General features: G+C 38.6%; 99 protein-coding genes and 5 pseudogenes (1 of these 104 cut by a window edge). 42 read left to right on the top strand and 62 right to left on the bottom strand.

Going from position 1 to position 105,114, the window contains the following annotated elements; genetic code table 11:
• Positions 1 to 574: 574 nt before the first annotated feature.
• Positions 575 to 673, top strand: a pseudogene (locus tag J7I96_RS22250) (transposase); the annotation flags it as partial.
• A gap of 233 nt (positions 674 to 906) precedes the next feature.
• Here the strand turns inward: J7I96_RS22250 and J7I96_RS22245 are convergent.
• The 4 genes from J7I96_RS22245 to J7I96_RS22230 form a co-directional block, all read right to left on the bottom strand.
• Positions 907 to 1,269 (bottom strand): hypothetical protein, encoded by a 363-nt coding sequence (locus J7I96_RS22245; RefSeq protein ID WP_214773816.1) that lies wholly within the window; start codon positions 1,267 to 1,269, stop codon positions 907 to 909.
• A gap of 150 nt (positions 1,270 to 1,419) precedes the next feature.
• Complete coding sequence (locus tag J7I96_RS22240) at positions 1,420 to 1,830, bottom strand: hypothetical protein (RefSeq protein ID WP_214773817.1); 411 nt, start codon at positions 1,828 to 1,830, stop codon at positions 1,420 to 1,422.
• A gap of 136 nt (positions 1,831 to 1,966) precedes the next feature.
• Positions 1,967 to 2,842 (bottom strand): zf-HC2 domain-containing protein, encoded by an 876-nt coding sequence (locus J7I96_RS22235; protein ID WP_214923786.1) that lies wholly within the window; start codon positions 2,840 to 2,842, stop codon positions 1,967 to 1,969.
• Positions 2,832 to 3,320: an RNA polymerase sigma factor gene (locus J7I96_RS22230; RefSeq protein WP_214773819.1), complete on the bottom strand. Its 489-nt coding sequence runs from the start codon at positions 3,318 to 3,320 to the stop codon at positions 2,832 to 2,834. Before J7I96_RS22230 ends, J7I96_RS22235 begins: the two co-directional genes overlap by 11 nt.
• Before the next feature lie 395 nt (positions 3,321 to 3,715).
• Between J7I96_RS22230 and J7I96_RS22225 the strand changes: the two genes are divergently transcribed.
• Both J7I96_RS22225 and J7I96_RS22220 read left to right on the top strand, forming a co-directional pair.
• Positions 3,716 to 3,862 (top strand): hypothetical protein, encoded by a 147-nt coding sequence (locus J7I96_RS22225; RefSeq protein ID WP_214773820.1) that lies wholly within the window; start codon positions 3,716 to 3,718, stop codon positions 3,860 to 3,862.
• Between the two features lie 248 nt (positions 3,863 to 4,110).
• A complete protein-coding gene (locus J7I96_RS22220) occupies positions 4,111 to 4,518 on the top strand; it encodes an Hsp20/alpha crystallin family protein (protein ID WP_034312897.1) in 408 nt (135 codons plus the stop codon).
• Positions 4,519 to 4,585: 67 nt separating this feature from the next.
• On the opposite strand, the gene J7I96_RS22215 is transcribed toward J7I96_RS22220, so the two are convergent.
• The 8 genes from J7I96_RS22215 to J7I96_RS22180 all read right to left on the bottom strand — a co-directional run bounded on the left by J7I96_RS22215 (position 4,586) and on the right by J7I96_RS22180 (position 12,985).
• Positions 4,586 to 7,717, bottom strand: a complete 3,132-nt coding sequence (locus J7I96_RS22215) for an SbcC/MukB-like Walker B domain-containing protein (protein ID WP_214923785.1) — start codon at positions 7,715 to 7,717, stop codon at positions 4,586 to 4,588.
• Positions 7,714 to 8,859 carry an exonuclease SbcCD subunit D gene (locus tag J7I96_RS22210; RefSeq protein ID WP_053534621.1) on the bottom strand — a complete coding sequence of 382 codons (1,146 nt, stop codon included), beginning with the start codon at positions 8,857 to 8,859 and terminating at the stop codon, positions 7,714 to 7,716. Before J7I96_RS22210 ends, J7I96_RS22215 begins: the two co-directional genes overlap by 4 nt.
• Before the next feature lie 162 nt (positions 8,860 to 9,021).
• The gene (locus J7I96_RS22205) at positions 9,022 to 9,450 is read right to left on the bottom strand and encodes a DUF2621 domain-containing protein (protein ID WP_034312903.1); all 429 of its coding nucleotides are present in this window, start codon (positions 9,448 to 9,450) and stop codon (positions 9,022 to 9,024) included.
• 80 nt (positions 9,451 to 9,530) lie between these two features.
• Positions 9,531 to 9,836, bottom strand: a complete 306-nt coding sequence (locus J7I96_RS22200; RefSeq protein ID WP_214923783.1) for a DUF3219 family protein — start codon at positions 9,834 to 9,836, stop codon at positions 9,531 to 9,533.
• 128 nt (positions 9,837 to 9,964) lie between these two features.
• Positions 9,965 to 10,192 (bottom strand): sulfurtransferase TusA family protein, encoded by a 228-nt coding sequence (locus J7I96_RS22195; RefSeq protein WP_034312908.1) that lies wholly within the window; start codon positions 10,190 to 10,192, stop codon positions 9,965 to 9,967.
• A 41-nt stretch (positions 10,193 to 10,233) separates the two neighbouring features.
• Positions 10,234 to 11,289: a YeeE/YedE family protein gene (locus tag J7I96_RS22190; RefSeq protein ID WP_214773823.1), complete on the bottom strand. Its 1,056-nt coding sequence runs from the start codon at positions 11,287 to 11,289 to the stop codon at positions 10,234 to 10,236.
• 167 nt (positions 11,290 to 11,456) lie between these two features.
• Positions 11,457 to 11,933 carry a CcdC family protein gene (locus J7I96_RS22185; protein ID WP_214773824.1) on the bottom strand — a complete coding sequence of 159 codons (477 nt, stop codon included), beginning with the start codon at positions 11,931 to 11,933 and terminating at the stop codon, positions 11,457 to 11,459.
• A 344-nt stretch (positions 11,934 to 12,277) separates the two neighbouring features.
• Positions 12,278 to 12,985 carry a cytochrome c biogenesis protein CcdA gene (locus J7I96_RS22180; RefSeq protein WP_214773825.1) on the bottom strand — a complete coding sequence of 236 codons (708 nt, stop codon included), beginning with the start codon at positions 12,983 to 12,985 and terminating at the stop codon, positions 12,278 to 12,280.
• A 246-nt stretch (positions 12,986 to 13,231) separates the two neighbouring features.
• Here J7I96_RS22180 and J7I96_RS22175 point away from each other — a divergent pair, with 246 nt between their 5' ends.
• The 4 genes from J7I96_RS22175 to J7I96_RS28140 all read left to right on the top strand — a co-directional run bounded on the left by J7I96_RS22175 (position 13,232) and on the right by J7I96_RS28140 (position 16,603).
• A complete protein-coding gene (locus J7I96_RS22175) occupies positions 13,232 to 13,405 on the top strand; it encodes an aspartyl-phosphate phosphatase Spo0E family protein (protein WP_084737866.1) in 174 nt (57 codons plus the stop codon).
• Between the two features lie 1,240 nt (positions 13,406 to 14,645).
• Positions 14,646 to 15,044 (top strand): DoxX family protein, encoded by a 399-nt coding sequence (locus tag J7I96_RS22170; RefSeq protein WP_214773826.1) that lies wholly within the window; start codon positions 14,646 to 14,648, stop codon positions 15,042 to 15,044.
• A gap of 740 nt (positions 15,045 to 15,784) precedes the next feature.
• On the top strand, positions 15,785 to 16,234 hold the full coding sequence (locus J7I96_RS28145; protein WP_251025425.1) for a hypothetical protein: 450 nt from the start codon (positions 15,785 to 15,787) through the stop codon (positions 16,232 to 16,234).
• A gap of 135 nt (positions 16,235 to 16,369) precedes the next feature.
• Positions 16,370 to 16,603, top strand: a complete 234-nt coding sequence (locus J7I96_RS28140; RefSeq protein ID WP_251025426.1) for a hypothetical protein — start codon at positions 16,370 to 16,372, stop codon at positions 16,601 to 16,603.
• 548 nt (positions 16,604 to 17,151) lie between these two features.
• Here the strand turns inward: J7I96_RS28140 and J7I96_RS22160 are convergent.
• The 10 genes from J7I96_RS22160 to yneA form a co-directional block, all read right to left on the bottom strand.
• Positions 17,152 to 18,273, bottom strand: a complete 1,122-nt coding sequence (locus J7I96_RS22160; RefSeq protein WP_214923781.1) for an NADH-dependent flavin oxidoreductase — start codon at positions 18,271 to 18,273, stop codon at positions 17,152 to 17,154.
• Between the two features lie 84 nt (positions 18,274 to 18,357).
• On the bottom strand, positions 18,358 to 18,672 hold the full coding sequence (trxA, locus tag J7I96_RS22155) for a thioredoxin (RefSeq protein ID WP_214773828.1): 315 nt from the start codon (positions 18,670 to 18,672) through the stop codon (positions 18,358 to 18,360).
• A 44-nt stretch (positions 18,673 to 18,716) separates the two neighbouring features.
• Complete coding sequence (locus tag J7I96_RS22150; protein WP_214773829.1) at positions 18,717 to 19,106, bottom strand: IDEAL domain-containing protein; 390 nt, start codon at positions 19,104 to 19,106, stop codon at positions 18,717 to 18,719.
• Positions 19,107 to 19,205: 99 nt separating this feature from the next.
• Positions 19,206 to 19,625 (bottom strand): RrF2 family transcriptional regulator, encoded by a 420-nt coding sequence (locus J7I96_RS22145; RefSeq protein WP_214773830.1) that lies wholly within the window; start codon positions 19,623 to 19,625, stop codon positions 19,206 to 19,208.
• 792 nt (positions 19,626 to 20,417) lie between these two features.
• Positions 20,418 to 20,633, bottom strand: a complete 216-nt coding sequence (locus tag J7I96_RS22140; protein ID WP_034312934.1) for a YneF family protein — start codon at positions 20,631 to 20,633, stop codon at positions 20,418 to 20,420.
• Positions 20,634 to 20,717: 84 nt separating this feature from the next.
• Positions 20,718 to 21,158, bottom strand: a complete 441-nt coding sequence (sirA, locus tag J7I96_RS22135) for a sporulation inhibitor of replication protein SirA (RefSeq protein ID WP_214773831.1) — start codon at positions 21,156 to 21,158, stop codon at positions 20,718 to 20,720.
• A gap of 281 nt (positions 21,159 to 21,439) precedes the next feature.
• Positions 21,440 to 23,443: a transketolase gene (gene tkt / locus J7I96_RS22130; RefSeq protein WP_214773832.1), complete on the bottom strand. Its 2,004-nt coding sequence runs from the start codon at positions 23,441 to 23,443 to the stop codon at positions 21,440 to 21,442.
• 228 nt (positions 23,444 to 23,671) lie between these two features.
• A complete protein-coding gene (locus tag J7I96_RS22125; RefSeq protein WP_214773833.1) occupies positions 23,672 to 23,905 on the bottom strand; it encodes a DUF896 domain-containing protein in 234 nt (77 codons plus the stop codon).
• 65 nt (positions 23,906 to 23,970) lie between these two features.
• Complete coding sequence (locus J7I96_RS22120; protein ID WP_214773834.1) at positions 23,971 to 24,627, bottom strand: YneB family resolvase-like protein; 657 nt, start codon at positions 24,625 to 24,627, stop codon at positions 23,971 to 23,973.
• 19 nt (positions 24,628 to 24,646) lie between these two features.
• The gene (gene yneA, locus J7I96_RS22115) at positions 24,647 to 24,958 is read right to left on the bottom strand and encodes a cell division suppressor protein YneA (RefSeq protein WP_214773835.1); all 312 of its coding nucleotides are present in this window, start codon (positions 24,956 to 24,958) and stop codon (positions 24,647 to 24,649) included.
• Between the two features lie 155 nt (positions 24,959 to 25,113).
• Between yneA and lexA the strand changes: the two genes are divergently transcribed.
• Positions 25,114 to 25,737, top strand: a complete 624-nt coding sequence (gene lexA, locus J7I96_RS22110) for a transcriptional repressor LexA (protein WP_034312948.1) — start codon at positions 25,114 to 25,116, stop codon at positions 25,735 to 25,737.
• A gap of 554 nt (positions 25,738 to 26,291) precedes the next feature.
• Here the strand turns inward: lexA and J7I96_RS22105 are convergent.
• Both J7I96_RS22105 and J7I96_RS22100 read right to left on the bottom strand, forming a co-directional pair.
• Complete coding sequence (locus J7I96_RS22105) at positions 26,292 to 27,824, bottom strand: esterase/lipase family protein (protein WP_396020128.1); 1,533 nt, start codon at positions 27,822 to 27,824, stop codon at positions 26,292 to 26,294.
• Between the two features lie 734 nt (positions 27,825 to 28,558).
• Positions 28,559 to 28,783: a helix-turn-helix transcriptional regulator gene (locus J7I96_RS22100; RefSeq protein WP_214773838.1), complete on the bottom strand. Its 225-nt coding sequence runs from the start codon at positions 28,781 to 28,783 to the stop codon at positions 28,559 to 28,561.
• 134 nt (positions 28,784 to 28,917) lie between these two features.
• On the opposite strand from J7I96_RS22100, the gene J7I96_RS22095 reads away from it, so the two are divergent.
• Positions 28,918 to 29,556 (top strand): LexA family protein, encoded by a 639-nt coding sequence (locus tag J7I96_RS22095; protein WP_214773839.1) that lies wholly within the window; start codon positions 28,918 to 28,920, stop codon positions 29,554 to 29,556.
• Between the two features lie 1,077 nt (positions 29,557 to 30,633).
• On the opposite strand, the gene J7I96_RS22090 is transcribed toward J7I96_RS22095, so the two are convergent.
• Positions 30,634 to 31,323, bottom strand: coding sequence for an N-acetylmuramoyl-L-alanine amidase family protein (locus J7I96_RS22090; RefSeq protein WP_214773840.1), 690 nt, complete (start codon positions 31,321 to 31,323; stop codon positions 30,634 to 30,636).
• A gap of 307 nt (positions 31,324 to 31,630) precedes the next feature.
• The gene (locus J7I96_RS22085; protein ID WP_214773841.1) at positions 31,631 to 32,395 is read right to left on the bottom strand and encodes an alpha/beta fold hydrolase; all 765 of its coding nucleotides are present in this window, start codon (positions 32,393 to 32,395) and stop codon (positions 31,631 to 31,633) included.
• A gap of 164 nt (positions 32,396 to 32,559) precedes the next feature.
• Between J7I96_RS22085 and J7I96_RS22080 the strand changes: the two genes are divergently transcribed.
• Both J7I96_RS22080 and J7I96_RS22075 read left to right on the top strand, forming a co-directional pair.
• Complete coding sequence (locus J7I96_RS22080; RefSeq protein ID WP_251025427.1) at positions 32,560 to 33,477, top strand: aminoglycoside phosphotransferase family protein; 918 nt, start codon at positions 32,560 to 32,562, stop codon at positions 33,475 to 33,477.
• Between the two features lie 143 nt (positions 33,478 to 33,620).
• On the top strand, positions 33,621 to 33,923 hold the full coding sequence (locus J7I96_RS22075) for a CotD family spore coat protein (RefSeq protein ID WP_214773842.1): 303 nt from the start codon (positions 33,621 to 33,623) through the stop codon (positions 33,921 to 33,923).
• Between the two features lie 65 nt (positions 33,924 to 33,988).
• Here the strand turns inward: J7I96_RS22075 and J7I96_RS22070 are convergent, their stop codons facing one another.
• Positions 33,989 to 34,450: a GNAT family N-acetyltransferase gene (locus J7I96_RS22070; RefSeq protein ID WP_214773843.1), complete on the bottom strand. Its 462-nt coding sequence runs from the start codon at positions 34,448 to 34,450 to the stop codon at positions 33,989 to 33,991.
• A gap of 335 nt (positions 34,451 to 34,785) precedes the next feature.
• Here J7I96_RS22070 and J7I96_RS28485 point away from each other — a divergent pair, with 335 nt between their 5' ends.
• Positions 34,786 to 34,914 carry a hypothetical protein gene (locus tag J7I96_RS28485; protein WP_285289458.1) on the top strand — a complete coding sequence of 43 codons (129 nt, stop codon included), beginning with the start codon at positions 34,786 to 34,788 and terminating at the stop codon, positions 34,912 to 34,914.
• A 238-nt stretch (positions 34,915 to 35,152) separates the two neighbouring features.
• Here J7I96_RS28485 and J7I96_RS22065 read toward each other — a convergent pair whose 3' ends face one another.
• Complete coding sequence (locus J7I96_RS22065) at positions 35,153 to 35,296, bottom strand: DUF3956 family protein (protein ID WP_214773844.1); 144 nt, start codon at positions 35,294 to 35,296, stop codon at positions 35,153 to 35,155.
• A 780-nt stretch (positions 35,297 to 36,076) separates the two neighbouring features.
• Positions 36,077 to 37,205: pseudogene (gene dnaN / locus J7I96_RS22060) on the bottom strand (DNA polymerase III subunit beta).
• A gap of 266 nt (positions 37,206 to 37,471) precedes the next feature.
• On the opposite strand from dnaN, the gene J7I96_RS22055 reads away from it, so the two are divergent.
• Together J7I96_RS22055 and J7I96_RS22050 are read left to right on the top strand one after the other, a co-directional pair.
• On the top strand, positions 37,472 to 37,801 hold the full coding sequence (locus tag J7I96_RS22055) for a DMT family transporter (RefSeq protein WP_057276132.1): 330 nt from the start codon (positions 37,472 to 37,474) through the stop codon (positions 37,799 to 37,801).
• Between the two features lie 25 nt (positions 37,802 to 37,826).
• The gene (locus J7I96_RS22050) at positions 37,827 to 38,174 is read left to right on the top strand and encodes a DMT family transporter (protein WP_057276133.1); all 348 of its coding nucleotides are present in this window, start codon (positions 37,827 to 37,829) and stop codon (positions 38,172 to 38,174) included.
• Positions 38,175 to 38,220: 46 nt separating this feature from the next.
• Here the strand turns inward: J7I96_RS22050 and treR are convergent, their stop codons facing one another.
• The 3 genes from treR to treP all read right to left on the bottom strand — a co-directional run bounded on the left by treR (position 38,221) and on the right by treP (position 42,169).
• Entirely contained in the window at positions 38,221 to 38,934 is a 714-nt protein-coding gene (gene treR, locus J7I96_RS22045; RefSeq protein WP_214773845.1) for a trehalose operon repressor, read from the bottom strand.
• Between the two features lie 31 nt (positions 38,935 to 38,965).
• The gene (gene treC, locus J7I96_RS22040) at positions 38,966 to 40,636 is read right to left on the bottom strand and encodes an alpha,alpha-phosphotrehalase (RefSeq protein WP_251025428.1); all 1,671 of its coding nucleotides are present in this window, start codon (positions 40,634 to 40,636) and stop codon (positions 38,966 to 38,968) included.
• An 81-nt stretch (positions 40,637 to 40,717) separates the two neighbouring features.
• Positions 40,718 to 42,169: a PTS system trehalose-specific EIIBC component gene (gene treP, locus J7I96_RS22035; protein WP_214773846.1), complete on the bottom strand. Its 1,452-nt coding sequence runs from the start codon at positions 42,167 to 42,169 to the stop codon at positions 40,718 to 40,720.
• 316 nt (positions 42,170 to 42,485) lie between these two features.
• Here treP and J7I96_RS22030 point away from each other — a divergent pair, with 316 nt between their 5' ends.
• Both J7I96_RS22030 and J7I96_RS22025 read left to right on the top strand, forming a co-directional pair.
• A complete protein-coding gene (locus J7I96_RS22030; protein WP_214773847.1) occupies positions 42,486 to 43,070 on the top strand; it encodes a CGNR zinc finger domain-containing protein in 585 nt (194 codons plus the stop codon).
• Between the two features lie 377 nt (positions 43,071 to 43,447).
• A complete protein-coding gene (locus J7I96_RS22025) occupies positions 43,448 to 44,002 on the top strand; it encodes an HPP family protein (RefSeq protein ID WP_214773848.1) in 555 nt (184 codons plus the stop codon).
• 124 nt (positions 44,003 to 44,126) lie between these two features.
• On the opposite strand, the gene J7I96_RS22020 is transcribed toward J7I96_RS22025, so the two are convergent.
• From J7I96_RS22020 to J7I96_RS21965, 12 genes are all read right to left on the bottom strand, one after another.
• Positions 44,127 to 45,236 (bottom strand): DNA alkylation repair protein, encoded by a 1,110-nt coding sequence (locus J7I96_RS22020; RefSeq protein WP_214773849.1) that lies wholly within the window; start codon positions 45,234 to 45,236, stop codon positions 44,127 to 44,129.
• A 518-nt stretch (positions 45,237 to 45,754) separates the two neighbouring features.
• Positions 45,755 to 46,549 carry an XdhC family protein gene (locus J7I96_RS22015; protein WP_214773850.1) on the bottom strand — a complete coding sequence of 265 codons (795 nt, stop codon included), beginning with the start codon at positions 46,547 to 46,549 and terminating at the stop codon, positions 45,755 to 45,757.
• Between the two features lie 25 nt (positions 46,550 to 46,574).
• Positions 46,575 to 47,441 (bottom strand): FAD binding domain-containing protein, encoded by an 867-nt coding sequence (locus J7I96_RS22010; protein WP_214773851.1) that lies wholly within the window; start codon positions 47,439 to 47,441, stop codon positions 46,575 to 46,577.
• Entirely contained in the window at positions 47,435 to 47,902 is a 468-nt protein-coding gene (locus tag J7I96_RS22005) for a (2Fe-2S)-binding protein (protein WP_214773852.1), read from the bottom strand. The genes J7I96_RS22010 and J7I96_RS22005 overlap by 7 nt, the downstream gene beginning before the upstream one ends.
• The gene (locus J7I96_RS22000; protein ID WP_214773853.1) at positions 47,862 to 50,057 is read right to left on the bottom strand and encodes a xanthine dehydrogenase family protein molybdopterin-binding subunit; all 2,196 of its coding nucleotides are present in this window, start codon (positions 50,055 to 50,057) and stop codon (positions 47,862 to 47,864) included. The genes J7I96_RS22005 and J7I96_RS22000 overlap by 41 nt, the downstream gene beginning before the upstream one ends.
• A 137-nt stretch (positions 50,058 to 50,194) precedes the next feature.
• Positions 50,195 to 50,794 carry a nucleotidyltransferase family protein gene (locus J7I96_RS21995; protein WP_214773854.1) on the bottom strand — a complete coding sequence of 200 codons (600 nt, stop codon included), beginning with the start codon at positions 50,792 to 50,794 and terminating at the stop codon, positions 50,195 to 50,197.
• 410 nt (positions 50,795 to 51,204) lie between these two features.
• On the bottom strand, positions 51,205 to 52,107 hold the full coding sequence (locus J7I96_RS21990) for an aldo/keto reductase (RefSeq protein ID WP_214773855.1): 903 nt from the start codon (positions 52,105 to 52,107) through the stop codon (positions 51,205 to 51,207).
• Positions 52,108 to 52,379: 272 nt separating this feature from the next.
• The gene (locus J7I96_RS21985; protein WP_214773856.1) at positions 52,380 to 52,706 is read right to left on the bottom strand and encodes a PTS sugar transporter subunit IIA; all 327 of its coding nucleotides are present in this window, start codon (positions 52,704 to 52,706) and stop codon (positions 52,380 to 52,382) included.
• A gap of 24 nt (positions 52,707 to 52,730) precedes the next feature.
• Complete coding sequence (locus tag J7I96_RS21980) at positions 52,731 to 53,036, bottom strand: PTS sugar transporter subunit IIB (RefSeq protein WP_214923779.1); 306 nt, start codon at positions 53,034 to 53,036, stop codon at positions 52,731 to 52,733.
• A 30-nt stretch (positions 53,037 to 53,066) separates the two neighbouring features.
• Positions 53,067 to 54,149 (bottom strand): DUF871 domain-containing protein, encoded by a 1,083-nt coding sequence (locus J7I96_RS21975; protein WP_214773858.1) that lies wholly within the window; start codon positions 54,147 to 54,149, stop codon positions 53,067 to 53,069.
• Positions 54,146 to 54,442, bottom strand: a complete 297-nt coding sequence (locus J7I96_RS21970; RefSeq protein WP_214773859.1) for a hypothetical protein — start codon at positions 54,440 to 54,442, stop codon at positions 54,146 to 54,148. The genes J7I96_RS21975 and J7I96_RS21970 overlap by 4 nt, the downstream gene beginning before the upstream one ends.
• Positions 54,435 to 55,763, bottom strand: a complete 1,329-nt coding sequence (locus J7I96_RS21965; RefSeq protein WP_214923776.1) for a PTS sugar transporter subunit IIC — start codon at positions 55,761 to 55,763, stop codon at positions 54,435 to 54,437. The genes J7I96_RS21970 and J7I96_RS21965 overlap by 8 nt, the downstream gene beginning before the upstream one ends.
• Before the next feature lie 360 nt (positions 55,764 to 56,123).
• Here J7I96_RS21965 and J7I96_RS21960 point away from each other — a divergent pair, with 360 nt between their 5' ends.
• Positions 56,124 to 56,396, top strand: coding sequence for a ribbon-helix-helix domain-containing protein (locus J7I96_RS21960; RefSeq protein ID WP_214923774.1), 273 nt, complete (start codon positions 56,124 to 56,126; stop codon positions 56,394 to 56,396).
• A gap of 71 nt (positions 56,397 to 56,467) precedes the next feature.
• Here J7I96_RS21960 and J7I96_RS21955 read toward each other — a convergent pair whose 3' ends face one another.
• From J7I96_RS21955 to J7I96_RS21920, 8 genes are all read right to left on the bottom strand, one after another.
• Positions 56,468 to 56,890 (bottom strand): VOC family protein, encoded by a 423-nt coding sequence (locus J7I96_RS21955; protein WP_214773862.1) that lies wholly within the window; start codon positions 56,888 to 56,890, stop codon positions 56,468 to 56,470.
• Positions 56,891 to 57,130: 240 nt separating this feature from the next.
• The gene (abc-f, locus tag J7I96_RS21950; RefSeq protein WP_214773863.1) at positions 57,131 to 58,759 is read right to left on the bottom strand and encodes a ribosomal protection-like ABC-F family protein; all 1,629 of its coding nucleotides are present in this window, start codon (positions 58,757 to 58,759) and stop codon (positions 57,131 to 57,133) included.
• A gap of 455 nt (positions 58,760 to 59,214) precedes the next feature.
• Entirely contained in the window at positions 59,215 to 60,084 is an 870-nt protein-coding gene (locus tag J7I96_RS21945; RefSeq protein ID WP_214773864.1) for a cation diffusion facilitator family transporter, read from the bottom strand.
• 177 nt (positions 60,085 to 60,261) lie between these two features.
• On the bottom strand, positions 60,262 to 61,290 hold the full coding sequence (locus J7I96_RS21940) for a sensor histidine kinase (RefSeq protein WP_214923772.1): 1,029 nt from the start codon (positions 61,288 to 61,290) through the stop codon (positions 60,262 to 60,264).
• On the bottom strand, positions 61,287 to 61,958 hold the full coding sequence (locus tag J7I96_RS21935; RefSeq protein WP_214923770.1) for a response regulator transcription factor: 672 nt from the start codon (positions 61,956 to 61,958) through the stop codon (positions 61,287 to 61,289). Before J7I96_RS21935 ends, J7I96_RS21940 begins: the two co-directional genes overlap by 4 nt.
• 18 nt (positions 61,959 to 61,976) lie before the next feature.
• A complete protein-coding gene (locus tag J7I96_RS21930; protein ID WP_214923768.1) occupies positions 61,977 to 62,942 on the bottom strand; it encodes an alpha/beta fold hydrolase in 966 nt (321 codons plus the stop codon).
• Between the two features lie 160 nt (positions 62,943 to 63,102).
• A complete protein-coding gene (locus J7I96_RS21925; RefSeq protein WP_214923766.1) occupies positions 63,103 to 63,654 on the bottom strand; it encodes a dihydrofolate reductase family protein in 552 nt (183 codons plus the stop codon).
• A 144-nt stretch (positions 63,655 to 63,798) separates the two neighbouring features.
• A complete protein-coding gene (locus J7I96_RS21920) occupies positions 63,799 to 64,503 on the bottom strand; it encodes an aminoglycoside 6-adenylyltransferase (RefSeq protein ID WP_251029219.1) in 705 nt (234 codons plus the stop codon).
• 275 nt (positions 64,504 to 64,778) lie between these two features.
• On the opposite strand from J7I96_RS21920, the gene J7I96_RS21915 reads away from it, so the two are divergent.
• Positions 64,779 to 65,105: an antibiotic biosynthesis monooxygenase family protein gene (locus J7I96_RS21915; RefSeq protein ID WP_214923764.1), complete on the top strand. Its 327-nt coding sequence runs from the start codon at positions 64,779 to 64,781 to the stop codon at positions 65,103 to 65,105.
• 536 nt (positions 65,106 to 65,641) lie between these two features.
• Here the strand turns inward: J7I96_RS21915 and J7I96_RS21910 are convergent.
• The gene (locus J7I96_RS21910; RefSeq protein ID WP_214923761.1) at positions 65,642 to 66,199 is read right to left on the bottom strand and encodes a GNAT family N-acetyltransferase; all 558 of its coding nucleotides are present in this window, start codon (positions 66,197 to 66,199) and stop codon (positions 65,642 to 65,644) included.
• A gap of 147 nt (positions 66,200 to 66,346) precedes the next feature.
• On the bottom strand, positions 66,347 to 67,096 hold the full coding sequence (locus tag J7I96_RS21905) for a class I SAM-dependent methyltransferase (RefSeq protein WP_214923759.1): 750 nt from the start codon (positions 67,094 to 67,096) through the stop codon (positions 66,347 to 66,349).
• A gap of 433 nt (positions 67,097 to 67,529) precedes the next feature.
• Between J7I96_RS21905 and J7I96_RS21900 the strand changes: the two genes are divergently transcribed.
• Positions 67,530 to 69,320 (top strand): laminin G domain-containing metallophosphoesterase family protein, encoded by a 1,791-nt coding sequence (locus tag J7I96_RS21900; protein ID WP_214923757.1) that lies wholly within the window; start codon positions 67,530 to 67,532, stop codon positions 69,318 to 69,320.
• A gap of 154 nt (positions 69,321 to 69,474) precedes the next feature.
• On the opposite strand, the gene J7I96_RS21895 is transcribed toward J7I96_RS21900, so the two are convergent.
• From J7I96_RS21895 to J7I96_RS21880, 4 genes are all read right to left on the bottom strand, one after another.
• The gene (locus J7I96_RS21895) at positions 69,475 to 70,371 is read right to left on the bottom strand and encodes a DMT family transporter (protein WP_214923755.1); all 897 of its coding nucleotides are present in this window, start codon (positions 70,369 to 70,371) and stop codon (positions 69,475 to 69,477) included.
• Positions 70,372 to 71,066: 695 nt separating this feature from the next.
• Positions 71,067 to 71,891 carry an ABC transporter permease gene (locus J7I96_RS21890; RefSeq protein ID WP_034313037.1) on the bottom strand — a complete coding sequence of 275 codons (825 nt, stop codon included), beginning with the start codon at positions 71,889 to 71,891 and terminating at the stop codon, positions 71,067 to 71,069.
• A gap of 21 nt (positions 71,892 to 71,912) precedes the next feature.
• The gene (locus J7I96_RS21885; protein ID WP_214923754.1) at positions 71,913 to 72,728 is read right to left on the bottom strand and encodes an ABC transporter ATP-binding protein; all 816 of its coding nucleotides are present in this window, start codon (positions 72,726 to 72,728) and stop codon (positions 71,913 to 71,915) included.
• A 28-nt stretch (positions 72,729 to 72,756) separates the two neighbouring features.
• Complete coding sequence (locus tag J7I96_RS21880; protein WP_214773874.1) at positions 72,757 to 73,818, bottom strand: ABC transporter substrate-binding protein; 1,062 nt, start codon at positions 73,816 to 73,818, stop codon at positions 72,757 to 72,759.
• A gap of 846 nt (positions 73,819 to 74,664) precedes the next feature.
• On the opposite strand from J7I96_RS21880, the gene J7I96_RS21875 reads away from it, so the two are divergent.
• Complete coding sequence (locus J7I96_RS21875) at positions 74,665 to 75,882, top strand: cytochrome P450 (RefSeq protein ID WP_214773875.1); 1,218 nt, start codon at positions 74,665 to 74,667, stop codon at positions 75,880 to 75,882.
• 315 nt (positions 75,883 to 76,197) lie between these two features.
• Here the strand turns inward: J7I96_RS21875 and gloA2 are convergent.
• Positions 76,198 to 76,571: pseudogene (gloA2, locus tag J7I96_RS21870) on the bottom strand (SMU1112c/YaeR family gloxylase I-like metalloprotein).
• A 514-nt stretch (positions 76,572 to 77,085) separates the two neighbouring features.
• Between gloA2 and yyaC the strand changes: the two are divergent.
• Positions 77,086 to 77,619, top strand: a complete 534-nt coding sequence (gene yyaC / locus J7I96_RS21865; RefSeq protein ID WP_098186968.1) for a spore protease YyaC — start codon at positions 77,086 to 77,088, stop codon at positions 77,617 to 77,619.
• Between the two features lie 93 nt (positions 77,620 to 77,712).
• On the opposite strand, the gene J7I96_RS21860 is transcribed toward yyaC, so the two are convergent.
• Both J7I96_RS21860 and J7I96_RS21855 read right to left on the bottom strand, forming a co-directional pair.
• Complete coding sequence (locus J7I96_RS21860) at positions 77,713 to 79,023, bottom strand: CitMHS family transporter (RefSeq protein ID WP_214923809.1); 1,311 nt, start codon at positions 79,021 to 79,023, stop codon at positions 77,713 to 77,715.
• 253 nt (positions 79,024 to 79,276) lie between these two features.
• The gene (locus J7I96_RS21855) at positions 79,277 to 80,140 is read right to left on the bottom strand and encodes a LysR family transcriptional regulator (protein ID WP_214923752.1); all 864 of its coding nucleotides are present in this window, start codon (positions 80,138 to 80,140) and stop codon (positions 79,277 to 79,279) included.
• Positions 80,141 to 80,289: 149 nt separating this feature from the next.
• Between J7I96_RS21855 and J7I96_RS21850 the strand changes: the two genes are divergently transcribed.
• Both J7I96_RS21850 and J7I96_RS21845 read left to right on the top strand, forming a co-directional pair.
• Positions 80,290 to 81,417: a 2-methylaconitate cis-trans isomerase PrpF family protein gene (locus J7I96_RS21850; RefSeq protein WP_214923750.1), complete on the top strand. Its 1,128-nt coding sequence runs from the start codon at positions 80,290 to 80,292 to the stop codon at positions 81,415 to 81,417.
• Between the two features lie 58 nt (positions 81,418 to 81,475).
• Positions 81,476 to 81,622: a hypothetical protein gene (locus tag J7I96_RS21845; RefSeq protein ID WP_164468794.1), complete on the top strand. Its 147-nt coding sequence runs from the start codon at positions 81,476 to 81,478 to the stop codon at positions 81,620 to 81,622.
• Positions 81,623 to 82,266: 644 nt separating this feature from the next.
• Here J7I96_RS21845 and tcuA read toward each other — a convergent pair.
• Positions 82,267 to 83,777: pseudogene (tcuA, locus tag J7I96_RS21840) on the bottom strand (FAD-dependent tricarballylate dehydrogenase TcuA).
• Positions 83,778 to 84,045: 268 nt separating this feature from the next.
• On the opposite strand from tcuA, the gene J7I96_RS21835 reads away from it, so the two are divergent.
• The 19 genes and pseudogenes from J7I96_RS21835 to J7I96_RS21750 form a co-directional block, all read left to right on the top strand.
• On the top strand, positions 84,046 to 84,906 hold the full coding sequence (locus J7I96_RS21835) for a LysR family transcriptional regulator (RefSeq protein WP_214773879.1): 861 nt from the start codon (positions 84,046 to 84,048) through the stop codon (positions 84,904 to 84,906).
• 47 nt (positions 84,907 to 84,953) lie between these two features.
• Positions 84,954 to 86,078, top strand: a complete 1,125-nt coding sequence (locus J7I96_RS21830; protein ID WP_214773880.1) for an AbrB family transcriptional regulator — start codon at positions 84,954 to 84,956, stop codon at positions 86,076 to 86,078.
• 403 nt (positions 86,079 to 86,481) lie between these two features.
• Positions 86,482 to 87,804: a CitMHS family transporter gene (locus tag J7I96_RS21825; RefSeq protein ID WP_214773881.1), complete on the top strand. Its 1,323-nt coding sequence runs from the start codon at positions 86,482 to 86,484 to the stop codon at positions 87,802 to 87,804.
• Between the two features lie 642 nt (positions 87,805 to 88,446).
• Positions 88,447 to 89,328: a helix-turn-helix transcriptional regulator gene (locus tag J7I96_RS21820; RefSeq protein WP_214924638.1), complete on the top strand. Its 882-nt coding sequence runs from the start codon at positions 88,447 to 88,449 to the stop codon at positions 89,326 to 89,328.
• A 203-nt stretch (positions 89,329 to 89,531) separates the two neighbouring features.
• Complete coding sequence (locus J7I96_RS21815) at positions 89,532 to 90,824, top strand: CitMHS family transporter (protein WP_214924636.1); 1,293 nt, start codon at positions 89,532 to 89,534, stop codon at positions 90,822 to 90,824.
• A gap of 202 nt (positions 90,825 to 91,026) precedes the next feature.
• Positions 91,027 to 92,970: a PTS mannitol transporter subunit IICBA gene (locus J7I96_RS21810; RefSeq protein ID WP_214924632.1), complete on the top strand. Its 1,944-nt coding sequence runs from the start codon at positions 91,027 to 91,029 to the stop codon at positions 92,968 to 92,970.
• A gap of 86 nt (positions 92,971 to 93,056) precedes the next feature.
• Positions 93,057 to 95,147 carry a BglG family transcription antiterminator gene (locus tag J7I96_RS21805; RefSeq protein WP_214924629.1) on the top strand — a complete coding sequence of 697 codons (2,091 nt, stop codon included), beginning with the start codon at positions 93,057 to 93,059 and terminating at the stop codon, positions 95,145 to 95,147.
• Positions 95,148 to 95,152: 5 nt separating this feature from the next.
• Complete coding sequence (locus tag J7I96_RS21800; RefSeq protein ID WP_214924626.1) at positions 95,153 to 96,298, top strand: mannitol-1-phosphate 5-dehydrogenase; 1,146 nt, start codon at positions 95,153 to 95,155, stop codon at positions 96,296 to 96,298.
• Positions 96,299 to 96,519: 221 nt separating this feature from the next.
• Positions 96,520 to 96,684: pseudogene (locus tag J7I96_RS28480) on the top strand (TetR/AcrR family transcriptional regulator); the annotation flags it as partial.
• Between the two features lie 90 nt (positions 96,685 to 96,774).
• Entirely contained in the window at positions 96,775 to 97,137 is a 363-nt protein-coding gene (locus J7I96_RS28135) for a hypothetical protein (protein ID WP_251029217.1), read from the top strand.
• A gap of 17 nt (positions 97,138 to 97,154) precedes the next feature.
• Positions 97,155 to 97,985 carry a transporter substrate-binding domain-containing protein gene (locus J7I96_RS21790; RefSeq protein ID WP_214770720.1) on the top strand — a complete coding sequence of 277 codons (831 nt, stop codon included), beginning with the start codon at positions 97,155 to 97,157 and terminating at the stop codon, positions 97,983 to 97,985.
• 33 nt (positions 97,986 to 98,018) lie between these two features.
• A complete protein-coding gene (locus J7I96_RS21785) occupies positions 98,019 to 98,663 on the top strand; it encodes an amino acid ABC transporter permease (protein ID WP_214770723.1) in 645 nt (214 codons plus the stop codon).
• Between the two features lie 15 nt (positions 98,664 to 98,678).
• Positions 98,679 to 99,416 carry an amino acid ABC transporter ATP-binding protein gene (locus J7I96_RS21780; protein ID WP_214770725.1) on the top strand — a complete coding sequence of 246 codons (738 nt, stop codon included), beginning with the start codon at positions 98,679 to 98,681 and terminating at the stop codon, positions 99,414 to 99,416.
• A gap of 29 nt (positions 99,417 to 99,445) precedes the next feature.
• A complete protein-coding gene (locus tag J7I96_RS21775; RefSeq protein ID WP_214924624.1) occupies positions 99,446 to 99,892 on the top strand; it encodes an OsmC family protein in 447 nt (148 codons plus the stop codon).
• 561 nt (positions 99,893 to 100,453) lie between these two features.
• On the top strand, positions 100,454 to 101,983 hold the full coding sequence (gene nikA, locus J7I96_RS21770; RefSeq protein ID WP_214924622.1) for a nickel ABC transporter substrate-binding protein: 1,530 nt from the start codon (positions 100,454 to 100,456) through the stop codon (positions 101,981 to 101,983).
• A complete protein-coding gene (gene nikB, locus J7I96_RS21765; protein ID WP_214924620.1) occupies positions 101,984 to 102,937 on the top strand; it encodes a nickel ABC transporter permease in 954 nt (317 codons plus the stop codon). It begins immediately after the preceding gene.
• Complete coding sequence (nikC, locus tag J7I96_RS21760) at positions 102,928 to 103,767, top strand: nickel transporter permease (protein ID WP_214924618.1); 840 nt, start codon at positions 102,928 to 102,930, stop codon at positions 103,765 to 103,767. The genes nikB and nikC overlap by 10 nt, the downstream gene beginning before the upstream one ends.
• Positions 103,764 to 104,561, top strand: coding sequence for an ABC transporter ATP-binding protein (locus tag J7I96_RS21755; RefSeq protein ID WP_214924616.1), 798 nt, complete (start codon positions 103,764 to 103,766; stop codon positions 104,559 to 104,561). Before nikC ends, J7I96_RS21755 begins: the two co-directional genes overlap by 4 nt.
• Positions 104,558 to 105,114, top strand: the 5' portion of a protein-coding gene (locus J7I96_RS21750) for an ABC transporter ATP-binding protein (RefSeq protein ID WP_214924614.1). The gene runs 208 nt beyond the window's last position; 557 of the gene's 765 nt are visible here — the first part of the coding sequence; the start codon lies at positions 104,558 to 104,560; its stop codon lies beyond the right edge, outside the window. The genes J7I96_RS21755 and J7I96_RS21750 overlap by 4 nt, the downstream gene beginning before the upstream one ends.

The raw sequence follows: 105,114 nt of genomic DNA, 5'->3' as shown, positions 1-105,114 counted from the left end.
GTTTTCAAAGAGCAATTTGTTGTAGGTTTCTTTCAACTAATTCATCTTAACATAACGTTGAATAGTTGTCAACTTCTACGAAGTGTTTCTTTTTTAAAATCGCTCATTAATTAGGCGACTTCATTATCATACTGCTATTTTTCTTTAGTGTCAACATTTAATCCGTAAAATAAGAAGCTCTAATAACACTTACCTCTTGAAACCATCTTGTTAGTGAATACAAAAAAAACACCCTACGTGTTTCATCATTAAATTAATCAACTGGGACGCACTAAACTGAAGATTTTATCTAAACATGACCTTATACTATTTAATTGGATTATTCTTTTATAAAAAAGATTGATCATTTTAATGTTCCTTAATCAACTAAACCAGCTAATAGGATGTCAATATCTTTCTCTAAAATTTTCATTTCCCTTATGAGTATACTATTTTTGTTCATGACAAATAACCCTCCAAAACCCTTTTTGGAAGGATTTTTCTCTGTTTCATAAAACCGTTAATCAGGATAAATCTAGGAATGCTTCTTTTCTTATTAAATAAAACGTAATCCAATGAAGCAACTTATTCATACAAACTGGTTGCCTTCGCTGGAGTAGATTCAAGTGTTCACTCATCAGGTAAGTTTACGGCAACCATTAATCGTTTTACGAAAAGAGGTTCGAGCAGACTTATTCTCTTCCCTTTAATGTCATAACTCATTAACCCTAACCCGAACAATGCAATAAGTAATATCAATAATATCTAAAACATATTTAACATCCCTGTTTTCTCCAAAATAAAAAACACTCTATATGAGTGTTTTTTTGATATTTATTTCTTCATCTTATTGCCTGCAACTGCTGCCACTGTAATAGTAAGAGCTGCTACACCTATTTTAAATACTTTATTATTTTGAATTTTATATTATGTATCCTTTATAAGCATAGTCCTTCTTATTTCTCTAATTTCACTCAGCACAAAAGCCTTATCACTATCTGACAAATCTCCTTTTTGTATCATCGAATAAAGATTCTTTTTTTCCTCTATTAGATCATTCATTAATTTATCATATGAATGATTTAAATTATCGAGATACATCTTAGATAGCTCCGTAAAGTTTGGAATTTTACTATCCAAACTTTCTAAAGCTTCCACAGGTAGCTTAGGTAAATTCTCTATAAATCCTTCAAACATTTCTATATCAACTATTTCTTTAGCATCTTCTACACCAAGTTTATCAAAGACCTTTTTAACCTTCATTAAATTTTTTTCATTATCATTTGCCAATTAGAATATTCTCCTAGGATTGACAATATTCCTGCTTCAAATTTAAAAACTGCCTCTCACAAATGAAGGACTCCTCAAAAATTAATCTGTATTAAATCCTATTCTCTGGTATCTTCAACACTGGCTACCCGTTACTTGAAGAAGAAAACTTCATTTTTCAAATCTAACTAACGTTTTTTCGGATATTTCAATCTGGTCAATATCAAAGTTATTGATTTGGAAAGTTATCTCACCCTCTCGCTTTTCAGCTTCTTCTCCTACCCAACAACTATACAGTTCAAAAAAACCGCCTTTTTCAAGGTAACTGTCCATAAATTCACATAGTTCTATTAGCTTCTTTTTTGATTCGACACACGATTTTGGGTTCGTATATTCTGTAATCTCAATTCCCCAATGACTTGATACTTCATAAACATAAGGAGTAGTAAACTGATATTTCTTTACATTTAGCAGGTCATACTCACCCGCAAAACAACTGCCAATATAAAAAGAATCATCTGAATATTCATCATCATTAATCGGTATTTCTATATTACAGCCAATGTAGGAAGCCAAACTCATTTCCACTCACTCCTTATTATTTCTTCTTAAACTGTTCTGCCCCTATAGTTGCATAAGAAAGAGCTGCCTTAAAGACAGCTCTGACCACCCGTTAGTTGAAGAACTAGCTCTTAGTAAAATAAGAACTGTAAATATATTATCCCATTACATCTTTAAGACGTTTATTTTGTCTTTTTAAGAATAGCCAAAATATCAAAAGAACACTAAATAAAGTAAATAATAATATCGGTGCCTGAAAAATACTCCAAGTGCTTGGTCCGTAATAGGTTAATTGGTGATGTCTCTCAATAGTCTGTTCGTACGAACTTTTATATTCATATTGAATGATCCATCGATTATTCGCCATCACAACAGTTCCTAAATCGTAACCACTAGGGGTAATAGGCACATTCTTCCTAAGTATCCCCTCGTTCCCAATGACGATGGCAGCTTTATTGTACTCAATAGGATAGATTGTTGTAGGTTTCTGTTTTACAGAAGCATTTTCTTGTAACCAATCTTCTATATCTGCTGCTGGAAAAACAGCTAACAAATTAAGTTTTTTATTATACTTATTAAAAATGGTAAGAAGTTGTTTTTCTTCTTTTTCAGTCACTTCTGTTGAGGCTCCAAGAATATGTAATACATCATCCATAATGGCTTCTTTTTCTTGTTCTACTACTTCTAACTTAGTTATTTCTGCTTTAATTTCACTAAACTTTATTATCGAATGAATTAGAAAAATGAATCCAAACAGCAAGGAGAAAAGTGTTGCTAGAAGTAAATAATTCGTCAGTTTCTTTTGAACGTTGAAGAAGCTGGATACTTTTTGGAATGGTCTCTTTACTTCAACTTTATACACTTCATCTATCTCATCGGAAAAATCAACATCATTTTTCATACTCTCTAATAATTCTCTACATTTTTCACACGAGTTCATATGTTCCTCAATAAAATGATTACTATCTTGGCTGCACAAATGATCGATATAAGATGGGAGTAAATCTCTCACTATATTGCATTTATTGTCCATTGTTATCCTTACCCCTTTCCCTTAATTTCATCTTAGCCCTATAAAAAGTAACTCTTGCCCAGTTTTCATTTTTCATCTGAATTTCTCCTATTTCTTTGAAACTAAGACCACCTAAGATTCTCAAAAGTAAAACCTCTTTATATGGTTCTTCAAGTAAGTGTATTATTCGGTATAGGGCAATTTTGTCTTCCGAATAAATAAGTTCAACTTCAGGAGAAGTATGTATTGCGGCATCTTGAAGCATATGTCTTTGTTGTTTCTTATTACGTTCAAGATGCTTATAATAGGAGTGCTTCGCTATTTGACAAAGCCAAACTGACATTTTACATTCACCAATATATCTATCAATGGATTTTACAGCTTGATAGAAGGTTTCTTGTGTTAGTTCTTCTGATAAATCTGGGTTGTGACAAAGACACATTAGATATTTAAAAACTTCTTTAGCATAATTGCTATAAATTTCATCTAGTTCTCCCAAGCCTTTTCCTCCTTTCGTCTATATATCCGATTCAAGTCAATTTTGTTACAAAAAATATTTATTTTTATTGGCAACAGAAAACCGCCAAACAAAATGGCGGCTTAAGCATTTAATTCAACATAACTAACCTGCCCCGTTACTTTAAGTGAAATGTTTCATAATATGTTCTCTTATACAAACAAAAATCTTTTGTTTCCTTTAGCCTCTATTTGCACGTGTGAAATGAACAAAGCAGCATAAGATATATATTAGAGTGAACTATGTAAGCTGATTTTCATAATACATTCCATTTTCCTTCTTTTATTTTGAATATTTCAACTGATTACATTCCTTGCAAAAACAAGAATAAGAAGAGGGGCAGGACACAAACTATGCTAAAAAGGAGAGTGTATATCATGGATGAAAAGGGTTTAAAACAGAACGCTAATAATACTTTACGTACGAATAAAAAGAAAACTTTAGAAATAATAGCAAGTGTTGATGAGTTGAAAAAAGAGCATGAACCAGAGTATGTCTTTTTATATTGGGATGAGTTGAGATAACCTTTAGTTTAAGAAGTTACATGCTTTATAAGCCTTATTTGTACTTATAAAGTTACAATCCTTCTAAAAAATCCACTCTTTTAGAAGGACTTATGACCCTTTCTTTTATAACTTGTTCTGCTTTTTAATACCCGCATACACATCGTCCCTTTGCTTTGGTTGATTTTTACATTTTTTAACCACTTTTTCAATCACCATTCTTCATGCTCCTTCATATAATACCTCAAAGGAAAACCGGGGGTATCAACATGCAAGACAATCAACATGGATCGCAAATGACTGAGGTTGAAAAGTTTGATGAATGGGTAAAAAGTTTTTTTCTGGATCCGGAAACTTGTGCGTTGGATCATCAACTTTTTTCAATTGATATATACGAAAGTGACGATGAGTATATGGTGGAAGCGGTTTTGGAAGATCATGATGTGAAAGATATTAAAGTATGCCTAAGTGATAATGAGCTATCGATCATCGTTGACGATACTCATAAGCCATTTCTTGAAAAAAAAGAAGATAAGCTACCCACACAGAGAAAAATCCCTTTCCCCTTTTCGATTTGCTCACGCAGAATTACCGCTGAATTCTCGAATCCGATTTTGGTGATTCGCATCCATAAGTTTTCCCCCGGAAAAACAGCTGAAGATATTAACATTGAGTAGTTCGTTCATAAAAATAAAAAGAATGGCCTAGGGGACCACTTCCCCCTTAGCCATTCTTTTTTCTTGATTATCCAGCAAAATAAAAGGACGTCCGACTTCCATTTTGTGTCGAAAAAACTTGAAGCTGTGCATCGATTCTTTCTTTCAATTCCGGCACATGGGAAATTATCCCTACCAATCTTCCAGTGCTTTGTATATCCATTAATGCTTCAATCGCATGATCAAGGGATTCAGGGTCGAGCGTACCGAAACCTTCATCGATGAACATCGTTTCGAGTGAAATTCCGCCAGCATTCTGCTGGACAACATCCGCAAGACCCAAGGCAAGTGCAAGGGAAGCCTTAAAGCTCTCTCCTCCCGAAAGGGTTTTGACATGCCTCTCTTGCCCTGTATATTGATCATACACCGATAACTCCAGACCGCTCTGGATATTCCTTCGTGTAGGATCAAGCTTTCGCAATAACTGATATCTTCCGCTTGTCATTTTCAGCAGCCTTGAATTGGCTTCTTTTAAGATATCATCTAAAAAGGCTGCCAGTACATAACGTTCAAAAGTTATTTTAAAGGAGTTTTGACCCTTGGAAATCTCAGACAGATGACCGACGATACTGTACCTTTCATCCAAACTTTTCTGTTCTTCCCTAATTTGCGCCAATTTCCTTTGGACTTCTTCGTTAGTCCGTTTTTCAGCCTGCAATTCATTCTGTTTTTGGCGTAACGACTCCAATTCTTCATCGATGAAATCGAAAGTCTTTTTCAATCCTTCAAGATCCGGTTTGGTCACATCTTTTAATTTCATTTCCAAATCATGAAACAGACTTAAAACACTTTGCCAATTTTGATTATACTTCTGAACTTGGTCCTCCAAATTTCCAAGAGCAGCTTCCGATATTTTTGCTGCCGTATATTCTTTATAATTGGAAAAACCTTGATTGGTCATATCCGCAATTAACTTTTCCCGCTCCTCTTTCAATTCTGTATTTAAAGCCTCGATATTTCCACTTAGGGATTCTTTTTTTGCACTGATGGCGGATTCTCTTTCCTTCACCAGTTGAAGGTTTTTTTGTGCATCTTCCAAAGCCGACTGTAAGCGTTTCTGTGTATTTACAGCCATTCGATAAGCTGCAGTATATTCTTCCTCTGTCCGTATTCCGTCAGGCAGGGAATCGGTTAATCCTGTTAGTTTTGTAGAGTTTTCAATATACCTGGTTTTCCCTTGGTCCTCTTTTCTCTCTAAAGAGATCAGATTTTCCTTTAGCTCGGATGCTTTCTCTTTTAAATCCAGCAACCTTTTTTCCAGATCATTTAATACTGACTTTTTCCGCATCAATTCTTTTAGCTGTTCTTGCAGCACTTTTCCTTTTTGTACAAACTGCAGCAAATGCTCATCAATATCTTCATCCCTAAACTCCGGCATGTCATTTTGTAAGTCACTTAGCTTCTCTTGTGAAGACTCTAACAGTGCGTCATATTTGGATTTCGCTTGATAATATTCACTTTCAGCTTGGCTTTTTTGTTGTTCCGCCGTTTTCAGCTTGTTTTCTTGCTCTTTCAGCTCCAAATCCGTCGGCATATGCTCATGCATCTGTGCTGGTTTTGGATGACTTTGAGAACCGCACACAGGACAATTTTCTCCAGAGTGCAGCATGGAAGCAAGCATACCCGCTTGGCCTGATCGCCAGTTTCGGTTCAGGGTTTCCAGTTTTTCCTTCTCCTGAATTTGTATTCTTTGTAACTCCTGGAACCGATTATTCTTTTCATCCAGCACTCGTTTCGTATTCTGGATTTCATAAAGAACTTCTTGTAGCTTTTTAATTTTCGATAAAGATGAATGATTTCTTTCTGCTTCAATTTCCTGATCACGATAAAGAACAGCCGCTTTTTCCGCTTCTGTTTTTTCTTGAGCGACTTTCTCAGCTTCCGCTTCGACCGACAGATGTTCCGAAACAGTTTTTTCACGAAGTCGTTTACAAGTTTGCCACTCTTTTTCATCTAAGGTAACCTGTGCTTTTAAGCTTGCAAAAGTCATGACAGCCTCTTTTACCTGCTCAAGCTGATGAACAGCTCGGACTGCCTGCTCTCTTTCATTTTCCTTCAACATTTCCTTATCATAGGAATCCTGCTTCTCAATGCGCTCAGTTCGTAACTTCTCGGACTGCTCACTTAACTTTTGAAGTTCGGTTTTCGCATCTTGCACTTGTTTGCCAATTCGCAAATAGTATTGTTCCTGCTTTTCAAGTGAAGCCGCTTTGTGTGCCATTTTAATTTGGACTTTCACTAGTTCCATTTCTGGCAGCTTTGCTTCAAGGGCCTCTTTTTCTTTTCGAAGTTTTTCTTTTTCCGAAAATCGATTTAATAAATCGACAGCTTTTGAAAGCTCTTGATTTACTTGATCACGAGCTTTTTGCTTTTCCTGTATTTGGTTATTTATATATTCATTTTTTTCTGTTGCTTGTACAATGACTTCCTGTAACAACGGTAAAACCTGCTGTTCATTAGGCTCTTCCCCTTGCAATTGCGCCTGCAGCTCTTCATGATTTCCAGGATGGATGCCTTTCATCAATTCAATTCGCCGCTGAGCACTTTTTTCGCTTTGCTTTCTTAGGATGGAAGCCTCTTCTTTTAATTTTTCTTCTATTCGTTTATAAAGTTCTGTATGAAATAATTTCTGGAGAATCTGTTCTTTATCCTTGCTGTCGGAAGTTAACAGTTTTCGGAATTCATTTTGTGGAATCATCAGGATTTGCCGGAATTGGTTCGCATCAAGTCCAATGAGTACCTTTATTTTTTCATCAACTTCCCGGATATTTGCACCCAGCAATTTTTTCCCTTCAGGCAATAACTTATATAATTCAGCCTTTGCTCCAACAGTAGTTGTTCCTTCACCTGCTTTTTTCTTCCGTTCCTGTTGTGGCGACCGGATCACCAAATACGTTTTTCCACGCAAGGTAAATTGTAACGAGACTTCAGTCAACATGTCATCTTCGGCAAACTGACTTCGTAAATCTTGCCCGCTCCGATCTTCACCGCTGGCTTTTCCATATATTGCAAAACTAATCCCATCAAATATCGTTGTTTTCCCTGCGCCTGTCTTTCCAGAGATGACAAACATGGTCCGTTCCCCAAGGGAATTAAAGTCAATGGTTTCCCTTCCTGCATATGGTCCGAATGCCTGCATCGTTAAAATATCCGGTCTCATTTCAAAGCCTCCTCTTTCTTAACAGCTTCAATTACCGAAACCATCAAATCCTGCTTTTGTGAATCAAAGTCCCTATCAGTCATTTCTTGATAAAACGTTTCAAACAGGTCCAATTCTGATTTCCGTTCATCTTTAACGGAAGTGAAGGAATTTTTCCTCCTAAGGTCGGTCAAATCCCATTTTCGCTCCAGATGAAGTACGTTCGGATAAATCTGACGCAAGCGGTTAATGGGATCGATGAGTGCACCCTCATCATTTAGTGTTATTTTCAAATAGTCATCCCTTTTTTGCGATTGATAGAAAGCGGGATCAAGCAACTCTTCCATAACCCCGGATATTTCCCTCATATCGAATTTGGGTGTCAAAGAACGATAGCGTATATTGAAACTTCCATCTTCTTGCATATCGACGATGGAAAGCGATTTATTCTGCTTGGCCTCGGAAAAAGAGTATTTTAATAGTGATCCAGAGTAAAACACCTTAGGATGACGTATCGCGTCTGGGCTATGTAAATGCCCAAGTGCCGTATAATCGAACGCATCGAATAAGTCGGATGAGACACAGCCAGAACCACCTACCGACAAGACCCTTTCCGAATCGCTCGTTTTTCCGCCTAATACAAAAGCATGTCCTACAAAGACATTTGGCTCATCACTATTGAAATTCTCGGCTATCGTTCCGGTTATCCGCTTCATCGCTTCTTGATGGGAATGAATGCTATCATCTTCAAAAAGATGGCGGACCGTCCCAGGTTCTGCATAAGGAACACAATAAAAGTTCACGCCCTTGATGCGAACCGGCTCACATGTTTTTGTCAATTTCCCATGAATGTATAACTGACTATGACGATACCACGATGAACCGAATGCGAGTCTTTCCGCAGAATCATGGTTTCCCGATATCGCAACGATCGGTGTATTCATTTTCACATTAATCGTATAAAGGATTTCATCAAGAAGCTCCACTGCTTCAGTCGGAGGCACGGAACGATCATATAAATCACCGGCAATCACCACGGCATCCGGTTTTTCCTCTTCGACAATTTCTATGAATTGCAAGAGTGCATGCCTTTGGTCATCTGTCATATGCACCCCGTGAACGATTTTACCTAAATGCCAATCAGCCGTATGGATAAATTTCATAGTTTCACTCCGTCCTAAATTTTACTTACTATTATTATATCAAAAATTTAACGAATAGCATGGTTTGGGTACAAACGTTCTAATTTTTACCACACTGCCCCATTCTTTTGCATGATGTAAAATAAAAAAAGCATCCTCTAAAAGAGTCTGCTTTTTTCATCATTAGCTGAATAAATGTTCATATGGACCCATATTCACCTTTCTTTCAGCTAATTTTTTTTGCAAAAATTTATGGTCCCGCTTTGGTGTGGCAATGATATAGCCGCGTATCACTAAATCTTCCGTAATATCGCCCGCTTTTTCCTTTAGCGCCAACTCCCCGATTTTTCCCGCAATCTTATGACGGGCAACATCACGAAAAAGTTCTGGCACAGGACTCACTAAATCTTCCAGTAATTCCTTTTGCTGCTTTGACCATAAGTGCTTTGTTTGATCCAAATAGTATTCTTCCCAATCCATATCGGATTTCCCATCTTCTTTTGGAAATCTTTTCAGAAACTTTCGAAACATGAAAAAGCCACCTATGCTCATCAATATAATTAAAAGGGCTACCCAAAATAGAATGAACCATAAAAACCATCCGCTAAGCAAAGTACCACCTCATATGTATAGATTGATCGTCACTATTATTATAGACAGTAACCCATATCTTTACAAGACTGGAAATGCAATCATTCCTGACCGCTCACTTCCAGCAAGACGAGTGAAAAATCCCCTACCGCATTTTCTTCATATAGATTCGTGACCGAAGTTGCATAATTAAAAATCTCTGCACGAAACTCCTCGTTTGACTGTGGAATCTTCAAATCAAAAACCATCTGATAAAGAAGTGTAGTAATATCATGATATTCACTATGTGTGACCTTGAAATTGAAACTGACTTTTCTGATTTCCTTACCTTCAGAGTCCTTTACAGTTTCAGAAAGAAAATCCGTAACTTGAAGCGGAACATCGTTTAAAAGGACCTCGTCAAACATTATCAACATCTCCTTAATAAAGTGGTTAAAGACATGTTATCACTAGAAACTTTCAGCGCCAATTATTCAACCTTGAAAAAACGAAAAAACGTGCAAAGGAAACCTGAGCACGTTTTCTTCAGATAAATTTACTTTCCCTTTTTAACGATTATACGCCATTTAGCGTCATCGATTTGCTCGAACTCGGTGATTTCATGACCTTCTGTAGCAGCCCAACGCGGAATGCTTTCCGTTGCTTGTGTGCAATCGAAATTAATGATCAATTCCTCACCTTTTGCCATGTCCGCGATCGCTTCTTTTGCTTCCACTAAAGGAAATGGACATACCATTCCAGTCGTCTCCAGTACCTTTGCCATTTATATTCCACTCCTTGATTAAAAAGTTTTTGACTCGTATCTTAAGCCGCTTTGGACGCGGCGGCTGCCTGCTTTTGCTTACGGATGATCGTGAAATATGTTGCTACCCATGTACCCAGCAGGAAAAAGACAATCGCAATCCAACCTTGCCAAGCAAATAACGCCGAGTTCACCAGGCCATTTCCGATTGTGCATCCCCCGGCAACACTTGCACCGAATCCCATGGTTACACCGCCAATTGCATTATTACGTAACGTTTTCATATCAGGCAAACGCCAACGAAATTCACCGCTCCCTTTGGCAGCAATGAAAGAACCTAAGAAAATGCCTACCACTAAAAACGTTCCCCAATCGATTAACGCATCATCTCCAGTGATAAGGAAAGTTAAAATGTTCGCGGAAGGCGCTGTAATTCCAAGTCCGAACATCCTCCCTGTCATTGCACTCAGCGGCCAAGCCATGATTGCAATAAGGCCGACCAATAATGCTGTCACAAAAGGATGCCAGCGTTTCTCGAATAAGATGTGGGCCAATCCCGTTTTTTTCGGTTTCATTTTAAAAATTGGTAGTTTCGGTTTTCTCAATTCACGAATCACCAATATGCCAACCAAGAGTATCACAATAATAACAAGCACCCAAGGCGAAACATTTAACGTTTCCTGAATATACGTATCTTTTGTACGATAAGATAACAGATTATCCCCTGCCACTTTCCATACACCATATTTCGTCATTGCTGCCCCTAGCATATATCCAAATAGGGCAACCCAACTTCCGATCATGCCTTCTCCGGCACGATACCATGTTCCAGTGGCGCAGCCTCCTGCCAGAACCATACCAATACCAAAAATAAAGCCACCCACAATGGTTCCCAGCCATGGAAACCCATCATTTCCAAACTGAATGACCCCTGTATCATTCAATGCATAAACTCCAATACTTTGTATCGCTATAACAATAAATGTAGCCAAAAACATCCGTCCATCTTTAGCTAAAATCAAATCACGATATGCACCCACAACACAGAAACGGCCTCTTTGAAGCACAAATCCCAGCAGTAAACCACAAATAATCCCTAACACAATCATTTGTAACATGTACCGTTTCCTCCTTAAGTAAAATAATAATAATACTAATATAATATAATCCGGATGAAATTACTAGGTTTTTGGATTGATTTTTTTCTAATGAAGTTCCCATGCAAATGAAAAACCCGAGTCATCATGAATAACGACTCAGGTTTGCTAGATTATTCCTTTAATTATTAAACCATACTGCCTCCGCCCAAACTGGCTGCTTTAACTTTCTTATATTGATAAAGCATGGCAATTCTCCACGGAACGATCATTGCAAAAGCAAGTAAGAAAAACATTCCGCTCAATACACCGATTTCAATCGTGCTTCCCAGCATCAGCTTTGCCACCAGTCGAATCACCATGAGACCAATCAAAATGAATATGAACGCTTTAGAGCGCAGAATATAAATTTTTTCATCTCTAACTTCAAATTTAGATGTTTTGATCAATAAGATGGAAAATAGCATTCCTGCAACAAGTGCCTCCAACAATTCGTATCGAGTGACCCTGAACATCGGGAAAATAAACATCAAGGCACCGGTACTCATAAACAGTGGCGGTAAAATGATTTTCTTTTCATTCACTGGTTTTTCCGTTTCCTTCATCCGTAATATGAAAACACCTATAGCCATCACAATCGCTATACCTGTTGATATATATATCATCTCTTAACCATCCCTTTAAACTAATAATAGGTAAGTGCCATTAAAAATTATATATGACTTCAATTTATAAACAAAGTATATAGTACCTATTTAAGATAAACAAGGAGGTGTTTATTAATTAAGCCCGCTTTTGATGATGCTTCCAATTCCCGCCCTCGACTGTAGGCTTGACGATAAAAACTTGCGCCCTGAAATACCCTTCATAATTTCTTAAATCAGGATTGAATTTCTAATGCTTACCGCCCAATTCCGCCCCTAAGACCCAAAAATCTACGAAATTGGCACAATAAGACCTGATAGCAGGCCTCAACTAGAATAATATTGAAAAAATAACTTATTATGGACTAAAAACCTGTAAAGCCACCGAATAGTCTAGACAGGACTTCAATTATTTTGGTCATCCAATCAAAAAACAAAACCACACCCATCACAATCATTAAATATCCGCCAATCTTCATGATGTATTGGCTGTACTTTTTGATCCATTTCAATTTTCCGACAAAGAAGGATAATATGAAGAACGGTATGGCAAACCCTAAAATATAGGCAGTCATATAGCTCATGGCAGCACTAGGATTAGTTGCCCCCAGGGAAATGACAGCACCTAACAGCGGACCTGCACAAGGCGTCCATCCAGCCGCGAAGGCCAGTCCGATAAGAATGGAACCTATATATCCGCTAGGTCGATTCTTGAATTCAAAACGACTGTCCTTCATCAAAGATTTCGGCTGAAAGATTCCTACAATGAATAAACCAAAAATTATTATCAGGATGGCACCAATCTGACGAATTAATTCTTTGTAATCCGAGAAAAAAGAGCCTAAGTATGAAGTGCTAAAACCTATTGCAATAAATACCAGCGAAAACCCAAGTAGGAAGAATAAAGTATGCAGCATGCTTCTTCTTTGGAGCATGGCGTTCTCGGATTTGATTTCGCCAACACTCATTCCAGTGATATAAGATAAAAAGGCCGGATATAGCGGTAAGCAGCATGGAGAAATAAAACTCAGGAATCCCGCCCCAAAAGCTAAAAACATATTAATATCATTCAAATAAGCTCACTCCTATGTATGTCAACCTATAAACATTGTAACAAATAAGATAAAAAAATACATTTATGGAACTGTGAATATTTCATGACGACCAATAGCTTATAACTGGATGGGCGACAGGCTAAGTTAACTTATTTGAATTCATTAGTCCAAGTCGATATAATTGTTATATTCATACAGATTTTACAACGAACACATAAATTAAGGGTACCTTGAAATAAATGTTGGGGCCAGAAAGGAAATATAATGGCTAAAAAGAATGAATTTCTCGAACAGATTGAATTAAAGAGAAATGAACTTATCAAAATTGTCGCTAAAGATGGTTTAAACTCGCATGTTGCCGTTGAATATAGCCAGCAACTTGATCAGTTACTAAATAAATATAATGAACTTTTTTATAAAACCGGTACAAATTTTTAATCCAGTACATCTCCCATTGATAACCACATAAGTTATTATATGATTTATTTTGCTGTCAATCTCCCCTTTTTACCTTCTTTCTCAATTAGGATACTTAGGCATGACCTTTGCAATATAAGAAAACGGGCAACCGCCATGGGCACTGCCTGTTTTTCCATTTAATATAATGCATATGAATCATTTTGCAATATCAACATCGGGATGTCGGAGCATAGTTTGTCAAAACTAGAACAGCAGAAGATCCAGCTAAGACGGAAGAACCGTCCGGACCACTTCCTACACCAGTGTGACACCCGGTTGTGTACGTTACTTAATCCTCGTTGCAGCACCCTACACACCACATATGAAGTATTTTCGGTTATCTAAAAATGGCAGCCGGAACTTAAATTCTTTAACTGTACTTCCAAGTCGGCGGCCTCAATTGATTTCCATATATATTGATCACGAGTAAACCGTGTGAATTCACGAGTAAATGCGTGGAATTCACGAGTAAATGCGTGGAATTCACGAGTAAATGCAGAATTCACGAGTAAATGCGTGGAATTCACGAGTAAATCGTGTGAATTCACGAGTAAATAGCGCGAATTCACGAGGAAACGCAGAATTCACGAGTAAATGCGTGGAATTCACGAGTAAATCGTGTGAATTCACGGGTAAATGTGCAGAATTCACGAGTAAATGCGTGGAATCCAGAGTTAATAGCGCGAATTCACGGGTAAATGTGCAGAATTCACGAGTAAATGCGTGGAATCCAGAGTTAATGGCGCGAATTCACGAGGAAACCCTGTAAACTCACGAGTAATAGTGTGAATTCACGAGTTAATTAGCAAAATCCAAGAGTTAAACGACCGTATTCATTCACGAGTAATCAGCTAAATCCACGAGTAACAGTGTGAAATTTATGTTCAGAAGTAAATAGCAGGATAGCATTCATTTAAAGACCCTAATTGCGACAATCAATGGACTATAGAGCTATTCGTTTAAGAGATACTTACAAATAAAAGAAACGGTTTTACTCCCTAATGTATTTATTTTTAAATTCATCCAGGAAACCTCACCTTTTCTTGTTCCTTTTTCTAAACGAACATACAAATTAAAATGATTAAAAATGTGTTTGACAAATCGCTCAAAAGATATTATCTTTAATTAAAGATAATTCAATTCAAGATAATGTTTTTTTGTCACTAAATCTCGAATTGAATATATCTAAATTGAAAGTAAATTCCAGGAGGAATCATAAATGATTGGTATTGGTTTATTAGTTATACGCATAGTGATCGGGTTATCGTTTGTTGGACATGGAGCTCAAAAATTATTTGGGTGGTTTGGCGGTCATGGATTGAAAGGCACAGGAGGCTGGTTTGATTCGATTGGCATGAAGCCAGGAGTTACCATGGCCCTATTTGCCGGTCTATCTGAGCTTATTGGCGGAGCTTTATTTGCTTTAGGTCTCCTTACACCCTTTGCCGGTATATTAATTGCACTTACAATGCTCGTTGCGATCGTTAAAGTCCATGGAGCAAATGGCTACTGGGCAACTCAAAACGGTTATGAATATAATCTTGCCATTCTTGCAGTGGCGATTGGCGTTGCGCTAACCGGAGCTGGCCCATACTCAATTGATTCCTTTCTATTTTAAGGAAGCTTGAGTTTTATAATCCCTATATTATGAAAAACACGGAGTTGGATATAACCACTCCGTGTTTTTCTTTTTCCCCATTGCTCAGAATTTTTTATTTTGGTTATCAAAGCTTAAAACTCGAGTAAAGGATACTTCGATTATAGTATTGAGGAAAAGGAACATAGGTTGTCCCATATTTAAATAAGATGGTTTCAATATTGAAATGCAAACTACCTGTGAAATCACTGCTGTACAGTAATATTCACAAATGAGTTGGAATAATGCCATTAAATTATAGAGTACCATTGAATCCTATCTCTATGCCCCCCAAAAGGTAAATTTTGGATTTTGAAGACTAGTTCCTAATTTGAAATATCATGTCTAAAAACTAAGACTCATAATCAGGAAAAGTAGAGTACAGTAATAATGACAATGATCATACCCTCATGTTTTTTTATCTCCGGTGTGTCCTCAATGAATCAACAGAAACGTTATTTTTTATAGAACTAAGTTATTTATATTCCCTCAGAGACAGTTAAAGTGCTCCTATCCCATCCTGAAGATAATAGAAATAAATGGTAATCCAATTCGTTTCTATGGCTTTCAGTATACAAACGATAGATATTTAGACTCTAGTACCCCGATTGATGACATAATCATTTACTCTCTCATAAACCTTACTTCGATGAATATTCCTTAATACTTGAAAACAGAAAAATACAGTAATAAAAAGATCAATGAAAAAGGGGGCAAAATAAATGAGGTTTTTATCTTTTGTGACAGTATTTTTATTTTCTTTTAGTCTTGCCGCAACAGGATTTGCCGAGGAAAATGGTACAAACGTTAGCGAAGAAAGACTGACACCAGAAGAGTTGAATTATCTTGTAAATGAAGTCGGCAATACTCAAGAAGAATCCGAGGATTTACCTGTTGAAGTTTCAAGACGTTTAATTGAAGAGGAGGCTAAAGTTATAGATTCTGGATCGAAATTTATGGTTATATTTGATTCAGAAGTTACTAAACCAGGGCAAATCAGCACTTTTGCATCAATTGCTGCAACAACTTTAAAAATGGGGGGAACTGTATATAAAGTAAAAAGTGATCGTTCAAAAGAAGATAAATTTTATATATACGGTAACTTTCAATGGCTAAAAACACCTTCATTTACTTTAGTGGATAAAATGACGATTGGTTTCCCTTCAGGTTAAGGACTGTACCTGCCAACTAGTGGAGGGAAAGTAAAACAACACCAGCACAGATATTCTCAAGATCAACAAGGAAATGGACGTTGGATTGATTATGTAATCAAGTATTCTCCAAGTAATTGGGAACCAAGTGCTGGAGTGGCTGGTTCATTTGATATAAGGGCTTCTACTAGTAAAACCAAGCATAAAGGGTACATCGGACAATATGTATATGTTCCCACATCCAAAAATGGTAAAATAAACATTAAAATAACGTATGGTCATAGAAGAATTGCTGGTGCACCTTCTGTGTCAGTTTATCCGGCCGGTTTATCTATTACACCAACAACAGCTACAGATACAAGGTCATATGCATTGACGCTGTCTTATTGATCTGTTGTTAGAATGGGGGTCCCATGAGGCAAGTCATTATTAATTTCATTTTCATTCTAATCATATCAGTGATTTTATTTTTTATCTTTAGCTATGATGCATCTTTAGATGAACATTTTATATTGTCTCTTTTACTTATCATTTCTCTGCAAATATCTTTGATATTAGCTATTCTGTTAAAAAGAAGGTAACACCAGAAGAGCAACCATTAATTAATGGTTGCTCTTTTGGCGTTACTTAGCGTCCTTCCTAACCTTTTCCACGCTCACCATATAGAAAGCCCCTTTCCTCACCAAAATTCCCAAGTGTATCTGCGGTTTAGGCTTAAGTGCTAATCAATAAAAATTCTAAACTTTCCCCTGTTTTATTTCCGAATCAGCTTAGAAATAGAATGTTCAGGTATTCATTCGGACTCAATTTAAAACCACATATTAGATTCTCACTCATATAAATCCCCCTTGCATAATCATAAAAAAACCCGGATAAGAACACTTTTATATGTGTTTCTTAACCGGGTTATATAACCAAATCAGTATTTTTACGAACTTTTATTCAATCCCCGGAAACCATCCTGGAGAGTGGATGATCGCTTGCCATAATGGGTCTGGAATATCAAGTTGCTGCTGATTTTCTTTGTTTATTTTGGTCACGATTTCAGCTTCCCTGCCTTGTTCCACTTTTTGTACCCATTCAGGATCAATTATGATTTCACGCCCTAATGCGATTAACGGAACCCCCGATTGCAGTGCTTTGATCGCATCATCTGCTGTATAGATGGAACCAACACCAATTAATGGAACTTGATCTCCGATACGTTCTTTAATGATCTCTATCCGAGGTCGGTCAATGTCGGTTCCCCGTCTTGCTTTCGACCAGAAATCCATTAATGAAACATGAAGATAATCCAGATCCTTTGTTACAAGCCCATCAATTAATGCAAGTGTATCATCCATTGTGATTCCTGGTGTTTCCGGTTCTTCCGGTGAAAAACGGTAACCTACGATGAACGGATCCTTGGCATGGTTGGCAACCGCCTTTTTCACTTCATCCACAACCGCTAATGGAAAAGTTAGGCGCTTTTCAAGAGAACCGCCCCACTTGTCTTCACGACGGTTCGAATGCGGCGAAAAGAATTGCTGTAGCAAGTAACCATTTGCACCGTGAATCTCGACACCGTCAAATCCCGCTTCAATGGCACGTCTGGTGGTTTGACCAAAGTCGAGAATGATCGATTCTATTTCCTTTTCAGATAGTGGACGTGGAACGGCTTTCCCTTCACCTTCCGATGGGATGTTGCTTGCACTGACAACATCACCATTTACCAATTCAGGTGGAACCTCTCGGCCGCCATGAAAAATCTGGAGAATCGCCTTTGCCCCCTTCGCTTTAATCGCTGATGCCAAACGACTTAGACTAGGTATCAATTCATCCTGATCTCCGCCAAATTCCCCGTGAAAGCCTTTGCCATTAGCCGTCACGTAAGTACATGCCGTTATAACCATGCCGACCCCGCTTGACCGACGTTCATAATAGTTAACTTCGGCGTCGGTTACAGACCCGTCAGGATTAGAAGAGAAATTTGTCATAGGTGCCATCACCAATCGATTTTTCACTTCTAATTTCTTTCCTAAATTAAACGATTCGAATAATGGTGTATATTTAGAATTCATTTAGTAATCCTCCATCTAGTTACCCACTGTGTTGGTTGGTATAAGTCATTAATTCACAATATCATCCACGTATTATGATTATAATCATGTATATTTTGCGATTAATGCCGAAATGGCTTCTTTTGGCTGGAAGCCAATAGCTTGATCTACCTTTTCTCCATCTTTGAATAGAATAAGGGCTGGAATCCCCATCACTCCATATTCGCTCGTCGTATCTGAATTTTCATCCACATTAAGTTTAACGATCTTAACCTGATTACCCATTTCCTCATCGATTTCATTAAGAACTGGGGCAATCATTTTACACGGACCGCACCATGGGGCCCAAAAATCAACCAATACTAAGCCTTCCTTGATTTCACTAGCAAAATTATCATCTGTAACATGTTCTATTGTCATGATCATTTCCTCCTTGTATTATCCGAAATATTTATGATCTTTACTCACATCTTTTTAAAATCAAGTTTTGCGATTCTATTTCCCGGAATTTGTACCTCTGATTGCCGGGCAGTTATTTTCGGGTGGATTTTGATGGATTCCAATTTACCGGATAACTCCATAAACCATGTTTCATCTTTAGAAAGTAAAGCCAAATCAATTAAGGCCAAAAGATGAGCTTCGTTACTGATTTCTAGATCCGGCAGTTTTTCAGTCCATTTACTCGGAATCCAAATCGATTTCCCAACCGCTTTTTCATTGTCACTTTCAACTACATTCACTTTAACGATTTCTCGATTATCGCTTACGGTTTCAACGAAACCATGGATAAGTTCCCCATCTCTTGATTTTCCCTGTACCCAGTCCCCATTTTTGAACAGATTATTTTCAACCATTTCCTTAGCACCCCTTTATGTTCATTTAATATTAAAACTATAGTTATTAACTGTATTAATAAAATATACATTTTGTGCAAAGAAAAAACTAAATCAATATCACGGACATTGTTTAATTTTTTCCAAAAATGTGCTGAGAGTTATATCTTCTAAATATTTTTCAAAATATAATTCAGCTTCATTAAATATTTGATCCATGACTACCTGGGTATTTGAAGATATGACACATTTTTTCTCCGGATCGCCTGTACACCACTTTGGTTTCAGGGTTCCATGTGAGACCGCTATATAAATATCCGCCAAACTTACCTCTTCAGGGTTACAGTCTAGAATATAGCCTCCGCCCACACCTTCTTTAGTCTTAACAAATCCCTTTTTTCTTAAGCTGCTCATCATTTTCCGAATCCTAGCCGAGTTTGTACAAACGTTTTCTGCGATGGACTCACTGCTTGCCATATGATCTGGTAGATAAGCTAAATAGACCAAACTATGCACAGCTATTGTAAAATCACTATTCACTTTACGTATCCTCCTCAAGGAGATTACTGTAATATTAATATTTACAGTTGATAAAGTCAACTCAAAAACCTCAACAGCTTCCTACATTATATTTGATCAATTTAGTATTGCAGTGAAATCCCCACTTTACGCTTTTAATATTGTCCAAGTTAATGAGCCTTAAAGTAAGACTTGGTGATACACTAAATTGACAACGAATCCATTCTTTCTTCATGAATGGTTTTTCTATTTACAAATATTCAAATAAAAAACACCCGATTACTCGGATGATTACTTTAATCAATTTTATATTCACTAACTCATTAATGGTTTAGTGCTTAAATAAAAAGATTAATAGAAAAATTTTTTATTTTTTACATTTAGATTTCAATTTGAATTTTGATTCCCATTTGTTGTCTTTAAATTTACATTTGTGTTCAAATTTAAGTTCGCACATAGGAAAACAAATCTTACATTTTTTCACAAAATCATTTATCATTCTAACCACCCTCCTTAATACTGTATATGCATTTTTTGATAGAAAGTGTGGACAAGTATAATTTTTTGGCGCATTTACTTTCCAAATAAATAAGCCCTCACATAGATTGAGGACTTACCTTACCATTCCAAAACAAAAACCACCTTTTCTGAATCATTCATTCAGAAAAAGTGGCTTAAGAAACAAAAATGAAAGATAAACCAAAATTTTATATAAAATCGGTGGAAGGATTCAGACTAAATCCATTTCGATATTATATAAAATTTTGCATCCAATCTTCCAAGAACATTGATATATCAAGGTTTCATGCTATCTTATTTTGTTTGTTGTTTATTCATGGCGCTCATCATTTGATTAATTTTCTTTTGGGATGGTTTCATACCCATTTGCATCATCATCATTTTCAACATTTGTTCGTTAATTGGCGGATTTTTCTTTAAGTAATCCATCATGTATTTACGAGCGATGAAAAATCCCAGCACTACTCCAGCAATCAATGCCAGTACGCCAACTAGAATGTAAACCCACATACTATTTCCTCCTTCATGTTGTCTAACATCAGTGTACTAGACCAAAGGTTATTATACAATACCCGCTACCGAAAAGTCCCCCATTTAGACAAATTTTCTTTCTTTTATCGGTTTTAACCAACCGTATTTTTCATGTTCAAAATCAATGGCCAGAAAACTCGCTTCATATTTTCGAATACTTTCAAAGAAAGCCGTCTCCGCTTCATAATCTCCTTCAGCTTCAAGGGTAATGGAATTATTCTGAATGATTAAAACGGCTTTACTTGATCCGTTTGTTTTTTCTAAATAGTATTTTCCATTTTGAGTCCAATAATTCATCTTTTTTTGCAAACGTTGTTCAATAGCTAACTGCAACTGGATAATCGGGACTTTTTTGGTGACATATTCGATTTGTTTTTGCAAAATACTCTTCAGTCTGCCCCTTGCTTGAATATATTCCAAAAACAAATTGAAAAATAGCTTTTCTCTTCCATAGTAATGATGGGCAAATTCATCTTCGATTAAATAAATTTGATAGGTTCTCATCAGCCAATGCCTCCTAGCTTTCCTATTTTGGTCACGAAACATCTAACCGCCAGCACCCTGTCCACTATTTTCCACTATTGATGACTTTCCCCTTTAACTGACACATTTAAACGAAATTTATTTATTCTTATTATATATTGACAAACAAAAAAGATATGTTGTTTGCTGGAGAAATTTTCTTCTTTTTTTGTCGAATGGAAGATTTCCTTTAGTATAGAAGCACATTCAATATTGATAAAAAAACTGACACCAATCTAGTTGGTGTCAGTTCCGCATTACTATTATTTAAGCATTTCTTTAACACGAGCAACTACATTTTCTACAGTGAAACCGAATTCTTCCATGATTTTACCGCCTGGTGCAGAAGCTCCAAAATGATTGATGGCTAATATTTCACCCTCATCACCTGCATAACGATCCCAGCCAAACGGTGAAGCCACTTCGATAGCTAAACGTTTTTTCACTGCCGGATTGATTACGCTTTGTTTATATTCTTTTGATTGAGTTTCAAATCGGTCCCATGATGGCATGCTGATTACCGCAACATCAATTCCTTCATTCGCTAAAGCATTCTGTGCTTCCACAGCCAAGTTCACTTCGGAACCAGTCGCAAGAAGTAATGCATCAGCTACTTCTTTCTTAGAAGCAGAGATGATGTAAGCACCTTTTGATACACCTTCATACGCAGTTTCGGAAGTGCCTTTTATTGTTGGCAATCCTTGACGAGTCAGTACAAGAGCAGTTGGTTTATTTGTTGACTCCATAGCAACTTTCCAGGCTGCTGCCGTTTCATTGCCATCAGCTGGACGGATTACCCCTAGGTTAGGCATTGCACGCAATGATGCTAATTGTTCGATTGGCTCATGAGTCGGTCCGTCTTCGCCTACAGCAATGCTGTCATGGGTGAACACATAGTTAACAGGCAGTCCCATCAGTGCTGCCATTCTTATGGCAGGACGAAGGTAGTCAGAGAATACGAAGAATGTTCCTCCATATACTTTTAAGCCACCATGAAGTGCCATTCCATTTAAAGCCGCACCCATAGCGAATTCACGTACACCGAACCAAATATTACGGCCACTGTAATTACCTGGTAATAGATCTGTCTCACCTTTGATGGCAGTATTATTAGACCCAGCTAAATCAGCAGAACCCCCAATGAAGCTAGGGACCTTTTTGGCGATCGCATTCAGTACTTCCCCACTTGAAGCACGGGAAGCTAATGTCTTACCTTCTTCATAGACTGGAATTTCCTGATCCCATTCAGCAGGCAGTTCACCTTTGATGGCAAGCTCCAATTGCTGTGCTAACTCAGGATGTGCTTCTTTGTAATTTTTAAACAATTCATTCCAAGCTTCTTCTTTTTGAGCTCCTGCATCAACAACAGCTTCATTGAAGTGTGAATACACTTCTTCAGGTACATGGAAGTCCTCTTCGAATGTCCATTTGTATGCTTCTTTTGTCAATTTCAGCTCATCTGCACCAAGCGGAGCGCCGTGAACGGCAGATTTACCTGAACGATTTGGTGAACCGTAACCGATAACCGTCTTCACTTCGATTAATGTTGGGCGTGCTTCGTCGGTTTTCGCTTCTTCAATCGCTTTAGCAATTTCCTGAAGATCGTTCCCATCCTCAACGCGAATATATTGCCATCCATATGATTTGAACCGGTCAGCTACGCTTTCACTAAATGATTGACTTAAGTCGCCGTCAAGGGAAATGTCATTAGAATCATATAAAACAACAAGTCTTCCCAGTTGTAGATGTCCAGCTAATGAAGCGGCTTCCGCAGAAACACCTTCCATTAAATCTCCATCCCCACAAATGCTATATGTATAATGATCGACCACATTATAAGAATCACGGTTATAGCTTTCTGCCAAATGACGTTCTGCCATTGCCATTCCGACCGCCATTGCGATACCTTGTCCAAGCGGTCCGGTAGTTGCATCCACACCAGCTGTATGTCCGTATTCAGGATGGCCTGGAGTTTTACTGCCCCATTGGCGGAAGTTTTTCAAATCATCGATAGATAAGCCATAGCCCGATAAATGAAGAAGGCTGTATAACAGCATTGACCCATGACCAGCTGATAGTACAAAGCGATCTCTATTAAACCAATCTGGATTTTTCGGGTTATGGTTCATATATTCGGTCCAAAGTTTATACGCCATCGGCGCTGCACCCATTGGCATACCTGGATGGCCTGAATTAGCCTTTTCAATTGCATCAATCGATAATGTACGAATCGTATTGATAGAAAGTGCATCTAATTTATCTAACATATCGTAAAACATCCCTTCCTGTAATGTACCTCTTTATATTATAGTGACAAGCATAATATCACAACTAAAATCACTATTTAATGCCCCGATATTACAAATTTCTAGGAATAAGAAGTCCCCTATTTAGATTAAACTAAATAGGAGAATACATACATGAATGCACATTCTTTTTACTCCAAAATGCCAAAGAATCCTCAAATGGAATGTTCCATCAGAAGAATCCAGGCATTAATGTAAATTTCGTTTTTCTTTTATATTTTTTATCTTTTGAGGAGTGACGTCATTACCCTCTGGATCCACGACTTTCACATGCTCCAACGTGTCGGACATGGATTTTCTGAATGTTTCCAAATACTCACTTCTCAATTGTGTTTGCTCTTTCGCTTCAACTTCCGTCAAGCCTTCAGCCTTTGCCTTTTTAGAAAGTACATTTATACGGGCTATTTTTTCTTTTGATAACATAATTTCGCTCCTTCATAATCTGCGGATATTGTCATGGTATTAAAAAAAAGGCGAAATTACAAGTTCTATGATTTACTTTCCTTTGCATTCATTTGATGTTCGAGAAAACGCCTGTTCACAGTAGCCTTGGATACATTGTATCCAAAGCCTCTTAATGTCGCTGCGATTTCTGAGAATGTTAATCCATTGGCACGCAGTTTAATAATTTCTTCAATAGGAATCTCCATACGGTCCCTTCCAGTGGAATTCCTTTGATTCTGAAGATTTTTTTGAGGACGGTACCCTTTTTCAACGGCTCTCATCATTCCGCGCTTGATTTTAAGATTATGTAGTTTCCTTTGATATTCTTCTACAATGCCCACTATCTGAATGACCATGGCATCCGAATCCGATAACTCCAGCTCCCCATCGTGTGAGAGCGTATAAATTTTCACTTCTTCTTTAAGGATGACATGGAAAAGGGCTATTTTGGCATTCCCTCTTCCCAGCCTTGTTTCGTCCTGGATTAATAGGACTTCAGCTTCTTTGGTTTTAAATAGTTCGAGCATGTCAAAAATGCCATCCCGATTCAACTCATAACCACTTGCCTGTTCTTTTATAATGGAGACAACTTCCACATCCAACTTTTCAGCCAATTTGACTAATTCATCTTCCTGCCTTGCCAATGATGTTTCCTGTGACTCTTTTTCGGTGCTGACCCTACAATAGATTACCGCCTTCATAATACCCTACCTTTACTACTTACTTCTCACTGGCCAAATTCTGGACAAGTTCTTCCCCTTTAACAGGTATGACAATGACTTGTCCAGGTTTTATCGAATCCGCACTGACTCCATTATTCTCTTCTATCCAACCAATGAATTCTTTTTTTGTCAAATTTGATTCTTCATATTCTTCGGCAATTCCCCATAGGGTGTCACCTTCACTTACTTCTATAGAAAGGAAATCCTTTTTTTGATCATTGTTCAATGTACAAGAGAATAAAATTGAAAAGATGAATACTGATCCCGCTAATAGAATCGTATAAATATAATTTTTGTATAATTTTTTCATAATAATCCCTCCAAAGCGAATGTTCGTTCGTATACTATGATCAAATTATAATACGAACGTTTGTTTCAGTCAACAACAAAATTCGAACTTATGTTTGTATAGAGATGGGGGCCATGCTATAATGTAGCAAAGAACATTGGGGAAGAGGTGCACAAATGACAAAACTATCAAAACGGCAGCAAGATATTCTTGATTTCATTAAAGAAGAGGTCCGCCAAAAAGGGTATCCGCCTTCCGTACGGGAGATTGGCGAAGCAGTGGGGCTTGCATCAAGTTCAACAGTACACGGACATTTATCCCGCCTGGAAAGTAAAGGCCTTATTAGACGTGACCCAACCAAGCCAAGGGCCATTGAAATAATGAATTTGGAGGAAGCGAACAATATTCCCAAAGTCAATGTCGTGAACGTGCCGTTACTTGGAAAAGTAACAGCGGGCATGCCGATAACAGCTATTGAGAACATTGAAGAATACTTTCCGCTTCCCGAAAGCATGGTTCCACATGATGACCATGTATTCATGCTGGAAATCATGGGTGAAAGTATGATTGAAGCAGGAATTCATGATGGGGATTATGTCATCGTGAAACAACAAAGCAGTGCCAATAATGGAGATATCGTCGTGGCGATGACGGAAGATGATGAAGCCACTGTAAAACGATTCTTTAAGGAACCGGATTACATAAGGCTTCAGCCTGAGAACTCAAATATGGAACCAATTATTTTACGAGATGTTTCGATACTTGGAAAAGTAATAGGCTTATATAGACAAATACACTAAAAGCGCTTCCCGCGCTTTTTTTGTTTGTTTAATTTATGTCCCGAATTCTCTCAATATGCATATGGAAGAGTAGATAATGATATATTTTTAATAGACTCAAGTTTTCATGGGAAATTAAACATCCTTTATACGGATGAAAGTATCTCCTTTCTGGTAATATGAACTTTGGAAGAAAGCTCATTGAAATAAAAAAAGAGGGTTTAAAATCCCCCCCCTTTACAATTAATTTCACTCTTAACCTTTGGTTCACTTAAATAATGTTAGATCGACCAAGTCATCCCACCAATATGTCCTGTTTAATTTTCTGGGCATAAGGACAATTTGCTTAATGAATGTTACCTTGCTCATTAAATCTCTCATTATCAAGCATAAATCTTTATTTCCAGGGAACTCACTCCTAAATATATCCACCTAACACCCGTTGAATTAATACTTTTATATGGGATTACGACTGTTTACATTGGCGGTTACCATCTCCCCAGTTACCCGTACCATTTCGCACCTACCTCATATTTCATCAAAAAAATGCCTCCTCAACTAAGAGAAGGCATTCGCTATTTCTCGATATAGACCGAACGAATCAATGTCCGGGTTCTTTCGGTACCATCCACATTTTTTTCCTTAACATCTATTGTTACATTATAAACACCTGACTTAGGTACTTCTGGAAGGGTGCCAGTAAAATTTTCAGTATCCATTGCCTTAATTGAGTTTTTTTCACTAATTTCTTTACCGGTTTCATCTAGCAGATGAACCAAAAATGTTGTGCTGATTGGTCTTTTTTTATCATTCATTGGATTCTTTATTAAAAATTTTGCATCTTTTTGCTTAACTTTACCGGCCATACTTAATGTAATGGGGTTCTTTTCGTTAAATTGTGCTGTGAACAGGTAGGCGTCTTTTGGCGATTTAGTCTTCATACGTACTTTCCAGTCACCAATTTCAAGGTTATTTCTATAGAATGATTGGATGGTTGCACCATTAAAAAAGGAAGTTTCATTTTTGGCGGAATGGGCCTTCAAGGAAGGTGAATACTTTTTATTGGATGGAGAAATCAATTCAACCTCGACATCATTTGAGGCTGTATATATGCTTATATTACCTGGGGCCGCTTCATTTACATGGAAGCTTTGTTCGACCCAGACATTTTGTTTCAGGGCATCACCCAGAACGGTTTGAGCGAGTGCGGTTGTAATGACATCATCTTCAACTCGTTCTTTATAATTGACATGATATGCAGGAATCCCAGCGGTGGATGTACTTCTTAAATAGGGTTCAATTCTTGAAAATACAGCTGAGCCAACTCGAATATTGTCGTGATCAAAGTTGGGATCCGTAAATAAATGTGTTGCATAGGGTATTTTTGTACTCCATACATTCACCAGTCCATCATTTTCCCCATATGATGATAAATATTGTCCCCCCATTGATAAGGCTGATAGTACCGGGCCTCTGTTCATACCTGCCACAGTGAAATACAAGTTTTTACGAGAGTTAACATGGTTATCCGTGACAGAACGAAATTCAGCCATTTTACCAACTTGTAAAGAATAAGTTCCCTCATCTTTTTGACCTAATAAGGAACCAAGCCAGCCCGCATACCAGCTATAAGCCAAATCAGCTAGGTGAGAACCATGATGTGGAGAAGCTAAAGTGATCACCCTTCCAACATATTGGTGTGCTCCATAGTGGACTAGAGCCGCTTGGGTGTCTGGGCCCCCTTTGCTGTGAGCTATAATATTTACTTTTTCGCCCCCGAAATGGTTACTGATTTCTGAAAGCATTTGAGCTAAAAGCCTTCCATTGGCATATTGGCTCACTGATCCATTTCCAGCTGAATCATGAAGCTGGACAAAAACCGTTTGGTAGCCTGCTTCATACGCTTTGGTGTACATATCATTGACACCATGATATTCCGTTTCACCATACCAGCTGGTTGAACTGCCGTTTTTCCCTTGAACAAACACGATCGGTGGTTTGTTTGTATCAAGATTGGGAGGAATACTTCCAAGAAACCAATCCCCTGGACTGAAAGTTTCGTAGGGCGGTTTCAATTTTCCTGCTGAGGAAATGTCTGGCTTAGCCATAATTAATATGGTTAGAATGAGGACAAGAAAAACGACATAATTGATTACATTCTTTTTCAAGGGTTATCTCCTCCAATATCATCTGGAATTTTTTTGAACTTATCCAATTATCAATGCCCTCCTTCCATAGCCTTCATTAATATATAATTGTACTTTTGCATACCATTACCTGCTATCTTCATAAAGATGGGAGAAAAAAACTAGAAGAAGTTTCATTGAAAATGGAGAAAAAGTATGAAGATATGCCTTCCATTCATTTTTGTATGTGGTCTTTTTCATTTTATGAAGACGTGATTTGGGAGGAAAACGGAATGCTGCCAATTCACGAAAATAGAGAACAAGCCCTTATCCTGCATAGGATAAGGGCTTGTTCATCCAGATTAACTTTTCCTTTGAATTTGCCATTGTCCATTTGCTCCTATTCATGGTGTTTGGAAGTCCGCCCTATACATTAAGTAAATAATTTTCTTTCACAGCAATTGGCTGCCATTATTGGAATCTCAGTAGCAATCGGATATTTGCACAAGAAGTTTGGATTGTACACTTTTTACTACATACACGTATTTTACAAATGTTCTAATGTCAGCAGCTCCTATGCAACTTCAAAAGAATTATTTTCCCTTTCCTCTTTGTTCCCCTTCTTTCCATGTTACTTGAATCTTGTCCTATGGAAGCCAGGATTTTATGGATTCAAATGGCCACTCTGTAGAGGAAGCGCTGGTACAATTGAACTCTCAACTACATTTAAAGTGTAGTTCGGGGTCAAAAAAAATGATATCGTCAATCGAGAATCCTACACATTCAGCAAATAAATAAGCCTTATCAATTCGCAAAGGAACCTTATATTGCTCATAGTCAATGTAAGTCCTCTTGGCCATCTTCAGCACTTTAGCCATTTCATCTTGAGTTAATCCTTTATACTTCCTGGCTTGTTTAAGTGTGAACTTAACGCTTGTCATATCTTGTCACCACCTATCTAAAAAAATAATATCACACTTGAAGTATAGTTACCAACAATTTTTTGCAAAATTCACGCACTTTACATTTACTCACTTTCACTCATAGTGTATATTCAAGTAAGAGGTGAAGAAACATGCACATTGGTGAACGGATTAAGATGTTAAGAAAAGAAAGAAAAATGACACAAGAAGATTTGGCAAATGTATTAAAAGTAGCTCCTACGGCAGTATCAGCTTGGGAATCCGGACGGAATAAACCTTTAATGGATAAATTGAGCATGATGTCCACTTGTTTTGAAATACCGCTATCCCACCTCATTGAAGGAGCTCCTATCGTTAGAAATAATCCTGGAATGGAATTCCTAAATGAAAAGAATGTAAGATTAATTGGTGTCTACGGAAATATCCCTGCTGGTGAGCCTAATTTCACCAACGAATATATAGAAGCGTATATGCCCACATTAAATTCGATGCTTAAATCGGATAAAGAATATTTTTTCCTTAGAGTGAATGGCAATAGCATGAATAAAGAATTCAGAGACGGATCATTGATTCTCGTTGAAAAAACACCCTACCTTGATAACGGGAAAATTGGAGTGATCTTGGTAAATGGACACGATGCTACGGTCAAAAAAGTGAGAATCAATGAAGAAAACATCATACTCACTCCCTGCAGTACGGATCCTTTTTATGAAGAAAAAACCTATAACATAAAAAATGATAGAGTCCGTATTTTAGGAAAAGTGGTTCAAGCCATTAAAATATACGATTAAAATCCAACTCGAGGGTTTCTTACGGAAAGCAAGTAAAATAAATGAATAATGAGCAACCATACATATTCAATTCTTTCAGTTTATCAACATAATTGCTATTGCCATTTTAGGTACAAGCCATCATTGGTTTGTGCTTTTTAGTATTGTTCTTTTATTTGTCTTTACATAAAATACATTAAAATTTGTGTCAGCCCATAAAATAGGAAATTATTCATATGGAAACCAAGATACAGTATTATCGCCAGGTCATTATGTCTATACCGAACAACTTACCCGCAAACGATGAAAACTTTATCACCGACTTATACAATTCCCACAGAACCAGTTTTCTTTGAGCATCTAAGATGAATTTAGGTAAAACGATCACTATCATAACAATGAAGTAATCATTAAAGGGAAAACTTACTGGAGTCGCTATTGATCACCTGTAATTATCAATCGGCGATTTAATCCACAGATTACTTATTTCATTAAGTGAATGTATTTGAAAACTTTGTTAGGGGCCATTTTAGTATATTTCCTTTCATACAAAAGAATAAAATGGTTTATATCGGGCATAAAATCATCATATTTTTATAATTCGGTTCACAACCCCTATAAGAATCTTATAATTGATAATAAGCATTTGCCTCTGTAGCTCTAGAAGGAAAGAACGCCGTAAAACATTGTTGCCACCGGGTCGCAAGGTAAGGGTTTCAGAAGCACAGAAAAGCAATTACGCTGAGGCAGGCGGAATTCCTGCCGGTGAAAATCCGTAGGGAAGCGTGTTCTCCCCTAGCCAATGCTTACAAAGGAGCGGGTTCGAATCCGTCAGAGCCTTATTTCCTGAAAACTGCGATTATTATATACTCACAGAAAGTGACTCCCATTTGCACAAGTCGTCTTTTGCCTTCTAAGTAAATTAATTTTCCTCTTATACTCCTATCCTATTATCTAAGTAATAGACCGAATCAGGAAGGCAGAATATATATAGTTATTTCATTACATGCCTATTCCTGAAACAAAAAAGCCCCCTCTATTTTTAAGAAGGGCCTACTGCGTGGTGTGCTTCTGGAAGTTAAAATGATTATTAATTATTCATTTCACCCGCAATTTCTGGTTTACTGTAATGGTGTACTGACTGTCAAGACCGTTCCAATCTTTAATTTGCTGCACCGTACTGCCATAAGCAATGCTTAAGGAATATACTGTATCCCCACTAACGACATTGTGGTATACAGCTGTACTTTTCTTAGTTAGATTGAAGCATTTAACTAAACCGTTTACATGTCCGCGAGCCAGTGATTCGATAAAGGATGACGTTTTCAACTTTGCTGCGTCATTTACATTATCGATAAATCCATTTTCAGTCAGGAGTGCAGGCATGTCCGTTTCACGGAGCACATGTAAATCTCCAGTTTTTTGTCCTCTGTCTTGGATGTTGATAAGCTTCATGACCTCTGAGTGAATATGATCTTGATACATTTTCGTAATCTGATTAGTGTACGTATAAATGTAATCCTCGTACCCGGTGCCGCCGCCGGCATTAATGTGGATGGAAAGATAAAAGTCAGCTCCCCACGCGTTCGCTGCATTCGTACGATCGTTTAAGGAGGGGAATGTATCTTGGGTCCTGCTCATTTTCACATAAACGTTATTATATTCTATCAATAAGATATCTTTAATTCGAGTTGCAATGGATAAAGTTAAATCCTTTTCTTTCAATCCATTACCCACCGAGCCTGGATCCGAACCGCCGTGGCCGGGATCAATAAATATTTTTACCATTTCTATCACCTCTATTAATCTTATGTTACGTATCAACAAGTGCTTGTACACATAACCATCGGATTAAAGAAATTTCAAGATAAAGTATCCTTCTTCTCGGCAACTGTTCCAAAAAAAAAACACCCCTAAAGGTGTACATTATATGATGACATTCTCCCAATGGACGAGAAATTTTTTAGTAGCCTACATCCTTTTTTCACTTTGTATCAGGAATTATTGGGCCTCTATAAATAAAACGATAGAAGGAGATAGAGAGATTAAAATAGTCAACATTAACCTAAATACTCTAACAAAATGCTTGCATGTATTAGTTATGGTTTGCTTCATTTAATTGCTCTGCACAATCTTTGATTGTGTCAATCACTATGGCTGGTTCTGTTAATTGCGGAAAATGCCCACTTTTTTCAGCGACAATATGTTTACTGCTTTTTGACAATGAAAGTAATTCCATTTGATTCTCAAGTCGTTTTTTTCGGATTTCCTCTGGCATCATTCGATTTTCTTGTCCACCAGTAATGACCAAGACAGGTATTTCTGGAAATGTATCGATTTGCTGGATTTGATCCACAGTATTCTTCACAAAATATACTTCATTGTATTGTTTATGTGATGATAAGGAATCAAACAGCTTGAACATTTTATTAATCGTTTTTACGGCCTTGCCTTGGTATTCATTAAGGCTGATATCTTTCGTTGTACTGGATTCTAAAAAAACAATTCCCGCTACTTCATTTGGGTAAAGTCGGGCAAATAAATTAGCATATAGGCCGCCTAGTGAATGCCCGACCACTAAGTATGGAGGTTCAAAACCGACGATCGTTAATGCTTCACGTAAAGTGGTAACAATACTAATCCCATCCTGGTTTTCCTTCGGTTTATCGCTGCCAGCAACACCCAATCGATTATAGGAAAATACAGATGCTGATTCCGAAATAACCGGTAGTATTTTCATCCAACCCTCCATCGGTCCGGAACCACCGTTAATCAAAACGATATTCGGTTTGCCTTTTCCACTAATATTATATTGTAACGTCCCTTTTGGCGTTTCCACTTTATATTTTTCTATTTTCATGTGTCTGCCACACCCCACTTTGTTTAGATTACTCTACGTGTGTAACAAGTCATTAGTTTCATTTATTGAAGCTATAATATAATGCATTACTTTTTACGAAAGTATCTGAAAATGTGGAATCTTATCCTATATAAGGTGAGGTTTAATTTAAAAGGAGAGTTCATATGATGATGAATGAATACGGTAAGTTGGAACAATTGGTTCAAAAGTTTATTCAAGGAAGCAAACTAATTCGAGCATGGGAATTAAAAGGAGGAATATCTGCCCAGGTTACAGGACTGGAAATATTACAATCGTCAGGGCGGGTCGTAAAAATGATCGTTCGTCAGCATGGCGATAATGACTTGAAACGGAATCCAAATATTGCTTCATATGAACACAAGCTCTTAGGGATATTGAAAGCTGCCGGTTTGCCTGTACCAATGCCATATTACTTTGAGCAATCCTGCGAGACATTTTCCAAGCCATGCATACTTATCGAGTTTATTGAGGGTAAGTCAGAATTCACTCCTTCAAATCTTAATGATCATATCTTGCAATTGGCAATCAATCTAGCAAAAATCCATCGTGTTAATTGTGCAGATCTATCTTTATCATTCATGCCTAAACTGGAAAATACATATGTCGAGATGTTAAATAATAAAGATAGGGTAATCCTGGACGAAACATTAAATTTGGACTTGATTAGAGATTTGCTGAAATCCTCCTTGCCGCTAACCTCCATGAATAAGGAAGTGATCCTTCATGGTGATTATTGGCCAGGAAATATATTATGGAAAGAGGATAAACTAGTTTCCATAATTGATTGGGAAGACTCAGGTTTAGGGGACCCTTTGACTGACCTTGCCAATAGTCAACTCGAAATTTTATATCATTTTGGAATGCAAGCGATGAATGACTTCACCAATCAATATAAATCCATGATGCCAGAGGTGAATTTTACAAACTTACCCTTCTGGCAATTATTTGCCGCATTACGGTTATCAACATTTCCCGAATGGGGCTTGGAAAAAAGCAAGGAAAATAACTGGCGGAAAAAACACAAGTCATTTGTTCGTCAAGCGATTATCCGAATTCCGTAAATTAATGTTTATTCAAGTTTTTTGAAAATGATTGAAGGGTCTGATATGCACGTAATTTTCGATAAAGGCATTTATACCAGTCCCTTTATCATTTATTTTCATAAACTAATAATGACTTCCAAAAAATTCCAGGAGGTGTTTACATGTATAATAAGCCCTGGGGACATCCGAAAGGCGGTCAATGTCCACCACAATATTGCCCACCTAATAGAATGCCCACTCAATATAATCTATCTCAAACCTCCCCGACCAAGCAATATGTTAAAACCAATGTAATTAACACTGTTATTCCGGTTTTTCACCCGACACATACAACAACCGTGAATAAACACTTCAACACCTATATACCGCATACCCGAAGTATCGTAAAAGAGTGTTATTCCCAAAGCTTTGTTTGTGGAGTTCCTCAATCCCCCAGTTATTCGAGGAGAATGTTAAGATATTAATTGAAAAAACCCCGAATCGGGGTTTTTTATAATTCCTTCAACCTCTTGAATTGAGTTACAAAGTTTTACAACTGTCTGAATGCAAACTCCCTATACTTTTTAAAATTTTGTTTCTTATAAAACTCTTTTGCTGCCATGTTTTCATACCAATAATCCAGTTCAATTAAATCTATATCATTCTTTTTAGCAATATCATAGACCTCATTCATTAGTTTTTTACCGTAACCTTTATGGGTTTGACCTTCAACGATACTAAGCTGATGCACATATACTGATTTATACTCATTTTTAAAAATACTTTCTGGATAGTTTTTAATTTCAATCCATGCGTAACCGATTGGCACTTCATGATCTTTTAAAACTAAAAAAACTAAATTATTATTTTCAACCAAATTTTTAAACGCTTCTTTCATTGCATTATAATTATATTCCTTAAAATACTTAGGATATAATTTTGCGTGCAGATTGTGAACATTTTGATTTAATTTTGCAATTACTTCATGATCCCTGGATTGACTTACATACATAATTATCCCCCCCTGCCTATACTATATTACAATCAAGCAACGTCCACATTCCAAAAGTACAATCATAGCCACTATCTGATAGTAGACAAACTCTATGAAAATCGAGTTTGTCTATTTTTATGGCTTGTACAATTTGGACGTTGATTGGAACGTAGGGCACTCGCTTTCCGCGGGCGGTCGGGGAGCCTCCTCGGCTTTCGCCTGCGGGGTCTCCCCTAGACGCGCTTTTCCCGCAGGAGTCTCGAACACCCGCTCCAATCAACCTTGTCTTACCTTTTAGATAGAACACTTTTGCCTAGATTCATTTTTGTATTTAAATAGAAGTATTAATGAGGATGCTTTCTAAACATGATTCTATTCAGCAAGATCAACTTGAAATGATTGCTTTAGATCAACTGGTGCCACCGAACCATTTGGTTCGTAAAATGGAGGCTACCATTAATTTAAAGAAGATGGCCAATTAGACATGGCGGGGTCAAAAAATGGCCTAACATATTGGGCTAGAGCCCCAATCTCTTAACTTTAGGCGAAATTCTGAGGAAAATTCAAAAGGGGTTCAGAATTTTTTATTTCCGAACCCCTTTTGTCTACAAACTGATGGGTCTTCATAAAGAAGATCCCTTTTCGCTTGCCGATAACATCTGATTATATTAATAGAGAGTATGCACTATAGTGGGATACCTGAAATATTGGGAAAGTGATCTATTTACCGCAGACTGGGAATCCTAAACCAATTAAAGTTGTTGCTAATATAGATGAAATACGGATTCTAAGTGTAGCTACGTCATCAATTTCAATGACTAAAAAGAATTGACCATTAACTTCCAAGATACAAGGTGATTGCATTCTTTCTTCCCCCTTACTATAAAAAGATATGATAGTATATGAAAGTTATATAAAAGTGTAATAGTTTAATAGTTGATTTTAATAGGGGGATATTCATTTGATTTCAATGTTAATTGCCTTAGGGGATTGCTTTTGCAGGTTAAAAGTGCACTTATTTCATTCGGGGACACTGAAAAAAACACATGAAGCGCAACTGCTTCCGGGATACCTTCACCTTAATCCCTACTTGCGTTTAGCAGTTGACCTTCTTTATCTCAAGATCTAAAAGGAAAAGAATTATAGCCATCGTATATGAAATTTTCGGATGCACAATTCCACTTCTTGCGCCAATAAGTGAAACCGCCCAATTCTTAGGAAATACAATTGGCGGTCAAGGTATCCTTCTTGGACTTTCCTAACATAGGAGAAAACATCCTACTAATAAACGAATAGTGAGTATTTTCTATTGTTGGATCAGATGAATATTATATATTCTATCGAGGTATATCTTAAAATAAACCATGTCTTTGCAGAGGTTCTTCAGACTGTCGAAAGGTTTTTCCATTCAATTGATGGACGGATGTATCTGGCTAGATGAAAGGTTCAACTTTTACCTTCGAAATCAAGTTGCCGGCCTTACACCAAGAATGAAGACCTTTTTCTATCACTATGAATATAATGCGTCCAGACTTTACTGGATCTCTTTTTCTTGGTGATTGACCGTTACCATATCTTCCCCCTAAAGTAATAGGCTGTTGCGGTTCCCCCCCCCCCCGTTATTCTTCTCTTAGGCTTTGTTCCTCAGTATGTTCTCACTGGTGATATAAGATGACGATAGGAGGAATTATCGCTTGGCTCGATTAAGACAGGTCTCATTGGACCCGCCAAAACTTAGCTTTACCTCGTTTTCTTTTATCGCTTTTAAGGCATCCAATAAAAAACTTCCATCCAGTGATACACTTAACCCCGCCTCACCTCTGATTGACTTGATGCTTTGCGTTTCTTCTATTTTCCCTAATTCCGATGAATTAGAAGATATCCTTAACTTACTATTATCTAGGATTTCTATAAGTACATTGTTATTTCTCCATTCACTTGCAAAAAGGCAGGCCCTATCAATACCCTTTAATAGTGTTTTCGTATCCACGGTGATGATCGTTTTCAAATCTTTTGGCAGCAATTCTGATACATTCGGATAATTACCTTCAATCAGCCTTGAAAAAAGTGAGATATGATTTGTTTGAAAGACGATATAGCTTTCTGTGATGAAAATATGCATGGTATCGGCTTCATTATTAAATAACTTGGTTAACTCATTAAGGCTTTTACTTGGAATGATGAAAGAGCCAGTCACCTTCGACTCCAACGGAAGTTCTCTTAACGCTAAACGATGGGAATTCGTTGCAACACAAGTAAGCTTGTTTTCCTTGATAGACAAATTGACTCCTGTAAGTAGAGGTCTGGTCTCGTTTTTAGACACAGCAAACGCAGTCTGTTTTATGATTTCCAATAATTCAACACTTGGGATATTAAAATAACCAGCTCCATCTATTTGAGGAAGATTTGGGTATTCCCCGGAATGTAGTCCATTTAGGTTCATGACTATTTCATTTTTAATAGTAACTGATTGATTTCCGTTCAGCTTTACATGGATGACATCAGGTAATTTTTTAACGATTTCACTTAAATATTTGGCTGATAAAACAACCGTACCCTTTTCAAAAACCTCCAATTCCTTTACACCATCAATCGTTAAAGGAATGGTTTTTTCAATGACAATATCGGAATTACTACCAAGAAGGGTTAAGCAATCTTCATTAGCCACTATCTTTATTCCTGATAAAATGGGTATTGCCGTTTTTATGGAAACGGCATGGCTGACATCTGAAATCGCCTTATTGAAACATTCTTTGTTTATTATAAATTCCATGAAATACGTCACTCCTATATAATCGTTAAAGGAATCTTTCGACAAAATCCCTGTTCAACCCTCTTTTTATGTTGCTATCAGGTTGGAGGAAGCGGCTTATTGTATCACTTTCATTCTATTATTGAGCGCAACTGGATATTTTCTGCCATGACAGAAAATATGTAACTGAATATAGGTGTTATGTGTTTAATATGAGTACTTTAGATGTTAAGATTCTTGGTGGAAGAGATTGAAAAATGGTAATCAATATTTAGGAGGAGTTCATCTTGAATCCTTATGCATTTTTGGCAATAGCCATCCTAAGTGAAGTGTTTGGCAGTTCGATGTTAAAAGTATCGAACGGGTTTAAAAGGTTATTCCCTTCGATTGGTGTGGTTATTGGGATGGGTTTGGCTTTTTATTGCCTATCGTTATCTCTAATAACAATCCCACTTGGGACGGCTTATGCCATTTGGTCGGGAATAGGCACAGCTTTAACTGCTTTAGTGGGAGTTATCGTTTATAAAGAAGGCTTTAACCTAAAAAAATTTTTAGGTTTAGTCCTGATCATTGGCGGAGTGGTTGTATTGAAACTCTCTAGTGAAGGCACTTCTTAACAATTTAATAATCGGAGGTAACAATATGAAAGGATACATAGCTTTAGGAATTTCTATCATAAGCGAAGTATTTGGTACGACCATGCTTAAGCTGTCTGAAGGCTTCACTCATTTATCCGCTACATTTGGGGTTATGATAGGATTTGGTATAGCATTCTATAGTTTATCTGTATGTCTTAAAACAATTCCGTTAAGCTTAGCATACGCCATTTGGTCAGGAATAGGCACAGCTTTAACAGCATTGATAGGCGTGCTTTTATGGAATGAGCCATTTAGTATCACTACATTAGGCGGCTTAGTATTAATAATTGGCGGAGTGGTTTTACTAAATGCTTCCCATACCTCCAAACAAGCGGAAGGAGAATCAAACTAAGTTTGACTCTCCTTCTCTCCCCGCTCATTCAAAATATTAGTAGACTTCACCAAGTTCTCCGTGCAAAGTCCGTGAACTTGAATTTGTCGGGTCTATGCCTGGATTCGCTATACTGAAACAAGCTTCCATCGATTAAATGAACTGTACTTTTCACAACTGCCACCATATCGAAGTCTTCAATGTCCAATAATTGTTTATCTTCTTCACTGCATGGCTCCACAGTAATTTCCTTATTTGAAAAACCAATCTGGAGCCCGAGTTCCTTTTCGATATATCCATAAATCGAATCCTCACAAATTTCCTTTGTCAGGTTGCTTACGAACTCGCTTTTGAAATAGTCTTTGTCCAGGATGATTTTCTTCCCATTGATTTGCCGAACCCGGAAAACTTTCCATACTTCACCATCATCAGTTAAGTCTAGAAGCTTGGCCATATTAGGGTCGGGGGTCTCAAGCTCCAACTTATGGATGATCGTTTTGGAATGCAAATTCAACTTTTCCACCATTTCTTTATAGGAAATCAACCCTGCTACAGGAAAATTAAATTTGCTGAAATCCAAGACAAAGGAACCCTTGCCTTTGATTTTATGGATATATCCATTTTGTTCAAGCAACTGTAAGGACTTTCTCACAGTATCCCTGGATATGTCATACTCTTCCATGAAGCTGCTTTCGGAAGGAAGCTTTGAATTTGTCGGAAAGATTCCTTCTTCAATTTTTGAAACGATATCACCATATAGCGATAGATATTTGCTGTTCATTTCATCACCACAATATATTTTTCTTAGTCTGCTAGTTGTCCTTTTTCAACAAATAGACAACCGATTCATAGGGACGGAGGATAAAATCACCTGCAAGTTCTTTCGAATCGATATAGTTTGAGAGCAGGAGCTCCGGGATGTACCCGGATAGGTCAATATCCTTTGGTATTTCGAAGGAGGCTTCTTTTGCATAAAAGTTATTGATGACCAAAAGTTTCTCGTTTTCATAACTGCGTATATAAGCGAACAAAGCCTCATGGTCGCCAAGAATTTCCTGATAGTCCCCATATGCAATGATATCATGTTTCTTACGTAAGAATATAAGTTTTTGGTAATGATGAAAAATGGAATCCTGTTCCAAAAGTGCGTGTTCTGCGTTGATGTTTTTAGCATGATCAGGCACCGCAATCCATGGAGTCCCTTTTGTAAAGCCTGCATGCTCCGTATTTTCCCACTGCATGGGAGTTCGCGAGTTATCACGGGATTTAGCTTGAAGGATTTCAATTATTTCCTTTTCATCCTTGCCTGCCTCTTTTAAGATATTATAATAATTAATCGATTCCACATCCCGGTATTGTCCAATATCATTGAACTTCGGATTGGTCATCCCTATTTCCTCCCCTTGATAAATATAAGGGGTTCCCCTAAGCATATGAATGGCTGTTGCCAGCATCTTGGCAGATTCGTTATGATACTCTTGATCATTCCCGAACCTGGATACAATCCTCGGCTGGTCATGATTGCACCAGAACAGGGCATTCCACCCATTTCCTTCTTGCATCCCATATTGCCAGCTGCTTAAGATTTCCTTTAACTGCTTGAAGTCAAAATCTGCAAGTGACCACTTTTCCCCATTCTTATAATCCACCTTTAAATGATGGAAACTGAATACCATGGACAGCTCCTTTTCAACAGGAGCTGAATATTTGATGCAATGGTCAATGGTCGTCGATGACATTTCCCCTACTGTCAGCACCTCTTCATCCTTCCCGAAAGTTTCTTCATTCATTTCTTTGAGGAATTGATGAATCTTGGGACCGTCTGTATAAAAACATCGGCCATCTCCATCTTTGTCATTTTCATAGATGTCAGGTTTCGAAATAAGATTGATGACATCCAAACGGAATCCTTTGACACCTTTATCCATCCAGAAGTTTACTACATTGAAGATTTCCTGCCTTACTCTGGGATTTTCCCAGTTTAGATCAGCTTGTGTCCGATCGAACAAGTGGAGGAAGTATTCATCATGTTCCGCTACATATTCCCATGCAGGGCCCCCGAATTTCGAAATCCAATTGGTAGGAGGCTCTCCATCTTTCGATTTCTTGAAAATATAATAGTCCTTATATTCTTTATCTCCAGCCAATGCTTTTTGGAACCACTCATGCTCTGTTGATGTATGGTTGAATACCATATCAAGCATGATTTGGATATCCCGCGAATTCGCTTCTTTCACCAATCTTTCGAAATCATTCATCGTTCCAAAAACAGGATCAATGGATGTATAATCGGCTACATCATATCCATTATCATTTTGCGGTGAACGATAAAAAGGGGTGAGCCAAATATAATCCACTCCCAGTTTATTCAGATAATCAAGTTTTTCAATCACACCATTTATGTCCCCGATTCCGTCACCGTTCGAATCCTTAAATGATTTCGGATAAATTTGATAGATGGTACTTTTTTTAAAATCCTTCATTGTGATTCCTCCTCTTCGATCCCCGATGCATCTTTCATTAGTATCGTAAAAAAGAGGGAGAATGCTTCTCCCTCCGCGTTATCAAGCATTTAATTTCGTTGTTTTCGTTCTAGTTTTCAAGTTCATTTTAGGACGTTTGGAGAATGCTATAGTCAAAATGAATGGCACAACGAAAGCAACCAGCATCGCGAGTGCAAACATCCCCATATGCTGCGGCTGGATGGATAGGATACCTGGGATCCCTCCAACACCGATTGAGTTCGCCATTACTCCAGACCCGACTGAAACGATGCCTGCAAAAAGTGAACCGATCATACCGGCTAAGAACGGAAAGCCGTATTTCAAGTTAATGCCGAACATGGCTGGCTCGGTTACACCGAGATAACAAGAAATCGTGGCAGGTATGGAAACCTGCCTTTCCTCCTGGTCCTTTCTGTTGATGTAAATCATTGCCAGCACTGCCGTACCTTGTGCAATATTGGATAATGCGATCATTGGCCATAGGTTTGTACCGCCAAGTTCACTCATAAGCTGAAGATCGATTGCGTTTGTCATGTGATGCAGGCCTGTGATGACAAGCGGTGCATAGGCAAAGCCGAAAACGGCAGCAAATAGCCAGCCAACTGATGAAGTCAATCCGGAATATACAACCGTAGAAATGACAGAACCGATTTTCCAGCCTATAGGCCCCAGAATGGTATGGGCAATGATTACAGTTGGAAGTAACGCGAAAAATGGAACGACGATCATGGAAATGGAATTGTGCACTTTATCTCTCAAGAACCGTTCTAAATACGCCAAGACGAACCCTGCAAGTATCGCTGGTATGACTTGAGCCTGGTAGCCGATCATATCGACCTGAGCAAAACCGAAATCCCAAAAAGGTATATCACTTGCCTTTGTGTTTGCCACTGCATATGCATTAAGAAGCTGTGGGGAAACCAGGGTCAAACCAAGGACGATGCCGAGGATTTGGGTTGTGCCCATTTTCTTCGAGATCGACCATGTAATCCCAACAGGAAGAAAATGAAAAATAGCTTCACCTATCAGCCAAAGGAAGGCGTGTACCCCTGCCCAAAATTGTGAAATATCCACAAGGGTCTTTGTACTGTCATCGAACATTTTAATATCCCCGATAATATTGCGGAATCCAAGAATGAGTCCGCCAACGACTATGGCAGGAATCAGCGGGGTGAAAATATCCGCAAGATGAGCAATCATGCGCTGAAGCCAGCTCATATTCTGTTTTGCTGCATTTTTCACATCTTCTTTTGACGCTTCCTGAAGTCCAGCTATGGAAACGAATTCATTATAAAACGATGATACTTCGTTCCCGATTATGACCTGGAACTGGCCAGCTTGTGTAAAAGTTCCTTTCACAAGCTTAATCGATTCGATATTCGCTACATCCGCCTTGGCGGGATCTTTCAACGCAAAACGCATTCTTGTTGCACAATGCGTAACCGTCGCAATATTTTCTTTCCCTCCGACATGTTGGAGCAAATCCGTTGCTGGTTCTGTGTATTTACCCATTTCACTACTTCCTTTCCCTAGAAAGCAAAATATAGTTGTTTTTATAACCTGTACGTATAGGTTCTGTATACGCTTTCATATTATCCTGTACGTACAGGTTGTGTCAAGAACTTTTTCCCCCACTTTAAAGGAATTGATTATCATGGACTTTCATTTACGATTCTGTTCTTGCTAATTTGGATTTTGATAGTTTTCATATTATCCCGTATTTTAAGACGAGTAGCTGAAAAATTCAGAAATAAGGTATAATGAAGATATAACCTCTCAATTAATATTTTAATGGTTAGAATTAGCAAGGAAAACGGGAGATGAACTTATGTCTGAAACTACTGAATTTCCACTTATATCAGGTAATATTTCTCTGGATTTAGTGAATACGGAACTGGTCAGTCGTGGCAAACGGCAAGATTTATTACTATCAGAACGGGATGTGCTGGACTGGGTTACTGTAATAAAGGGGAATAACTCCTATTTGGATTATCAGTTATCATCAAAAATTAAAGAGAGAATTCAACGAGTATTTGCAAGCATTCTAGAAATGCGTACTATTTTAAGAAAACAATTTGAATTAATAGCAGCTGGGAATCCGATTCCTGATGAGTTTATCGCCTATTTGGAAAAAAAAATCGAAAAATCGCCTTTCACATATAAATTAAGTAATCAAAAACTGGTTCCCATACCTGTTGGAGAAGCGGAAGATATCCTGCAAGCTTATATTGCCTTTGACACATTATCTTTAATTGAAAAAAATAAGCTGTCATCATTAAAGCGATGCTCGAATGATGATTGCGTCCTGTTATTTATCGATGAAAGCGGAAGACGCAAATGGTGTTCAATGAAAATATGCGGGAATAGGAAAAAGGTAGCCAGATTTCAACACCGGAAATCTGATGATGAATGAAGATCTACCTTATTAAGTTTGTCAGAATGTAAACAAATTTGAAGTAAGCTCGTTGCCTGCAGTTTATTCATTATAAAATGGTTCCAGTCAATTTTAGGAATCCGGTCCCTTTCCCCCGACTGTCTGCCAAGCCTCCTCAAAGCGAGCGACTGTGGGGTCTTGGCTAACCAGTCATTCGGCAGGAGTGTCGTGAGTTTCTTCACATCCATTTAGGATTTCATAAAACAGGGATTCGGGTTGAAACTATATTGAACCTCCTCTTGTCAACACACTGAGTTGGCTTTTTTTATGGATTTTTGAACTAACCACTAAAAATTGTTTTGACGGGTTAGTTCATTTCGTGTAAAGTCTAATTATATAAAAAAGGAGGGTTCACTTTGGACCGTATTTCAGCAGCGGGGCATAAAGAAAAACGCTTATTTCATATTCATTATTTATCGAAGATGAAGGGAAAAGGAAGAAGCCCTTTACAGATAAATGTAAAGGACGCAATAACGGGGTTGATTGGGGGATTTCTCACTATATTCGCCTTGATTCTCTTAACAAAAATAACATCAGCAGTGTGGTTAATGGCTCCATTTGGTGCCAGCTGTGTGCTGGCGTTCGGTCTGTGGAACGCACCATTATCACAACCGCGGAATATTATAGGCGGCCATTTTGTTTCAACATTCGTAGGATTAGCTTCCTATCATTTTATTGGCGATGAACCTTGGGCAATCGGCTTGGCTGTCGGATTAGCAATTGCGGTGATGATGCTGACAAAAACGACCCACCCGCCAGCTGGCGCAGACCCGCTAGTAGTCATGCTTGGCCAGTATGGCTGGAGCTATTTATTTACTCCTGTTTTAACTGGTGCTGTGATAATCGTTTTACTGGCATTGTTAATTAATAATTTGCGCAGCAATCGGAGCTATCCAACTTTTTGGATTTGATTGCTTTTTAATGTGTTATTTGCAATGTTTCACTATCATGAAATAATAAACGAGGAACGCTCAGGCTCCTCGTTTTTTTCAGCCATAATTGCTCGTATTCCTGTTAACTTTTCAATAACCTTTATCATCCATCATTTAGTTTGACTTGCGTTTCTGCAACTTCCACACCGTTCACAAGGAGTGATATTCGATGGATCCCCTTGTAATGTCGACGTGTCGTCAGGTCTTTCCAATTGTGAATCCTCACTCTTTCAACTCCTTCACCATCTGAGAAATCCCTATCTGCCAAAAGGAAATTTTTACGGGAAGTTTTCTGATTTGCTTTTACAAAATCGATGGCATACTCGATCCGAAGTTTCACAGAGTTCTTTTCTTGAACTTGAAAACCGAAATGAAGTTCACTTGTTTCCCCAATACAAATCGAATCTGGTTCATTTCTAATAAATGCTTTTGTAATGAAATTCGGATTATTCAATATATCCGTGTATCCAAATAAAGAAAGGACTTCTGGATCTGCTTGACGAACTAAGGTCCTGCATCCCCGTCGAATAATCCAAACCGTGTTGGGTTCCCCGCTTTCATACCAGCGCTTGGCTGTTTCTATTACGGTTTTCGGATGATCTTTGGCAATATCATTCAAGTTATTGGCCACACTTTTGCGAACATATAGGGACGGATCGTTTTTCAGGTTCTCAAGTAATTCCAAGACGGGTGCCGGATCGGATTTGAACATCGGTAAAGATTGGCCCCAAGGTAACCTGGGCCTGCATCCCTCACTAGCCAGTCTGCGGACATGCTCATTATCATGATTGGTCCATTTCTTCATCTTATCGATCATTAAAATGGGATCAAGCAAGATAAAAGCACGAATTGCAAACTCGGAGGATGACCTTGCTGTAAAACGCTCCAACGCATCTAGCGATAAAGGCCAATCTTTCTTATTCAATCCATGTACCTCTACAAAATCCGGGAAAAATAAATATCTAAAACCCTCACAATCCTTATCAAGCCGATACAAAATATCCAAAGCCTCTTGATAATCACTTGGAAGATGCTTTCCAAGAGTAATGGAAATGTGCCTTATTCGTTCTTTTAACTTCCTCTCGTCCCAATGCTCATCAATTACTTCCCCTACAAACGATTCAGTAGAGAAGGACGGATTAACACCCTTTACTTTTTCACCGAATTCACGAATGAACGTTTCATTATATAAATCCTTTAAAGGCTCTGCCATTTCATTCACTTCTTTTCTTCAGGTTAAATTTGCTAATGGATACTCGCACTACCTATCAGCTATCATTTCAAACTATGTTATGCCCGATACAATCATTAAAAAAGGACAGCTTACTTTACAGAACAAGTCTGTCCAAAATCAAGTGAAGTTCATTCAACACTATTTGGAATGGCTGCATATTAGCTGATTCTATAGGAATCTATATACTCTTTCCAATGGATGTAATCTTTGCACCAGAACCCGTTTCCCATAAGTCCATCTTATATCCCCATACAAAATCCCTACAGGAGTTTTCCTTTGTGTATAGTATGATAGTAGTAGCATATAAAGTAAAATATTCCTACCATATTAATGAATTAATCAAACCGACAAAAAGCCCACTCTGAAGAGCAAGGGCCTTCTTCGAGCTTTTATCAAAGAAAAAGGGACAGTCCCACTGAGTTAATACTTTAACACAGTGGGGACTGTCCTAATTGTCTATTAGACATTTTGGTTTTAGCTTTATCTGACCTTTCTACTTATCTATTTAATTGTTTCACTTTTACAGGCTTTTTTTCCTTGCTTAATTTGATGATTTGACCAATAATGCTGATGGCAATTTCTTCAGATGTTTCCGAGTCAATTTCCAATCCGATTGGAGAATGGACCTGCTCCAACTGTTCTTGCGTGACCCCTTCACTTTTTAACTTTTCAAATATGCTTATGACCTTGCGTTTACTGGCTACCATCCCAACATATGCAATCGGAAATTGCAGTGCCGTTTTTAATACGATATCATCACAATCTTTTGTAACAATTACCACATATGATTTTTCATTTAGGTTGGCTGCGAGCAGAGCCTTTCCAATATCCTCGTTCACAAAAAGGTTTGTCGCATTAGGAAAGCGTTCCTTTGTACAATAACCAACGCGATCATCGACAATGCAATAAGGATATTCGAGGAAATCAGCGAGCTTTGCCAACGCATGGCCTAAATGACCGGCCCCAGCCAGAATGAGTTCAGGCCTGCTTGTATAGACTTCAATAAAGACCCTTAACGTGCCGCCACAATTCATCTGAATTCCGTCTTTTGCATGTTTATTCAATTTATATTCTACGATTTTCGATTGGCCATCTTGGATCGCCTTTACACTATCTTCGATCAGATAGTGTTCAGCCAAACCCCCTCCGACAGTCCCTTCAATGGTTCCATCCCGGTAGACAATCATTTTCCCAACATGCCTGGGAGTCGAGCCCTTTGATTCAATAATCATGGCTAAAGCAAAGGTTTCGTTTTGACGTGTCAGCATGGCCACTTTTTCCATCAGCTGCATAAAAGCTCTCCCCTATCTTTAAGCATTAATTCGGTTGATATTGCTTCATGCTAAGAAAATAACGTAAAAGATGTAACGCGACGGTTTTTCTGTATGCCGCAGTGGAGCGTTGATCGTCGATTGGACTAATTATCTTATCGAAGGCTGCCACAATTTCAGCGATGTCTGCATCGGCTAATGGTATCGTTTTTCCAACCAGCTTCTTCTCAATATCAATGGAACGAACCATCGTAGGTCCGACCGCCCCGAAGGCAAACCGAATGTCATCGATTCGATCTTTGCTCATCCGGGCGAAACCCGCAAACGATACTTTAGCAATGGCATCTGCGTTGCGGTTGCCGACTTTCTCGAAAACGACATGTGAATCTCCTAATACGAACGGAAGGATAATCTCCGTTACTATTTCATTGTGAATGCGTTGAACCTGTCGTGGACCTTGAATGAAATCGCTAATCGCAACCATCCGATCACCATTTACGGAGCGCAACAGAAGCTTTGCATTGTATACATATAATAAAGGAAGCATGTCACCGGCTGGAGAGGCGTTGCATATATTACCGCCTAATGTTCCCCTGTTTCTAATTGCCGGGGCAGCAATTGTTTTAATTGCATTCTTTAAAGCAAAAGGAATCAACGGATTTTCAAGTAATTCACTATAGGTACAGCAGGCCCCGATGTGGAGATCCTTGTGATGTTGATACACCTTCTTTAATTCGGAAAGATGATTAATAAAAACAATCGGTTTAGGGATTTTTGGAGGTACTCCCCTTCTACTTTTGTGAAGAACCATAACATCGGTGCCTCCGGCTATGATTGCACAATCTTCTCTATTCAATTGGCTCAAAGTTTCGTCTAAACGCTCGAAGCGATACGCTGTTATTTTCTCTACCATAAGCCATCACCTTTTTTAGCTGCTAGGTTAATCGCGTCAACAATCATATTGTAGCCCGTACATCGGCACAAATTTCCGGAGATGCCCTCACGAATTTCAGCCTCTGAAGGATGAGGGTTTTCAGATAACAAAGCTGCACTTGCCATAATCATTCCCGGTATGCAATAGCCGCATTGCACTCCCCCGGCTATGGAATAGCTTTCATCTAAAATTTTAAATTGTTTCGTTTCAATGATGCCTTCGATCGTTTGAATATCGGCACCAGCAATCGAGCCAATTGGAATAAGGCAGCTGTTTTGCAGGAGGTTATTCACAAAAACACTGCAGGCTCCGCACTCCCCTTCACCACAGCCTTCCTTTGTTCCGATTAACTCAAACTCATCTCTTAATAAATCTAGTAATCTTGCTGTAGCAGGGGCGTCAGTTTCTACCGTTCTTCCATTTAGTGTGAATGTAATCAACCCTCTTACCTTCTTTCATCCAAAGACTTTCAATAATGACTTCCGGTGTAATCGGAATTTTCTGAAAAGAAGTGTGCAGGGCATCCTCAATCGCAGCTTGGACTGCTGGAGCGCCTCCGATTAAAGTCAATTCACCTGCGCCCTTCGCCCCATATGGACCATCAGCATAGGGGTTATCAAAGACCTTGCTTTCAATTGAAACAATATCCAATGAAGTCGGCGGTCCATAATCCGATATGCTTTTTTGTTGAATTCTACCTTGTTTTGACGTCATCTTTTCCAGATAACCGTATGCTAGCCCTTGAGCCAAACCACCGTCAATTTGGCCTTTCATGATCCGTTCATCGATGACCTTCCCAACTTCATAATTGCCGTATACTTTTTCTAACTTTAAATTACCTGTTAACGTATCAACTTCTACTTCAACGATATTAACGCCCCATGAATAAGCCGGGTACGCATCTCCAGTAAAGGTTTTCTCATCCCAAGGAATCATTTCACGGTGAACATAGTGCTCAACCACTTCCTGTTCCACCCCTGTTTGCCACTGATTCTTAAGCTTTTTTGCGGCCATTTCCAGCAATTTTCCGACAATCATCGTCGTCCTGGAAGCTACGGTCGGACCCGAGTCGGGAACCTCTTTTGTGTCGGGATAAGGGTACAAAATATCTTCGAACGGGAGGTTAAGTTCTTTGGCGACAATTTTACACAATGTCGTCAAAATACCTTGTCCCATATCAGAGTTTGAGATTTTTAGTGATACCTGGTCGTCCTTTGATTTAACCAATTTCACCTTGGCTTTAATATGATCTCTTTCGCCACTGCCAGTAAATCCACAGCCGTGGAGGAACAGCGAAGTTCCTATGCCTTTTTTATAGCGCTGATTTTGTTGATTTAAGCGCTGAAAGTCTTCTTTTTTCTTGTTGTATTCTGACACGTTGAGTGCGTCCTCAATCATATCTTCCACTAATATCGGGTCGCGGAATTTACCTTTGGTGATGGTGGGATCTCCTTGTTTGACGAGGTATTTTCGTTTATAATCAAGCGGGTCGATTTTTGCCAGTTTACTAAGATGTCCAATATGACTTTCGATTCCGGCAAAGCTTTGAGGAGCACCAAAGCCTCTGAAGGCGCCGTTCGGAACGGTATTGGTTTTTAAGACATAGCCTTTTGCATGAAAATGCGGAATTTTATAAACACCGGCACTGTTTAATAATGCGCGCTGCAGCACGACAGAGCTCAATCCAACATTTGCCCCTCCGTCGAGAAAGATGTCAACACACATGCTTAAAATATTTCCTTCCTTATCAAGGGCCGTCCGATATTTGAGTTTGGCCGGATGCCTTTTCGTCGTTACCAGCATATCCTCAGAACGGTCGAACACGAGCATTACCGATTTTTTGACTGCTCTTGCGGCAACTGCCACGTGACAAGCCATCATAGAAGGATAATCTTCTTTGCCGCCAAAACCTCCGCCGGTAGGACTTTGAACAACCCTGACTTCATCGTCACCACAGGCTAATGCGCTTAGCAATGCATTTTTTATATAATAAAGACATTGCATCGATCCCTGGACGACAATTTCATCATCCTTATAAACGGCGAGCATCCCCTGCGGCTCAAGATACACATGCTCCTGATAACCCGTATCATATTCTTCTTCGATGATTTGATGGGCTCCCTGCTCGATAGCTGAAATGTTTTCTAAGCTTTCCCCAAATTCATAGCTTGCCATAACTAAGGATACTGATTTTTGCTTGATCGCTTCGTCCAATGTATAGATAGCCTGATGTTCTTCAAATTCAACCTTCACTTCATTTAACAAACTGTACAGGATATCCAGGTCTTTGCCCGTAAGCATGAGAATTGGCTCACCAATATAATTGACCCACTCATTGGCAAAAATGGGCTGATCTTCTTTGATGATTTTGACATAATTCGGTCCGGGGATATGCTCTGCTCCAACAGCTTCATACCCTTCCGGAAGGTTAGGTAATTGAATCGATATTATTTTTCCATAAGCAATTGGCGATCGATACAAAACACCATAAACCATATTTTCCACTTTTACGTCACTAATATAGGGCAACTGGCCAGATACTTTACCTTTATGATCCTTTTTGGGCACTGAGGTGCTTATGTCTTTGAGATTCATTGCAACAACACCCTTCGACTCATTTTTTAATGGGACATATTCTGAATAGAAACCCTTCCAATGATTTTATCAATGAGAATGATCTTTTATGATTCATTTCTAATCAAGATTTTGGTAGTTTTATTTCTTTTTTCTTTTTACTTCGAGAAATTTAAAGTATTATCATAATCAATGGCTTTTTGGTAATCCTCCGGTGTATCAACATCCATTAATACCCCCGCATCATCTACATTCATGTACTCCTTTTCGTAACCGCCCAGGACCACACGCAAATTACTTTCTGGATTGGTTTCGAGAATTTTCTGTTTCACTTCGCTTGATAATTTAATGGGATGGCCGCCTTTATAGTCAAAGCTGGGAATAACCACGTTTCCTTTGTGTTTTGCAAGTAGCTGAACAGTCTCTTTTTTTACAAGCGGACAATCGCCGGGTGTTATAAAGAAGGTTGGGGAATTTACTTCATTACAGCCCTTTTGAATGGAATGAAACATTCCCTGGTTAAAGTTTTCATTATAAACAAACTTAATCTGAAATGAATAGGCATTTTCACTGATGATTTTGGCAATTTCCTCTTGGATGATTTCTGCTTGAAATCCAGCTACGACGATGACCCTGCTGCATAATCCTTCAAATTTAGAGATCGTCTGCTCCAATACGCTCATTTGCCCCATCGGCAAAGTCATTTTAAATGCATTCGCTCGGCTGGAATATCCAGCAGCTAGTACGATCGCTTCCATATTCGTCACCCTCTACCTATCATTTTTCTTAAATCTCACAATAAAATCACAAGCGAGGAAGGATTTGCTGTATGGACTATTAAGAGAACATTGTGTTTTTTCTTTATATGCGTAAAAGCCTCATTATATTACTCATTAACCGACTTGATACTATTTTTAAATTAACAATAGATATAAAGAGACTATACATAGTCCTTATTTTAAGAGAATGAGTGTCAGTATTAACCCAGGTTTAATCGAAGAAGCTAAAATTATCGAATTATCAGAGAACGATAATTTTTTTTTAGAATATAAAGAAGCCTTTGCTCTAATGAGCAAAGGCTTCAGTATGTAGACAAACTGGAGTGGGGACCTCTTTACGGAGGTCCCCATTAATGAAGGCAAGTTTTTTTGTTCAAAGGTACAATTCATTACGGTATATCATATCCCATCGAGCTTGTTAATATGTTAAACCATTGCTCTTTTTCCATGCTTAAGTTTAGTGAATCAATGGCGCTGTCCAACCGTTCTTTCTTACCGGATCCAATGATTGGAATGATTTTTGCGGGATGCCTCAACAGCCAGGCATACATCACTTCATCTATTCCGTTAGCCCCGATTTCTTCTTTTACGGTTTCTAATGTTTTTCTTAAGCGGACAGCCTTTTCGTTCGATTCCTCAAAGATGCTGCCTCCTGCTAGCGGTGACCATGCCATAGGAGCAACGCCCTTTTCCTGACATAAGTTCAAGGTTCCGTCTTCGAAGTTTTCAAGATTATATGCCGAAAGCTCCAGCTGATTCGTCACAAGCGGATAGTCTAGATAAGATTGAAGCATATCCCATTGCGGTTTTTTGAAGTTCGATACCCCAAAGTTTCGGACCTTTCCTGATTCCTTTAATTGATTAAACGCCTCAGCCATATCCGCCGGGTCCATCAGGGGATCCGGACGATGAATAAGTAATAAATCAATATAATCCGTTTTAAGATTCATAAGGGATTGTTCAACAGACTTTATGATATGGGTTTTACTAGTATCGTAATGGTGACTTTTATGGGAAGGACGGTTTTCTGATTGAAGAACGATGCCACATTTCGTAACGATCTCCATTTTATCGCGTAATGAAGGCTTTAATGAAAGTGCGTTCCCAAAAATCTCCTCACACGTATAGCTTCCATATATATCGGCGTGATCATATGTAGTGACGCCCCGATCCATTCCGTGTTCAATAAGTGATAGGATATCCTCGGCAGAAAATCTCCAATCTGCCAATCTCCACATACCGTGTACAATGCGTGAAAGACTAAGATCTTCAGTTAGATTGACTCTTTGCATGTTTTTCTCCCCTTTTATAAAATGATTGCGCTTGCTAATTTGTTGTTTGTTTTTCTATCATGATACCCTTCGTTAATCAGTGACAGTATCTATTGCTACCGCCATGAACCTTAGTATAATTTAAATTTTCGGAGAATCCTAATATTGAGTGACCCTTATCTGCCATATTCATTTAACGTAGGTTCATGCAGGAGGATTTCTCCGCCTTCTCGTTGAAGTTCACACGTTATGTACATAAGAAAAAGGCTGCCGCAGCAACCTCCTGAATATTGTTAGTTCTTTTGTGTTTTCTTGTGTAATTCCACGATTTCTATCGCTAAATCTTTTGTTGTCATGGAAGTCATCAAGTGATCTTGAGCATGGATCAAGAGCATTGGAATATCGAATTTCTCACCATTCACTTCTTGTTGAATCAATGCGGTTTGGATTTTATGTGCAGCAACAAACTCATGTTCCGCTTCCTTTAATTTATCCTGGGCATCGCTTGATTTACCTTGTTTTTGCAAGGCGATGGCCTCCATTGCAGAACTGCGGGCATTCCCGCTATGGAGAATTAATTGAAATGATAATTCTGATAGATCCTCTTTTGTTTTCGTCATTTTACCACTCCTTTTGATAGTATGTTATTTTGAAATTAATTGGAGGGCCGTACGCAATACTTCCTTGCCATTACATGTTCCATAATGCATTGGATTTATCGTATCTACAGGTATTCCTTTTTCATTCCCTATTTTCTTTATATCATTAAGCTGATACCGAACTTGAGGGCCTAAAAGAATAACATCCACCTCATTTATATGGTTTCTTACTTCCATAGTGGCAACAGCCTGGATTTTCACGCTCAATCCTTCTTCCACCGCCGCTTTCTCCATCTTATTAACCAAAAGACTAGTGGACATACCTGCAGAACAGCATAATAAAATATTCATCATTATTCCTCCTTATAAATTAGGGTCATGTTATTTAATCAATCTAAATGTGCCCCATGGTTTAATATAATCCAGTAAAAAAAGTTCCTCTTTTACAACATGGGCGACTGCATTTTTACGTTCATCCAATGGCATGTCCCTTAAGATGACTTGAAGTTCGCCTTTGTATTTTCCAAAAGAATCATTGCCGATGAAAACGGCCCCTTTGCGCTGTGGGATACTTTCACGGACTGCAAAATCTTCATTTGCATATTTTTTTCGGACCTCCACTGAACGGACCATATACTCGCTGATATCACCACGGCGAAGGTGTAATTCATCCAGCACAACTTTTTGCTCAATTGGTGACGCATCCGAATGAAGTTCCACTTTCAACTCGATCAAGTCACGCTGTAAGGCCCCCAGCATTCTTAGTTCCTCTTCACTCGCGTAAGCATTCCCAATGATGACATCATCAATTAAACCCGTTGCCCATAGATGCTTGGCTTGTACATCAATTGAAAGTTCACGGTGCTGTTCTAATGTGCATAATCCATCATTTATACTCCATGGACCTATATCACCGGTTTGTGAAGTAACGAATGCAGCTGTACGAATGCCATGTTCTTTAAACCTTTTACTGCAGGAGATGAAGAAGTCATAAGGAAGACCTGTGAATTTTTGGGGATAGAAATTATGACAGCCAATGATTTGATTTTTATTCCCCTGATGCGTCAGAATGTTCGATAAATAATCGACATCATTACTCATATTCAATTCGATTTTCAATCCAAAAGGATTATATGTCATTTTAGCTTCTTTCAAGCCATCGAATCCAAGATCAAGACGAACGCCGTCAGCTCCCATTTCTGCGAAAAAACTTAAATCATCATAGCTAATATTAAACTTATCGAAAACAGCTGGAGCAACATCAAGTATGACTTCCATATGCAGCGCTTTCGCATAGGAAATAATATTTTTATATTCATCCATGACAATTTCATAAGGTTTTGAAACCGATAATAAACAGGTGAAAATTCGTTCAAAACCATAACTATGGGCAAGTTTAATATATTGCTTGTCTTTATCCGGTGTAGATTGTTCCGGATAAATTGAAATACCTAATCTTCTCATAAGCTATCATTCACTCCTTTTCTACTATCTTTCCATTGAGCCCGCTTAGTTTGTAATCCCATTAAATAGTCACGATAGCGGGAGGATACCATTACAGAACAAATAATCGTTGGTACAATGACTATCAAATAATAAGTCGATCCCATTGCGGTAAACAGAAAGATAGAAAAGCTAATGATTAAAATAGACAGGCCAACCGATTTCCAGGGTGTTAAACTTTCACCTAGCCGAGTACGGGAAAAAATGATTTGCGACCCGACAAATGATAGAATGGCGAATATTATTTCAAGCATATTTAATGCCCGCTTTCTTTTCTTCCGGTCCAGCTTCTATTTTATTTTCATCACGTAGATGCTGCTTCTCGAACATCTTGAAAAATGGAAAATAGATCATTAATGAGATGACAAAATTCAATAAAACGAGAACCCCGGCCATGATTGTCCAATTTGTACTGATGACAGCTGCAATTGGACTAAAGACCGTAAACGGCAGTTTAGCCATTATCATCGGTATTAACCCTAATTGAAAGAAGGTATAAGAAACGATGACATTTACCAAAGGGGCAACGATGAATGGAACCATTAAAATGGGGTTCATGACAATCGGCGCTCCAAAAATGATAGGTTCGTTAATATTAAAAATCCCTGGAACAAAGGACAGTTTACCCAGCTCTTTCAAATACTTAGATTTTGAAAATAAGAATAGTACAACAAGTGATAAAGTCGATCCCGCCCCGCCAATCCACACAAACCATTGAATGAATTGTTCGGTAAATAAATTGGGCAAATTCGCTGCATTACCCGTTCTTGCAAATGCATCCATATTTTCGAGAATCGCCGAATCCCACATTGGCCGTATGATCGGACCCAATATTGCCGGTCCATGAATACCCAGCGACCAAAAGAAAACGATGAGAAAGACTGTTAGCAAACCACCTATTAAACTATTACCAACCAATAAATTTTTGAGAGGTGACACCAAAGTAGTGATGATCGAGTTAATGTCAAAGCCCAAACCATAACGAATGCCCCAGAAAAGAAGGACCACGACCAATGTTGGAATCAGGGCTGCAAAGGAATTCGACACCATTGGCGGAACACTATCAGGTAATTTGATTTTTATATCGCGCTTAATGAGAAAATGATAAATTTCTACGGAGATCAAGGATGTTACGATTGCTCCGAATAATGAAGCTGCGCTTAAAGAGCTGATAGGTAACCAGCGACCCGCTTCTATTACTCCTGGAACGGACTCCATGACTTGGGTAGGCACAACACATGTAATCAGAAAAGCTAAGACTGATAGAAGGCCTGCACTGAGCTGATCTAATTTATAATGTCCTGCAAGCGCTGCCCCCACCCCAAAAGCCGCATATAAAGCCATTGCTCCGACCGTAAACCGAAACGGAACATCCAAAGCGGCACGATAAGGCGCAATCCATTCGTCATACCCACTGATTGGAAAATTCAACAAAATAACAAAGAATGATCCAATGATCGTCAGTGGAAGTGTTGCCAGAACACCGTGCCTGATTGCCAGCAGATGTCTTTGTGAACCAATTTTGTTTGCGACTGGAAGCACTTTCATTTCGAGTATCCCCATAAAATTATTCAATAACTTTTCCCCCTTTTGATTAAAATTCTGAAAAAACAAACAATTGCAATAAATAAACATTATAACGTTATATTCATTATGTCAATATGTTTATTAAAAATATGGTTTGTGTTATAAACTTTGAAATCCAAGAATACATAGTGCAGTTATCTATCTTCATTTAGTAAAAGAGGTATAAACCCCCAAGAGCACAAAAAAAGAAAGCAGGAAATTGATCACTGTCAATTTCCTGCTTTCTTTATTGATATCACTTTTCAATTCCAAATTGAGGAGCCAAAATGAACCACAGGCAAACACTTTTCCTAACACTATATTTGTTTAACCTCAATGAAAGGTATATGATAGATTAAAAGACTGAAGGTGGAACGGCCTATCAATTCTGAAACGAGAAAACCAATAAACATTACCCTCAATCCATATTTGACTAATAGACTCACTAATTTGGCTGAAGAAAGAGGCATCCCCATCGAAAGACTGATGGATAAAGCGGTGGACTTGCTGCTTGAATACATGGAAGATAATGATACCGTTAATCAGGTGAAATACAGTAATAACGAAGCGATTGAAAAGAATAATGAATTGATTGCAAAAAGCAGAGAGTTCATCAATAAAAAACAAGCACATAACCCCTAGGTAAAATACTTGTTTCAAATTATTACCCATTCGCTTTCTTCTCCTTGATGACCTGCCAACGCAGGCATACATTATTCGTTCAAGTCCCACTGCGGATTCCAAACGACTTCCCAAAGGTGTCCATCAGGGTCTTGAAAGTGTGCAGAGTATCCTCCCCAGAAAGTGTCATGTGCCGGGTCGGCTATGATCGCCCCAGCATTTTTGGCTTTTTCCAGCACAATATTCACTTCTTCTTTACTTCCTACATTGTGACCAAGGGTAAATTCAGAAGGACTTGCCGGAGACAAAGGAACCTTGGCCTCATGAGCTATATCCTTTCGATTCCATATGGCAAGCTTCAGGCCTTCTTGCATGTCGAAAAAGGCAACGGCTCCTTGCTCAAATTCTTTGCCCACTATTCCTTCTGTTTGAAATCCCAGGCCCTCCCGATAAAATTGCAGCGATTTTTCCAAATCATCCACACCTAATGTAATGACAGTAATACGCGGTTTCATGATTGTCCCCCTCTTACTTACTTTCTCCTTCTAAATTTCATTTATTTTATCTAATTGAATGCCAACAAGAAAAGTCCCTCCCCATCAAGTTGGTTAATTTTAACATCACCCATCTTTTTTTTCATTATTTTTCACTAATCAACTTATTGGTATTTTAAAGTGTAAAATATCTCTCCACTTTAACCGCTCTTAATCCAAGAAAAGGCCCCTCTCGAGAGAAGGGCCTTTAATGGATTGCAATTATCCTTCAAGCTCTTTTTTCTGGTTCAAGAGTTGGAGATATACCCTATCCAATTCCGCTTTTTCCTCTTCCTTCACAACACTGGACAGTTTCCCAAGTGTCTCGACCATTTGCACTTCAATCATAAGAAGTTCAGCCTGTTTATCTTGATGATCATCCTTGCTTGTTGCCGTTTTAGTTGCTTCCTGATTGATGGCAATTACTCTCGAAGGTTCATTTTCAAATGAAAGTGAATGTGTTGCAAGCGATTGGATCAATGAACGATCATGAGTCACAAAAACGATCGTTCCTGGATATGCTTTTAACACTTCGGTTAAAGCCTCTTTAGTATGAATATCCAGGTAATTTGTAGGTTCATCCAAAACCAGTACATTATAGTTTCCCAAAAAAACTTTGGCTAGGGAAGCCCTGACTTTTTCCCCACCGCTTAAAAGTGATACTTGTTTGTGAACGTCATTTCCTTTAAAAGCTAATCGTGATAATAGTGTACGAATAAAGGCTTGATTGTAGGGACTGTCCTCCAATATATTTTCGAGAACCGTTTTATTTTCATTTAAATTTTCTTGTTGTTGGGCAAAAAATCCAATCTTTGCTGGCATCGCGACATATAAATCTGGGTGCCTTTCCACTATCTTTTTCAATAATGTCGTTTTTCCTGAACCATTTTGACCATTGATCGCGAGTCTGCAAGCTAAGGGGACATCTCCGAAAATATGTTGTTTCAGCACCCGTGACCCGACTTTCAGGGAACAGCCATTAAATCGAATGACCCTTTTGCTATGCAAAGATGGAAATTCTGAAATATCAAAGATGATGGGGGGATCTTCCCTCGGTTTTTCTTTTTTTGCTAATTTTTCGATTCGAGTTTCGATCGCTTCAGCAGAACGGTTCAATTTCGCCTTCTGTTTCCCAGAGCTCCGTTTATGCAGCCTTGCTTCTGAATTACCCATTCGTTTAGGGGCTTTCCTAATTGAATCGGATTTGGCTTGGAGGTTTTGTGCAGCCTGTTTCAACCGGTTCTTTTCGCGGGTATACTCTTCATATTGCTTATTTTCATTTTTTGTTTTTGCCTGCTTTTGTTCTATATACGCTTCGTAATTCCCTTCATATACCGTTACCTTGCCTTGCTCAACTTCCCATATTGTTGTACATAGATGATTCAAGAATGCTTTATCATGTGAAGTAAGCAAAATAGCGCCATTAAAAGATTTTAAATCCTTTTCCAATTGTTCAATTCCGGATATATCCAAATGGCTGGTAGGTTCATCCGCTATCAATACATCCGCATTGGAAGAAAGGGCTGCGGCGATTTTTCTTCGGGTTCGTTCACCGCCGCTTATGATTTCTTGATTCTCATCGGGCAGTTTCCATATGCTCGTTAATACCCCGCTTATTTCTTGTTCAGTTTCTTCCATCTGCGGGATATAGCTGACTGTTCCATAGCTCTCGATATGACCGGAATCGGGTTCCCTCACTCCCGCTAGTATAGAAAGCAGGGTCGTTTTACCCTCTCCATTCCTGCCAACCAAACCAACACGGTCATGACTGTAAAGATGAAGTGTATCAACAGAAAGAACTTCACGGCTTCCGTAGCTTTTCTTTAAATCATTCGCTTTTAAAAATAACATAAAAAAATCCCCCTCCATTTTTCTAGAGAGAGATCGCCTGTTACTAAATTAATATACATAAACCAAATATACCTCATCTGATTGGATATCAGAAAAAGTAGTTGTATATGAATTAGTACCTATAAACGAACAGACGAATCCCATCTCTAAACATAATCATTAAAAATCTCACATGGGTATCTAAAAAGATTCTTGTTCAAATGAAAAAATGAATTCACTTTACTTACCGATAAATTCGGTAAGCAAACAAAGTGACGGCTTATTTGCATTGAACATATCTAACCGATTACACCCATTGAAATTGATTCAAGATTTACTGTTTATTTGATAAGATTACTGCTTCATTTTATAAGGTACCTTTTCCTTCCAATGTAATGAATCAATGATTGCATATTATTCATATGTTTGTAAAGCAGATTTATACCTTTTTTGTTCATTCATAATGAAAGAGAGGGTTAATTGGGCTCTACATGGACATGAACATCATACACTCCATGTTCTTTCATCATCACTTTTTCTACATGAGTCGCTATATCATGTGCTTCTTTAATATCCAAGGTGGAATTGACAAGGATCACAACATCAATCACTTCATTGTTCCCGTAATTTCTTCCTTTAATTTCTTTTATCCCCTTGACTCCATCCACATTTGTAATTACATCCTTATATAGATGAATTTTATTTTCATCAAAACCGTCAGAAAGTTCATGCGAGGCTTGACTGAATATGTCCCAGGCTGTTTTGCATATTAATAATCCAACAATGATGGCAGTAAGGGGATCAAGCCAAGGCATGTTTAATTGGGAGCCGAAAATCCCTATAGCTGTTCCTATACTTACCCAAGCATCGGAAATATTATCTTTCGAAGCTGCCATAACGGCTTTACTGTTAATTTTCATAGCAAGCTTTTTATTATATCGGTATACAAAATACATGGCTATTGCTGATAAAACACCTACATACCCGGCAATAATGTCAGGTGATTCCTTTCCACCTTTAAGCATGGAAGCAACAGCATCTATCAATACTTGTACACCAACAGCAAACATGATGAATGAAGCTACCATTGATGCAATCGTTTCACTCTTCCAATGACCATAACCATGATCTTTATCGGGGGGTCTTTGAGCTAGCCTTAAACCGATCAGTACGGCAATTGACGCGATAATATCAGTCGTGTTGTTCAACCCATCCGCTTTTAAAGCCGCTGAGTCGCTTATGTATCCGATAGCCAGCTTCATGATTGATAGACAAATATAAGCAATAATACTGATGATTGCACCACGTTCGCCTAATTTGAGGTCATTATATTTTTGTTCTTCCATTCAACTTCCCCCCACAATTAAGTACCTGAATATAATATCAACTTAAAAATGGGTGGGTCTATAGCAACCTTTTTGTATCTCTTTATATAAGTAAGTGATAGATAACTATGTTGCATAAGGCAAACTGTCTGAAAAGAATGATATTGATGAGTCCCTGATTAAAATCCCCAGATGTCATCACCGCAAAATAACTTCATTCAAATGAGATTCATATGCATTTTCGACTGTAAAACTAAATAAAGTTCCGCTTTCATTGGATTCCAAATTATATTTTATATGTAGTGTCTTAGCTATATCCTCAATTATTTTTAAGCCAAGTCCCTTACTTTTACTTTCGATATCAAAACCAATTCCATTATCCTTGATACTGACCACATTATTTTCAATGGTTATCACAAGTTTATCAGCCTTCGAATGGTTTAAGACATTTTGGAAGACGTTATCGAATAACCTTTGCAGCCACAAGTCATTACTCATCCATTCCAACTCTCCAATTAAAGGATGATATATTAATTCAATACCATGCATGTTATACAAATAGCCCCATTTTTTAACCATCATTTCTAATAAAGCATGCATATTCACTTTATCATTCAAGATATAGGAATTATCGAGCGTATCTGTGGATTGAATATTATATTCATTTGTTAATTCGGAAATATAATTTATTTGTTGATATAGTGATTGTAATAGTGGAGCTTGTTCCGTATATTGGCCTTCTAAATAAAATAATTGTAATCTTACTGCTGTTAAAGGTGTATTGATGTCATGCCTTAATTTATTCAAGAGTTCCTTTTTCATTTCCTCTTGTTGCTTTAGTTCCAATTCCCGATAGGTCGTTCTTTCAATTAGTAAGTTCACCGATTCAGTTAATTCCCCAATTTCATCTTTGCTATTAACCTCTAACTTATTCGGAATCTCCTCATCACTAGCTAAATTCCTGATGGTTTCATTCAATATATTTATTTTATTCAATAGCGAGTTAATAGATTTGGAAAATAAGAAGGCTAACAATAATAGTGATAAAATGAATACTCCCAGCATTGTAGGATATGCAAAAGATTCATGAAAAGGAATGTCACTATTATTGGATTTAAAGGCCATATCATAAATTAGTGACATAAGGATACTGATCATCAGCAATATAAATGGCACGCTTATAACGGCAATAAATAACAATAGCTGGTATTTTTTCTTTAACTTCATTTCTTTATATAGGTATTCAATCTATACCCTTCTCCATATATATTTTGGATGATTTCACCTGTGTTATCATTGATTTTAGTTCTAACTTTTTTTATATGTACATTCATGATATTTTGATTCCTATCTTCGAGCTGCCATAAATATTCAAAGAAATGTTCTTTCGTTAAAATCCGATCCCTATTTTCATATAAATAGAAAAAAATTTTACGCTCTATCGCAGTAAAAACCACTTCATTATGCAAGTCATTATTGAATACCTTCTTATGTTCGGCATCAATATATAAATGTTTGATTTGTGCGAAAGTACCATATTGATTTTCCAGCAACTTCTCCATTCTTAGTAATAGCTCCCTGGGATCAAAAGGCTTAGTCATATAATCCTCACCAATTTTCAAACCTTGAAGTTTGCTATCCATATCATTTCGGGCAGATAGAAAAATGACTGGAATATTCAATCCTAGACTTTTTAGTTTCTTTGTAATTTGATAGCCATCATCTCCTGGCAGCATAACGTCCATAATGACTAAATCGATATCATGGATGATATCTATAATATCTTTTCCTTCTTTCACCCAACGTACATTGTATTCTTCGCGTTGCAAAATTTTTTTCAGTAAATCACCAATCATCCAATCATCTTCAACAATTAAAATATTATATCTTTTCATCACATAGCCTTTCTTTATTCATTTGATAAATTCCATGGAAAGATCATATATTTCATCGGGCGCGTATAAATAAATGCTGTGCGTCCCTTTCAGTTTTATTACATCCGCTTTTATTAGTTTTTCTGCAAAAACCTCATAATCTTCGTTTTTTTGTTTTGTATATTTTGAATTTTCATTTTCATCGGCTATCGCATCTAAAAATAAAATGGGTGTATCTTTTGGTATTGGCAAGTTAACTGATTTTTCACCATTATTGTAACTCTGTAAAAGTTCTTGCTCCATATCATCATTAAAAAACTGTTTATAAGATAGTGTTTTATACATTTCCTTCTCATGGTCAGTCAAAAATGATTGCCGGATCACTTCGGGATTATAAACAGCAGAAGGTACAAGACGGTGCAAACCCATTTTCGTTAAAAGATTCACTCCTCTTACTGTCAATGAATCAATCATGCCCATTTTATGAGTCACATATTGGTGCGGTAAACCAATATCCAAAGCAATAATTCCCTTTACTTCACTAGGGTATTTTTGTGCCCAGTAAATAGCCTCAATACCTGATATCGAGTGTGGAACCAAAATATAAGGAGGTTTATTTCCACTTTCCATTAACGATTTCCTGCTTTGTTCCAATATTGTATCGATATCCCTATCATCATGAAAAACATCACTGTATCCATATCCAGCTCTTTCAATGACTGCAATCTTATTTTCTTTTGCAAACTTACTATATAATCCTTTCAATTCATAAACAGGAGCAGCAATTCCGGAACCGGACATAAAAACGTATGTATCCTCACCGCTGCCTTCCGTATATACATTAATTTCTTTTTCATTAAAATCAACGGGTGTTCCTTCACTAATTAATGATGATTCCTTTCCCTTTTGATAATTATGGTAAATAAAAACAGCTATCGTTACAAATAAGATGATAGCAAAGAAGGTAAAAAATATATTCTTTGATACTTTTACTATTTTTCTCATATAGAAAACTCCTTTCAAGTTATACTGAAAGGATATATGTTAAAAATAAATTTCTAATAAATTTTCTTTGTATATTTTCACTAAGAAAAGTTTAACTTTCAATGTCCAATGAATTTCATTAGGAAAAGGCCGCGCCAAAGCAGCCCTAACTACCATATTCCTACGCATAAATAATATTATATGTGGGTTTAAGCACTCCGTTTGGATATTGTTTCATTTCAACTAAATCCAATTTTAGACTTGGCTTAAGACTGCCGAAAAGAGGGATGCCTTCTCCGATTATGACTGGATTCACTTTTAGCACCAATTGATCAATGAGTTTATGTTTCAATAACGTTCCAGCCAACTCTCCGCCCCCGCAAAGCCATAGCTTTCCGTCACTTTGCCGCTTGAGGTTTTCAATAAACGCAACGGCGTCACTATCGATAAGTTCTACCTCCTCATTCGATTCAAACTGAAGGGAGTTCGAAAATATATAATGTTTCAAACCCTTATAACCTGGTTCACCCGGTTTGGCTCCGAATTGAAATCCAAATTCATATGTTTTACTACCCATCAACACAGCTTCATAATGCTGAATATCGGATAAAAAGTCCGGGACATGCTCTCCTTCAAATAAGAAAAAAGAATGATTGATATCCCCTTCCAACATTGCTTGGTCGGCAATGAAATTATCCAGTGAAACTGCTACATGATATACCAATTCTGCCACTTAGCATCCCTCCAAAATTGATTACATATTTTACGCGAACAAAGAGTATGCCATAACCGATTGTAAAAGGTATCAGATAGCCATATCAATTATTCTTTTGATATGGTCTTCATTTGTTTCGACACCCAATTGAGTACATAAACATTAATTTAGTCTGAGGAATTCCGGGATCATACGTCTCAGCATCTTAATAATTTCATTTGAATTACGGCCACAATCCCAACTTTCCAACAGGGATAATTGCTTTCCAGCTAATTTACTTCTACTGCCCTCGATTTTTGTCCATGCTCCATAGGGGACATCCATATGCTCTTCCATTTCCATATACCAACCAGACACAATCAGCCAACGTATCCTATCAAGATTGGACAGTGCATATAACATTTCTCTTCTCATAACGGCCCTGTAGGTTTCATGGACAAAAGCAAGCAGCTTTCCTCTCCAATGCTCAACTTCATCGGGTGTAGGTTTATACACTTTCTTTGCCGATTCCTTAATAACAGGACTGATAATATTAATAGGATCATAGATTACTTCTACCTCTTTTAACCAGATGGAGGGAACAATTTCATCAGGTGCATGATACCAGCTATCCACTTTCACAAAGGTATTATAATGGGTGACGACATACGGTGAATGAGGATTGCAGTCTTCGTGAAATGAAACATCTCCCCAATTATTGGCTCGATCCCTTTTTCCCTTTAAAAATTCTGCTTTACGTTTTGGAATTACAATGGTGTGCAAATCTATATCGGAGTAGTGATCATCGTTTCCTTTTGCTAATGAACCAGCTATGTAAATAGCCAAAACATCAGGATCTGCCGTTAAATCTTTTAATGCTTTTTCCAAAATAATATCGCGTTGTTTCGGTAAATATGCATCTCTTTCTATATGTTTGCTAACGAATCCCGCACACAAGACCATCTCCTTTTTTTGTAAAGCCGTCAAAGTAATATATATTCGTTAATTAGAATAAAATCCCTTTAGCAGTATCCCGTTTCATATATATACTGCTTCTCACCGCATTGTTTTCTTTGCTGAGTACCCGCTTTACCAGGCATCTATCCATACATTTTCCGATATGATATTATTTTGAATATTAAGTTAAAAGGAGGCGTCATTTCATGTTTTTTGCAAATACCCCCGAACCGCCCTATTACGCTTGCATTTTCACTTCCCAAAGAAGCGATAAGGATGCCGCAAGCTATAATTCAACCGCTGAATTCATGGATGAACTTGCCGCTCAACAAGATGGTTATTTAGGAATCGAAAGCGTGAGAGATCAAAACGGGTTAGGAATTACCGTATCCTATTGGAAGTCCTTGGATGCCATAAAGCTTTGGAAGGAAAATGCCGCTCACAAAAAGGCACAAGAAAAAGGTATGAAAGATTGGTACTCGTCATACACTACCCGAATTTGTAAGGTTGAAAAAGATTATACAAGCAAATAATAGTTTTAAAAACGTTCTAACCGCAAGTGACTTTGGTATCTGCCAGTTACTCTCCAGGAGTAAGGGTAAATATCATTAATCTAATAAGTGTTTCATAAAACAGTAAAAACCCATAATGGAAACTAGTTTTAAACATGGTTTGGGATGAACAGCCTAAATTGTAAAATAACTCTAGTTGATTGGAATGGAAGGGTACGAGACTCCTGCGGGAAAAGCGAGGCCAAGGGAGACCCCACAGGCGCAAAGAGCGCCGAGGAGGCTCCCGGACCGCCCGCGGAAAGCGAGTGCCTGGAATGGAAATCAACGTTCAAATTTACAAACCCTTAAAAAGTGAAAGTGTTTTTTTTATGGGTGAAATTCATAAATTTTAGTTCTAGTTTTCCATTGAGTTGTCTTCAGCATGAGACCTCTAAAACCCCAATTGGTAACCATCCCCGCAGTAAAATCGTAAAAGGGCTTCGCGATGAGTGCATTCCGAAATCCACTTTTTGTCGACAAACAGGGACGCTTCTTAAATGATCTTCACAATGAATTAATTAAAAGGAAATGCCGTTAAGATCTTCTTTTATGAGTGAGTACATGTATAAATCATCGAATTTGCCACGGGTATATTCATAATGCCTAAGAAGTCCTTCTCTTCTAAATCCTTGTTTTTCCACTAGTTTTTGGGATGGGTGATTATCAGGTTCAATTAAAGCTTCAATCCTTTCCAGGTGAAAGTGGCGATAACCATACATAACAACGGCTTCCAATGTTTCACTCGCAATGCCTTTTCCCCAATGGTCTTTACTTAATTCATATCCAATTTCAGCACGATGGTGTTTGGTTACCACATTCAGAAAACCACAACTTCCTATAACCTTACCGGAATCTTTTAATGTAATTCCCCATCTAATTCCCGAACCTTTTTCGAATATGGATTCATACCACTTAATTTCATCCCATACATCATTTACTGTCTCGAATGGGTCTAACCCCATTGGCTTCACCACATCTGTATCAGATAGATATTTGAACATGTCACCCGCATCTTCCAGTGTCACTTCCCTTAATATCAATCGTTTGGTTTCAATGACCGGAAATACCTTCTCCATTCAATTTCCCTCCTCCAAACTCCCATTTCCATATTTAACTATTTAATCATTGCCTAATTAAAGTCGATAATCAACGCTTAATTGCTTAGAAAATTATGATGGTAAATAAAAAGGCGTCCCTACTTTCGTAGAAACGCCTTTTTTCGTTTACTTCATTATTTTCGGTTCCTTTACTGCTGAGATCATTAAAAACATGGGCCTTCGATTTTCATCTTTCATTTCAGGAACACTTTTTAACATGTCATCAGAAGGCATCGGTTCCTTTACTGCCTTTATGCTGAAACCAGCACCAATCAAGTCATTCATATATGTTGAAATCGTTCGATGATACTTTACTACGTTTTCGGTTAAGAAGGTTGTTTCTCTCACACCTTCGTACTGATAGTTGTCAACTGGCCAATGCAGATGATTGCCGTGATCATCGTCATACCAAGCTTGTTCGTTGCGAGAAGTAAAGATTGGATGTTCAACCGAGAAAACAAAAGTGCCTCCAGGCTTTAAACAATCATGGACCTTTTTGCAGATTACCTCATATGACTCAATGTAATGAAAAGCCAATGAACTGATAACCACATCAAATTCAGAGCCGGGAAAATCGATATCTTCAATCGGCATTTTCATATAAGAAATACAAGGGTCATCCGTTTTTTCACGTGCTCTTTGAAGCATATTGTCGGAAATATCCACACCAATGACGGAACTTGCCTGTTGCTCTCGGGCAAATCGGCAATGCCAGCCAAAACCGCAGCCCAAATCAAGTACCGTTTTATTACGCAGATTTGGCATTAGCTCTTTTAATACATGCCATTCTCCGGCAGCTTCGAGCCCTTTGACTGATCGCGGCATTTGCTCATACGCAGAATAGAAATTTGCATCATCATATTTGTTTTGTTTCATAACTCATACATCTCCTATAATTCAAGATAGCCTCCTAAGATTAATACCACATCTATTACAGGAGGCTACCTATCTCCTTCTCACCATTTTTTTCACCTCACTATCTTGATGGATCACTGTCCTAATACTAACACATTGCTTGTCTTCCTACCCTCCCATCTAAAGAACAAAATACTTCAAATTAGTTGTTATCCTTGATTTCAAATCGTAGGCATTAGGCCTTATCTCCTATTGTCTTTTTTAGTAATAAGTCTTTTTTACTCATCCTTAATAAGTTATCGAGAAGATAAGCAAACTATACCTTATTGCAGCTTATACGGAATCTCCCCTACCTAGGCTTATTCCTCAAAAATTACCCAGGTAGTAAGAAAAGAATACATGTTTAACCATTATTCTTAATTTGCTTAGTCTAATTTAAAGGGGTGAATATTTTATGAGAATGAAAAAAGCATTTATAGGTCTCTCACTCTTATGTATGATTGTTCCTGGTATTGCCAAGTCAGCCGATTCTTTAAATTCCGTTGCTGATGATCGGAGCAGTATCGTTGCAAATTGGAAATTCACAAAACAACATGTTAAAAGCGGTTCAATCGATAAAGGTAATTTAATTATTGAAGATACAACCAAACAAGGTAATGATTTAGAGTTAGTGACGAAAGGAGACCCTGCATCTCCCGAATTAAAAAATATGTTGAGATGGTCTAAAGAAGATTATTATGCTCAAGATAAAGTTAATAGCTTGAAATTCGCCAATTACGAAAACGCCCCTGCAGGAAGATATTTTAAAACCAAAAAGGATGCACCTATCAATTTGGAGAATTTCGATAGGGGGTTTACCATTGAAGCGGTATTTAAGATGCCAATGAAACCCAAAAGTGACATGGGGCTTTTTTCAAGACAAGGACAGGCGGCAGATCTTAATAAAATGGAAGGCGAGAAAAAAATCCTTTCTGCTTTATCTATATCCAGTGATCAAAAATTGCACTGGACAAGCCATCCATCTAATTTAAACTATAATGTAAGCAATTGGTCTCGATCTTTAAATGCTGGTGAATGGTACCATTTGGCAGTCGTTAATGATGGTAGCACGACGACTCTAACTTTAAATGGCGTTAGTGATTATGGAGAATCAGAAAGGGTCATAGGTATTGCAGCATTAAAAGGTAAAGGCTGGAATATCGGTGCAACAGAGTGGGGAAATAAGTTGGATGCGCTTTTCGCAGGGAATATCCAGGAAATACGAATTGCCAATAAGGCATTAACTGAAAAAGAATGGCTAGTACAGGATGCTCGTGATGATGAACCATTTGAAGGATCAAACAAGTCCTTCCCCATTCTAACAAATAAGAAGAATTATAATTTCCTCTTTATTCCAGATACCCAGAAATATTCAAGCCAAAATCCTGAGATTTTCAATAGCCAAATGAACTGGATATCCAATAACACCAAGAAGAACAATATTATCATGAATACATTTGTTGGGGACATTGTCGATAGTGATTCAGAAAAACAATGGCAGAATTCACTCAGAGCCATTTCCCTTTTGGATAAAAAGGAAATTCCATATATGATGGCGGCTGGGAATCATGACTATGCTGCCGGAGATCCTTTTTTAACACATTATGGGCCACAGCGTTTTATGAATAAAAAATACTATAAGGGGTCAGCTCCCTCTGGGTATAGCTCATATGCAATCGCTAAGGCAGGGAGTTATGAATACTTAGTTTTAATCGTGGATATGAAAAACCTCCATAAGGACTTGGAATGGTCAAAAAAAGTTCTGGAACGGCATAAAGATAAACCGACAATCCTCGTCTCTCATGATATTATTTTTCCGAAAGTTAAAGATGATAAAACCATTGCCGCCGATTCGTCCAATGGCCGGCTGATATGGAATGAACTAGTAAAGAACCATAATCAAGTGTTCATGACGGTTAATGGACATTTTTATGGGATAGCGCATCGGGTAAAACAAAACTCAGCAGGAAATGATGTCATTCAAATGCTGGTCAATTACCAAACGAATTATCGAGGGGGAAATGGCTGGCTAAGACTTGTAGAATTTGATGAAAAGAAAAATGTATTATTATTCCGTACTTATTCCCCATATGTCGATGGAATGACTAGGAAAGAAAAGTCCTATATTGATTATAAATTTTTAACAGGTGAAAATAATTCATTTAAATTGAATTGGGACTTTAAACATAGATTTAATTTCAGGTAATGAACAGGGCGGAATAATCCAATTCCCCAGGTGTATTTGATTAACCTCATCAACCTGGGTGAATTCCTTTAATGGGGCTGCCCTCCTATGTTGGGTCGTCCAGGACGGATAGACGTCCATTCGTGATGATCCGGGATGCTGCTTTTTTTCTATTTCATGCTGCTTTTTTCACCACTGATTTATACTTTCCGAAACCATTAACGACAAGGACCCCCAATATCGCAATATTGCCGCCAATGACTGAAAGGGTACTAGGTACTTCCTGAAGCCAAACCCAAGCGACGAAAATGGCAATTACAGGTTCTATGTACAACAAACTAGAAACGGAACTGGCTTTTCCTAATGATAAAGCGATTGCCCAAGTTACATAACCGATGGCCGCAGGGAAAATACCAACAAAAATCGCAGATAAATGACCTTCCAAAGTTGCATGTTGAATTTCTTGAAATAGCCCAGGAAAAAATATAAAAAAGGGTATTGTACCAATCCATGTGAAGTATGCTGTCAATTCAATCGGATTATAACGGCTAAACAGTGGCTTTTGGAAAACAAAAAACACCGCAGAAGCAATAGCTGACATCAATACTAAAAAAGCTCCTTCAGAAATATTCAGGGAAGGTCCTGCGGTACCTAATGTTATTAAGGTGATCCCTGTGAATCCAATTCCTAAACCAATCCATCCGTATAGTCCGAGGCGTTCTTTTAAAACGAACGCAGCAATGATCGCGATGAAGACAGGTGCCGAACCGATCAGCATTCCTGCCGTACCCGCCGAAACCGTTTGTTCTCCGAATGTCACCCCGATATGGTAAATACTAATGCCAATAAATGCAAGAATCGAAATCCTCAACAAATCCTCTTTTTTCGGGAGTCGAAATTTCACCCCAGGCCAGAGAGCGTAAAGGATAAAAACCCCTGATGCTATAAGATAACGAACAAGTACCAAATGACCGGCTGAATATCCGCCATGCAAGCTTGCACGAATAGCAGCGAATGTAGAGCCCCAAATAATAACTGTAATAGATGCCAATAAAAATGCCTTTGTGTTCAAAACCTATTCCTCCCAACCATTCCCTATAAACTGAAGGTATCATGGATACGTGAGAACTTCAATAAATTTTCTATCGCGCTGTGAAGTATCACAGTAAAATAAAAGTTAAAACAAAGTTGATTGGAGCGGGTGTGCGAGACTCTTGCGGGAAAAGCGTGTCCAGGCGAGACTTTGCAGACACAAAGGCTCCGAAGGGCGGACCGCATGGGAAAAGGGGGTGCCTGGAGGCAACGTTCAAAATGTACAACCATAAAAACTGCTGAATTTTTCAACAAGACAAGATTACCCTTAATGTTTTTTCACTGAAATCCTTATTGATTTAAGAAATATGCGACACTCCTGCCGAATTACTGGCTAGCCGAGACACCGCAGACGCTTGCGTCGAGGAGGCTTGGCAGGCAGTCGGCGGAAAGGGAGCGGATTTCTGAAATCGACTGGAACGTTTTTTAATAAAAAAACTGTATCCAAACTCGATTTTCATTGAGTTTGGATACAGTTTAGTTGATTGGAATGGAAGGTACGAGACTCCTGCGGGAGAAGCGAGGCCAAGGGAGACCCCACAGGCGCAAAGAGCGCCGAGGAGGCTCCCGGACCGCCCGCGGAAAGCGAGTGCCTGGAATGGAAATCAACGTTCAAACCGCAGACAAACTTGATTTTCATTGAGTTTGGCTACAGTCTGCATAATTAATTTTTGATTAACTATTTTCTGGTTTCCAAGATGAAAAACGTCTTTCAATAATGCCTAATAATGAAGTAAGAATGATTCCCGTAATCGTTATGACCAACACGCCAACAAACATGCGATCTGTTTGTAGATTTTGACCATTGCTTGTCAATTGGTATCCGATACCAGCTGTCGAAGCGAATAATTCACCTACAACCACTGCAATTAATCCTTGACCTATACCTAAGCGAATACCGTTTAAAAGGAATGGTACAGTCGAAGGCAATGCAATGGTTTTAAAAATTTGAAATTCACTTGCACTAAATGTCCTGGCTGCTTTTATTAAGTTTTGATCTAATGTTAACATAGCCTTTTGAGCGCTCATCACTATTGGAAAGAAGGCCATCAAAAATACGATAACTATTTTGGATGCTGGTCCTATTCCGAATGCGATGATGATCACTGGTAATAGGGCGACTTTAGGAGTTACATATAGTCCTGAAATGAAAGGGTTAACCACTGCATTAAAGGTAGAGTTCCAACCTGATAACACACCTATTGGGATTCCAATAAGTATGGCTAAAACAAAGCCTGAAACAAATTCGTAACCACTTACCTTCATATTTTCCCAAAAGGAAACTTCTTGGACCATTAAAACTGCCGCTTGTGCAATTTCAATTGGTGAGCTTATGAACAATGGATTTATCCATTCATTTTGAGAGGCAGTTTCCCAAAGCAACAGGAATAGTAAAACAGAAGCAACACTGATAAAAAATGACTTTTTTTCTTTTTTCATTTTCTTCGCCTTTTTTATCTTTTGCTTTGATTGTGTAAGTTCTATCGTACCCTTCGTCATAATGTTCTCCTTTCACATTAATTATTTCTCTTTATTATCGAAACCTTGTTTAGAAGACTCCTGTTCAATAATGGACCAAATATGATCTACAAACTCTAAAAATTCCGGGCTGCGTTTCACATGGAGATCTCTTGGTCTAGGTATATCAACATCAACAACCTCCACTACACGTCCTGGTCTTGCCCCAAAAACAAAAACTCTATCAGCTAAAAATACCGCTTCATCAATTTGGTGTGTAATGAAAAGACTTGTCTTTTTTGTCTCATCCCATATTCTAAGTAACTCACCTTGCATAAATTCCCTAGTTTGTGCGTCCAATGCCGAAAATGGTTCATCCAATAATATTAATGATGGGTTTACCGTTAATGCCCGAGCCAAGTTTACCCGTTGCTGCATCCCCCCTGACAATTCATGTGGATAATGATTTTCATAACCTTTTAAACCGACCATTTCAATAAATTCTTTGGCCTCTTTCTTTTTCTCTGCGGTTATTTGCTTTAACAGTTCAACTCCATAAAGAACATTTTCCAAAACAGTTCTCCAAGGTAAAAGACTCGGGTTTTGAAAAACCATTGCCCTGTCCTTGCCGGGACCATCAATTTTTTGCTGATCTAATAGAATTTCTCCCTTACTTGGCTTTAGCAATCCAACTACAGTATTTAAAAAAGTGGTTTTTCCACAGCCGCTCGGCCCAACAATACATATAAATTCACCATCTTTAATGTTTAAATTTATATTCTGCAGGGCCATCACTTCTGCACCAGTTTTGTTATTTACGTAAGTAACGTCTAAAAAACGAGTAGATAATTTATAGTTTTCCAGTTGTGCATTTTCCATCTTACCTATCATCTCCTTTCCATTCTAATTATTTTTTAAAAGCCTTTTCTATATAACTATTTGTCCAAATAACATCTTCAGTTGTATCCTGTTTAGTAGAAACGCCTGATATCTTGCCAAATTCAACTAATGGATCCTGGGCATTATCCCAAGCTTCTTGATTCATTTCTCCATAGCCTTTAAAAGTGTTTTTCAATCCGATTAGTGATTCCTCTAGGATATCAACATCAATTCCATCAAAATAAGATTCGATTGATTCGGCTGCCTCTCTTGGATTATTACGTGTGAATTCCATACCTTTCCCTATTGCCCGAACTACTTTCAAAGATGTTTCCTGATTTTTTTCTAAATATTCCTTTTTAGCAAAAACGGCTTCCCAGACCATATTCCCATACATTGGCTCTTCACTTGTATTAATTACAATCTCGCCAACATCTTTACTTTCCGCCTGTAAACCCATTGGAGGCGATGCTATACCACCGTCAACAATCCCCTCCTGCATACCGCCAATCTTCGATCCATCTCCAGCCAATTTGACGGTTTTAAGCGTATCGGGGTCAACACCATGCTTTTGCATTAAATAGCGTGTGTATACGTCTCCAGAATCACCGACAAGGTTTGTACCGATAGTTGCGCCGTTCAATGAAGCCACTCTATCTTCAAACGATGAGTCTTTAGAAACATTCTTTTTCTTTTGATATTGTTTAGAGAGAGTAATTTGATAGGTTAGCGCCGAATTTAAAGATTGAATTGCCAATAAATCTTCACCTTTGTCAAGAGGAGTAAACATACTTCGAGGACCTGAGACTGCAAACTGAGCTTCACCTGATAATACAGAAGCGATGACTTGTGCTCCTCCACCACCAGATACAATCTCAGCTTCAATTCCTTCTTTTTCAAAAAATCCTTGCTCAATGGCTACATACAATGGGGCTACTGACAATAACCGTGCCGGTTCCGTAAAAGTAAGCTTAACCGCTTTTCCTCCCGAATTCCCTTTGTTTTCTTTAGTTGTTTCGTCACTTGTACCGCATGCAGATACTACTAACACCAAACAAAGCAGAACGAACGCCATATTATTCTTAAACATATTCCTTACCCCCTAAATCAAATATTTTTTACACTTCATTCACTAACTAACTATATTCCTCCTCTAATTAAGTTTTATATACAAAACAAAATTTCATATACATATCAATTCTAAATCAGCTGTCCCGATTGGGTCAATTATATTTTTTTGAAAATTTAGATAATTAGGCAGATTACTGTACAAAAAAAACACTCATTTAAAATCATGAGTGCTCTTTAACTCTTGAGATACAATTTTCTGCTTCTGTAAAAATAACTCTGTTGCATCATCAAGATAAGAAGCGATGCCATCTACCTGCTTCATATTGTTAAGATCCATAAATCCGACAAATCTGTTCTTCAATATTCTGCTTACATCCGGGAGTGAATTAGATACAACTCAATCAAGGGGAAATTAAATTAAGGGAAGGTCCACACCAACTGCCAAGGCTAATGATTATATCATAAGATCCTTTTATATCTTGTAATTTCCATTCAGTCATCCTCTATACTAATTTCCTAAATCGCTTGATTATATCATCCATTTCAAAGGCAAGATGCTTAGGCCCTCTTGCACCATGGGATAAGTTGGACAATTGGGGCTATAAGGAAGAGAGAACAATTCCAGCTGATACTCCCCTCCGACCACTTGGGGTACCGGTATGACCTTAAACGAGAAACTATGAATTCAAAAGAGTTTTTCAATAGTGTGAATCAAATAAACCGAGTCATTACTTTCTTCTCATTGAAAAATATCTCAATTTATGTCAATTGAAACCAAATTATGAGTTTGTTATCTTAGTTAATGAACCGGTTCATGACTAGTTTATGTAAGAATATTAGTCACAATAAAAGGAGAGATGAAACCATGACACAAGAACGTAAATCAACAAGCACAGTGGAGCAGTATGCAAATCTCATCCCCATGAGCGAAATTGCTTCGAACGCAGATCAATTATTTCCTTTTCCAATCTTTAATAGTTTACGACAAAATACTCCTGTAAGGTACGACGAGTCTCGAAGCTGCTGGGATGTGTTTCGATATGAGGACGTTCATTATATTCTAAAAAATCCAAAACTGTTTTCTTCGGAACGAGGGTCTGGAACTCTTCAAGGAAGCATTTTGACAATGGACCCTCCTAGACACACAAAAATGAGAAATTTAGTGAACAAGGCATTCACTCCTAAAGCAGTGAAAGATTTAAAAAATAAAATTGAAGAGGTGACACTTTACCTGCTCGATCAAGTAAATGAGAAGGGGACTATGGACCTCGTTCATAACCTTGCTGGTCCGTTGCCTGTCATAATAATTGCCGAATTATTGGGGGTCCCTGCCAAGGATCGGGATCTTTTTAAAACCTATTCTGATGTTCTCGTGGCAGGCGCCAAAGATAATTCAAATGAAGCCTTTCAAATAATGGCACAGAAACGTAAGGAAGGAAGTGAGTTTCTTAGAGAATATTTCAAAAAAATAATTTTAGAGAGAAAAGTTAATCCTGAAGAAGATTTAATTTCGCTATTATTAGCAGCAAAAATTGATGGGGAAAAATTAACAGAAGAAGAGGTACTATCTTTCTGTGTTTTATTATTAGTTGCGGGAAATGAAACAACAACTAATTTGATTACAAATGCCGTACGCTATATGACAGAAGATAAAATCATTCAAGAACAAGCTAGGACAAATCTTCCTTTAATACCAAAATTGGTAGAAGAAACACTACGCTTTTATCCTCCAATACAGGCAATTGGCCGTGTTGCAAAGGAACAAGTCAAAGTTGGGGGCAAAACAATCCAAAAGGGGGAACAAGTAATTTGCTGGGTCGCTTCGGCAAACCGGGATGAACAAAAGTTTGAAGAACCTAATCGGTTCACATTAGAAAGGAAATTAAATCCTCATTTGAGTTTCGGGTTTGGCATTCATTTTTGTTTAGGTGCCCCGCTTGCACGTCTAGAAGCAGAAGTAGCTCTCGTGACACTATTAAGTACATTTGCAAAATTGGAAGGTGTACAAGGAACTGAGCTGGAGGCGATTCCAAGTCCGTTCGTTTTTGGAGTGAAAAGACTTCCTTTAAAATTCACAAGATAATGAGCCTTGCTGCCTAAGAATATAAACGAACATAGATTAGGTAATGAAAAAGGGAGTATATTAAATTAAGACCTCTTAAAATTGATTATTCGTAAAGCATTTGTCTCAGAAGATATTAAATCCTACATTTATCCAATTATTAAAAATTAAAATGTACTAGGTTGATAAAAACTTAATATATAATTCGGAATTTATGACATAAAAATTACAGAAACAAAAATGGAAATCACAAAATGAGTTCCATTTTTGTTTTGAGTACTTCTTTGTTTTAGGGCACCTTCATGAAAGACTTTTCTTATCAAAATATACATAACCCTACTGCAAATAATACTTTCCATATATTTCAAGAGGTAAATCATCCAGATCACAAAAAAAGGTAAACCTTTTTCCTGTTAACTCATCAACACGGATAGGTTCGACTGGAATGTTTTCTTTTTCTAAATCTTCAATCGCTCGATTAATATCTTCCACTTCAAAAGCAAGATGTCTAAGCCCTCTTGCTTCAGGATAACTGGACGATTTGGTCTATCAGGAAATGAGAACAATTCAAGCTAAATTCCCCCTCCGACCATTAAATCCAATTTATACGACTGCCTATCTGACCGATATGTCTCCTTCACGATATCACACCCTAATTTTTCATAATCGGAACAAATTATTGCTACATGATGTATTTTTTTTACCTTCATTTCTTACCTCCCTAAGAGCATTGGTTAGTTTTAAAAATCATTTTAACAAAGTTATCCATTAATAAAAACTTAGTTTTCACTGCTTCCTTCGGAATATACTGCACCATACTGGTACATCCATTTTCCTTTCACCTGGATATAGGTCTATACAAAGGGCGTATAATATAAGTTAATCTAAAAAAACGTATAATAAAAAAGGAGCCTTCCCCTCCTACTCTCTAGATCAATAATATAGATTCCTAGAACGCTGATTATGTTAATTAACTTTGTATATTGGTGTACTTGGTTGTAGTTTAAAATAAAGTCGTTACGTTTTCTAGTTGTAAACCAACTCCCACTTCCTCGCCAAATAAATTAAAGGGGATGTTTTGAATTACTGCCATTTTTCAGAGTGTTAACTATCATTCTCTAGCATATGCTTATATTTACATGCATGATATCCTTTTTGTTCGTATAATAGGACACAGGGGAATTAAGATGAGTCTAATTTACAAGAAGAGGAGCAATTTGTTCTGTGGAAACAAAAGGCGAAGAAATAAACTGCTTAGCATTAAAAGTCAAAGAGATTATTCAATCTTCTGGATGTCAAAATGAAGATGTAATCTTTCTGTGCATTGGTTCAGACCGATCAGTTGGGGATTCATTAGGCCCTTTAGTCGGGACAATGCTTAAAGAACATACGGTGCCTTATCGTGTTTACGGTACTTTGGAAAATCCCGTTCATGCATTTAATTTAAAAGACACATTGAAAAAAATAAAAAAACAATTCAAAAAGCCTCTTATTTTTAGTGTGGATGCTTGTTTAGGGAATCAAAACCAGGTCGGTTATGTTTTTTTGAAGGATGGACCTCTTGTCCCTGGGAAAGCTTTAAAAAAAGTATTGCCGGAAGTTGGAGATTATCATATTACAGGAATGGTCAATTATATAGATCCGCTGCCAACGATGCAATTTTTAAATGATACTCGTCTATACACGGTTATGAACCTTGCGAAAACAATCGTAAAAATAATTACTCAAGCTAGCGGCGAAACTTCTGGAATTAAATAAAAGAATGGGCTGTGCCAAAACCACTAATAATAATTGGTTTTGGCACAGCCCTACTTTGTTTAAGTTCGAAGAATTTATTAGATAACATTGTACTTAAATAATAGCCCCTGTCAAGATAGCAACAATGATAAGGACTAATGAACAAATTAGAGCCCATTTAAATGCATACCGCTGTAGTTCCCCGATATCTGTTTTTACCATCCCTACCAGTAAAAGAGTCGATGCCACGAGTGGACTTAAGAAATGTACAGGCTGGCCCAGTACGGAAGCTCTGGCAATTTCTAAAGGACTCACCCCATAAGCTTCTCCTGCTTCGGCAAGAATTGGCAAAACACCAAAGTAGTAAGCATCATTGGATAAAACGAACGTAAATGGCATGCTGGTGAACGCAACGACCATCGGTAAAAAAGAGCCTAAAGAATCCGGAATGATGGCCACTAATGAATTTGCAATGGCATCTACCATTTTCGTTCCGGAAAAGATCCCTGTGAAAATACCAGCCGCAAATACTAGTGTGACGACGGTAATAGCATTTCCTGCATGTGACACGATTCGCTCTTTTTGCTGTTCTAGATTAGGGTAATTAATGATTGAAGCAAGCACAAATCCGATTAGAAACAACACAGGTACCGGCACTAAGCCCATTACAAGAATGACCATAACCGTGAGCGTCAACGAAAGATTGACCCATATTAATTTAGGGCGCTTTAAATCGTCTTGTATGGCGGAAGCTACCGCTGCTTCAGCCAGAGCTCCTTTCATTTCAGGTGCAGCTTTGATATGAACAACACCAAGCCTTTTGCGCTCTTTTTTCCCAAGTACGTAAGCGGTAAAAAGAATAGCTGCAATACCTGCGAATAGTGTTGGGATAATCGGAACAAAGAATTCATTTGCATCCAGACCTAGAGATGCTATTGCTCTTGTTGCAGGCCCTCCCCAAGGAGTCATGCCACTCATAATACTTACAGCCAGCAAAGAAATAGTGGCAAGAATAAGTGGATTCATACCAAGGCGTAAGTAAAGAGGCAGCATAGCGGAAATCGTAATCATATGAGTCGTGGTACCATCACCATCTAAGGCAACGGTCATTGCGATTACTGCTGTACCTAACGCTATTTTTACCGGATCCCCTTTTACGATTTTCAACATGGTTTTAATGAGTGGATCAAATAATCCAGCGTCAATCAGAACTCCGAAATACAAAATAGCGAACAATAGCAAAGCGGCTGAAGGTGCGACAACCTTTATTCCATCGAGCATCATATCTCCGAGCTCTGGACCAAATCCGCCAATTAATGCAAAGATAATTGGAATGACCACTAGAGAATTAACAGGTGATAACCGTTTAGACATGATTAAATAAGTGAAGACAACGACCATTGAAATTCCAAGTAACGTAAGAATATGAATTCCCTCCCATTAAAGAAACCGCTTACAAACCAAATGAAAAAGTTTGAATAGTTAAAAAATATTATATAATATCTTCTGGTTCCCAGTTGCTTTATTTTCTATTTTTAGAATAGTTCATATCATCAAATAAGTGAAATACATATTTTTTTTACTTTTTCGAAAAAAAAACTTATAATCCATTTTGTATTAAATTAAGAAATCCAAAAAAGCACTATGAAATTTTCAATGATTTCATAGTGCTTTTTCGTTAAAGATTGGAATTTTTATTCAAGAAATCAATAAAGTTTTTCACAGTAGAGAGTTTTAATGAATCCTGGTTATACATTAACCATGTATTTCTTAATACCGGCTTCCCATTTTTGTAGGATAACCCGTATGTATGCAAATTATCTGAAGGCTGCAGGCATATTTCCGGCAGAATGGAAACACCAAGATCATTTTTGACCATCTCCTTGCACGTCTCCTGCCGATCCGTTTCCATAGTTACAAATGGTGGCTCCGGGAATCTATCATGCCACCAGCCATTTATTAAGTTTTTTAAAGAACTGTCGGTCTTATAATTTATGAATGGAAGTTCCGGCAAATTATCCAAGTCTATCTCTTTCTTAGAAATTAAACAAAGTCTTTCTTTATGCAGTAATGATTTGATTCCATACCATTCATAATTTCCACGCAGTATGCCTAATTGAACACTAGAGGAATCCAGAAGATGCATGATTTCAGTACTCCACCCTGTATTCACATTAAATTGTACATAAGGATATTGTGTTGAAAACTTTTTCAATATTTCTGGTAGTTTATATTGGGCAAAGTTGCTGGAAACGCCAAGCCTTAACGTTCCTCTTACCTCATTTTTCATATTCAGCATATAATCTTTCGTTTTTTGCAACTTTTTCACCATTTCTTCCGCATAGCCCGCTAAATGTATCCCTTCTGAAGTGAACTCAATGCCTCCTTTTATTTTGAAAAATAGGTTTGTGCTAAATTCTTTTTCTAAATTTTTTAGCCGGTACGTTAGCGCCGGCTGCGATATATATAAACGCTCTGCGGCACGGCTAATGTTTTTTTCTTCATATAGTACCCTTATCGCAATCCAATCTTTTTCGTCCACTTAACCATCTCCCGATTTTTGGATTATAAGTTTTTTTATCATTTTTACTTAAAAAATATGTATTTTACTTATGAATGAACTTATCATACTATATTTTCAAAGGAACCGGTAGTGCTATAAATATTGATTTGAGAAAAGGTGGTTATACAATGAAAGTACCTGTAGTTGTAATGCGCGGCGGGACAAGTAAAGGTGTGTTCCTTAACTTTGAACATATGCCTTCGAATCGCTCACTCTGGGAAGATTTCTTACTTGACGTGATGGGCAGTCCGGATCGGAGACAGATCGATGGTCTTGGAGGAGCGAATTCATTGACAAGTAAAGCAGCGATCATCAAAAAATCAGAATCACCGGAATTCGATGTGGAATATACATTTGCGCAGATCAGCATCGATAATCAAATGGTTGATTTTAAAGGAAATTGTGGGAATATTTCATCTGCTGTAGGACCTTACGCAATTGAGCAAGGATTAGTCCCTATACAAGAACCTGTTACAACGGTGAAAATTTTTAACACCAATACACAAAAACTGATTATTGCAGAAGTTGAGGTTGAAAATGGACAAGTGAAAAAAGAAGGCAGCTGCTCAATTCCAGGCGTGCCTGGTAAAGGATCACCAATCTATCTTTCTTTTACTCGTGCTGAAGGAGCAGTTACAGGAAAACTATTCCCTACAGGAAATCCAATTGACATGATTAAAACGAAGGATCGGCTTATTCAAGTTTCAATCATTGATGTTGCCAATCCACTTGTTTTTGTAAGTGCACAGGATATTGGTCTAAACGGAAGCGAATTGCCCACTGATTATTCACAGGAAAAATTAAATGAGCTAGAAGAAATCCGGTCGATTGCAGCTGAAATGTGTCAATTTTCCGATAAGAAATCAGCAACTGTCAAATCTCCTGCTGTTCCTAAAATGACCCTAATTGCTCCTCCTATGGATTACGTAGATCTAAATGGATCGGAAAGAAAAGCGTCAGAGATGGATTTGATGATCCGAATGATGTCGATGCAAAAGCCCCATCAAGCGCTTGCTATTACAGGGGCCATCTGTGCAACAGCAGGGGCTTACTTACAGGAAACGGTTTTATCTGAGATGGTGAACATTAAACAGGAAATTTTTCGATTAGCCCACCCGGCAGGGATCATGGAAACAAAAGTTGATTTTTTGGCAGGACACATACGCGCTATTAAAGTGGTACGTACAGCGAGAATCATATTAGAGGGATATGTGTACACGAAAAAAAATTACGAGCTTTCCTATCAATTAGCTTGATTTGAATTGATTTGCAAATTACAGCAAAAAAAATTATCTATCACTTGGAGGCTTTTCAATGTGGGTCATCACTGTCTTTTTAAAAGGAAATATTAAAATTTTTGAATTTGACACAGAAAAAGAAGCGAAAGAACTATTCAAAAATATGAAAGGCACTAAAATTCTTTCCGAAATAGTTTACTTCAATGATCCTTGTTTTGTATAAGTGAGTTTTCAATAGAGCCCAGACTATAATGTATCTCCAACTAACCGATGCCTACAAAATTCAATTATAAACTAGGATTGAGAATAGATGAAAATTTTCCGGGGGGAGCGCTCACCCTTATACTACAAGTTAGGATATACTGAATCCAGATTTTCATGGTTACTGGGTATTTAACCAAAAAGAAAACTAATTGTTTTCTATCATCCTTGTTACAGGGAAAAATACCCACAAACCAACCCATTATTTATTGAATGGTATCCTTTTTCACTGGCTCAATTTTAGCATCAATCGGAGCATAGGAAGAACAGCTATATAAATATATATCATACAAAATAGTTGATATCTGGTAACTGTTGATAAATCAGCGCTGACTTCATGCGCGATAGTGCCCATCTGATCGATTCAGATGGTGCTAAAATAGAAGAAAAATCATATTGTCTGGCCATCTAGACGATTAAAGTATACTCTAAAACTCATATCCCTATATGATATGAGTTTTAGTCAATGCATAAAGACTTTTAATATTTGAAGTACAAAACAGCCAAGAACTTTTTTAAGCCTTGGCTGTTTTTCATTCTTCTATTTAATGTAGCCCTAGATTTTTCGAACAAATTCTTATCTAATTAACTATGCAAGGAGAAGACTCAATGATTATTGACCGCTTCAACCTTTTCTTGAATATAGTGGGCTGCGGATGAACCAGCTAATTTTCCAAAGACCGCTCCAGACATTAACCCGGATCCACCAGGATAGTTTTCATAAAAAATCCCCCCAATCATTTCACCAGCCGCAAAGAGACCTTTTATCGGTTGTTCTTCTTTGTTTAACACATGACCTGTTGCATTTACATGCAAACCGCCGAACGAGAAGGTGATTCCGCACGTTACAGGGAAAGCGTAGAATGGACCTTGCTCTATTCGAAGTGCCCAGTTGGATTTAGGAGGGGTAATTCCTTTCGTTCCTTTGCCATCTTTCTCTGCGGGTCTATACTCGCCATCTTGTACCGCACTGTTATACTCTTCGATCGTTTTAAGGAATTGTGTTTGATTGACCGGCAGTAAACTAGCCAACTCTCCAAGCGTATCTGCTTTATAAAAAGTCGCTTCTTCAAGGTCATATTCTTTACGCAGCATCGGGCGTACCTGTGCATCATAAATTTGATATGCCACATGTCCAGGCTGTTTTAATACCTCACGGCCATATTTGGCATAAGTGTAATTTCGCAAATCTGCTCCTTCATCAACAAACCGTTTTCCTTCATTATTAAGCATGACGCTGTACGGATAAGAATGCTTTTTAAAAATATCTCCCGGCTTCGTGAAATCCCCTACTTTTGGCGCATTATAATCTGTACCAATAGAATGACATCCAGACCACTGCCCAAATTTTTGAGCCCCTACTGCCATAGCCATGGAAATGCCGTCTCCTGTGTTGAACTCGGTTCCACGAACAATAGCCGCTTCCCATTCTTCACCAATGTTTTCACTTCTCATTTTCTTATTGGCTTCAAAGCCGCCACAAGCCAAAATCACACCGGATGTCTGAACCGTCACTATTGTATGATCCTTCTCAACTACGACACCAGATATTGTGTTATTCTCTGATACGAGCTCCACAGCACGTGAATCGTACCAAACGTCGATGCCAATTTCTTCTGTCCGCGCAAAGAGCCGTCTCATTAAGCCAACGCCTTTATCTTCCGTTTTGATAGGCAGTCCCCCCAGAAAATGCGCTTGCCAGCTTGTACAAAAGATTGATTTTCATAATTCAATTCAAATTTTATTCCCTGATCACGCATCCACGCAATTGTTTCATACGATCTAGAAACCAGCTGTTTTGCTAACTCAGGATTACTTTGTCCGCCTGTTACCCGCATTAAATCATTGTAATAGTCGGATTCCGTGTATTCAGGCATTACAATTAACTCGGATTCTTCATCTGTTAATTCAGGTATTATATTTCTGATTGCGTCTAAATTATTGTATGCCACACGAATGGCTCCATCCGTGAAGAAAGAGTTCCCTCCACGCTTTTCCACAGGTCCCCGTTCTAATACAAGAACTCTAGCACCTCCCTCTTTTGCTGAGATTGCGGCACATAAAGCTGCATTTCCTGCCCCTACTACAACTACATCATAATTTCGTGTATTCGACATCTATACCCCTCCTGATAAGTAGTGATAACGCTTCATGTAAATAATAAGTGATAATAATGAATAAAAATAATATTGTTTTTTTATTCATTGCCATAGAAAAAATTTATGAAAGAATGCTGGCAACGCAAAACTATAGTGAGTCTATTGATTTACATAAAAAGATAGATTTCTTTTTTCAATAGTTGTATTATACTTTTAGAAATCAAATAAATTATCATTTTTTATAATTACCCATAAATATTTTTTATGGTTAAAGGAGAAAAATTTTATGGATGAAAAAGACTGGCTTATATTAATTACTCTTTACGAAGAAAGGAATATAACAAAAGCAGCACAACGACTATTTCTTTCTCAGCCAGCTTTATCCTATCGTATAAAACAGCTGGAGAAAGAATTCAAAACAAATTTAATCTCTAGAGGCAAAAGAGGTGTCGAGTTTACAGTTGAAGGGGAATACCTCGTACAATATTCGAAAAATATGCGTAAGCAATTAGGAGCTGCAAAAGAACATATTTCAAATTTGGATAAAAAGGTAAAAGGAACTTTGCGCTTGGGTGTATCTGGCTTGTTTGCCCGATATAAACTACCAGTATTATTAAAAGAATTTCTAACCCTATATCCAGAGGTTGAAATCAGTTTGAAAACTGGATGGAGTTCTCAAATTCATCAGATGCTTCAAAAAGAAGAAGCACACCTCGGGATCGTTAGAGGTCCTTACAAATGGCAGGAAAATAAAGTGTTGTTTCAAGAAGAAAAGATTTGCATTGCCTCCAGTAAAAAAATTGAATTAAAAGAACTTCCTTTTCTTCCTAGAGTTAATTATCAGACAGACCAATCGTTAAGAAATACTATTGAAAACTGGTGGCAGGAAACATTTGCGGTACCACCTAAGATTTCAATGGAGGTAGATCGGATTGAAACATGTAAGGAACTGGTTCTTAATGGTTTAGGATATGCCATTTTACCAGAAATCTGTATTAAAGATGATGAACCACTGTATACTTTCCCCATTGTATTAAGCGATAATAGCTTTTTGCTTAGAGAAACTTGGGTTTTTTACCGAGATGTGACTATGGATTTGGCCCAAGTAAAAGCATTTATTGATTTTCTTAATGATTCTAAACAATAGAAATAAGACGAATCGAAATAAAACTAGTACAAAGGAAGAGAATTAACATGAAAAAGTGGGATTTAAATGATGCAAGCAAGACAATCCAATTTTCAGCTGCACTTCTAACTGCTTTTATTGGAGGCAGCCTTTTCTCTCTTATCAGGTTGCCAATCCCCTGGCTTCTAGGTCCAATGGCTGCCCTATTAATTGCATCACGTTTCAAAAACGTTAAATTAATTTGGCCCGTTTCGATGAGAAATACTGGATTAATTATTGTAGGTTATTCAATTGGCATCTCTTTTACCAAGAGCTCACTGTCTGACATGATTAGTCACCTTCCCTCAATGTTGATCCTTACAACCTTAATTGTCCTTGTGTGTGTATGTTCAGCTTTTGTTATGTCAAAATATTCCGGCATTGACTATCCTACCTCCTTAACAAGTAGTATACCTGGAGGTTTGTCACAAATTGTTGTGTTTGCAGAAGAAATGAAAGGTATTGATATTACGACCGTAACCTTTTTCCATGTTACAAGAGTGATCATGGTTGTTTTCTTAGTTCCCCTTTTAATTTTCAGTCCCATTTTTGCAGCGAATCGTACCAATGATTCCTCTAATATAATGGATAACGTTATTCCAGAGTGGAGTGATTTATTTCCTCTGATCTTTCTGTTCGCGCTTATTTGTTTTCTCGCAGCAAGAATAGGTAAAATATTCAAATTACCAGCTCCTTACTTTTTAGGACCAGTAATTGTTACTGCTGCAATAGGTCTTTTAGGTTTGCAGGGACCACCACTTCCTCCTTCACTTCTTGATATATCTCAATTTATGGTTGGCGGTTATATCGGTTTACTATTAAAACCGGAACAACTTGACAACAAAAGAAAAACCTTATTATTTGCTTTGATGAACGGACTGATTTTGATCTGCGCAACAATGTTTTTTAGTTTTCTACTGACCCATTATTATGATTTATCGGCTATTACGGGTTTTTTAAGTTTAGCCCCTGGTGGAATGGATCAAATGGGAATCATTGCACAAGAAGTAAATGCTGATGTATCTACTGTTACCAGCTATCAACTATTTCGGATGGCTTTTATTTATGCCGCAGTGCCTCCATTACTAAGATTGGTATTAAAATTAAGTTTAAGAAAAAAAGACAAGATCAGTAACGTTAAAACTAAATGTTAATTAAAAAAGGAGAGAGCTTTGCTCAAGGACACTGAAAAAGTCTGATTTATAAAGAAAAGAAGGTCATCATTCACAATATTAAGATGATGACCTTCTTTTTAAATACTAAAAATAGCATTAAATTTTTAAAAATTTCTTTATTGTATCACTTATCCTTTGGCTTTCTTTGCTCTCTTCCCTCCAATCTTTTTTTTAAGAATAAATTATTTTGATACCATCACAAAAAAAATATGTATTTAACTTATTGTTCTCCCTGTATTACCTTTAATTAAGAAAAGCGCATAAGCATAATGTAAAACTTATTAATCTACCAGTTAATTTTTTATGAAGAGTCACGAAATTAATTCTTAGTCATCCAGAGATCAATTGAAAGCGCTTTCGAAATTTGGGAGGGGATTTATTAATGTTTCTTACAATTTTAGGCATCTCCATGGTTACCGTTTTTACCTATTTAATTATGTCCAAACGTTTATCACCCATTGTTGCTTTAACTTTAGTTCCGATCGTTTTTGCTGTAGTTGGTGGTTTTGGAAGCAAAATTGGCACTATGATGATGGAAGGCATTAAGCTAGTCGCTCCTTCTGCAGCTCTATTATTATTCGCCATATTGTTTTTTGGCATTATGATAGATACGGGCTTATTTGATCCACTTATCAAAAAGTTATTAGAAGTTGTCAAGGGAGATCCTGTCAAAATTTCGATGGGTACCACAATTCTTGCATTACTTGTGGCCCTAGATGGAGACGGTACAACAACGTATATCATTACTGTTTCAGCTATGTATCCACTTTATAAACGAATCGGTATGAATCCATTGGTTTTAGCCACTGTAGCCATGCTGGCTTTAAGTGTTATGAGTGGTATGACCCCCTGGGGAGGACCTGCTACCCGAGCAATAGCAGTATTGGGACTTGATGCATCCGAATTTTTTGTTCCACTTATTCCTACCATGCTCGGTGGTGCTCTTTGGGTTATTTTCGTAGCATTTATTTTAGGGAAAAGAGAACGTAAACGACTTGGTGTAATACACATAGAAGAGTTCAAAAATGAAATAGCTGCTACTGTTGAAAATGAAGCCACTGAAACATTTCCTCATATTGACATTAAACGTCCTCGTTTTTTGTGGGTTAACTTATTAATTGTGGTAGGCATTATGGTCATGCTTATTATGGGATTGGTTCCTTCCCCCATTTTATTTTTGGTCGGTTTCGCTATAGCTTTAATGGTTAACTACCCCAATCTGGAAATGCAAAAAAGACGTATCTTAGCACATTCTGGAAACGCTTTAATTGTTGTTCTATTAGTTTTTGCGGCAGGAGTATTTGCAGGAATCTTTTCCGGTACAAAAATGGTTGATGCTATTGCTAATGGACTGGTTGCGATAATACCTGCTTCATTAGGACAGTTTTTTCCTGTCATTGTTGGCATTACAAGTATGCCATTCACTTTTGTTTTATCGAATGATGCCTATTATTTTGGAGTTCTCCCTATTCTTGCAGAAGCAGCATCAGCCTATGGTATTAGCCCATTGGAAATTGCTCGTGCTTCTATATTGGGACAACCCGCTCATTTAATGAGTCCACTTGTTGCATCAACCATTTTATTAGTTGGCATGGTTGATAAAGACCTTGGAGAATATCAGAAATTCGCATACAAATGGGCCATCTTCACAACGTTAATCTTAACAGTATTAGCTATTATTAGTGGTGCTATTTCTTTTATGTAATTTATAAAAGTCCTTGTACACTTGTTTGCAAGGACTTTTGTGGCTTTTTTCAGCTAGATGGTTTTTTGATGCAACTTTGTTGTTAGGTAAAGTTCTATGATTGAAACCATGAAATAAGATTGGAAAACTGAAGTAATTACTGATATTATGTGGATTTATTGGATTAAAGAATGTAAATATTTTTATCATTCATTATGTTAATGTAAAGCATGGCCTTCCTTGACTTACCAAGTTCCATTTCTTTTTAAACCGTTCCACAAAACGCTCATTGATATAAGTACGGACAAACTGGTCCTTTTTCCAAATCGATGTCTTTTCTAAAAAGGCTGTTTTCACATACTTTGTTGCTATTTACCAGGTAGTGAGTTGTGGTTGATTTCCCCTCCAGATGCTCGCTTTCCTTGGTGCGGGCGGTGAGCCTCCTCGGCGTAAACGCCTGTGGGGTCTCACCTGTCCCGCTGCTCCCGCAGGAGTCTCGCACTTCCGCTCCAATCAACCTTAAATCGTTTCGTTTTAAAAACAGCAATCTTTACGAAAAGAGCCTTTTTTTAAGATGCATGGTTTGAAAGATTATGAAAAAAGCAATATATGTCAAAAAAACGATAGGTTAATCTGTTATCCTTTTTTTAAGGAGGTTCGGAAATGAGATATAGCCCCATCATCCAAAAAACGATTGAACATATAGAGAATAGCTTACAAGACGAATTATCCTTGGAGAACATCGCACGGTTCGCAGGTTTTTCGAAGTTCCATTATCATCGGATTTTTCACAAGGAGGTTGGCGTGACCGTATCAGAATATATTCGATATCGAAGAATTGCCAATGCAGCAAACATGCTGCTTTATACCGATGAAAAAATAATCGATATTGCTTTATATTACCGGTTTGAAACACAGGAATCCTTTACTCGTTCATTCAAGAAATATTATGACCTGCCGCCAGGGCAATATCGGAAACTCGTAAGTAAACTAACCTTGCAAAAGGAGGAAATGACGATGAAAAACGAACAATTATTAAAAGGCTGGAATTTAAGCGGGAGTCATCCATTCAATTATCAAATGGGAATTGACCGGGAGACATTCCATAAAGGCCAGGCATCAGGATTCCTGAAATCCGTCACTGCAGAATCCAAGGAGGAATTTGCTACGATGATGCAGCAATTCAGGGCGGAAAATTACCTTGGTAAAAGAATGAAACTGTCGGGTTTTTTAAAATCAAAAGATGTTGATGGATTTTGTGGTTTATGGATGAGGGTGGATAATGCGCTTCAGGATGTTTTGCAATTCGACAATATGGGGAATCGGCCCATCGTCAACGATACGGAATGGAACCATTATTATATTGTCCTGGATGTACCCGAAAACAGTGCCATCATTTCATTCGGGGTCCTGCTTTCAGGGCGCGGCCAAGTATGGATCGATGAACTGGAATTCGAGGAAGTCAGTATCGATACACCAACGACCAATATAGATTACGGCTGTGACCTTTTGGACGGACCGGCAAATTTATCATTTGAAGAATGAATGCGCCTAATTATCGCTGAATTCCTTAAAGAACGCGCCATTCAACCCGGGGAGTGGCGTCCGGTTCATCCTCGTAAAATCGCTTCCGTGAACACAATGAACACAATTGACAAAATAGTTTTAAAACACAATAAATTGAGAACGCTTACAAATGAAGCGGTTTCATATACACTTTATCTTATTAGAAGATAGGAGTGATAGATATGCTCGCTTTATTAGGATACTTGATGATTTTAGTGTTTATGATTTTAATTATGACAGGGCGACTTACAGCCATGATAGCTTTGATTGCAGTACCAAGTGCCTTTGCACTTATTGGCGGGTTTGGCGGTAAAATGGGTGAGATGGCGCTGGAAGGTATCAAAGACGTTGCGCCAACGGGAATCATGATTTTATTTGCGATCCTTTTCTTTGGCATTTTGATCGATGCTGGGGTTTTTGACCCGATCATCAATACGATTCTTAAGGTTGTAAAAGGAGATCCGGTGAAAATTGCCATCGGCACGGCAGTCCTTGCCTTGCTGATTTCCTTGGATGGAGATGGAACGACTACATATATGATAACGATTTCAGCCATGCTTCCGCTATATAAACGGATTGGAATGAGACCGCTAGTATTGGCAGGCATTGCCGTTTCGTCATCTGGAGTCATGAACCTTCTTCCTTGGGGAGGCCCTACAGCACGGGTGATGACCGCTTTAAAACTTGAAATGTCCGATGTGTTCACACCCGTCATTCCTGCTATGATTGGCGGAGTCCTATTCGTCCTTTTCATGGCATATTGCCTGGGTAAAAAAGAAAGAAAGAGAATCGGGATCATTGAAGTCGATTATCATGCTGTGGCACAGCACGCGGCTGCAACGGAAGATGCTTATATTAAACGACCTAAATTGATCATATTCAATTACGCATTGACTCTTACACTGCTGGTTGCGCTGATCATGGAACTTATGCCTTCAGCGGTTCTGTTCATGGTAGGTTTCGCGATTGCCATTACGGTTAACTATCCGAAACTCAGTGATCAGAAAGAACGTGTAGCAAACTATGCGGACAATGCTTTATCCGTCATTTCGATGATTTTTGCAGCAGGTGTTTTCACTGGGATCCTTGCCGGCACGGAGATGGTCGATGCCATGGCAAACTCTTTGATTCAGCATATTCCAGATCAAATGGGCGCACATTTTGCTGTCATCACAGCCATCATCTCAGCACCTTTTACGTTCTTCATGTCTAATGACGCATTTTATTATGGTGTGCTCCCATTACTTGCTAAAGCGGGAGCTGCTTATGGAATTGACCCTGCCCTGATCGGCAGAGCTTCACTATTGGGGCTTCCTGTCCATCTATTAAGCCCGCTTGTTCCATCTACCTATCTATTGGTCGGAATGGTAGGGGAAGATTTCGGTGCCTTACAGCGCACTTTCCTGAAATGGGCATGCGGATCGACGCTTGTCATGATAGTGGTTTGCGTCCTATTGGGAATCATCCCGCTATAAAGCTCTAAAGAGTCCCGTTCGTCACGATGCGAACGGGACTCTTTTATGTCTGCATCAAGCGCTGAATAAATCTGGAAAAGTGAGATACATTATGTTTGTCTTCTCTTTCGCGACAAAGTTAGCTTTTTCTTTTATTGAATGAGGGATGTACGTACCTTAAGATTAAAGGAAACTATATTAATAAGAAGGGAAGAGAGCAAAAATGGCTCACTTTAATATAAAAGTTGCCGTTCAAAAGTTCGGTAACTTTCTAAGTTCAATGGTCATGCCGAATATATCAGCTTTCATAGCATGGGGGCTAATCACTGCCCTATTCATCCCATCGGGTTTCCTGCCAAATGAAAGCCTTGCCAAAATGGTTACACCGATGGTTACGTTTTTATTGCCGCTTTTAATTGGATATACGGGCGGTAAGCTAATCCATGACCACCGCGGCGGCGTAGTAGGTGCCATTGCGACAATGGGCGTCATCGTCGGATCTGACATCCCGATGTTCCTTGGAGCCATGATAATGGGACCGTTCGGCGGTTATGTCATCAAGAAATTCGATCAATTGATTGAAGGGAAAATAAAAGCCGGTTTTGAAATGCTTGTTAATAATTTCTCGGCGGGGATTATTGGCGGCCTATTGTCCATTCTATCCTTCTTGGCCATCGGGCCTGCTGTTGACGTATTTACAGGCTGGCTTGTAGCAGGAGTCGATTGGCTTGTCGGTACAGGTTTACTGCCGTTGACAAGTATCCTGATCGAGCCTGCCAAGGTCTTGTTCTTGAACAACGCCATCAATCATGGTGTACTATCGCCAATTGGTGTAGAGCAAGTTAAACAAACAGGGGCTTCCATCCTGTTCCTTCTGGAATCGAATCCAGGACCAGGTATCGGCGTACTGCTTGCTTATTGCTTTTTTGGAAAGGGAACGGCGAAGAAATCGGCGCCAGGAGCTGCCATCATTCATTTCTTCGGCGGGATCCATGAAATTTATTTCCCTTATATCCTGATGAAGCCGATGTTATTCTTAGCCGTCATTCTTGGAGGCATGAGTGGAGTTTTCACTTTGGTCCTGTTAGGCGGAGGATTGTTCGCTCCAGCATCCCCAGGCAGCATTCTTGCCATTACAGCGGTAACTCCGCATAATGCAGGTGCATATATTGCTAACTTTGCAGGCGTCATCGTAGCAGCCCTTGTTTCATTCATCGTCGGTGCATTCATCCTGAAAACAGGAAAGCAATCCGAAGAGAATATTGAAGATGCAGCGAAAAAAATGCAAGAAATGAAAGGCAAGAAAAGCTCTGTTGCCGATGTATTCGCTTCAGATCCCGGAACGATGCCAACAAACGTCAGCAAAATAATATTTGCCTGCGATGCCGGGATGGGATCAAGTGCGATGGGGGCTTCGCTGCTTCGCAAGAAGGTGAAAGAAGCCGGATTGAATATCAATGTTACAAATACGGCGATCTCAAACATACCTGCTGATGCACAAATCGTCATTACACAGGAAGAGTTAACTCCTAGGGCACAGAATAAAGTGCCGAATGCTTATCATGTATCCGTCGATAATTTCCTATCGAGCCCTGAATACGATTCATTGCTTGCACGGCTTCAGGATGACGGTACCGACGAGCTGCATGAAATCGTCGAAGATGCTGAAGAGAAGGTTCCCGGTGTTCGTGAACATTCAATCGAGCCTGGCATCGACGGGGATGAGCAGGAAGGTAATGAATTGCTTCGTGAAGAAAACGTCTTCCTTAATCAACAATTCGCCAATAAGGAAGAAGCTATCCGCTTTGCGGGAAGAGCTTTGGTCAATGCAGGTTACGTTAAGGAAAGCTATATTGAAGCGATGATTGCCCGTGATGAATTGACTTCAACTTATATGGGGAATGATGTAGCCATTCCGCACGGAACCGAGGAAGCCAAGAAAGATGTCCTTAAATCTGGATTTACCGTTTTACAAATTCCTGATGGTGTCGACTTTGACGGCCAAAAGGCACGATTGATATTCGGCATTGCCGGCAAGGACGGGACACATCTTGAAATTCTATCTGGCATTGCAGTTACATGCTCTGACATGGAGAATATTGAAAAGATGGTTAAAGCCACATCAGCCAGGGAATTGATGAATATCATAACTGTAGAAAATAGCTAAATACTCTTAACCAAGAATAGAAAAGCGATTTACGCTTTTCTATTCAGTATTTTCTCGTGTTACTCCACCTGAAATGAGTTGGTAGCATGTATATTACTTCAAGGGAAAAATCAATCATAGAATTGATTATAAAAACTTCAGGAAAACATACAGCCTTATCCATTGCGACGCAATTGAATGTTAGTGTCCGGACGGTTCAACGCGATCTGAAGTCCATAGAAAAAATCCTGCAATCATTCGAGTTGCATTTAACACGCAATACACATGAGGGACTGTCCATCGACGGGAAGAATGAACAAGTCTTTCGGCTTGTACAGCACCTGATGGGCAATCATCCGATCGATCAAACGCCACAAGAAAGAAAATTGCATCTTCTTTTAGCTTTACTGCAGGAAGAATCATATAAAACTCAAGTTCTTGCGGGGGATCTCGGTATAAGCATTACGACTCTTACAACCTATTTGGACGAACTGACCGAATGGTTAAAGAGTTTTAATATCGTGATTACCAGAAAAAGGGGAGTCGGAATAGAGCTAGCCGGCACCGAAGAAAATAAACGGAAAGCCCAGGCAGCCTATTTCCTGCACTTTTTTAATGAAGAGCTGATTGAAAGTTTATTTTTGCTGCAAGAAGGAAAATTCCCAGAAGCGAAAATCCTTGACTATTTTGATCCCGAATATCTTCTGGCTATCGACGGGGTGCTGTTTTCCACTTTTGACAGCGCCCATTCCCGATTGGCGGATAGCGGGTATATAGGGTTAATTGTACATATTTATGTAACCCTGCAAAGGAATGAAAGCCAATATTTTTTGGAGAAGGACTTCAATAAAATAAGCGAACTTTCCGATGAGAATAATCTCATGAATAAAATAGGCAAGGAACTCAGCACCATGCTGGAAGTTTCCTTTACCATCGATGATATAAGCTATCTTGCAGCCATCCTTAAAGGCTCCAAGCTTCATGCGGCGGATGCCGTTCCCTATGACAGTGTATTGCTTGGCCAGCTGATAAGAAACCTGATAAAAGATGTTTCGGCACAACTGCAAATCGATTTGACCAAGGATTTCCCATTGTATCAGGGGCTCCTTGCCCATATGGAACCATCGCTTTTCCGAATCAAACAGGAAATGGGATTGTACAACCCCTTAACCGAAGATATTAAGCGAAAGTACCCGGTTCTCTTTTTGGCAGTGAAGGCCAGTCTGGAAAAGGGGTTCAAAGAAATAAAAGAATTCCCTGAAGATGAAATAGCCTTCATCGTCCTTCATTTCGGATCTGCATTAGTGCTGCGGGAGGAAGAAATATCAATAAGGGCACTTATCGTCTGCCCGACAGGTATCGGTACGTCGAAGATGCTTGCAAGCCGGATCAAAAAGGAAATCATCGAAATCGAGACTGTAGAAATCAAGACGATCAAAGACATCCAGCAGCAGGGCAGTCTGAAAAACTATGATGTGATCATTTCTACCGTCCGGCTTCCGTATATCGATAGCGATTATATCCTTGTATCCCCTCTTTTGAGTGAAGAGAATATTTTGAACATCAGGAATTATTTAAGGAAGAATATCGAAAACTTCACAAAGAATAAGCGTTATGGCATTCAGTCGGCCAATAAGGATCCCGTGACCAAAAAAGAGGATGGCGAACTGAAAGAAGTGCTGCAGGAATTGAAAGATGCCCAGCAGAGCATCGAGTCGATCATGGATAATTTCCGGTATTATCGGCTGCCGCATCGGAAAGGACATCCAGAGATCATCGAAGAACTGGTGAGGATGGCTGAAACGGAAGAACTGCTGATGGGTGCGGATGATGTGGTCAGATCCTTGAAGGAACGGGAAAAAAAGGGCGGTTTAGGCATTCCGGGCACGGGAATGGGCCTTTTCCATACGAGACATAAGAATGTTAAAGAACTGATATTCCAGGTGGCCCATCTCGAAGAATATCGTCTGGTCAAAGGTATGGATGGCAATGACGTCCATATGAAAAATTTACTGCTGATGCTGGCACCTGAAGAATTGAGTGTGAAGCAGCAGGAAATCGTCAGCTTAATAAGTTCAAGCTTAATTGAAAGCAATGAATCCATCATGATTTTTTCATCTTCGGACGAGGAAATGATTAGAAGAAGGCTGGAAGCCATATTTTTGGATTATTTATATACTAACTTGATAAAGGGATGATTGTAATGAAACAAGCAGTACATTTCGGTGCAGGAAACATTGGAAGAGGATTTATCGGAGCACTTTTTTCACAATCCGGATATCATGTAACATTTGTAGATATAGCTGATCAAATCATCGATCAGTTAAATGATAAAAAGCAATATCAAGTCAAACTGGCCACTGATCAACAGGAATCAGTCACTGTGAAAAATGTTTCGGGTTTAAACAGTTTAAAGCAGGAAGAGGAAATCATAAAAGCAATTTCCGAAGCAACCTACCTCACCACTGCCATCGGTCCCAATATTTTGCCTCATATCGCTCCTTTAATTGCAAAAGGATTGGCATCAAGAGTGAAGGAAACCGATGAAAAACTATATGTGATCGCTTGCGAAAACCAAATATCGGCAACAGACCTTTTAGAAGGCTACATTCTGGAAAACCTGGATCAAGCTACAAAGGAAAAACTAGCCGATAAAGTGTACTTCTTCAACTCAGCAGTCGATCGCATCGTTCCTATCCAAAATAACGAAGGATCACTCGATGTTCTGGTGGAACCTTATTATGAATGGGTTGTTGAAACGAAGGAAAGCATCCCTGCCGTTGAAGGGATGACCATTGTAAAAGAACTCGCCCCATTCATTGAGAGAAAACTGTTTACCGTTAATACAGGACATGCCGTCATTGCTTACCTCGGTTATCTCAAAAATAAAAAATCAACCATAGACCAGTCATTGGAAGACGCAGGCATTGTGGAGCAAGTCAAGAAAACCCTAGGGGAAACGGGAGCCTATTTAATAAAGCAATACGGTTTGGATTCAGGTGAGCATCAGCAGTATATCGAAAAAATCATTAATCGTTTTAAAAACTCCTACCTTAATGACTCGGTGAATAGAGTCGGACGTTCACCGCTGCGCAAACTCGGGCCAAACGACCGTCTCGTGCGCCCTGCCGTAGAAGCAAAGAAAGCCGGCCTTTCCTATACTAATCTGGCGAAAGCGATAGCGGCCGCTTTACTCTTTGATTTTAACGAAGATGAAGAAGTACTTAAGCTCCAAGCAATGATCAAAGAAAAGGGTGTAGCTGCCGTTCTTAAGGAAGTTAGTGGATTGGACGAAAGCAGTGAAATAACAAAAGAGGTTGTCAATCATTACAATGCGTTGAAAAAATAAATAATTTAAGTTAAAAGCTCCTGAAATGAATTTTCAGGAGCTTTTAAACATAGGGAAATTGTTAAAAGGGCTTATTGTGCTTACTATCGTGATCGAATGCGGTTTACAATGCTCAGAAGGAAATAATGCAATACCAACTAAACCACTAAAGATAATTGACTACATTGCAGGAATTTTATATGATAATACTGACTGACTAATCAATCGGGAGGTGAGAAAGAATTTCTACTCAAGAAAAGCCGGATAGAAGAGAGCAAATATTAGAGATATCACAACAACTTTTTGCGTCTCTTGGTTATCATAAAACGAAGATTTCTGACATCGTTCGAGAGGCGGGCATTGCACAGGGTACTTTTTATTGGCATTTTAAAAGTAAAGAAGCTATTGCTTTAGAAATTATTCAACAAGGGCGGATCGGACTTCTGGAAGTAGTAGCACACGGACATCGAAAATCTCCTGGAACAGTTCAGGATGTTTTGAATTCCTCTGAAAAGTTATTTGTGGAGTTGTTTGATTTTTCGGAATCTCATCGATATATGATGGAGATGATATTCAAGGGAATTGATGGTGAAGAGTCACTTAAACAGGCGATCATTGATACTCGATTGAAGGTGGAAGAAGCTTTTGAGAATAATATTAAAAGAGCAATGGAGCTAAACATTCTGCCGGAAAGGGATTCTGGTTTACAAGCTGCAATATTAATGAGTTTATTTGAAGGAATCCTATCTAGGTGGTTATTCGGGCCGGTCTCAGATGGTTCGCATATCCGAAGCAGAACAACGGCTGAGCTGGCTAAAGAAATGGTTAGATTCGAATTTTTTGGATTATTAGGAACATAAAAAGGAGGCAGATTATTATGAAGAAAAAATATTCATACATTACATTAGTTTTATTAGTAGCATTTACTTTGATATTAAGCGCATGTGGTACGAAAGACGATAAGACAAGCGAAAATAAAGAAAGCAGTGCAGATTTATTACAACAAATCAAAGATCGCGGAACCCTTAAAGTAGGGCTTATGGGTACATATCAGCCATACAATTTCTTGAATGAAAAAAAAGAGATGGATGGATTTGATGCTGATATCGCGAAGGAATTGGCCAAGCGACTTGGAGTGGATGTTGAATTTGTTTCCCAAGAATTTTCAGGTATGGTAGCAGGATTACAAACTAAAAAATTTGATGCAGTTATCAGTCAAATGACCATTACTGATGAACGCAAAAAACAAATGGATTTTACAGAACCATATATCACAAACAATGTGAAGGTAATCGTTCAAGAAGATAATAATACGGTTAAGTCTGTAAAAGATTTCAAAGGCAAAAACATTGGAGTGGGGCTAGGAACTAATGATGAAACATATCTTCGTACAGAGCTGCTTCCGGAAGTGGGAGACTTTACGATTAAAACATATGATGACGTGATTACATCATTAAAGGATTTGGACTCTGGAAGAATCGATGCAACCATCAATAATATGTATGCGTTGAAACCAGTTGTAGAGAGTAATGGATTTAAGATCAAGGCTGTTGGTAATCCGGTTAAATCTGATAAAGCAGGAATCGCGATTCGTAAAGGCAATGAATCATTATTGAAAGAATTGAACAAACATCTAGCTGATATGAAAGAAGACGGCACATATAAAGAGATTTTTGTGAAATGGTTTGGGGAAGAGCCACAAGAATAAACCTATAGTAGTAGAAAGGATACAAGCAAAGTTATGGATGTTATTTGGATTAACCTGCCATTTTTATTGAAGGGAGCATACTATACGCTCCTTATCACCATTATTTCAATGTTTTTTGGATCGATTATTGCTGTGATTGTGGCGGTAGCAAGATTAAAAGGTAATAAATTTATTAGATGGATGGCTCGTGCATATGTTTCCATCATAAGAGGTACGCCCACTTTGGTCCAAATTATTATTGTGTATTATGGACTGGCTGATTACGGCTTTAATCTTCAACCACTAACAGCGGCTTATATTGCGTTAAGTATCAGCATCGGGGCCTACCTTTCTGAAACATTGCGCGGGGCGATTCAATCCATCCCTAAAGGGCAATATGAAGCGGCATATGCATCTGGAATGACACCATATCAAACGATGCGAAGAATTGTTTTTCCGCAAGCGATTAGGGTAGCCATCCCGCCAGCTGGCAATACATTCATTGGGATGTTGAAAGAAACATCGCTTGTCTCCGTTATAACGGTTACCGAATTATTGCGATCTGCTCAATTATTAATTGCCCAATACTATGTGTACATGCCATTTTATTTAGCGATTGCGCTAATGTATTGGATCATGAGTACAGGATTTTCCTTTGTATTGGAAAGAATTGAAAAAAGGTTATCAATATATGACTAAGTATGGAGAGGTAGAATGATAAACATCAGTAACCTATCGAAGAGTTTTTCAACCTTAGAAGTGTTGAAAGATATTAATTTACAAGTGAACAGCGGCGAAGTTGTTGTGATTCTTGGGCCGAGTGGTTCAGGTAAAAGTACATTGCTTCGATGTATAAATGGACTGGAAGAATTGACGAGTGGAACTATTGAAGTGAGCAACATTATCGTTGATGCGAAAAAAAGTCATAAAGTGCGCAATAAACAAATTAAAAAGGTCCGTCTACATACGGGAATGGTTTTTCAACAATTTAATTTATACCCGCATAAAACGGTATTGGAAAATGTTATCGAAGCACTGTTAATTGTGAAAAAGTGGTCGAAAAATGATGCAGTGATAAAAGGGGAAACGCTGTTAAAAAGAGTAGGTTTGATTGATAAAAAAGATGTGTATCCTTCGCGATTATCTGGAGGTCAGCAACAAAGGGTCGCGATTGCCAGAGCACTTGCAATGGAGCCGGATATCTTATTGTTCGATGAACCAACGTCGGCATTAGATCCAGAGTTGGTAGATGAGGTGTTGGCTGTAATTAAAGAACTCGCTCATGATGGAATGACCATGGCCATTGTTACTCATGAGATGACATTTGCTCAGGATGTCGCTGATCGAATCGTCTTCATGTCAGATGGTGTCATCGTTGAAGAAAGTCCACCAGAGGAATTCTTTTCACAACCACAAACTGATCGAGCCAAGAAATTTTTGAAGAAAATGTAGATAATATAAGGAATGCGGGAGGAATTATCATGAAAGTGGTAACAAAATGGAATGGCCAGCGTGCTTTCACAGCTGTTGGAGATTCAGGTTATGAAGTCAATATGGACGCAACACCTGCATATGGAGGCGAAGGTAAAGGGTGTACACCAACAGAAATGCTTTTAGCTTCCCTAGCTGGATGCATTGGAATAGATGTCACGATGATACTGAAACCTTATTTGTCATCTGTGGATAAGCTTGAAATTGAAACAGATGGTACGAGAAAAGAAGAATTGCCAAAAGGATTCACATCCATTGTTGTGACTTTCATAATTGATGGACAAGTGGACAGTAAACGAATCTGGAGAGCAATCGATCTAGGAAAAGAAAAATACTGTGCAGTATCAGATTCCTTGAAAGCCAATATCTCATTCCGGCTTATTTTAAATGGAGAAGAGCAAACGAAAGTGGTAACTGGTCAGAACGAAGAAGAATAATATTTTTAACCTTTCAAAAGCGCTGTAGAGAAATCTCTACTGTGCTTTTGTAGTTTTTAAGGAAAAAAAGGGAACGAATAAATTTCAGCAAATTAAAAAAACCTTGTAAACAGTAATCATTACGTTTTATAATGGAAGACAGTCAAGACAAGAGAGAGTGTTTTGAAGTATAAATCGTAATCATTTTGATTTATTAGACGGAAAGCACTGAAAGAATGGATTGAGAAAGGAGGGTTCGTGCAATAAATAGAGAATTTGGTGCATTTTTTAATAATTTGGTACTAATTCAAGAGATATAGAGCTGTTATTCACGAAATTAGAGCAAGTACTCGTGAAATTAGAGCAAATACTCGTGAGTTTGGAGCAACTCGTGAGTTTGGAGTAAATACTCGTGAATTTAGAGTAAATACTCGTGAATGGAGGATTACATAGTTTGATTTTGGATAAGCATTCGGCGATGTTTACGTCGTTTGTCATGATGGTAAACTGCAATCTAAATCGTAATCAATACGATTTTGAAACAGGCAATAAAAATAGTTGAGGTAATGGAGGAAATATATCGTGTTCAGAAAATATAAATTGATTTTTATTGTATGTTTATCAGTCTTTCTTTTGGCTGCCTGTTCCACTGAGTCTGCGAAGGATCAAGCGGGTGGGAAGGAGGAAGTGAACTTGCTTTTTAATTTTGCGACTAGCTCGCTTGATCCGAATGTTGATACTAGTTATGTGTCGCTAAGGGCTGGCATCACTGAGACATTGGTGCATCTCAATGATGAGGATTTGACCATCGAGCCTTGGCTGGCGAAGAGCTGGGATAGCAAGGATGGTCAATTGTGGAACTTTAAGTTAAGGGAGGGGGTGACGTTTCAGAATGGAAAGCCGATGGATGGCAAAGCGGTGAAGGCTTCCTTGGAGAGGGCGATGAAAGATAGTCCGGCGATCAAGAATGCTTTGCGCATTGAGTCGATTGAAGCGGACGGGAATGCGCTGACCATTAAGACGGAGGTTCCTTTTCCTGAGTTTCCTTCTGAATTGGTTCATCCAAATACATCGATTATTGATGTGAAGGAAAGTGACTATATAAACAAGCCGATAGGAACCGGGCCATTTGCCGTTTCGAAATTCATACCAGGTACGGCTGTTGATTTAATGAGGTATGAGTCTTACTGGGATGAAGCCGCAAAGCTTGAGAGAGCCAGGTTTTCGTTTAATGAAGATGCCAATGCACGGTCTCTTGCCCTGGAATCGGGAGACGCCGATATTGTTTTCCGTCCGGAAGTGGAAAGCCTGGAAAATTTAGAGGCGATAGATGGTGTGAAGGTTGAATCGACATCGACTTTCCGCGTACATCAAATGACGATGAATTTGGAACGTAAAGCATTGCAGGACATACACGTCCGAAAGGCGGTTGATGCCTTGATCGATCGTCCATCCATTGCGAAAACGATTTTACATGGTCATGCAGAAGTGGCGACTGGGCCATTCCCATCCACATTCTCTTTTGCTCCGGATTATCCGAAAAAAGCGAATGGAATGGAAGCCGCTAAGGCGTTTCTTGATCAGGCGGGATATAAGAAAGTGGATGGTGTCATGCAAAAAGACGGTAAACCGTTAACGTTTACACTGCTTACATACAGTTCACGTGCCGACCTGCCGTTAATTGCCCAAGTTTTCCAATCGGATGCCGGTCAGTTGGGGATTGATGTGAAAATCAAGCAAATAGAAATCCCTGAGGAGTATATGGCTTCCAATCGTGATTGGGATTTAACGACCTACAGCAATTTAACGGCTCCTAGAGGGGATGCCGGTTATTATTTAAATGCTACTTATCATCCAAAGGGTGCCTTGAACTTCAGTGGGGCTGATGATAATCGCCTGACCTCCCTGATTGATGAGCTGAACGTGACGGTCGGGCAGGAGGAGCGCTCGGATTTAACTGAGGAGATTGCGATGTATGTGGATGAACAGGTGTATAATTCATTCATTTTACATCCGAATACACTTGTTGCTTATGATGCCGATAAAGTTAAAAACTGGATCACTTCGAGAAGCGAATACTACATGCTGACGAATGAATTGGATGTGAAGTGAATGTTTCGCATCTTAGTCCGCCGGTTCATTGAGGTCGCGATTTTTGTTCTTGTGATTACATTCATTTCTTTCCTTTTTGCTCGGCTTGCTCCTGGCGACCCGGTTCTCTCGATACTTCAAGTGGATGATGTTTCGGTCACAAACGAGCAAGTGAATGAACTTCGTGAAGAATTAGGGTTCAATGATCCGCTGTTCGTGCAGTATGGCAATTGGTTTGCGGACTTTATCCGATTGGATTTCGGGCATTCCTATCTGACGAATCAGCCTGTGATGGAAATGATCATGAGCGGGCTGACTGCAACACTTGAGCTGGCGGTTGGCGCGTTGCTTGTCATGCTTGGCATAGCCATTCCGTTAGGTTCGCTTGCTGCCTTGTACAGGGGGAGCTGGATCGATCAATTCAGCCGGGCCGTTTCTTTATTGGGGGCAGCCATTCCTAGCTTTTGGCTGGGGCTGCTCTTGATAGATTTATTTGCGGTAAGATGGGGAGCCCTTCCAACGATGGGCAGGGACGGGTTTCGTTCTTTGATTCTGCCGTCGGTCACGCTGGGGCTGGCCATCACAAGTGTGTACGTCCGTTTGCTGCGTTCGAGTTTGATAGATTCCCTCAGTCATGATTTCATCAGGGCTGCGCGATCTAGGGGGATTTCAGAAATGCGGATATTCTTTGCCCATGCATTTCGTTATAGCTTGCCCCCGGTCATTACCGTTTTCGGGGTCAGCCTTGGCAGCCTGATCGGCGGTGTAGTCGTGATCGAAGTGATTTTTGCCTATCCAGGCATAGGTAAGATGGTCGTGGACTCGATTCGGTCGCGGGATTATCCAGTCATCCAAGGGTACCTGCTGGTGATGGCCATCATTGTATTCATGGTTAATAGTGCCGTGGATTTATCTTATCGCTATTTAAATCCGGAGCTAAGACTGAAGGAAAGGAAGCATGGAAAATGGAGTTAGTTATCAAAGGAAAATCCAAAAGGCGCTGGAGAAGGACCGTCCTATTTACGGTGATGGCGACAGTCCTTGCCGTTGCGGCTTACACCTTTCTTATTCTGAAACATGATCCTGCACTGGTCAATCTGGAAGAAAGGCTATGGCCGGCGAGCATGGAACATCCGTTAGGGACGGATCATCTAGGGCGTGATGTATTGACGCGCCTTCTGCTTGGTGCACAGCTGACGGTTGGCTACGGCCTCTTATCTTTGTTTGCCGCAGTTATCATCGGCGTCCCGTTCGGGATGATTGCCGGTTTTAAAGGAGGTCTGATCGATCGGTTCTTCATGCGCATTGCCGACGCGTTTCTCGCCTTTCCAGATACGATCGTTGCCATTGTTCTTAGTGGTTTATTAGGACCGGGAATCGAAAATCTCCTGTTGGCGATCGTTCTGGTGAAATGGGTGAATTATGCCCGGCTTGTGCGAAGTACGGTGATCACAGAACGTCAGAAGGAATATGTCACAGTTGCTAAAATCAATGGATTAAGTTCATTTGGGATCATGCGGAAGCATCTATTTCCGCACCTTATCGGGAATGTACTTGTCCTTTCTAGCCTCGATTTAGGAAAAATCATCCTGCTCATATCTTCCTTTTCATATATCGGGCTCGGTGCGCAGCCGCCTGCACCGGAGTGGGGAGCCATGCTGAATGAAGCCCGTCCATACTTTCAATCCAATATGTTGCTGATGATTTACCCAGGGCTCGCCATCATATTTGTCGTCCTTCTATCCAACATGCTCGGTGATTATTTACGCGATGCATTCGATGTGAAAAAGGAGGTGGGATCATGAGGATTTTATCCGTGAGGCAGCTGCATATCATGGGGAAGCAAAATCATATCGTCAAGGATCTTTCATTAGATGTGCAGGAGGGTGAGTGGTTCGCACTTGTCGGACAAAGCGGCAGCGGGAAAAGCATGACGGCGATGGCAATATGTCAGCTGCTTGCACCCAATCTTCAAGCGAAGGGGGAAATATGGTACGGGGAAAAGAATTTATTAACGCTATCTTCCTCTGAAATCAGGAAGGTTCGCGGAAAGCGCCTGGCTTATATTTTTCAAGATTACCAGGGTTCATTCACCCCATTCCTTACCATCGGTCAGCATTTTGACGAATATCAGCGAACACATTTGAACCTTTCCAAAAAGGCAAGGAGGCAGCAATCGGTCGATGCGCTCATATCGGTGGGCCTGAATGAAGATATCTACGGCAGATATCCTTTTCAATTAAGCGGCGGGCAGCTTCAACGCGTATCCATATCAATAGCCCTTTTGCTTGAACCGGATATCTTGATAGCGGATGAACCGACCACAGCCTTGGACAGTGTATCTTCCTTTAAGGTCTTACAGTTGTTATCAAAGCTCCAAAAAGAAACAGGATGTGCAATCTTGTTCATTACCCATGATTTACGTCATGTCAGGAAGTACGCGGATCGCATTGCGGTCATGAAAGACGGGGCCATCATTGAGACCGGTGACAAAAATCAGGTATTGAACCATCCGCAGCATGCTTATACGAATGAACTGATTCAATCATCGCCATCATTGAGGAGAATACCATTTAAGCTTGAAGGAGTGTCAGGATGAGTTTATTAGACGTGCGAAATGTCCATAAAAGCTATGATAACGGAGTGGAAATACTAAGGAACGTGAATTTCAGCATGGAAAGGAAGGAATGCCTCGGGTTGGTGGGGGAGAGCGGCTGCGGAAAAAGCACACTGGCAAGACTCATCCTTCAGATTGAATCTATTGACAAGGGCAGCATCCTATTTGAAGGAACCGAGCTGCAAAACAAAAGCGAACGCAGTTTAAAGGCGTATCGCAAGAACATCCAGGCCGTTTTGCAAAATCCTGCATCGGCTTTGAATCCAAAACTAAGGATAAAGGATTCACTGATGGATCCATATCTTCAATTTGGCAGCCAGGTCAATTTGAAATACTTTACGTATACAAGTGAAGCGAACTTTATCGGACAGCTCCTGGAAGCGGTGGAGCTTCCAAGGAGTTTTGCTGAACGTTACCCGCATGAGCTAAGCGGCGGACAAAAGCAGCGAGTGACCATTGCACGTGCCATCAGCATCGAACCGGCCCTCATTATATTGGATGAACCGGCTTCAAGCCTGGACGTGCTGTCCCAAGC

It is taken from the genome of Bacillus sp. ISL-78 (genome assembly GCF_018613455.1).
Classification (GTDB): Bacteria; Bacillota; Bacilli; order Bacillales; family DSM-1321; genus Peribacillus; species Peribacillus frigoritolerans.
The sequence above is the reverse complement of the archived record's forward strand: the minus strand, read 5'-3'. Positions and strand labels throughout refer to the sequence as shown.

What these genes read in the sequence shown, in the direction of transcription:
- J7I96_RS28485 (WP_285289458.1), top strand. Translation starts at nt 34,786, where the DNA reads ATGCTTTCTAAACATGATTCTATTCAGCAAGATCAACTTGAAATGATT.
- J7I96_RS21975 (WP_214773858.1), bottom strand. Translation starts at nt 54,149, where the DNA reads ATGAGAAGATTAGGTATTTCAATTTATCCGGAACAATCTACACCGGAT.
- J7I96_RS21755 (WP_214924616.1), top strand. Translation starts at nt 103,764, where the DNA reads ATGAGGATTTTATCCGTGAGGCAGCTGCATATCATGGGGAAGCAAAAT.
- J7I96_RS22125 (WP_214773833.1), bottom strand. Translation starts at nt 23,905, where the DNA reads ATGTTATCAAAAGAAAAAATAGCCCGTATAAATGTACTTTCTAAAAAG.
- nikB (WP_214924620.1), top strand. Translation starts at nt 101,984, where the DNA reads ATGTTTCGCATCTTAGTCCGCCGGTTCATTGAGGTCGCGATTTTTGTT.
- J7I96_RS21885 (WP_214923754.1), bottom strand. Translation starts at nt 72,728, where the DNA reads ATGGAAAATGCACAACTGGAAAACTATAAATTATCTACTCGTTTTTTA.
- J7I96_RS21875 (WP_214773875.1), top strand. Translation starts at nt 74,665, where the DNA reads ATGACACAAGAACGTAAATCAACAAGCACAGTGGAGCAGTATGCAAAT.
- J7I96_RS22195 (WP_034312908.1), bottom strand. Translation starts at nt 10,192, where the DNA reads ATGGCAAAGGTACTGGAGACGACTGGAATGGTATGTCCATTTCCTTTA.
- J7I96_RS21955 (WP_214773862.1), bottom strand. Translation starts at nt 56,890, where the DNA reads ATGAAACCGCGTATTACTGTCATTACATTAGGTGTGGATGATTTGGAA.
- treR (WP_214773845.1), bottom strand. Translation starts at nt 38,934, where the DNA reads ATGAACAGCAAATATCTATCGCTATATGGTGATATCGTTTCAAAAATT.
- yneA (WP_214773835.1), bottom strand. Translation starts at nt 24,958, where the DNA reads ATGAAAAAATTATACAAAAATTATATTTATACGATTCTATTAGCGGGA.
- J7I96_RS22190 (WP_214773823.1), bottom strand. Translation starts at nt 11,289, where the DNA reads ATGTTACAAATGATTGTGTTAGGGATTATTTGTGGTTTACTGCTGGGA.
- J7I96_RS22030 (WP_214773847.1), top strand. Translation starts at nt 42,486, where the DNA reads ATGTCTGAAACTACTGAATTTCCACTTATATCAGGTAATATTTCTCTG.
- lexA (WP_034312948.1), top strand. Translation starts at nt 25,114, where the DNA reads ATGACAAAACTATCAAAACGGCAGCAAGATATTCTTGATTTCATTAAA.
- J7I96_RS21880 (WP_214773874.1), bottom strand. Translation starts at nt 73,818, where the DNA reads ATGTTTAAGAATAATATGGCGTTCGTTCTGCTTTGTTTGGTGTTAGTA.
- J7I96_RS22220 (WP_034312897.1), top strand. Translation starts at nt 4,111, where the DNA reads ATGCAAGACAATCAACATGGATCGCAAATGACTGAGGTTGAAAAGTTT.
- J7I96_RS22070 (WP_214773843.1), bottom strand. Translation starts at nt 34,450, where the DNA reads ATGTATGTAAGTCAATCCAGGGATCATGAAGTAATTGCAAAATTAAAT.
- tkt (WP_214773832.1), bottom strand. Translation starts at nt 23,443, where the DNA reads ATGTTAGATAAATTAGATGCACTTTCTATCAATACGATTCGTACATTA.
- J7I96_RS22175 (WP_084737866.1), top strand. Translation starts at nt 13,232, where the DNA reads ATGGCTAAAAAGAATGAATTTCTCGAACAGATTGAATTAAAGAGAAAT.
- J7I96_RS21905 (WP_214923759.1), bottom strand. Translation starts at nt 67,096, where the DNA reads ATGAAACAAAACAAATATGATGATGCAAATTTCTATTCTGCGTATGAG.
- J7I96_RS21785 (WP_214770723.1), top strand. Translation starts at nt 98,019, where the DNA reads ATGGATGTTATTTGGATTAACCTGCCATTTTTATTGAAGGGAGCATAC.
- nikC (WP_214924618.1), top strand. Translation starts at nt 102,928, where the DNA reads ATGGAGTTAGTTATCAAAGGAAAATCCAAAAGGCGCTGGAGAAGGACC.
- J7I96_RS21930 (WP_214923768.1), bottom strand. Translation starts at nt 62,942, where the DNA reads ATGAGAAAAATAGTAAAAGTATCAAAGAATATATTTTTTACCTTCTTT.
- J7I96_RS22225 (WP_214773820.1), top strand. Translation starts at nt 3,716, where the DNA reads ATGGATGAAAAGGGTTTAAAACAGAACGCTAATAATACTTTACGTACG.
- J7I96_RS22050 (WP_057276133.1), top strand. Translation starts at nt 37,827, where the DNA reads ATGAAAGGATACATAGCTTTAGGAATTTCTATCATAAGCGAAGTATTT.
- J7I96_RS22210 (WP_053534621.1), bottom strand. Translation starts at nt 8,859, where the DNA reads ATGAAATTTATCCATACGGCTGATTGGCATTTAGGTAAAATCGTTCAC.
- J7I96_RS21985 (WP_214773856.1), bottom strand. Translation starts at nt 52,706, where the DNA reads ATGACGAAAACAAAAGAGGATCTATCAGAATTATCATTTCAATTAATT.
- J7I96_RS22240 (WP_214773817.1), bottom strand. Translation starts at nt 1,830, where the DNA reads ATGAGTTTGGCTTCCTACATTGGCTGTAATATAGAAATACCGATTAAT.
- J7I96_RS21800 (WP_214924626.1), top strand. Translation starts at nt 95,153, where the DNA reads ATGAAACAAGCAGTACATTTCGGTGCAGGAAACATTGGAAGAGGATTT.
- treP (WP_214773846.1), bottom strand. Translation starts at nt 42,169, where the DNA reads ATGGGTAAATACACAGAACCAGCAACGGATTTGCTCCAACATGTCGGA.
- treC (WP_251025428.1), bottom strand. Translation starts at nt 40,636, where the DNA reads ATGAAGGATTTTAAAAAAAGTACCATCTATCAAATTTATCCGAAATCA.
- J7I96_RS21790 (WP_214770720.1), top strand. Translation starts at nt 97,155, where the DNA reads ATGAAGAAAAAATATTCATACATTACATTAGTTTTATTAGTAGCATTT.
- sirA (WP_214773831.1), bottom strand. Translation starts at nt 21,158, where the DNA reads ATGAGAACCTATCAAATTTATTTAATCGAAGATGAATTTGCCCATCAT.
- J7I96_RS22095 (WP_214773839.1), top strand. Translation starts at nt 28,918, where the DNA reads ATGCACATTGGTGAACGGATTAAGATGTTAAGAAAAGAAAGAAAAATG.
- J7I96_RS28145 (WP_251025425.1), top strand. Translation starts at nt 15,785, where the DNA reads ATGAGGTTTTTATCTTTTGTGACAGTATTTTTATTTTCTTTTAGTCTT.
- J7I96_RS21890 (WP_034313037.1), bottom strand. Translation starts at nt 71,891, where the DNA reads ATGACGAAGGGTACGATAGAACTTACACAATCAAAGCAAAAGATAAAA.
- J7I96_RS21915 (WP_214923764.1), top strand. Translation starts at nt 64,779, where the DNA reads ATGTTTTTTGCAAATACCCCCGAACCGCCCTATTACGCTTGCATTTTC.
- J7I96_RS21980 (WP_214923779.1), bottom strand. Translation starts at nt 53,036, where the DNA reads ATGAATATTTTATTATGCTGTTCTGCAGGTATGTCCACTAGTCTTTTG.
- J7I96_RS21830 (WP_214773880.1), top strand. Translation starts at nt 84,954, where the DNA reads ATGAAAAAGTGGGATTTAAATGATGCAAGCAAGACAATCCAATTTTCA.
- J7I96_RS22235 (WP_214923786.1), bottom strand. Translation starts at nt 2,842, where the DNA reads ATGGACAATAAATGCAATATAGTGAGAGATTTACTCCCATCTTATATC.
- J7I96_RS21995 (WP_214773854.1), bottom strand. Translation starts at nt 50,794, where the DNA reads ATGGAAGCGATCGTACTAGCTGCTGGATATTCCAGCCGAGCGAATGCA.
- J7I96_RS22090 (WP_214773840.1), bottom strand. Translation starts at nt 31,323, where the DNA reads ATGGTAAAAATATTTATTGATCCCGGCCACGGCGGTTCGGATCCAGGC.
- J7I96_RS22085 (WP_214773841.1), bottom strand. Translation starts at nt 32,395, where the DNA reads ATGAAAATAGAAAAATATAAAGTGGAAACGCCAAAAGGGACGTTACAA.
- J7I96_RS21825 (WP_214773881.1), top strand. Translation starts at nt 86,482, where the DNA reads ATGTTTCTTACAATTTTAGGCATCTCCATGGTTACCGTTTTTACCTAT.
- J7I96_RS21775 (WP_214924624.1), top strand. Translation starts at nt 99,446, where the DNA reads ATGAAAGTGGTAACAAAATGGAATGGCCAGCGTGCTTTCACAGCTGTT.
- J7I96_RS21805 (WP_214924629.1), top strand. Translation starts at nt 93,057, where the DNA reads ATGTATATTACTTCAAGGGAAAAATCAATCATAGAATTGATTATAAAA.
- J7I96_RS22185 (WP_214773824.1), bottom strand. Translation starts at nt 11,933, where the DNA reads ATGATATATATATCAACAGGTATAGCGATTGTGATGGCTATAGGTGTT.
- J7I96_RS22120 (WP_214773834.1), bottom strand. Translation starts at nt 24,627, where the DNA reads ATGAAGGCGGTAATCTATTGTAGGGTCAGCACCGAAAAAGAGTCACAG.
- J7I96_RS21990 (WP_214773855.1), bottom strand. Translation starts at nt 52,107, where the DNA reads ATGCAAAGAGTCAATCTAACTGAAGATCTTAGTCTTTCACGCATTGTA.
- J7I96_RS22010 (WP_214773851.1), bottom strand. Translation starts at nt 47,441, where the DNA reads ATGGTAGAGAAAATAACAGCGTATCGCTTCGAGCGTTTAGACGAAACT.
- J7I96_RS21820 (WP_214924638.1), top strand. Translation starts at nt 88,447, where the DNA reads ATGAGATATAGCCCCATCATCCAAAAAACGATTGAACATATAGAGAAT.
- J7I96_RS21970 (WP_214773859.1), bottom strand. Translation starts at nt 54,442, where the DNA reads ATGCTTGAAATAATATTCGCCATTCTATCATTTGTCGGGTCGCAAATC.
- J7I96_RS21900 (WP_214923757.1), top strand. Translation starts at nt 67,530, where the DNA reads ATGAGAATGAAAAAAGCATTTATAGGTCTCTCACTCTTATGTATGATT.
- trxA (WP_214773828.1), bottom strand. Translation starts at nt 18,672, where the DNA reads ATGACAATAGAACATGTTACAGATGATAATTTTGCTAGTGAAATCAAG.
- J7I96_RS22080 (WP_251025427.1), top strand. Translation starts at nt 32,560, where the DNA reads ATGATGATGAATGAATACGGTAAGTTGGAACAATTGGTTCAAAAGTTT.
- J7I96_RS22105 (WP_396020128.1), bottom strand. Translation starts at nt 27,824, where the DNA reads ATGGCTAAGCCAGACATTTCCTCAGCAGGAAAATTGAAACCGCCCTAC.
- J7I96_RS21940 (WP_214923772.1), bottom strand. Translation starts at nt 61,290, where the DNA reads ATGAAGTTAAAGAAAAAATACCAGCTATTGTTATTTATTGCCGTTATA.
- J7I96_RS22170 (WP_214773826.1), top strand. Translation starts at nt 14,646, where the DNA reads ATGATTGGTATTGGTTTATTAGTTATACGCATAGTGATCGGGTTATCG.
- J7I96_RS22215 (WP_214923785.1), bottom strand. Translation starts at nt 7,717, where the DNA reads ATGAGACCGGATATTTTAACGATGCAGGCATTCGGACCATATGCAGGA.
- J7I96_RS21945 (WP_214773864.1), bottom strand. Translation starts at nt 60,084, where the DNA reads ATGGAAGAACAAAAATATAATGACCTCAAATTAGGCGAACGTGGTGCA.
- J7I96_RS21810 (WP_214924632.1), top strand. Translation starts at nt 91,027, where the DNA reads ATGGCTCACTTTAATATAAAAGTTGCCGTTCAAAAGTTCGGTAACTTT.
- J7I96_RS22200 (WP_214923783.1), bottom strand. Translation starts at nt 9,836, where the DNA reads ATGTTTGACGAGGTCCTTTTAAACGATGTTCCGCTTCAAGTTACGGAT.
- J7I96_RS21780 (WP_214770725.1), top strand. Translation starts at nt 98,679, where the DNA reads ATGATAAACATCAGTAACCTATCGAAGAGTTTTTCAACCTTAGAAGTG.
- J7I96_RS22015 (WP_214773850.1), bottom strand. Translation starts at nt 46,549, where the DNA reads ATGCAGCTGATGGAAAAAGTGGCCATGCTGACACGTCAAAACGAAACC.
- J7I96_RS22065 (WP_214773844.1), bottom strand. Translation starts at nt 35,296, where the DNA reads ATGCAATCACCTTGTATCTTGGAAGTTAATGGTCAATTCTTTTTAGTC.
- J7I96_RS21910 (WP_214923761.1), bottom strand. Translation starts at nt 66,199, where the DNA reads ATGGAGAAGGTATTTCCGGTCATTGAAACCAAACGATTGATATTAAGG.
- J7I96_RS22020 (WP_214773849.1), bottom strand. Translation starts at nt 45,236, where the DNA reads ATGGCAGAGCCTTTAAAGGATTTATATAATGAAACGTTCATTCGTGAA.
- abc-f (WP_214773863.1), bottom strand. Translation starts at nt 58,759, where the DNA reads ATGTTATTTTTAAAAGCGAATGATTTAAAGAAAAGCTACGGAAGCCGT.
- J7I96_RS22000 (WP_214773853.1), bottom strand. Translation starts at nt 50,057, where the DNA reads ATGAATCTCAAAGACATAAGCACCTCAGTGCCCAAAAAGGATCATAAA.
- J7I96_RS22150 (WP_214773829.1), bottom strand. Translation starts at nt 19,106, where the DNA reads ATGGTTGAAAATAATCTGTTCAAAAATGGGGACTGGGTACAGGGAAAA.
- J7I96_RS22160 (WP_214923781.1), bottom strand. Translation starts at nt 18,273, where the DNA reads ATGAATTCTAAATATACACCATTATTCGAATCGTTTAATTTAGGAAAG.
- J7I96_RS22075 (WP_214773842.1), top strand. Translation starts at nt 33,621, where the DNA reads ATGTATAATAAGCCCTGGGGACATCCGAAAGGCGGTCAATGTCCACCA.
- J7I96_RS22100 (WP_214773838.1), bottom strand. Translation starts at nt 28,783, where the DNA reads ATGACAAGCGTTAAGTTCACACTTAAACAAGCCAGGAAGTATAAAGGA.
- J7I96_RS21845 (WP_164468794.1), top strand. Translation starts at nt 81,476, where the DNA reads ATGTGGGTCATCACTGTCTTTTTAAAAGGAAATATTAAAATTTTTGAA.
- J7I96_RS21935 (WP_214923770.1), bottom strand. Translation starts at nt 61,958, where the DNA reads ATGAAAAGATATAATATTTTAATTGTTGAAGATGATTGGATGATTGGT.
- J7I96_RS21815 (WP_214924636.1), top strand. Translation starts at nt 89,532, where the DNA reads ATGCTCGCTTTATTAGGATACTTGATGATTTTAGTGTTTATGATTTTA.
- J7I96_RS21850 (WP_214923750.1), top strand. Translation starts at nt 80,290, where the DNA reads ATGAAAGTACCTGTAGTTGTAATGCGCGGCGGGACAAGTAAAGGTGTG.
- J7I96_RS21835 (WP_214773879.1), top strand. Translation starts at nt 84,046, where the DNA reads ATGGATGAAAAAGACTGGCTTATATTAATTACTCTTTACGAAGAAAGG.
- J7I96_RS22140 (WP_034312934.1), bottom strand. Translation starts at nt 20,633, where the DNA reads ATGTGGGTTTACATTCTAGTTGGCGTACTGGCATTGATTGCTGGAGTA.